This is a genomic window from Mesonia phycicola, from assembly GCF_900141885.1.
In the GTDB taxonomy this organism is placed as follows: Bacteria; Bacteroidota; Bacteroidia; order Flavobacteriales; family Flavobacteriaceae; genus Mesonia; species Mesonia phycicola.
In genome coordinates, this window is sequence record NZ_FQYY01000005.1 from 230686 (window position 1) to 346028 (window position 115343).

Below are 115343 nucleotides of genomic sequence, written 5' to 3' on the forward strand. Positions count from 1 at the left end.
TTGTTCTTCTTGCAATTGGGTAGCCTTTATCTTTAAGTATTTTAGAAAGTTTATCGTCGGTTAGAGGTTTTCTTTTGTCTTCTTCTCCAACGGTGATTTCTAAAATTTTCTTTATTTCACGAGTAGATACATCTTCTCCTTGATCATTTTTCATAGATTCAGAAAAGAATTCTTTAATTAATTTAGTGCCGTATGGCGTATCTACATATTTACTATTTGCTACACGAGATACAGTAGAAACATCCATATCTATTTCTTCTGCAATATCTTTTAATATCATTGGTTTTAAATCTCGCTCATCTCCACTCAAAAAATACTTTTCTTGGTGATGCATAATAGCACTCATTGTAACAAAAAGAGTTTCTTGGCGTTGTCTAATAGCCTCTATAAACCATTTTGCAGAATCTAGTTTTTGTTTTATAAACATTACTGCATCTTTCTGCTCTTTGGTTTTCTTTTTCGTCTCTTTATAACCTTTAAGCATATTATTATACTCTCTAGAAACATGCATTTGTGGTGCATTTCTTCCATTAAGAGATAATTCTAACTCTCCGTCTTTAATTTTTATAGTAAAATCTGGAGTCACATGTTCTACAGGTCTTAAATTACCAGCATAAGAGCCTCCTGGTTTCGGATTTAAATGCTCTATTTGATCAATAGCATCTCTCAACTGATCTTCTGTTATGTCAAATTTTGCAAGTAATTTTTTATAGTGCTTCTTAGTAAACTGATCAAAAGCTTTTTCTAAAATTTCTATTGCTAGTTCAACATTTGTACTAGCATTTTTTCTTTTTAATTGTATTAGTAAACACTCTTGTAAATTTCTAGCGCCAACGCCAGCAGGATCTAGTTGATGTACTATTTTAAAAACTTTTTCAACCGTTTCTTCGTCTGTGTATACGTTTTGAGTAAAAGCTAAATCATCTACAATATCTGGAGTGTCTCTTCTTATATAACCACTCTCGTCTACGCTACCAACCAAAAATTCTGCAATATCATACTCGTTATCTTTGAGTCTAAAAGTTTGCAATTGTGTTTTTAAATGTTGAGAGAAAGATGTGCCAGATGCATAAGGTACAGTTTTCTCATCATCATCTTTACTGTAATTATTGGCTTGTAAACGGTAACTTGGCACTTCATCATCACTCAAATATTCATCTACATTAATTTCAGTTTCAATTACATCAGAGTCATTTTCTTGTACGTCATTTTTAAATTCATCTTCAAAATCGTATTCTTCCGATTTTTCTTTACCATTATCTAAAGCAGGATTATCTTCTAATTCTTGCTTTACTCGTTGCTCAAAAGCTTGCGTAGGCAGTTGTATCAACTTCATTAGTTGAATTTGCTGCGGAGATAACTTTTGAGAAAGTTTAAAATTTAACTGTTGCTTTAGCATAGATAATTAGATTGCTTCTTACAAAAATAACAAAATTGGCACGACAGTTGTTACCAAAATTTTGTTAAGCTTCATAAAATATAATTTATGGTGAAAAGCTTTAACTTTCTATAAATTTCTTGAATTTTTTTGGATAATTAGTAGCGAATTCTAAATTTTCTAGAGTGATAGGGTGAGTAAATTTTAAAGAAAAAGCGGTAAGATAAATTCCTCTAAATTTTTCTGTAGAACCATACATTTCATCTCCAATTATAGGATAACCATTTTTACTTAAATGTATTCTTATTTGGTGTGTTCTACCTGTAGTTGGGTAAAGTTGAACTAGGGAATATTGTTTTTCATTTTTTACTATTTTTTGAAGTAACTTAAATTTAGTTTCTGCTTTTTTATCTTCAATAGCATCTGTAAAAACCCCTTCATTTACAAGTTCACCAGATATAATTGCTAGGTATGATTTTTCAATTTCTTTCTCTTCAAAAGCTCTGTTTAAAAAGATTTGAGTGCTTTTGGTTTTAGCAATAATTAAAAGTCCGCTAGTTGGGTTATCTAACCTATGTACCGGAATGGGGTAAGAGAGAGTATCTTCTTGGGTTGAATTTTTTAAGTTGTGCGGAAGCGCATTTTCAATGGTTTTAAAATAGTTTCCGTTAGTTGGGTAACCAGCAGGTTTATTAATTACCGCTAAATAGTCATCTTCAAAAATAACTTCTAATGGGAGTGTAAAAATTTTTTTCTTCGGAAGGTTTTCTTGTAGTAATTCTAATATCTGTCCTTCTTCTATCCAATCTCCAGTATTCGCTGGTTTTCCATTAAGTAGAATACGTTGTTTTTTCACAGCTTTTTTTAATCCGCTACGGGAGGCTAAGGTTTTAAAGATGGTAGCTGCATATTCTTGTAGCCTTATTGGTTCTTTAATGCTGGGAACTATATGTTTTTCTATAATTTTCATGGAAATAAAAATAAAAAACCTCACAGTCTTTGAAAACTTGTGAGGTTTTGTAATTTATAAATATAACTTTATTGAAAAATTAAAATTCAGCATTTTTTGGTGTTCTAGGGTAAGGGATTACGTCACGTATATTTGTCATTCCTGTAGCAAATAATACTAAACGCTCAAAACCTAAACCAAAGCCACTGTGTACACAAGTTCCAAATCTTCTAGTGTCTAAATACCACCACAATTCTTTTTCGTCTACACCAAGTTCTTTCATTTTATCTTGTAAAACATCTAAACGTTCTTCTCTTTGTGAACCTCCAACAATCTCTCCAATTCCAGGGAAAAGAATATCCATTGCTCTAACGGTTTTACCATCTTCATTTAAACGCATATAAAACGCTTTAATATCTGCTGGATAATCAAATAAAATTACTGGGCAGTTAAAGTGTTTTTCAACTAAATAACGTTCGTGTTCACTTTGTAAATCTGCACCCCACTCTTCAATTATGTAATTAAATTTTTTCTTTTTATTAGGCTTAGAGTTCTTTAAAATATCTATAGCTTCTGTATAGCTAACACGTTTAAAATTGTTGTCTACAATAAAACGAAGTTTATCACGTAAAGCCATTGGCGCACGCTCTGCTTGTGGTTTTGATTTATCTTCTTGAATTACTCTGTTTTCTAAGAAGGCTAAATCATCATCACAGTTTTGTAACACGTGGTTTAAAACATATTTAATAAAATCTTCTGCCAAATCCATATTACCTTCTAAATCACAAAAAGCAACTTCTGGCTCAATCATCCAAAATTCTGCAAGGTGACGAGAAGTGTTAGAGTTTTCCGCTCTAAAGGTAGGTCCGAAAGTATAAATTTGTCCAAGTCCTAAAGCGTAAGTTTCTCCTTCTAACTGTCCGCTTACAGTTAAGTTAGACTCTTTTCCGAAGAAATCTTCTTTATAATTAATAGAACCATCTTCATTTTTAGGCGGATTGTTTAAATCAAAATTAGTGACTTTAAACATTTCTCCTGCTCCTTCTGCATCACTACCCGTAATAATTGGTGTGTTTACGTAGTTAAAACCATTTTGGTTAAAGTATTGGTGCACAGCAAAAGAAAGTTGAGAGCGTAAACGCATAACTGCGCTAAAAGTATTTGTTCTCACACGCAAGTGTGCTTGCTCACGTAATTTTTCTAGTGTGTGGCGTTTTGGAGAAAGAATAGTCTTTTTTACCTCTTCTGGGTCTGCTTTACCCAGAATTTCTATGGTGTTAACTTCAATTTCTACACGTTGCCCTTTTCCTTCGCTTTCTTTTAAAATTCCTGTAATGGCAACTGCAGCGCCAATGTTTATTTCTTTTAAAACCTCTTCTGGTGTATTTTCAAAATCTAAAACACATTGTAAATTATTAATGGTAGAACCATCATTTAAAGCTATAAAACGATTACTTCTAAAGGCGCGAACCCAACCTTTTGCAGTAAACTCTTGTGAAAATTGGTCGCTTTTTAATAATTCAGCAATTTTTGTGTGTTTCATCTTTGTTTTTCGTTTAAAAGGCAAAGATACTTTTTCTGCAAATGCTTGGCAAGAGCTTGTTTTAATTTATATAAATTTCATTTTGGTTCTGCTTGTTATTTTTATTATTTTATATGATATTTAAAACCAAAAACAATGTTTAAAAAACAATTTACAGTAGTAATAGCATTAATGTTTACCATATTTAACTTGAGTAATATTTTAGCACAAAATAAACTAACAGCTTCTGCGTATGCAGAAAAAGTTTCTGGAGAGTTAAATGTTGATAAAGGTAAAATTTATTATTTAGCTGAAGGTACAGGTAGCGTAGGTGATAAATACTTAAAAAATGGTTTTAGCTTATTAACATTTGTTAATGGTGATAAATCTGCAAACTTTACAATTATTCAAAATACTTGTGGAATCTCAGATATTACAAAAAAGGTAGTTTTAGAAAATTTGAGCTCACCTAATCAATTTGAGAATTTAATTTATAAAAATTTAATAACTAAAGATATTTTTGAAGATGATGGTCAAGAAATTATTGCTGTATTGTTTTATAAAAAAGACTTTGCTCCAATGTTAGGAGATTATGTAAAAAAGCTAAAACAATTAGAAAAAAAGGAGGGTATATCTTTTATTATTCTAACCTTAGAAGGGAAGAATGATATTAAAGGCGTTGATGATATTGTCGAAAGTTTTTAAAAAAAAAGCATGAAAAAAATCTACATTTTATTTGTATTGTTTAGTTTTTCTTTGGTGTGTAATGCTCAAGCTCCAAAAATTCACGAAAACAGTGTGGAAGAAAAAGCTATTATCGAAGAGTTAAAACTAACCGAAGATAAATTTTATTTTATTGCTGAAGAATCCAAACGGCCAGATAATTATAAAGGGGATGAGGATGAGACTTTAAATTCTATTCTATTTTTTGTTAAAAAGTACAACTCGGTTGGATGCAAAGAATTAGAAGATAATAATGATAGCTCACTAAGTTGCGATTTAGATCAAATTACAAAAGATAAAATCAGTAAATCTTTTAGAGGGTATAATTTATTTGAAGGAATGATCTTTAAAAATATTGAAACTAAAGCTGAATTTTCATTTTTAGAAGATCAAGTTACGGCAGTCTTAATTTATTCCAATCAATTTAAAGATTTTATTGATTATGAAAAACAAATTCAAGGTCTTGAAACACTTCAAGCTTCAGGAGTGATAGATAATTTTTTCGTGATTATCCAAAATTATTATTTGAAAGAGTAATAGTCTAAATATAAAACCGACAACAATTCTAGTTGTCGGTTTCTTTATTTTCTTCTTCTAAATCTTCACCGTCTGCTAAAATTTGTAAATGCGGTTCTTTTAGCGTTTTCTTGTTTGCAATATTTCTTTCTAATGATAGTAGTAGCGATGGTAATAAAAGTAAGTTAGAAAGCATTGCAAATAGTAAAGTGGCAGAAACTAAACCACCTAAAGCTTTGGTTCCTCCAAAACTACTAATCATGAATACTGAGAAACCGAAAAACAAAACAATAGAAGTATAGAACATACTTACCGTAGTTTCTCTCAAAGCTGGATATACAGATTTTTTAATCTTCCAGTTATTTGTTTTAAGTACTTGTCTATATTTTGCTAGAAAATGAATGGTATCATCTACAGAAATACCAAAGGCAATACTAAATACTAAAATAGTAGAAGGTTTAATAGGTATGCCTAAAAAGCCCATCATACCAGCAGTAATTAGTAGTGGTAGTAAGTTTGGTACAAGAGAGATTAAAATCATTCTAAAAGAACGGAACATCCAGGCCATAAAAATAGCAATTAGTACTATGGCAAGTGTAAGAGACATTACTAAGTTTTGTACCAAGTAATTGGTTCCTTTCTGAAAAACTAAAGCTTTACCTGTCATGGTTACTTCATAACGGTCTTCTGGGAAAATTTCGTGAATTTTTGGCCATAAATTAGCTTCAATTCTTTCCATTTCTTCGGTTCCTACATCTTTCATAAAAACCGTCATGCGTGCATATTGCCCTGTAGAATCTACATAAGCATTTAGCTGATCGCTTGTGCCGTCTGATAAATTTTTAAGATATGGAAATATAAAGTTTTGCTCTTGTGAGGTTGGTAATTGGTAATATTTCGGATTACCGTTATAATATGCCTGCTTAGAGTATTTTACTAAATCTACTACAGAAACTGGTTGAGAAAGTTCTGGAGCATCTAGTAATAAATCTTCTAATCGTTGCATTTTCTTCAACGTAGAAAGTTTAAGCACTCCTTTTTTTCTATTGGTGTTTATTAAAATTTCTAGCGGCATGATACCATCAAACTCGTCTTCAAAAAATTCAATATCTTTAAAAAACTCTGCGTCTTGTGGCATATCTTCTAACAGACTACCAGAAACTTTAATTTGATAGATACCAATAATACTGGTAGCTAATAAAATTACAGAGCAAATGTAAATAGTAATTCTACGGTGTTTTACGGTACGTTGTATCCAATCTACAAAGCCTTCAATCCAAGTTTTACCTAAATGGCGTAAATGCTTTTCTTTAGGTCTAGGCATGTAGCTGTAGATAATTGGAATAATAAGTAAACTTAGTACAAATATTGCTAAAATATTTACAGAGGCAACCACACCAAATTCTTTTAGTAAGGTACTTTCTGTAATAATAAAAGTAGCAAAACCAGAGGCTGTAGTAACGTTAGTCATTAAAGTAGCATTACCAACTTTAGTAATAACTCGTTGTAAAGATTTGGCTTGATTACCGTGATTTTTTATTTCTTGCTGGTATTTATTAATAAGAAATATACAGTTAGGGATACCAATTACAATAATTAACGGAGGTATAATTGCTGTTAATACAGTGATCTCATAATTCATTAATCCTAAAAAACCAAAAGACCACATTACCCCAATAATTACGGTGAACATAGATATTAGTGTGGCTCTAAATGATCTAAAAAAGAAGAAGAATATTAAAGAGGTTACTAGTAGAGCTCCCCCTACAAAAAGACCAATTTCATCTACAATATTTTGAGAATTTAATGTTCTGATATATGGCATACCAGATACGTGCAACTCTAAATTGTTATCTTTTTCAAACTGTTTAAGTAACGGATCTATTTCTTCTAAAATAAAAATCTTTCGTTGCTTAGAGTTTACAATGTCTTTTTTAATATAAACAGCCGTTTGTACTGTGTTAGATTTTTTACTGTACACTAAACCTTCATAAAAAGGCAAGCTGTCAAATAATTCTTTTTTATAGTTGCTTACTTGTTGCTGGTTTAGTTTTTCTTCTTTTACAAGATCTACTAACTCAAATCTTGGGGGGTTATCAAATTTTTGAAGTTTTTTAAGTTTACCAACTCCAATAGTAAATTCTACTTCTGGAAAAGAATCTAACTTTTCTGCTAATTGATTCCAAGCATTAAATTTTTCTGGAGTAAATAGAGTAGGGTCGTTGGTAGCTACTAGAAGTACATTTCCTTCTTCTCCAAACCTATCTAAAAATTTTTGATACTCTTGGTTCACCTCGTGGTGATCCGGTAGTAAATTGGCTTCTGTAAAAGAGAAGCGCATATTTTTCCATTGTGTACCAAGAAATACGGTGATACAAGCTATAAGAACCAGAATAACTGTTCGGTTTCTTAGTATAATACCTGCAATAGTATTCCAGAATCCGAAACTGAAAATTTTAGACATATCAAAAAATTACGGGGGCAAAGGTATAAAATGCTTATTAATAAACTATTGAAAAAGTAAATTAAAGCTTAAAATAAAACGTAAACTTAAAGGCAATGTTATCTTCTAAATCTGGTAAATGGTATGCGCCGTATCTATATGCAAAGTTTAATCCAAAACCAGTGATTATATTGTTTATCTCAAAACCAGATTCTGAGTAACCGTGTTCTAGTGTGTTAAAATTAATTCCGTAATGGTTTGCTTTATTGGTCATGTCTCCAATAGCATGGCGAGTAATTAATACTAATTGCGGATTTGAATATTTACCTATTTCCCATCTTCTAAAAAAATGTTTTACTTGTAAATTGGCTAACCTATCGCTAAAAAACTCACTAAAGTACATAGTCTCAAACGTTCTTCTTCCTGCTACAGAGAAACGTTGCATGATTTTATCTTTTTCGGGGTTGTTTGGGTATGCGTGAAAACTATGCGTTAACGGGATGTCACCAAACCCATAATTACCTTCTAATATAACTTGTGTGCTAGTTTGGTTTAAACGCTCGTGAGTGTAGTTAATTTTAGCACCAACTTTAGTGAAATTAAAATCACTGTCTATTACATTATCTATTGCTTGAGTAGCTTGAAAGGTGATTTGTGGGTATCCTTTTTTTATTTCAATGTTTCTGTCGTCAGATTTTAAATAGTCGCTAAACGGTGACCATCTAAATGAAGCGGTAGCCTCTGTAATGTTATATTGGCTATAAAGTTTTTTATCGTGTTGATATAGATAACCTTTTGTTTGCGAAACCTCATTTTTTGATATTTGAAATTCACTTAATAACTTAGAGGTAAATCTATGTTGAAGGCTTATTTGTGTTTTTTTATACTTATAATAATAACTAATGTTTACCAATCTTGGCTCAAATAAAGAATAAACCCTAGCATCTGTAAGGTAATGGAAGCTTCCTACCTCTGCAATATCGTCTGTGTAAATAGCATTTAGCCAAGTTCCTGTTTTTTTGTTTAAAGAAACTCCACCGCCAATGCTGTATTTAAAAGCGCTGTCTTTAAAACCATATACGCCGTAACCTTGTAATCTAAAATTAGAAGAAAGTTTCTCGTTAGTTACCCCTCCAAGACCTAATCTTATCCCTTCATATTGATTGTACTTTACAAGAGTTCTTAAATCAAAATCAAAAAAACCAACCGGAAAGTAACCGTTATTAAAATGTTGTATAACATTAATTTTTCTATTAATGTTTTCTTTGGTTATAATGCTGTCTATTTTTTTAAAAGTATGTTGGTCACGACTTGTGAAGGGGATGGTTCTTAGGTTTTTCCATAACGTATCAGAAGTTTTTATAGCATCTGGTAATAATACCACTGTACTACTGTTTTTTTCTACAGTTACAGATTGATTAAATAAAATATCTTGATAAGTTGAAACAGATTTTAAATATAATTGTTCTCCTTCTTTGTCTTTTTCTGGGAGTCTACCAATATCTATATTGCCGCCAAAAATAGATATATCTCTGCCTATAGAACCTGGTTTTATAGTAATGGTGTTTTTTTTTGGGAACCAAATATTCTCTTTAGCGAAGTAAGAAAAATCTTGAATAACCTCTAAATCTGCTTTTCCTTTTAAATTCCCTATAGCCTTTTGTATGCCATAATTTAAAGTGTCTATATGAAGCACCCCTTCTAAACTTGCTAGATTGCTATTTTTTTTAGGCTTAAAAAGTACTACATATGCAGGACGTTTACCTTCTGTAGTGTCTAGAATTTTATAATCGTAATTTTTAAGAGCTTTGTTAGAGAGTGGTGAGCTGTATTCTGAACCAAAAATCACATAATATTTTTCGTACCAACTATTAGATTGTACTCTTGTTGCTAGCAGCTCATATACGGGCTCTTTAAAACCAGCAGTTCTTGTGGCAAAAATTGTTTCTTTTTCACCATTTCCTTTTTTGTATTCTATAACACTACTTTTTTCTGCCAAATAATTTCTGCCTTCTTCTAAAACAGTTTTTATAAGTCTATAAGTTGAGTCTACAGTTAAGTTTAATTCATTTTGTTCATTATCAATAACAAATTTGTTATAAGTGCTGTATTGATAGGAGTTGAATTTTTCTTTCGGATTATTTTGACTTTTATGAGTTAGGGTTTTGCTTATTATTGTATTTGCTTTATTTTTTTCTGAAGTAATAAATACTTCATCTAATTGGTTTGGAAAAGGGCTTAGGTTAACTTGGTAAAAATCTGCTCCAGAAATTTTTATCTTTTCTGATGCATAACCATTGTATTCTACTAAAAAGCTTGTGGTGCTATCTGTAATTTTAAAATTAAATGTTCCGTCTATTTTAGTAAGAAATTTTTGCTGAGAAGGTTGTAATTTAATGTATGCAAAAGGTAACCCACCTCCGTTCAGTTTATCTTTAACTTTTCCGGTAATTAATTGTTGAGCATTTGCAGAGTTAAAGCAAACACACAAAAGAATAGATGCAAAAAAACCATGAAAGGCTTTAGCCATATGGGGAATTTTAATTTAAAGACTAAGAAAATGAAAAAAAGCGACAATGATTGTCGCTTTAATTAAAATTTAATAATTACAACGTATTATACCGTCATAATCTCTTTTTCTTTATTAGCTAAAACTTCATCAATTTTAGCAATATATTTATCTGTTAATTTTTGGATATCAACTTCTGCATTTTTCTTTTCATCATCAGAAACGTCAGATTTTTTAATATCGTTATTTGCAGATTTTCTATCGTTTCTAACACCAACTTTAGCGTCTTCTGCTTCTGCTTTTGCTTGTTTTGCAAGTTCTCTACGGCGTTCTTCTGTTAATGGTGGTACGTTAATAATTACGCTTTCTCCATTATTCATAGGATTAAACCCTAAGTTAGCAACTTGTATTGCTTTTTCAATTTCTTGAATTAAAGACTTTTCAAATGGCTGAATAGATATGGTTCTTGCGTCTGGTGTGTTTACATTACCAACTTGGTTAAGTGGAGTTTTAGACCCGTAATAATCTACCAAGACACTACCTACCATACTTGGGCTTGCTTTACCAGCTCTAATTTTTACAAATTCTTTTTCTAAGTGAGCAATTGCTTTTTGCATGGATTCTTCAGCAGAATCTATAATAAAATTAATTTCTTCATCCATAACATTAAATTTTTAAACTTTAGTAGTGTGTTTATAGATTAACCTTTGTACCAATATTTTCTCCAGAAACTACTTTTAATAGGTTTCCGTCTTTATTCATATCAAAAACAATAATAGGTAATTCATTTTCTTGACTTAAAGTAAAAGCAGTAGTGTCCATTACTTTTAATCCTTTTCTTAAAACATCGTCAAAAGTAATAAAATCAAATTTTGTAGCTTCTACATCTTTTTCAGGATCTGCAGTGTAAATACCATCTACACGTGTTCCTTTTAAAATGACGTCTGCTTCTATTTCAATAGCTCTTAAAACAGCAGCAGAATCTGTGGTGAAATATGGGTTACCTGTACCGCCACCAAAAATAACCACTCTACCTTTTTCTAAATGTCTAAGAGCTTTTCTTCTAATAAAAGGCTCTGCAACTTCGTTAATTTTTACTGCAGATTGTAAGCGTGTAGCAATACCTGCGTCTTCACAAGCACTTTGTAGTGCTAAGCCGTTAATTACGGTTGCTAGCATCCCCATATGGTCACCTTGTACACGGTCCATACCTTTACTAGCTCCAGCAACACCTCTAAAAATGTTACCACCGCCAATAACTATAGCAACTTGAATTCCTTTGTCTACAATGGTTTTAATCTCTTTTGCATAATCTGCCAAACGCTCTGGGTCTATACCGTATTGACGTTTGCCCATTAAGGCTTCTCCTGAGAGTTTTAATAGAATTCTTTTGTATTGCATGTCTTGTGTATAAAGTTGTGCAAATATAATGATATTCTTAATCTGTAAAAGCATTGCATGAAAAAACTAAATCTAATTTTTTTGCGCGATGGTATGTTTGTAGTGTATAAAAAAAACCGCTTCCATTAATTAATGAAAGCGGTTTTAAAATTTTATAAGAATTTAAATTACCCTAAAGTAACTCTCTTAAATTCTGTGATAGTTACATCTCCGTAAGAAGATACGTAATCTGCAACATTTTTCTTTTCATCTTTAATAAAAGACTGGTCTAATAAACACATTTCTTTATCTAGAGTTGTATTGTCTGAGATGAAACGATCCATTTTACCTGGTAAAATTTTATCCCAGATTTTTTCTGGTTTACCCTCTGCTTGTAATTCTGCTTTAGCATCTTCTTCTGCTTTAGCTAAAACTTCAGGAGTTATTTGAGACATAGAGATGTATTGAGGTACATTTTTTAATGTTTTTCCTAAACGACCTAACTCAATGTTTCCTTTTTCAATTTCAGCAATTCTAGCTTCTGTTTCAGAAGCAACAAATGCTGGGTCTAAGTCTTTGTAAGATAAAGAGCTAGCTCCCATAGATGCAATTTGCATAGCAACATCTTTCCCTAAAGTTTCTGCGTTGTCAACTTTTTGAGAGAAACCAACAATTGCAGCAATTTTGTTAATATGCACGTAAGAACCAACATAGGCAGCAGTTACAGTTTCAAAAGCATTAATATCTAGCTTTTCACCAATAACTCCAGTTTGCTCTACTAATTTTTCAGCAACTGTCATACCTCCAAAATCAGCAGCTAAAAATTCTTCTTTATTATCAAAATTTAAAGCTAAATCACCAAGTTCACTAGCTAATTGTAAAAAGTTTTCGTTTTTACCAACAAAATCAGTTTCACAACCTAAAACGATAGCAACACCTTTAGTTTGGTCTGCATTTACTTTAGCTACAGCAGCTCCTTCAGAAGACTCTCTGTCTGCTCTTTTTGCAGCAACTTTTTGACCTTTTTTACGTAGTACTTCGATAGCTTTATCGAAATCACCTTCAGCTTCTACAAGTGCTTTTTTACAGTCCATCATCCCTGCACCGGTAGCTTTTCTTAATTTATTTACTTCAGCAGCAGCTATTTTTGCCATGTTGTTTGTTTTTATTGTTAAAAAAATAAGTCGTTCAGCCTACGATTTTATGAATAAAAGAGCTAAACGACTTATCATTAAATTTATAAAATTGTTATCTTATTTATCTTCTTTAGATTCAGCTTTCTCTAAAGTTTCTTTTTTCTCTTCTTCTTTAGAAGGAGCTTCTGCTTTTGGAGCAGCTGGTTTTGCTTCTTTTTTAGCAGCTTTGTCTGCTTTTCTGTCCGCTAAACCTTCTACGATAGAATCTGAAACATAAGACATTACTTTTTTGATAGACTTAGATGCATCATCATTTGCAGGGATTACATAGTCAACCTCTCTTGGATCTGAGTTAGTATCTACCATTGCAAAAATTGGAATGTTTAATTTTTGTGCTTCTTTGATAGCAATGTGCTCACGAGTGATGTCAACTACAAATAATGCTCCTGGTAAACGAGTCATATCTGAAATAGAACCTAAGTTTTTCTCTAACTTAGCTCTCATACGGTCTACTTGAAGACGCTCTTTTTTAGAAAGAGAGTTAAAAGTACCGTCTTTTTTCATGCGGTCTACTGCAGCCATTTTTTTAACAGCTTTACGAATGGTAACAAAGTTTGTTAACATTCCACCAGGCCAACGCTCAGTGATGTAAGGCATGTTAGCTTTTTCTGCTTCTTCAGAAACAATTTCTTTAGCTTGTTTTTTTGTAGCTACAAAAAGTATTTTTCTACCGCTTGCTGCTATTTTGCTAAGAGCCTCAGCAGCTTCTTGCATTTTTGCAGCACTTTTATATAAGTTGATGATGTGAATACCATTACGTTCCATATAAATATAAGGAGCCATATTTGGATTCCATCTTCTTGTCAAGTGACCAAAGTGTACACCTGCATCAAGTAATTCTTTAACTTCTACTTTGTTTGCCATTTTTGTAATAGTTTACGTTCTGTTGAGATAGCGCAATAAATAAGTGGCGTTTTTTACGGCCTTATTTATTTAGATGCTAAACTAACTTCATTATTAATTGAATAATGAATAACAACAAATACTTTTATTAAATTTTTAATTTTTGAAAGAACAACCTTCCAAAACGTATTAACGCTTAGAGAATTGAAATTTCTTACGAGCTTTCTTCTGACCAAATTTCTTACGTTCAACCATTCTTGGGTCTCTTGTAAGTAAACCTTCTGGCTTAAGAGCAAGTCTGTTTTCTTCATCAATCTCACACATAGCTCTAGAGATAGCAAGACGTACAGCTTCTGCTTGTCCTGTAATTCCACCACCGTGAACGCTTACGTTAAGATCAAAATTACCTTCGTTACCTGTTAACATTAATGGTTGGTTAACTTTGTACTGTAAAGTACCAGTAGTAAAGTAATCGTTAAGCTCTTTTTTGTTGATAGTAATATTTCCTTGTCCTTCAGAAATATAAACACGAGCTACTGCAGTCTTTCTACGACCAATTTTGTGAATTGTTTCCATTTACACAAGTTCGTTTAGGTTAATATGCTTAGGTTTTTGCGCTTCTTGTTCATGCTCTGAACCTACGTAAACCTTTAAATTTTTGAAAAGAGCTGAACCTAATTTGTTCTTAGGTAACATACCTTTTACAGATTTTTCGATAAGTCTTACTGGATCTTTACCGAATAATTCACTAGCTGTTAAGCTTCTTTGTCCACCCGGGTAGCCTGTGTGACGGATATACTCTTTCGCGTCCCATTTTTTACCTGTTAAGTTGATTTTTTCTGCATTAATAACAATTACGTTATCACCGCAATCAACGTGTGGGGTGTAATCTGGCTTGTACTTACCTCTAATAAACTTTGCAGCTATTGAAGAAAGACGACCAAGCGATTGTCCTTCAGCATCTAACACGACCCATTCTTTATTAACGGTCTTCTTGTTGGCAGATACTGTTTTGTAACTCAATGTGTCCACACTAAAAATTTTTAATTATTAAACATTCCATTCCCTTTCCCAATCCGGGAAACGGGGTGCAAATGTACGATTATTAATTTATTTGACAAGCGTATAGGGTAATATTTTTAGCTAACTATACTAATATCCAAAAGGTTAAATTCGTTTTTCAAACTTTTTTTTGTATTTTATTAATAACATTTAGTTAAAATAAGTTTATCTTACAGGTATTTCTGTTTAACTACATTTAATAATCTCAATAAAAAAATAGCGCTATGGGTACAAAACTACTTGAATTTAAAATACAGTATGTAATATGTTATATACTCTTTTTTTTGGGTATTTGCTCAAAAATGAACTCTCAAGTTCAGATTTATAGTTATGATTTTGAAAATTATCTTGTTGGTGATTATACAACTTCTATTCCTGAATTTAATGCTAATAATGGTGATTACTTTATTTTGACTGATGAAGCTTCAATTAGTGGTGATTTCACGAATGTACAAGGGAGTTATTTTTTTGCTGCTCAAGATATTGATGGGCAAGGAGCTTCTGCAAATCAAACTTTAACGTTTAATAATATTAACGTTGCAGGTTATACTAGTTTAGAATTTAGAGTTTATTTAGCAGAAGATGATAATGGTGCTAATGAAAATTGGGATGATCCAGATTATGTTCATTTTAGTTATGATGTAGACAATAGCGGTAGTTTCACAGATATTTTAAATATAGAGGCTACTGGAGGAACAAATACTGCACCAGCAATTGATACAAATTTTGATGGATTTGGTAATGGTACAGCTATAACAGATGCTTTTACTCAATATTCAATTTCTATACCTCAAACCGGGGTAGATTTAGATTTAAAAGTTACATTTAATTTAAATTCCGGAGATGAAGATATAGCGATAGACAATATTGAAGTATATGGTACACCTTCAGTGAGTCCTTTTATATATAATGTAACACAAACTCCAATGGTGGGAAACGTCACTTCTAGTGATGTAGTTTCTGTATCTGCAGATGCTATAGATAGTGCTGATGGTATTGCAGGTGTAATTTTAAAGTGGGGTTTGGTTAGTGGTGCATTAACTAGCTCTATTAATATGAGTTTGAGTAGCGGCAATACGTATGTAGCAGACACTTCTATTCCAGCTCAAGTTGGTGGGTCTACAGTTTATTATCAAATTCAGGCTACAAATGGTAATGTAGTGCCATCAACTGTGTCAAGTGCAGAGTTTAGTTACTCTGTTACAGATCCTCTTTCTTTAATTATTTCAGAAGTTGCAGATCCAGGAGATATTTCAAATGCTAAATTTCTTGAAATTTATAATAATGGAACATTACCTATTGATTTTTCTACAGAAACTATCTATGTAGAAAGGTATGCAAATGGTAGTACTAGTCCACAAAGTTTACAGCTAACAGGTACTTTAAATGCTGGAGATTATTATGTAATTGCTGGTAATGCTACAGATTTTTCTACAGCTTATGGTTTTTCTGCAGATTTAGTTAGTGGCGCAATATCTGGAAATGGAAATGATGTATATGCTCTTTATATGAATGGCGATGAAAATACGGGAGTCTTACTAGATATTTATGGTGAGATAGGAGTAGATGGTACTGGTGAAGCTTGGGAGTATGAAGATAGCCGTGCAGTAAGAAATAGTCTTACTTATTCTCCTTCTACTGTTTGGATTGCTTCAGAATGGACAATTACTGCTGCTAATGCAAATGATATGACACCTGGTAGGGGAGAACCAACTATTTATACCTACAACAGTGGTTGGTTGCCAACTACACCAATTGGTAATGCGTTGCCAACAGATTATGTAGTTATAGAAAATGGAGAAGTGAGTTTAACTGCAGATTTAGAAATATTTAATTTAGAAGTAGAATCAGCAGGAATTTTAAATGTTGAAAATGTTCTTAAAGTAAATGGTAATATTGTTAATAATGGAGAATTAATTTTTATTAGTAATGCTTCAACAACGGGGCAGTTAGATGAGTTTTATGGTAGCATTTCTGGAAGTAGTGATATTACAGTACAAAGATATATTCCTGGAGGTATAAGAGCTTTTAGATTTTTAACTAGTGCAGTTACTACTTCTACTAGTATTAATGATAATTGGCAAGAGGGAGTGAATAATGTAGGTACAAATTTTGCTACAGATAACCTAAACCCTAATCCTGCTTACGGTATACATATTACTGGTTCTACTACTGGAGCCAACGGTTTTGATGCTACTGTGAGTGGTAACCCTTCATTATTTGGTTTTAATAATACTACGCAAACTTGGTTTGATGTAGCAAACACAAACGTTAACACCTTTGTAGCGGGAGAACCGTATAGAGTTTTAGTAAGGGGAGATAGAGGTATTAACGTAACTTATAATTCTGCACCTGCTACTGTAACTACGTTAAGAGCTAAAGGAGATTTGGCTTACGGAAGTCAGTCTACTAGTTTATCTACTGTGCAAGATTATTTTAATCTTATAGGTAATCCTTACCAAGCTATTGTAGATATGACATTGGTTTTGGCAAGATCTGTAAATTTAAACATTAATCAATACTATGTGTGGGATGCTAATTTAGGTACTCGTGGGGCGTATGCAACGGTAGATTTATCTACAGGTGTTCCTGTCCCGTCTGGTTCCTTGGCTAATCAATATTTACAACCAGGGCAAGCAGTATTTGTTTCTACTTTATTAGGGGTTGCTTCTTCTATTACTTTTGAAGAAAGTGATAAAGCAACGAGTGAAAGTTTGGTAAATGTTTTTAGAAGCTCTAATACCGACTCTTCTCTAAATATAGAATTGCAAGCACAAAGTGCATTTTTAAATAACGGAAGTGTTGCAGATGGGGTGAGAGTAAAGTTTGTAGCAAATGCATCAAACTCAATTGAAGCAAATGACGCTTCTAAACTAGGTAATTTAGATGAAACACTTTCTATAGTTAACGGTAATAACTATTTGAGTATAGAGACTAGAGATTTACCTCAAACGGGAGAAATAATACCTCTTTCTATATTTCAGTATAGAGAAGATAGTTATGTGTTTAAAATTAACTTAGATAATTTAGGCAATGTAGACGCATATTTAATAGATGCTTATTTGGGTACACAAACTTTATTAGATTCTACTCAAGAAAATGTGATTAATTTTAATGTAGATGAAACAATAAGCGCTAGCGTTGATGAGCGTCGTTTTTCTATTATGTTTGTAGAGAGTACATTGGCAGATAATAATTTTATTGAAAATGACTTTTTATTATATCCTAACCCAAGTACTAATGGCAACTTTACAATTCGGTTGGCAAAGCTAGAGACAAATAAATTAACGGTAAATATTTTTGATGTATTAGGCAAACAAGTTTATGCGAGTCCATTTTTAGTTACCAACAATTCTGTAGAGCTAAATAACGTAAATTTAAATAGTGGTGTTTATTTAGTGCAATTAGAATATAATGGAAAAATAACAACTCAAAAATTAATAGTAGAGTAAGACCAAGTTTAAACTAAAACAAAAATTCCATTTCATAAAGAGATGGAATTTTTGTTTTTCTATGCTTTAACGTGTAGTTATTTTAAAAAACCTTGAGTTTTTAAATCTTTATGGTATTGTTCAATATCTTCAGGGATATCATTTTGTATGAGCCAATTAACATCTAGCCCGTTTTGCATTGCGGTACTCATTAAAATAGCATTATCACCAATTAAATTACCTAGTTCATTCAAACCTTCTTCAAACTCCATATATAAATCTTCATGCATTTTGTGAATATGTAGAAGAATTCTGTACGTTCTTGTAACTACATATAAATTGAATTTTTTAGCTTGAAGAGGTGTTGTTTTTTTAAATAAGAGTTTACTGTTTTTAAGTAAGGTATTTAACATTAATAGGTTTAAAGAAACTTCTCCAAACTTATCTTTAGTAACTCTTACGTGTTCACTAATTTCTCCACTTAAATTACGAGTAAGCATTTTTAAATGGTTGAGTGATTTAGCGTAATCTGTAATTTCTTTAGCTCTTTCTGTAACGCGTTTTTCTAGTTTTAAGCGATGATCATCTACGGTTTGGTCATCAATCAATTCAAAATAAAGTCTGTTGACTAAATTTTCATCTTTCTTTAATAACCTAATTAACAGTTTATCTTTTTCTTTTTCAGATAAATGAAGAACTGCTTCTTTAAATTCTTGGCTAAATTTCATAGTTGCTATTCAAGATGTTTATGAAAAGATTTTTTTATGAGTTTAAATATTGCTCGATAACCATATGTAAAACCTCTTCATAGATTAATGCGCTTCTAACCAATTTTGCCCAATACCCAATTCAACATCTAATGGAACTTCTAGTTGAAAAGCGTTTTCCATTTCAGATTTAATCATAGGTTTTAACTCTTCTAATTCATCTTTATGTACATCAAACACCAATTCATCATGAACTTGTAATAGCATTTTAGATTTATAGTTACCACCTTTTAATTTTTTCTGAATATTGATCATAGCTACTTTAATAATATCTGCAGCACTACCTTGTATTGGTGCATTTACTGCATTACGCTCAGCGCCACTTCTAACCATTCCGTTTTTAGCATTAATATCTTTTAGGTACCTACGTCTGCCCATTACGGTAGATACATAACCGTGCTCTCTTGCAAACTCTACTTGCTCGTCTATATAATCACGAAGCCTAGGGTATGTTTTGTAATATGTTTCAATAAGTTCTTTAGATTCTGCTCGGCTCAAATCTGTCTGATTACTAAGACCAAAAGCAGAAACGCCATAAATAATACCAAAATTTACCGTTTTGGCATTACTGCGCTGCTCGCGAGTAACTTCTTCTAAAGGAACATTAAAAACTTTTGCTGCGGTAGTAGCGTGAATGTCTTCTCCGTCTTTAAATGCCTTAATCATTGTTTCTTCTTTGCTTAAGGCAGCAATAATTCTTAATTCTATTTGAGAATAATCTGCAGCAAGTAATACGTAGTTTTCATCTCTTGGAATAAAAGCTTTTCTTACCTCTCTTCCGCGTTCTGTTCTAATAGGGATATTTTGCAAGTTAGGGTTGTTAGAACTCAATCTTCCTGTTGCAGCAACAGTTTGCATATAATCTGTATGAATGCGCCCAGTTTTTTCTTCAACTTGCTCTGGTAAAGCATCTACATAGGTGTTTTTTAACTTTACTAAACCACGATAAGCCAAAACATCTGCAATAATTTGATGCTCTTCTGCTAAATAAGAAAGTACTTCTTCTCCTGTAGAATATTGCCCAGTTTTGGTTTTTTTAGGTTTGTCAACCAATTTCATTTTACCAAAAAGAATTTCACCCAATTGTTTTGGAGAAGCAATATTAAACTCTTCTCCTGCTTCTTCATAAATTGTTTTCTCTAGTTGAAGTATATCTTTATTTAATGCATTAGATAGTGTTTTTAAAAACTCTTTGTCTAAACGAATACCTTCAATTTCCATTTCTGCAAGTACACGTAATAAAGGTACCTCAATGTCTCTAAATAACTTTTCGTTATTAGCGTCTTTTAATTCTTCTGTAAAAAAATGTTTTAGTTGAAGAGTGATGTCTGCATCTTCTGCGGCATATTCTGTTTGTTCTGTAACAGGAACCTCTCGCATCGATTTTTGATTTTTTCCTTTTTTACCAATAAGTTTTTCTATAGAAACAGGTTGGTAGTTGAGGTAAGTTTCTGCAAGTACATCCATATTATGGCGCATATCTGGATTAATAATGTAATGCGCTAGCATAGTGTCAAATAATGGGCCTTTTACTTCTATATTGTAATTAGCCATTACTTTAATATCGTATTTAAGATTCTGACCTATTTTTTCAATGTCTTCAGACTCAAAAAATGGTCTAAGTAATTCTACTGTTTCTTGTGCTTTTTTAGCATCTTCAGCAATTGGTAAGTAAAAACCTTTTCCTTTTTCCCAACTAAAAGCAATACCAACTAATTTTGCTTGATGTGTGTTTAAGCTAGTAGTTTCTGTATCAAAACAAACCGATTTTTGTTTCATCAGTTTTTTTAGAAATAACTGAGTAGCCATACCGGGTTCTATATGTTGGTAAAGATGCGGGGTGTTTTCTATGGTTAAATAACCCTGAATGTTTTCTGCCGAAATATTTTCTGTACTAGCATCACCTCCAAATAATGAAAACTGTCCTGCGCCAGCAGTAGGTTTTGCTGTTTTTTTATTGTCTGAAGTAGTTAAACCTTGCGTAGAAATTTTACCTTCTTCATTATACATTTTTACAAACTGCTCTGTAAGTCTTCTAAATTCTAAATCTTTAAAAATCTCAATTACTTTTTCTGCATCAGGTTTAGAAAGTTCATATTGTTCTTCATCAAATTTTACATCGCAATCGGTAAAAATGGTAGCTAATTTTTTAGAAAGTCTACCTAATTCGGCATTTTCAATCACTTTCTCTTTCATCTTCCCTTTTAGCTGGTCGGTGTTTTCTAATAAACCTTCCATACTATCAAATTGGGCAATAAATTTTTTGGCAGTTTTATCTCCCACTCCAGGTAGTCCGGGGATATTGTCAGAAGCATCTCCCATCATCCCTAAATAGTCTATCACTTGTTCAGGACGCTCTACCCCAAATCTTTTTTGAATTTCTGGTATTCCCCAAATCTCAATACCATTTCCCATTCTTGCTGGGCGGTACATAAAAATATTTTCAGAAACTAATTGTCCAAAATCTTTATCTGGCGTTACCATAAACACTTGATAATTTTGTTTTTCGGCTTGTTTAGCCAGAGTACCAATAATATCGTCTGCTTCTAGACCTTCAAGCTCTACACAAGGTATATGCATAGCTTTAATTATATCTTGAATTATAGGGATAGATTGTCTTATTACATCTGGTGTTTCATCTCTATTAGCTTTATAATCTTCAAACATTTCTTTTCTGGCGTGGCTCCCGCCTTTATCAAAACAGATAGCTAAATGGTCTGGGTTTTCTCTTTTTATTACATCAAAAAGAGAATTCATAAACCCCATAATGGCAGAGGTATCTTGACCTTTAGAGTTTATTCTCGGGTTTTTAATAAGTGCATAATAACCTCTAAATATAAGTGCATAAGCATCGAGAAGAAAAAGTCTTTTTTGTTGAGCCATTGTGTATAAGTTTAATTTATTGATTCAAAATTACATTTAATTTGAAAAATTGAGCAGTAGATTTTAGCAAAGATTTGTTTTATGGTTTTTAATAACAGTAATAAATTCAAAATCAAGTTAAATAATATAAAAAGCATAGGTAGATGATTGAACTTATTTTAGTTTTGCGCCCATAAAATTTAGAAGTTATGCGTTGGGCAATTTTTATTGTTATTTATATATTATTTGATATTTATGCCTTTCAGGCTTTAAAAACAGTTACTAAGTCTAGTTGGGTACATTATATATACTTATTACTTTCTTTATTAGTATTAGGTAATTTTCTTTTTCAATTTTTACAAACAGATCAAAGTAGAGTGCTTACCGTTTCTAAAAGTTATGCTGCAGGCTTTTTATTGGCACTTTTTTCTGCAAAGATAATTTTGGTACTCTTTATGTTTGGTGAAGATTTAGTGAGGTTGATAATTGGGGCAGTAAGAAGTATTACAAGTAGTAATGCAGAGAAAATGATCCCTTCTAGAAGAGGTTTTTTAAGTAAAATAGCTTTGGGAATTGCCGCTATACCTTTTGCTTCTTTATTGTATGGAATGTATAAAGGTAAATATAACTACAAAGTACTTACTTATGAATTAGAGTTTGAAGACTTACCAGCCGCTTTTGATGGTTATCAACTTACACAAATTAGCGATGTACATAGTGGTAGTTTTGATAATCACGAAGAAATAGAATATGCGGTTAATTTAATTAATGAACAAAAAAGTGATGTAATATTTTTTACAGGAGATTTAGTAAATAATATGGCTTCTGAAATGAACGATTGGAAAACACTTTTTGCAAGTCTTACAGCTAAAGATGGAGTATATTCTATTTTAGGTAATCACGATTACGGAGATTATGTAGATTGGGAAAATAATGACGCTAAAACTAAAAATCTTCAAGATTTAAAAGATCTTCAAAAAGAAATGGGGTGGAAGTTATTACTCAATGAACATACACTTTTAAAACGAGGCGAAGATAAGCTTGCTATTGTTGGGGTAGAAAACTGGGGTAAAGGTGGTTTTGTAAAACATGGAGATGCAGATAAAGCAGCAGCAGGTTTGAATGCAAACGATTTTAAAATTATGTTGAGTCACGATCCGTCTTATTGGCAAGAAAAACTTAAAAACGACCCTAAAAAGTATCATTTAACTTTAAGCGGCCATACGCACGGTATGCAATTTGGTATAGAGATACCAGGTTGGATTAAGTGGAGTCCTGCTAAATACCGCTACAAAAACTGGGCAGGTATTTATGAAGAATTTGGTAATTACATAAATGTAAATAGAGGTTTTGGTTACTTAGGCTACCCAGGTCGTGTGGGTATTTGGCCAGAAATTTCTGTTATTAAATTAAAACGTAAAGTGTAGTTTTAATACATTTTGAAAAATATATTTTAAACCGCATAATTTTATAAGCGGTTTATTTTTTTATCGTTTTATTAATGTTAAATTTTTTAACATTAAACGTTTAAGCAGGTATTTTGTAGCAACTTATCTGACTTTTGAGTATTTAATCCGTTATTTATCTGTAAATTGTGGGGAAAAACAGATAGTCATGGTGAAAAAATTACACATTGTTTCTTTACTTATAGTACTTTTAATAGGGGTTAAGGCTTATACTCAAGTAGGTATAAATACTACAAATCCTGATATATCGTCTTCTTTAGATATTGTGAGTACTACTTCTGGTATTTTAATACCTAGAATGACTACTGCAGAGAGAGACTTAATTGTTGATCCTGCACATTCTTTATTAATTTACGATACAGATTTAGATGGGTATTATTTTAATAAGGGAACTACAAGTTTACCTAATTGGATTCTACTTTTAACAGATGTGAATACTAGAGATAATTATGTAATAGTAAAAAGTGTAGAAGATTTTCCTGGAGGTGGTACAGGAGCTACCATTACATTAGATGAAAATACTTTATATGAAGTTAATGGCGTAATAACCTTAAATCAGTCTATAAATGTTAATGGAGCTTATTTAATAGGTAAAGATACCAACGAAGATATTTTAAATTATACAGGAAGCGGATCTCTTTTTGTGGGATCAAGCAATGCTAGTTTTAGAAATATTACCTTCAATAATTCAGGTACGGGAACTTTATTTAATCTTTCTGCTTCTTCTTCTAATACCCTAATAGCGCAAAGTGTTATTATCAATGGTTTTAGCTCTGTAGGAAGCGTATCTAATTACGGATTAGTATTTTTTAATGTAATGCAATTTTTAAACAACGCCGATGGAATTACTTATAGTGGCATAGAAGATTTGCTTTTAAATAATATGGGTTGGGTGCCAAGCAATACTGGGGTTTATGAGACATTCACTGGTTCTTTTGGTTTTATTCAAAAAGTGAGTGGTTTTTCTACCGTATCTGCAGGGTCTGTTGGTGTGGATGTAAGTTCTAATCCTACTCTAGATACTGGTACATTAAAAAGTGTGGTGTTTAACGGTAGTGGTGATTACATTAATCCGTATACGGGAGCAGGTACTTATACAGGTTTTAATTTTACTAATGAATGGGATGTAGATTGTGTAGGAATACCTCGTGAGTCTGATGATAATGCTTCTGGAAATATTTATATTGAACGTAATTCAACAGTTAATAACGTTTCGTTTAGTGTAGCTAGTGGTACTCCAATTAATGCATTAATTGATGCTGGTGAAATGTTTAGATTTGCTAACTCGGCACCTACAGTTACGGGAAGTAATAATGTATTAAGGTATGAAGGGAATGAAGCTAGAACGTTTAGTATAAGAGGTAATTTATCTTACGAGCCAACAACTATTAATGGTGGGACTACCGTGTATGCTTTCTACATAGGAAAATACAACAGTTCAGGTGCACTTGTAGAAGTTCCTTTAGGTTCAGAAGTATATTCAGAAGTGGGAACTTCTGGTAATGCTACCACAGGAGATTATTTGGTTAGAGCTGTGCCTTTAAGTGGTAAGGTATCATTAGAGCCTGGTGATTATGTTAGAATCTTTGCACAAAGAATTTCAGCTGTTGGGACAGCAAGAGATAATATTAGGATTTATTCTGTAAGTTTAACTTTAGATTAGAGAAAGAGCAGTCTTAATAATCTCTTAATTATTTGGACATTTTTTGAAGCTTGTTTATTTTTAAATTACCTAATTTACAATTATGTCAAAATTTGGAGATTTAATAAACCTTGATGTCCCTGTGTTACTAGATTTTTATACAGATTGGGATGAGTCATCTACTGTGATGAGTCCTATTTTAAAAGATGTAGCAGCGGCAATAGGAGATAAAGGAAAAGTAATAAAAATAGATGTAGATAAGAATGTTATGTTGGCAAATGCTTTAAGGGTGAAGAGTCTTCCTACTTTAATTTTATATAAAAACGGCGAAATGGTTTGGCGTAAAAGTGGAGAAGAAGATGCAAATACTCTTATTAATTTAATTCAGCAGCATTTACAGGAAGAGATTTAAATATATAACCTTTTTGGGTATAATACTTTAAAACCTTTGGTAATACATACCGAAGGTTTTTTTGTGCTTTTAAACTATCATGAAAAACGATAATACTACCTGATTTAGCTTGTGATATTACGGTTTCATAACAATTTTCAGGAGAAATAGTTTTGTTGTAATCTTCACTTATAACATCCCACATAACAATTTTATAGCCTTTTTGTATTATTTTTTTTGCTTGTGATGAGGTGCATTTTCCGTAAGGAGGTCTAAAATATTGAGTGGGATATCCTAAGTTTTCAAAAAAATTAATGTCTTGTAAATAATCTGTAGTAGAGGTTTTCCAGCCATTTATATGGTTGTAGGTATGGTTACCAATAACGTGTTTAGCATTTAGTACTTGTGATAAGATACTTGGGTAAAGCTCTATATTATTACCTATGCAGAAAAATGTAGCTTTTGCGTTATAGCTTTTAAGTATTTGAAGAACCCACGGAGTGATCTCTGGTATTGGGCCATCATCAAAAGTTAGGTATATTATTTTTTTATGCGGAGATGGGCCTGCCCACAATCTATTAGGGTATGCTAATTTTAATATAGGTACTAGTGAGTTAAACCACTTCACAACTTATGGATTAAGTTGTGAAGTAGTATCTAAACTAGTGGATTGTAAAAGTTCATTTTTTAGACCGTCTGTATTAGGTTGTGCACTGTCCATTAACTCTTCTAATGGCTCGTCTTCTTCAAAACCTTCATCTGCATCATAAAAATGTTTAAACTTTTTGAGGTAGGTATTAAACTCTTCCGCTTTTTCTTTTACAATTGCATCATCTTGCTGAATAATTAAAATATCTACTAAACTTCTATACCTTTCAATATTAGTGATGATTTCATCTCCTAATCTATATTGATCTTCTAATGGAAGCTGACTGAAATAGACTAGATTTTCTTGGTATTTAACAGCTATTTTTGTCCAAATTTTTCTAGCTTCTTCTGTTTCTCCTATTTCATAATAACCTTGAATAAAAGGTTCTAATAAAGTATAATACCCAAACTTATCTATTGGCATTTTTTCCATACCTAAGTCTAGAACTTTTTTAGCTCTTACAGAGTCTTTTTCTACCAGTAATTCTTCTAAAAGTCTAGCTAAATTACCTCTATATGTAATACTGTTTTTACGAGTTTCAGGATCGTAATATAGGTCTTCGTCTCCAGAGTTACCCCAATCCCAGTTCATTACAATATCATACATTTTATCAGAATCTATTCTTCCCATATCATACGGGTTTCTAGGGTCTACTTCTGTTTTTATAGGTACTAACTTATAGCAAACTCCATCTAATTGTAGGTAGTCTTTCATCCATAAATAGTCAGAATCGTTAAAACTTCCGCCAGTAAAATATACAGGTCTCTTCCAATCTGTATTTGCTACCACATCAAACATTAAAAGTCTGTTTTTGTAAATAGCTTCACTTTTAATATGGATATCTATATAAGGTACAATTTTGTTTCTGTCTTTTTCTTTTACAATTCCACTTTCAATTGCATTACTAGCACTCACTGGTAATCTTAAATGTTTAGTAGGGAAAGTGTTGATCATTTGGTTGTTTTGCATTTCTGCTTTAGTGCTTGGATCGTCACTTTTGATATATTTAATCCAATTGCTAATTAGCATCGTGTCTCTAACCCTTGGGTCTTTATAATACCTTATATAATCGTTAGTGCCGTAACTGTAATTTTTATGCTCGAGTGTAGTTTTTACAGCGCTACTTTTATATGCAGCTCTTTTCATTTGGTCTATGTACCAATCTGTAGCAAATAAAGAGGTGTTAATTACCCTTACATCTGTACGGTAACCTTCAATTTCTTGTGCATACCAGAGGGCAAAAGTATCATTATCTCCAATGGTGAATAGTATAGCGTCTTTATCTACAGAATCTAAATACATTTTAGCCATAGAGGTAGCTGTTCTCTTGTTAGATCTGTCATGATCATCCCAGTTGTTAGCTATAAGAATACCGGGAACAGCCACTAAACATACTACTGTAACTAATGGTGCTAATATTTTAGGTGTCAAGGTGTTTTTAAGTTTATCAAAAATGGCATAAACTCCAAAACCTATCCAAATGGCAAATACATAAAAAGAACCAACTAGGGCATAATCACGTTCTCTAGGTTCAAAAGGTCTTTCGTTCAGGTAAATTTTAAGTGCAATCCCTGTAAAAAGGAAGAAAACTAATAAAACCCAGAAATTTTTGTTATCTCTATTTAAATGAAAAAAGAAACCTATTAAACCAAGTATTAATGGTAAGAAGTAATAAGTATTTCTTCCTTTGTTATTTATTACATCACTCGGTAAATTATCTTGAGAACCTCTAAAAATTTCATCAATAAAATCAATTCCACTTAACCAGTTACCGTGAATATCTCCGTGTCCCTGAATGTCATCTTGCCTTCCTATAAAGTTCCAAGCAAAATAACGCCAATACATATAGCCTATTTGATATTGAAAAAGGTAAGCAAAGTTTGAAGAGGTAGAAGGTTTTTCTACATTAATATAAGGAGCAAACTGCTGCAAAAAACTCGCATAATCTTCATTAGATACTTGCCCTTGGTTATAAGCACGTCTAAACTCATTAACTGTAGAGATTAATTCTTGCTCTTCTTGGTAATCTTGTTTAATGGTAAAATCTATTGGCCCGGTATATTGCATGTAATTAGCAATATGTTCTGTGCTCCACATTCTAGGTAAAAATGTTTTGTGCTCATCACTAGAATTTTGCTTAGCATTTTTCCAATCGTTTACAATAATGTATTTCCCTGTCTTCTCATCTTCTTCATATTTCGGTTTGTCGTCAATATATGGTTCATCTGGATCTAGCCCGCCATATATATCTGTAAACTGTGGTCCGTAAAATAATTTTGTTTCAGGATATTGTTCTCTATTATAATAAGCTAATAATTCTCTTGCATTTTTTGGACTATTTTCATTAATAACAGTATTTGCATTAGATCGAATAGGTAACATTATCCAACTGGAAAAACCAACAAATATAAATAGTACGCAAAGTAGTAATGTGTTAGCGTGAATGTAGTTTTTGTTTTTAGTAATTTTTAAGCCATATACAAAAAAGGCAATTAACGCTAGTGCGGCAATAATTGTTCCCGAGTTAAATGGTAGACCAATAGAGTTAACAAAAAATACTTCAGAAATAGCAAAGAAAGTTAAACTGTAAGGTAATAGTAGTTTAAAGATAAACATTAGAATAGCCACCACCACTACATTTGCTATAATGAAATTTTTAATAGTTACTTTTTCTGTGTTTTTGAAAAAATATAAAAAACCAATAGCAGGTATTGTTAGTAATGCCATAAAGTGCACTCCAAAAGAAAGACCTATAATAAAAGAGATTAAAATTAACCATCTATTACCTCTAGGTTTAAACATATCTCTCTCCCATAATAAGCCTACGTAAAAAAGTACAGCCATTAAGAAGCTAGCCATAGCATATACTTCTGCCTCTACTGCACTAAACCAAAAACTATCCGTAAAAGCAAAAGCAAGAGAGCCAACTAAACCACTACCTAATACAGCAATTTTACTGGAACTGGTTAAATTTTCTACATCTCCAGCAACTTTTCTTACTAATAGAGTGATAGACCAAAACATAAATAGAATGGTAAAAGCACTACTAAACCCAGAAACAAGATTTACCATCAAAGCTATTTGATCTACATCTGTAGCAAAAGTAGAAAAGAAAGCACCCATCATTTGAAATAATGGAGCCCCAGGCGGATGCCCTACTTGTAATTTGGAAGAAGTAGAGATGTATTCTCCTGCGTCCCAAAAACTGGCTGTAGGCTCTACGGTACACATATAAGTGACTAGTGCTGTAAAAAATACAAACCAACCTAAAATTTTATTCCACTTCTGAAAATCAAAATTTGTCATATAGCTTTATTAAGATCTTAAAAATCAATGGCGAATTTAAGAATATTTGATGAATGTACTACCAACGATTGCAGAGGAAAAATATTTTATTTAATTTTTTTTAAAATTTTCTTTGCGTGAATGAAAGTTTGTTTTATATTTGCACTCGCAATTATTAATTGGCCTATGGTGTAACTGGCAACACGTCTGTTTTTGGTACAGAAGAGTCTAGGTTCGAGCCCTAGTGGGCCAACAAAAAACCGAGTTGAATTTCAACTCGGTTTTTTTGTGTCTTTATTTTACTAAAAATTTATCATGCAGCATTAGCATTATAAAAGATCAGCATATTTTGGTAAAAACTTAGATTGCTGGAGTCATTTTCTACACAAGATTTTAAAAAGTTTTCAAGGTTATTGTAATGTACGGTTACATTAGTATACTGTCCCTTTTTTACTGCTAATTTTAAATAAATTTCTTTTTTGGCATTACTACAGCTTACTTCTAGTGCTCCAAAATATTTTTTGATTAGAGCTGTTTGAAATTTTTGAAGTTGAGGAGAGTTTTGTGTGCAGCTGGAGTGAATTAAATTATTCATCTCTTGTAAAATAACGTTGTTTGTGTAATATGTTTTCATAGCGTGAAATTTACATTTAATCTATGAATTTAACTGATAATCTGATAAAATAAAAATTAATTTTATTGAATTAATGCTTTATTAACAAAAACACCTTGTAAATTAATAATTTTTATGAAATTTTATTTGAATTGGAGGGTTGGGTATAGAGAGGTTGTGAATAAATGAAGTGGCGTTAATATATGTAGTTTGTTGAAGTTTTACTATGCCGTAATTTTCATGTAAATGACCAAAAATGTGGAATTTTGGTTTTTTTAGCGTGATTTGTTCTTTTAAAAATGGACAACCTATTTCTGCTTCTTTGTTAGATTCATCTAAAACTCCTTTGGGAGGTGTGTGCGTAATTAGTACGTTGGTTTGTTGAGGTATCTTTTTCCAGTGAGTTTCCATTTCAAGTTGCTTTTTCTTAAAGGCCCAATTGTGATGTGTGAAAGTGTATGGTGACCCCCAAAAATTAATACCATTAATATTTACAGCTTCATCTTCTAAATAAATCACATTATTAGGGATTAACTCTTCTAATTCTTGTTTGCTAATATTTTCTAGGTAAAAATCATGATTACCTGCAATGCAAATTTTATACGGGTATGGTAGCTTAGAAAACCAATCAAAAAAATCTTTTAATTCTCTTTCTGTCCCTGCTTCTGTTAAGTCTCCTGCATGTATAATTAAATCTCCTTCTATTGGTAGAGTGAGTTTATCATGAAAGTTATGAGTGTCTGAGATACAGATAATATTCATGGTTAAGATAGTTAAATATTAATTTAATTAATCGTCATCAGGGAGTAGGGTGCTAGATAGTTTAATAACTAACAGGCAAATAATAAATGCACTTAATGTAAAAAATAGAAATTTAGCAAATAAACTTTCGCTAATAGCTAAGCTGTAAATTCCTAAAGAAATTTCAGCAATAATAAATATAAGAAATATGGCAAGCTTAGCGATCATTATTTTTTTGAGTTTACACAAATATAGAATGTAAATAGATTGATTTATTTTTCTAATAAGTTATTTAGCTCAATTTTAACTAGTGAATAGCTTTGTGTGTCGTTTTTAGTTAAATAGTATTAAAGTTTTAGTTTAAAATAAAAAGTATAATACATTTCTATAATAATTTGTGAAAAACATGAAGAAGTATAGTATTGTAGTTGGTGTGGTTTTGGCGTCTTTAGTTGTATTGTTTTTTATAGCTCAAATTATTGTAAAAAACAAAATTGAAAACGCGCTAGAAGGTAAAGTGGCTTATGTTGATTTACGTTTAAATTTATTATCTGGTTCTGTAAAAATTATTAAACCAAGTTATAAAGATGGTGGTAATGTAATTACTGGAGAGGTATTGAGTGCATCTGGATTTGGTTATTACTCTTTTTTTGTGAAAGATATAATAAGTCTAAATCAAATAGATTTACAAGATTTTAAAATTGATATTGAAAAATCTAAAGCTGATAAATCTGGTTCAGGTTCAAAAATGTCTTTTAATAAAGATGTTTTGGTGGGTGAGGTTTTAATAAATGGTACATTTTCTTTTCAGCAAGATAGTTTAAGGAGTTTGAATGTTAATCATTTCGGTATAGAGTTAGGTGATGTTGAGTTTAATAAAAATACATTAACTTCTACTATTCCTTTTCGGTATAAAGATGTAAATATTGATATTTCTAAAGTTGATTATACACTTAATCAATTACAGAAAATTACCTTAGATAATTTGTGGGTTACCCAAGATTCTATAGCGTTTTCTCACTTAAAATACCTTCCGCGTCTTTCAAAAAAAGATTATATAAAAGTTATTCCTTATGAAAAAGATTTAATCGATTTGAAGGTAGAGACTCTTGTTCTTCGTGATTATAAGTTGAATTTAGATAATCTTCAAAACCAACTCTCTGTAAATTATGTTGATGTAAATCAGGTTGATTTATCTATTTATAGAGATAAAACAATAAAAGACGATGTGCGAAAAAAAGATTTGTATAGTAAAATGCTTCGAGAGATGGATTTTAAAATCAACGTGGATAGTTTAAAGGTGAAGAATATGTATTTAGAGTATCAAGAGTTGATTAATAAAAATAGAGGTCCTGGTAAAATATTTTTTAATCCTTTAGAGGTAGATATTTATAGATTAACTAATGTAGATTTAGAAAGAGAGCAATTTCCAGAAACAGAAGTTTATTTTAGGTCTAAGTTTATGGGTAAGTCTAATTTTAAAGCTAACTGGCGATTTAAAATAAATAATCTAGAAGATCTGTTTGTAATTAGTGGTAGTGTATTTAATATTTCTCAAAATTCTATTAATTCATTTTTTGAGCCTGCGTTGGGGGTAAAAACACAAGGTAATGTTAGTGAACTTTATTTTAATTTTAAAGGAAATTCTACTCAAGCTAATGGAGAATTACAGATAGATTACCAAGACTTTAAGTTAGAAGTGTTAAAAAAAGAAAGCGCGCAAGAAAACAAGTTTCTAAGCACGCTTGCTAATATTTTTGTAAAGAAAAAACCTAAAAATGATGGAGAAACTACTGTAAAGCCTAAAGAGGTTAAGAGAGATGTTACTAAATCATTCTGGAATTATTTCTGGAAATGCATCCAATCAGGTTTAAAAGAAGTTTTTATTGTGCTTTAAAAGTAATTACAGGCCTTTTAGCATGGTTTACCAGATCTTCACTAACACTTCCGTTTAAAAAGTGAGCAAGTCCTTTTCTTCCGTGAGTACTTATACCTACTAAATCTGCTTCTTTATTGGCTGCAAATTTTAAAACACCTTGTTCAATAGATTCAGCGTTATATACATTTAATGTGTAATTTTTAAAATCTACATCTTCAAGAAATGTGCTCATTTGCTTGTCAAGATATTCGGTAGTTTTAAATTTATTAGCAGTATTTATGTATACTAAATGCATTTTTGCGCCAACTTTTTCAGCAAATTTTACTGCTTCTAAAAAAGATTTTTTCACTTTAGGTACAAAATCACTTGCAAAAACAAAATTGCTTACTTTAAAATTAGGAAGATGATCTTTAATTACTAAAACAGGTATATCAGAGTTTCTAACTACTTTTTCTGTATTAGATCCAATAAATACTTCTTTAAAGCCGTCAGCACCATGAGATCCCATTACAATTAAATCGCAATTATTCTTTTCTCCAACCTCTCTAATACCTTCTAAAGTATCTTGAAAAATTACGGTTTCGTATACAGGAATGTCTTTTAAGAAGTCTTTATTTTTAATTTCTTCAAATTTTTTATGAGCCATTTTCATAAAATAAATGGTTTCTGGTATTTGATTGCCACTATTTGTGGTAGGGTCAATTAGTTGGCTTGGTAATTCTAATAAGTGTAAAAGATAAATTTCACTATTATACTTTCTTGCTAGTTGTGAAGCCACTTCGAGAGCATTATTTGCTTGCTCTGAAAAATCTGTTGGGACTAAAATTTTTTTCATTTTAGATGAATTTAATGGTTGTTTTACCTACGTTATAAAGTTACGAATAATTTAGTTTTGAATCAGATTTCTCAACTCAAATATTATTACTATATTTGCAATCAGAAGTTAATGATTATTTGAGGGGACATAAAGTCCCCTCTTTTTATAAATGTTTTCATGCTAAAAGAAGAAGTAAAACGATTATTAGAAGAAGCTCTAGAAGAAAATCCATCTTTATTTTTAATTCAATTTGAAATTAAAGGGGATAACCAGATTTTGGTGGTTATTGATGGAGATAATGGAGTTTCTGTTAACGATTGTATCGCGGTAAGTAGAAAGATTGAGCATAATTTAGATCGTGAAGAACAAGATTTTTCTTTAGAAGTAACTTCTGCTGGCGCAGCATCTCCCTTAGAGATTCCGAGACAGTACAAGAAAAACTTAGGCAGAAAACTTAGTGTGAGAACAGAAAATCAGCAATTTGAAGCAACGTTAGATAGTGCAACAGAAGAAGAAATCGTGTTGCGTTGGAAAGCGAGAGAGCCTAAACCTATAGGTAAAGGAAAGGTTACAGTAAAAAAAGAGGCTGTGTTGAAATACGCAGATATTGTAGAAGCAAAAGTGATGATAACATTTTAACCTGTTTTTGATATGGAGAATATCGATTTAATTAATTCTTTTTCAGAATTTAAAGACGATAAATTAATAGATCGTGTAACCCTAATGGCGATTTTGGAAGATGTATTTAGGAATGCACTGAAAAAGAAATTTGGAGAAGATGATAATTTTGATATAATTATAAATCCTGATAAAGGAGATTTAGAGATTTGGAGAAATAGAGTGGTAGTTGCAGATGGTGAGGTGGAAGATGAAAATCAAGAAATTTCTTTAACAGCAGCTAGGAAAATTGAGCCAGATTTTGAAGTAGGAGAAGATGTTTCTCAAGAAGTGAAATTAATAGATTTAGGAAGAAGAGCTATTTTGGCGTTAAGACAAAATCTGATTTCTAAAATTCATGAACACGATAATACTAACATCTATAAGCAATTTAAAGAGTTAGAAGGTGAGATTTATGCAGCAGAAGTTCATCATATTCGTCATCGTGCAGTAATTTTGTTAGATGATGAAGGTAATGAGTTAATTATGCCTAAAGACAGACAAATACCTTCAGACTTCTTTAGAAAAGGCGAAAATGTTAAAGGGGTGATAGAGAGTGTAGAGCTAAAAGGTAATAAGCCAATTATTATACTTTCTAGAACTGCGCCTGGTTTCTTAGAGAAATTATTTGAACAAGAAATCCCTGAAGTTTTTGATGGTTTAATTACTGTGAAAAAAGTAGTTAGAATTCCTGGAGAAAAAGCAAAAGTAGCGGTAGATTCTTACGATGATAGAATTGATCCTGTTGGAGCTTGTGTAGGGATGAAGGGTTCTCGTATTCACGGTATTGTGAGAGAGCTTGGTAATGAGAATATAGATGTAATTAATTATACTACTAATAGTCAATTATTAATTACAAGGGCTTTAAGTCCTGCAAAAGTAATGTCTGTTAAAATTAACGACGAAAATATGACTGCTCAAGTAATGCTGAAGCCAGAAGAGGTTTCTAAAGCAATTGGTCGTGGTGGTCATAATATTAGATTGGCAGGTCAGTTAACAGGTTACGAGATTGATGTTTATAGAGACGGAGCTTCAGATGAAGATGTAGAGCTTAAAGAGTTTGCAGATGAAATTGATGCTTGGGTGATAGAAGAATTTTCAAGAATAGGTTTAGAAACCGCAAAAAGTATTCTTGAGAAAGATGTAGATGATTTAGTAAAAATTACAGACTTGGAAGAAGAGACAATTAAAAATGTTATTCAAGTTTTAAAAGAAGAATTTGAAGATTAACTATTTGTTTATATAGTTTTTTTTCATAAAATAGAATAAGAGGTTAATTTAGAGGCAATTTATGGCTGAAGCAAAGAAAATGCGATTAAATAAGGTATTACGCGAATTCAATATTTCGTTAGATCGTGCTGTAGAGTTTTTAACAGCACAGGGATATGATATTGATGCGCGTCCTACTACTAAGATTTCAGACGAGGTTTACCGAGTGCTGTTTGATAAATTTCAAACAGATAAAAGTAAGAAGGTGGCTTCAAAAGAAGTTAGTGAAGAGCGCAAGAAAGAGAAAGAAGAACTTCGTTTAGCTCGAGAAAAAGAGCAAAAAGAGAAGCTTGTTAAGTTGGAAGAAGAGCGTAAGAAAGAAGAGCTTAGGAAGAAAGAAGAAGAAGAGAGGATTGTAAAAGCTAAGAATAAATTAGAAGGTCCTAAGCAAGTTGGTAAAATAGATCTTGATAAAGGTAGAAAGCCTAAGTCAGTTTCTAAAAAAGAAGATTCTTCAGAAAATAAATCAGTTGATAAAGCTAAAGATCTTCAAAAGCCTAAAACTTCTAAAGATACACCTCAAAAAACAGATGTTAAAACTGAAAAAGTAGATGCCGATAAAGCTGCTACAGAGCCAGTGAAAGAAGATCGTTTAGAGACAAAGTATCAGAAATTAAATGGTCCTAACTTTACGGGTGAAAAAATTGATCTTAGTAAGTTTAAAAAACCTGCTAAGAAAAAAGAAGAAAAGAAAGATGATAAGTCTTCTGCTGCTAACAAGAAAAAACGCCGTAGAAGAATAAGTAAAGATGGTAATGCTTCTCCTGCTACTAGAAGACCAGGAGGTACTGGAGGTGCTTTTAATAAAGGTGGCAATAATAAGCGTCGTAGGCCAGCAGCTGCAGTTAAAAAAGAAGAGCCTACAGAAGAAGAAGTACAAAAGCAGGTAAGAGAAACTTTAGAGAAGCTTCAAGGGAAGTCTTCTAAAGGTAAAGGTGCTAAGTATAGAAGAGATAAAAGAGATCAGCATCGTCAAAAATCTGAAGATCAACAAGCTCAGCAAGAAGAGCAAAGCAAAACATTAAAAGCAACAGAGTTTGTTACGGTTAGTGAAGTTGCCACAATGATGGATGTGCCTGTAACTAAGGTAATATCAGCTTGTATGTCTTTAGGGATGATGGTAACAATGAACCAACGTTTAGATGCAGAGACATTAAGTATAGTTGCAGAAGAGTTTGGTTTTGAAGTAGATTTTGTAAATGCAGATATAGAAGAGTCTATAGAAGTAGAGCAAGATGCTCCAGAAGATTTAGTAAGTCGTGCTCCTATTGTTACGGTAATGGGTCACGTAGATCACGGTAAAACTTCTCTGTTAGATTATATACGTAAAGAAAATGTAATTGCAGGTGAAAGTGGTGGTATTACACAGCATATTGGTGCTTATGGGGTTCAGCTTGATAACGGAGAGAAAATAGCATTTTTAGATACTCCTGGTCACGAGGCCTTTACGGCGATGAGAGCTCGTGGTGCTCAAATTACAGATATTGCAGTAATTGTTATTGCAGCAGATGATGATGTGATGCCGCAAACAAAAGAGGCTATTTCTCACGCTCAAGCAGCTGGAGTGCCTATTATCTTTGCAATAAACAAGGTTGATTTACCAACGGCAAATCCAGAAAAGATAAAAGAAAAATTAGCAGCAATGAACTTGCTAGTGGAAGATTGGGGAGGTAAAGTACAGTCTCAAGATATTTCTGCAAAACAAGGTTTAGGTGTTAAAGAATTATTAGAAAAAGTATTATTAGAGGCTGAGATTTTAGAATTAAAAGCTAACCCTAATAAACTTGCAAGCGGTGCGGTTGTAGAAGCTTTCTTAGATAAAGGTAGAGGTTATGTTTCTACTATCTTAGTTCAGGCAGGTACACTAAAAATTGGAGATTATGTATTGGCTGGTACCACTAGTGGTAAAATTAAGGCAATGCAAGATGAAAGAGGTAACAATGTAAAAGAGGCTGGACCTTCAACACCAGTTTCTATTTTAGGTCTAGATGGTGCTCCTCAAGCAGGTGATAAGTTTATTGTAATGGAAGATGAGCGTGAAGCTAAAGATATAGCTTCTAAGCGTACACAGCTACAACGTGAGCAAAGTGTAAGAACGCAACGTCATATTACTTTAGATGAGATAGGAAGACGTATTGCGCTTGGTGACTTTAAAGAGTTAAATATTATCTTGAAAGGAGATGTAGATGGTTCTGTAGAAGCATTAACAGATAGCTTCCAGAAACTCTCAACAGAAGAAATTCAGGTTAATATTATTCATAAAGGGGTTGGGGCAATCACAGAGAGTGATGTGTTATTAGCTTCTGCTTCAGATGCAATTATTATAGGGTTTAATGTTAGACCTGCAGGTAATGCTAATCAAGTAGCAGATAAAGAAGAAATAGATATTAGAACTTATTCTATTATTTATGATGCTATTAATGATCTTAAAGATGCGATGGAAGGTATGCTTTCTCCAGAAATGAAAGAGGAGGTTACTGGTACAGCTGAAATTAGAGAGACGTTTAAAATCTCTAAGATTGGAACCATTGCTGGGTGTATGGTTACTACAGGTAAAATTTACAGAAGTAGTAGTATACGTTTAATTCGTGAAAGTGTAGTTATTTACACAGGAACATTAGCTTCATTAAAACGATTTAAAGATGATGTGAAAGAAGTTTCAAAAGGATATGATTGTGGTATCCAGGTGAAAAATTACAACGATATTAAAGAAGGTGATGTAATTGAAGCTTTCCAACAAGTAGAGGTTAAGAAAAAACTGAAATAGGTTTTTTTCAATTATAAATAAAAAAGCGACTTGAAATTTTCAAGTCGCTTTTTTTATGCTTCAGTGTTTTGTAATTATGGTTTAAAAATAATGGCGCTTTTAAAGTCTTTTTTTAGCTCTATAAAAGCTCTCTCTGCTTCCAATTTATTTCTAAAGTCTCCAATCCAAACTTTATAGTTTGGTGTCTCAAACACAATATCAGAGGGCCATTCTTTGTATTTTTCTTTAAATTCATTTTTTATTTTGTTGGCTTCCTTTAAATCTGTACCGTAAAATAATTGAATCTTATATCTTTCATTTATTTCATTATTTTCAATCATTTTTGCTTTCAATACAATTAACTCATTTAATAACGGGTCAGCATCTATAGAAGATTGTGCATTAGTGTTAATTGTACTTACTAAAAATAGGCAAGTTGCTGCCAGTAAGATGGGTACATGTTTAGAATTCATTTTCATAAATGTGCGTTTTAGGCAAAAATAGAACTAATTTTTTATATCAATTCAATATTCTTTATTTAGAAATGGTATAAATTAGCGATTAACAATACTCTAACATTTCTAAAATCATCTTTAAGTATTACTTTTGTCAAGGAAATTTACGGTCTAGTTGTGCTTTTTTGGGCTAACTAATTCATAATAAAAACCGTACCAAACTAAGATGTTAATTCAGTTGTAATATGGAAAAGGTGAATACCCGCCATTCAATTTCAAGAGTGCTACTTCTTTTATTAGTAGTTTTATTTTCTTTCTCTCAAAATTTATTCGCTCAGGAAGAGGCTGCTGCAGATGAATCTTCTCAAGGTTCAGTTGAGGCTGCTGCAAGTTCTGGTGGAGATGCGGCTAAGGGAAAAGAGTTGTTTAATTCTCTTTGTGCTTCTTGTCATAAGAGGTATAAGCGTTCTACTGGTCCTGCTTTAAATGGTGTGACGAGTAGACATGAAACAGATTGGCTTTATCGTTGGATAAAGAATAGTCAAGAATTAATTGCTGCTGGTGATGCTGAAGCGGTTGCTATTTATGAAGAGTTTAATCAGACAGCGATGACTCCGTTTCCTCAGTTGTCAAATGAAGATATAGATAATATACTTGCTTATGTAGAGCAGCCAAAGCCGGAGCCTACTACTCAACCTCAGATTCCTGGTGGTTCTGGTGGTGATTCTTCTGGAAGCGGTGTTTCTACAGATATAATTTTAGGTGTTTTAGCGTTTGTTTTACTTTTGTTGGTTGCTGTTCTGTTTTTAGTAAACAAAACATTAACTCGTTTTGCTGCTGCTAGTGGTGTTGAGTTGTCGGTTGCTGAAACTAGAAAACCAATTTGGAAAGCATTTGTTGAAAATCAATTTTTGGTATTAGTGACTTCTGTTTTCTTGTTGTTAACAGGTGGTTATTTTGCTTATGGTTATTTAATGCAGGTTGGGGTAGATCAAGGTTATCAGCCAGTTCAGCCAATTCATTATTCTCATAGAATTCACGCTGGTGATAATGAAATAGAGTGTAAGTATTGTCACTCATCTGCAAGAGTAAGTAAGACTTCTGGTATTCCTTCTTTAAATGTTTGTATGAATTGTCATAAATCTATTAGTGAGGTTGCAGATGCTTCTAATCCTAATACTTCTGTGACAGAAGAATATACTAAAGAGTTTTATGATGGGGAGATAGCTAAGTTGTATGAAGCAACTGGTTGGGACCCTGCAACACAATCTTATACTGGAGAATCTAAGCCTGTGAAGTGGGTTAGAATTCATAATCTTCCAGATTTCGCTTACTTTAATCACTCTCAGCACGTAACGGTTGCTGGTGTTGCTTGTCAAGAGTGTCATGGTCCTGTAGAAGAGATGGAGATAATGTATCAGTATTCTCCTTTAACTATGGGTTGGTGTATAAACTGTCATAGGGAAACTAATGTGAAAATGGAGGGTAATGAGTATTACGAGAAGATTCACGAAGAGTTGTCGAAAAAATATGGTGTAGAAACATTAACTGCTGCTCAAATGGGAGCGACAGAATGTGGGAAATGTCATTACTAATAAATTTAATAAGAAGCTAATTCTATATAATAATATGTCATCAAACAAGAAATACTGGAAAAGTGTTGAGGAGCTAAATGAAAATAGCCCTATTGTTGAGACGCTTAAACAGAATGAATTTGTAGAAGAAATTCCTACGGATGAGTTTTTGGGTGATAAGGAGTCTTTGGAGAGTTCTTCTACTTCTAGAAGAGACTTTTTAAAGTTCGTTGGGTTTAGTACTGCTGCTGCGTCGTTAGCGGCGTGTGAAGGTCCGGTGACTAAATCTATTCCTTATGTTGTTCAGCCAGAAAGAATCGTTCCTGGTGTAGCTAATTATTATGCTACTACAATTGCAGATGGTTTTGATTTCTCAAGTGTTTTGGTTAAAACAAGAGAAGGAAGACCAATTAAGATAGAAAGTAATAAACTTGCTTCTGCAACCTCTTCAGCTAATGCTAGAGTTCATGCTTCTGTTTTGTCTCTTTATGATAATCAGAGGTTGAAACGCCCAATGGTAAAAGGTCAGCCTGTATCTTGGGAAGAGTTTGATAGAGGAGTAAGTGCAAAATTAAATAATTTAGGAGGTAAGCAAATTGTTTTGTTAACGCAAACTTTTGCTAGTCCTGCTACGTCTAAGTTAATAGCTGAGTTTTCTTCAAAATATGCAAATGTAAAACATGTGGTTTATGATTCTGTGTCAGAAAACGCTGTTTTAGATGCTTTTGAAGCTAAGTTTGGTTACCGTGCAATGCCTAATTATGATTTTTCTAAGGCAGAAACAATAGTTTCTGTTGGTGCAGACTTTTTAGGTGATTGGCAAGGTGGTGGATATGAAGCTGGTTATGCTAAGGGTAGAGTTCCTAAAGAAGGGAAGATGTCTAGGCATATTCAGTTTGAATCAAATATGTCTTTAGCTGGTGCTAATGCAGATAAAAGAGTAGCTGTTTCTCCTTCAAAACAAAAAGCTGTGTTAGCGGCTCTTTATGGTTATGTTGTTGGTGGAGGTTCTAGTGATCTTTCTGCAGAGTTAGATGATGCTGTTGTGAAGGCTAAAGAGCAATTAAGAAAATCTGGTAGTAATGCTGTTGTGGTTTGTGGTTTACAAGATGTAGATGCGCAATTAATAACAATGGCAATAAACGAGGCTTTAGGTAGTAAGGTGATGGATGTTGAAAATCCAAAAATGAATCGTCAAGGTAATAACAAGGAGGTTCTTTCTGTTGTTGCTGAAATGAATTCAGGTAATGTTGGTGCTATCATCTTAGCAGGTGTAAACCCAGCTTACTCTTTACCTAATTCTTCTGATTTTAAAGATGGTTTAAAAAAGGTTGATTTGTCTCTTACTTTCAGTATGAAAGAAGATGAAACCGCAGAATTGTGTGAATACGTTGCTGCTGCGCCTCATTACTTAGAATCTTGGGGAGATGTGCAAATCACAAAGAAGAATGTTAGTTTAATGCAGCCTACTATAAAGCCTTTGTTTGATACAAGACAGTTTCAAGATGCTTTATTGAAATGGGTTGGGAATGATACTTCTTATTATGAATATATCAGACAAACTTGGTCTGGTAACTTAAGTGGTAAATCTTGGAATGACGCTTTACACGATGGTGTTTTTGAGTCATCTATGCTTGTTGAGTCTAGTGATTTTGTTGCTAATGAGGTAAATCTTTCTGCCTCACTTTCTAGATTAAAGCAATCTTCTAGTAATGGTATGGAGTTGGTTTTATATACTAAAACTGCTTTAGGTAATGGAGAGCAAGCAAATAACCCTTGGTTGCAAGAATTACCTGATCCAATAACTAGAGTTTCTTGGGATAACTATATAACTGTAGCTAAAGCAGATGCAGATCGTTTAGAGTTGTGGAATGAAAATGTTGCTAATGGAGCTTTAGATGGTTGTTATGTTAATGTAAAAGTTGGTGATAAGGTTCTTAAGAATGTTCCTGTTCTTATTCAGCCAGGTCAAGCAAAAGGATCTGTAGGTTTATCTCTTGGTTACGGTAAACGTGCTGCAATTCAAGAAGAGATGCAGACAGGTGTAAATGCTTATCCTTTATATCAAAACTTTAATAACGTTCAAAATGTAACTATTGAAAAAGCAGGTGGTAGACATGAATTTGCTTGTGTTCAGTTACATAATACGTTAATGGGTCGTGGAGATGTAGTTAAAGAAACTACTTTAGAGATATTTAATACAAAAGACAAGAGTGTTTGGAATCATCTTGCTCAAGTTTCACTTAATCACGAAGAGGTTGCTGTAACTTCTCCAGAAGTAGATTTGTGGGATGAGTTTGATAGAACTATTGGTCATCATTTTAATCTTTCTATAGATTTAAATGCTTGTACTGGTTGTGGTGCTTGTGTGATAGCTTGTCATAGTGAAAATAATGTGCCTGTTGTTGGTAAGTCTGAAGTTAGACGTAGCCGTGATATGCACTGGTTAAGAATTGATCGTTATTACTCTTCAGAAGATACTTTTGAAGAAGATAATGAGAAGAAAGATAACTTTAGTGGTTTATTTGGAGATAATGGTTCTCTAGGTGGTTTTGGAGAATTAGAAGAAGCTGCTCAAGAGAAAGTTCAGGTTGTTTTCCAACCGGTAATGTGTCAACACTGTAATCACGCTCCTTGTGAAACTGTTTGTCCTGTTGCGGCAACATCTCACGGACGTCAAGGTCAAAACCATATGGCTTACAACCGTTGTGTAGGTACAAGATATTGTGCTAACAACTGTCCTTATAAAGTTCGTCGTTTTAACTGGTTCTTGTATAATAAAAATGACGAGTTTGATTACCATATGAATAATGATTTAGGGCGTATGGTTTTAAATCCTGATGTTGTTGTTCGTTCTCGTGGTGTGATGGAAAAATGTTCTATGTGTATTCAAATGACACAAAAAACTATTCTTGATGCTAAGCGTGATGGTAGAGAAATTAAAGATGGTGAGTTCCAAACTGCATGTTCTGCAGCTTGTGATTCTGGAGCAATGGTATTTGGAGATATAAATGATAAAGAGAGCGAAGTTTATGATCTTAAGCAAAGTGATAGAATGTATCACCTGTTAGAGCATATTGGAACTAAGCCAAATGTTTTTTATCATACAAAAGTTAGAAACACTACAGAAGTATAAAAGTTAATTAAAGAATCAATTATAAATCATTATGTCTCATTACGAAGCACCTATAAGAAAGCCTTTAGTTACCGGAGATAAGTCTTATCATGATGTAACTATAGATGTTGCAGCCCCGGTAGAAGGTAAGGCAAATAAAACTTGGTGGATTGTATTTTCAATATCACTAGTTGCTTTCCTATGGGGAATAGGTTGTATTATTTATACGGTATCTACAGGTATTGGTACTTGGGGTCTTAATAAAACCGTAGGTTGGGCCTGGGATATCACCAATTTTGTTTGGTGGGTAGGTATTGGTCACGCGGGAACGTTAATTTCTGCAGTACTATTATTATTTCGCCAAAAATGGAGAATGGCTATTAACAGGTCTGCAGAGGCGATGACTATTTTCTCTGTAGTTCAAGCAGGATTGTTTCCTGTAATACACATGGGAAGACCTTGGTTAGGGTATTGGGTTTTACCTATTCCAAACCAGTTTGGTTCTCTATGGGTAAACTTTAATTCTCCTCTTCTTTGGGATGTATTTGCAATTTCTACTTATTTATCTGTATCATTAGTTTTCTGGTGGACAGGTTTACTTCCAGATTTTGCAATGATTCGTGATCGTGCTGTAAAGCCTTTCCAAAAGAAAATATATTCTTTACTTTCATTTGGTTGGAGTGGTAGAGCTAAAGATTGGCAACGTTTTGAAGAGGTTTCTCTTGTATTAGCAGGTTTAGCAACTCCTCTTGTATTGTCAGTACATACTATTGTATCTTTTGATTTTGCAACGTCTGTTATTCCGGGTTGGCATACTACAATATTCCCTCCTTATTTCGTTGCGGGGGCTATTTTCTCTGGGTTTGCAATGGTAAATACCTTGTTAATTATAATGAGAAAAGTTTCAAATCTTGAAAACTATATTACTACACAACATATTGAATTAATGAATATTGTAATTATGATTACAGGTTCTATTGTTGGTGTAGCTTATATAACAGAGCTAGTTATTGCTTGGTATTCTGGAGTTGAGTTTGAGCAATATGCTTTCTTAAACAGAGCAACTGGTCCTTATTGGTGGGCATACTGGTCAATGATGACTTGTAACGTTATCTCTCCGCAGTTTATGTGGTTCCCTAAATTAAGAAGAAGTATTATGTTCTCTTTCTTTATATCTATAGTGGTAAACATTGGTATGTGGTTTGAGCGTTTTGTAATTATTGTAACCTCGTTACATAGAGATTACTTGCCGTCTTCTTGGACTATGTTCTCTCCAACATTTGTAGATATAGGTATATTTGTAGGTACTATTGGTTTCTTCTTTGTTCTTTTCTTATTGTATGCAAGAACTTTCCCAGTAATTGCACAAGCAGAAGTAAAAACAATCTTGAAATCATCTGGAGAAAAATATAAAAAGCTAAGAGCTGAACATGGAGATCATGTGAACTTGTATGATCCTGTAGTGGGAGATCCAATTATTAGCATTCAAGATTCTGGTTCAAGTGCTGCTGAAACTGATAACAATAACTAATCTGCTAAAGTAGCTGATTTTAAAAATAAATAATCAATAAGATGTCTTCAAAAGTATTACACGCTATATATACAGATGACGATTTGCTTATGCAAGCCGTTAAGCAAACAAAAGAGGCTCGTTATCATATTGAAGAGGTTTATACACCTTTCCCAGTTCACGGTCTAGATAAGGCTATGGGGCTTGCTCCAACAAGATTAGCTATTACTGCATTTATTTACGGTATTATTGGTCTTTCGGTTGCTGCATCCATGATGAATTTTATTATGATAGAAGACTGGCCTCAAAATATTGGTGGTAAACCTAGTTTTAGTTTTATAGAAAACTTACCAGCGTTTGTACCTATTATGTTTGAATTAACAGTATTTTTTGCAGCCCATTTAATGGTAATTACTTTTTACTTAAGAAGTAGATTATGGCCGTTTAAAGAAGCAGAAAATCCAGATGTAAGAACTACAGATGACCATTTTTTAATGGAAGTAGATGTAGCAAATCATAAAGTAGAAGAAATGTCTAAGTTCTTAAGTAATACTGGAGCTATAGAGATAAAATTAATACACAAATAAACTTTTATGAAGCGTTTATTTAACATAGGACTGTTGTTAGTTTCTGCGTCATTAGCGGTAGGTTGTTTTACTAAAGATGATCGTAATTATCAGTATTTTCCTAATATGTATGAATCTGTAGGTTACGAAGCTTACGGAAGTTATGAAACTTTTGAGAACACTCAAGAAGCTCAATTACCTGTAGAAGGAACTATCCCTAGAGGATGGAAACCTTATGGTTTTGAAAATTCTAATGATGGTTATCAAAATGCTAAAGCAAATTTATCCAACCCTCTTCCTTATACAGAAGATAACGTTAATAAAGGAAAAGAGTTATATACAATCTATTGTGCAATTTGTCACGGAGATAAAGGTGATGGTAAAGGTACTTTAGCTCAAAGAGAAAAGATTTTAGGTATACCTGCATATAATGATGCTGGTCGTGCAATAACAGAAGGTAGTGTTTATCACGTAATGTTTTACGGTATAAATACAATGGGTTCTTATGCATCGCAAACTAGTGAAGAAGAACGTTGGCAAATTAATCACTATGTGATGGATTTAAAAGCGAAACTTAACGGGCAGCCTCAAAGAGATTTTGTAAGTGAAAATGAAATTGCTGAAGTTGAATTAGAGACAATAGATAATCATTCTCAGCATGAAGATGAAGCTTCAGTTAATGAAGAACATGAGTCTTTACATACCGAGAGTGAAGAGCAATCACACGAAGTAAATTAATAGTAAGAATTTAACTGCATAGATAAATTAGTATGTACACGCTATCTAGTAAATTGAAATTAACAGCAATAATCTTTATTGTAGTTGGTGCCATAGGAATGATTTACGGTTTCTTATCTGCACCTTCATCAATAGAAGAAGTAGAACAAATCATTGCTGAACAAGGAGCTCACCATGGTGAAAGTCATGGCGAAACTGCTCAAATGGAAGAACATCAACCAGCTGGTCATCACTCTCAACCTCAAGAAATGCACGGTGCAGATGCTGATCACTCAAGTGTAGCAGAGGGACACGAGTCTTCTCACGCAGAGCATTTACTTCATCAATTACAAAATAAACCTTGGGCAGCAACTTATGTAGCGGCTTTCTTTTTCTTTATGATTGCTTTAGGAGCTCTTGCTTTTTATGCTGTACAATATGCAGCTCAAGCAGGTTGGTCTCCAGTTTTATATAGAGTTATAGAAGCAGTAACAGCATATTTACTACCTGGTAGTTTAATTATGTTATTGTTATTAGCTTTATCAGGTATGCATTTTAACCATTTATTTGTTTGGATGGATCCTGAAGTTGTTAAGCACGATGAATTAATTCAAGGTAAAAGTGCTTTTTTAAATGTTCCTTTCTTTTTAATTAGAGCTGTTATATATATAGCAGGATGGAATATTTTTAGATACTTATTAAGAAAAAATTCTTTAAGACACGATGAAGCTGATCACAATAGATGGTTTAAGCAAAGCTTTAAGTTATCTGCAGGTTTCTTAGTATTCTTTATTGTAACAGAATCTATGATGTCTTGGGATTGGATTATGAGTGTAGACCCTCACTGGTATAGTACTTTATTTGGTTGGTACGTTTTTGCAAGCCTTTTTGTATCTGCAATTACTGTAATCGCTTTAATTACTATTTACTTAAAGAGTAGAGGGTATTTAGAATATGTAAATAATAGTCATATTCACGATTTAGCTAAGTTTATGTTTGGTATCAGTATTTTCTGGACATACCTTTGGTTTTCACAATTTATGTTGATTTGGTATTCAAATATTCCTGAAGAAGTAACTTACTTTATTACTAGAATAGAAGATTATAATTTACCATTTTTCGGTATGATAGTTTTAAATTTCTTATTCCCATTATTAGTTCTAATGAATAGTGATTATAAACGTGTTAATTGGTTTGTAGTTATGGCTGGAGTGGTAATATTAATTGGACACTATATTGATATTTACAATATGATTATGCCAGCAACGGTAGGTAAATCTTGGTTTATTGGCATACCAGAAATTAGTGCTATATTTTTCTTTGGTGGTTTATTTGTTTTTGTTGTATTTAATGCGCTTACAAAAGCTCCATTATTAGCAAAAAGAAACCCTTACATAGAAGAAAGTAAGCATTACCATTATTAATAATAATTTGTATTAAAGAAAGATATTATCACAATGACTGTATTTTTAATCATAGTAGTTATAGCACTGTTGGGACTTACTTTTTGGCAAATGTCCAAAATACTTAAGTTATCAAATTCAACAGATCATGATTCAAATCAAGTAGCTAACAATACGGATAATAAGAATCAAGGATATTTAATGATTGCTTTTGTTTCTTTCCTTTATCTTTTAATGGCTTATAGTTTCTGGAATTGGAGTGACCTTTATTTACCAGAAGCAGCATCAGAACACGGGAAAGATTACGATAGATTAATGTTTATTTCTATTGGTCTTATCATGTTTGTTCAGGTAATCACTCAATTTTTACTTTTCTTCTTTGCGTATAAGTACAAAGGTGCTAAAGGTAGAAGAGCTTTATTTTATGCAGATAACGATAAACTAGAATTTATTTGGACAATTATTCCAGTAATTGTTTTAGCTGGTCTAATTATTTACGGTTTATTTACTTGGTCTGATATCATGAATATTGAAGATGATGAAGATGCTTTAGTGGTTGAAATTTATGCTTATCAATTTGGTTGGAAAGCTCGTTATTCTGGAGAAGATAATACATTAGGTAAAGCTAACGTTCGTTTTATTGAAGGTACTAATGTTGTTGGTGTAGATGAAAGTGATAGCTATGCTAAAGATGATAAAATTACGACAGAATTACATTTACCTGTAAATCGTCCTGTTTTATTCAAGTTTAGATCTCAAGATGTTTTGCACTCAGCTTATTTTCCATTCTTTAGAGCTCAAATGAATGTTGTACCAGGTATGATTACACAGTTTAGCTTTACGCCTACAATTACTTCCGAAGAAATGAAAAATTCGGAGTATATGGTAGATAAAGTAAAAGAATTAAATCAAATAAGAAAAGAAAAAAGTAAAGAGTTAGTAGCTAACGGAGATGTAGCTTTAGATCCTTATGAGTTTGAATATTATCTTTTATGTAACAAAATCTGCGGTATTTCTCACTTCAATATGCAAATGAAAATTGTAGTTGAGGAAGAAGAAGATTTTAATTCTTGGATAGCAGAACAAGAAGCATTTGGAGAATCTCTTAAGAAAGAAGAGGAACAGAAAGTAACAAGCAATAACTAAAAGCAATACAGAGTAGATATGTCAGTATCAGCAAACGCAGCAATAGCTCACGATCATCACGATGATCATGGACATCATAAAGAAACTTTTATTACCAAATACATTTTTAGTCAAGATCATAAAATGATTGGTAAGCAGTTCTTAATTACTGGTTTAGTAATGGGAGCGATAGGTATTTTTATGTCTATTTTATTTAGAATTCAATTAGCTTGGCCAGAAGAAGCATCTTGGGTATTTGAAATGTTTTTAGGTGATAAATATTCTACAGATGGTGTAATGAATCCTGATGCTTATTTAGCATTAGTTACTATTCACGGTACCATTATGGTATTCTTTGTACTTACAGCAGGTTTAAGTGGTACATTTAGTAACTTACTTATTCCACTTCAGATTGGAGCACGTGATATGGCTTCTGGTTTTATGAATATGCTTTCTTACTGGATATTCTTATTATCAAGTATTATCATGTTAAGTTCTTTATTTGTAGAGTCTGGACCAGCATCTGCAGGATGGACAATTTATCCTCCTTTAAGTGCTTTGCCAGAAGCAATTCCAGGTTCAGGTACAGGTATGACTCTTTGGTTAGTATCTTTAGCTTTATTTATTGCACAAAGTTTAATGGGGTCTCTTAACTACATTGTTACTGTAATTAATATGAGAACAGAAGGTATGTCTATGACAAGACTTCCTTTAAGTATTTGGGCTTTATTTGTAACTGCAATTATTGGTGTAGTTTCTTTCCCAGTTTTACTTTCTGCAGCTTTAATGTTAATTATGGATAGAAGTTTTGGTACTTCTTTCTTCTTAAGTGATATTTATATTAAAGGTGAAGTTTTAGCTCACCAAGGTGGTTCTCCAGTTTTATTTGAACATTTATTTTGGTTCTTAGGTCACCCAGAGGTATATATTGTATTATTACCTGCATTAGGTATTACTTCAGAGGTTATCGCAACAAATTCACGTAAACCAATTTTTGGATACCGTGCCATGGTTGCATCTATATTAGCAATTGCATTCTTATCAACTATTGTTTGGGGTCACCACATGTTTGTATCAGGTATGAATCCTTTCTTAGGGTCTGTATTTACTTTTACAACTTTATTAATTGCAATACCTTCAGCAGTAAAATCTTTCAACTACATAACCACATTATGGAAAGGTAACTTACAAATGAATCCAGGTATGTTATTTTCTATAGGTTTAGTATCAACATTTATTACTGGTGGTTTAACTGGTATTATTCTTGGAGATAGTACTTTAGATATTAACGTTCACGATACTTATTTTGTAATTGCTCACTTCCACTTAGTAATGGGTATCTCTGCATTATATGGTTTATTTGCAGGTGTTTACCACTGGTTTCCAAAGATGTTTGGTAGAATGATGAACAAAAATTTAGGTTATGTACATTTCTGGGTTACTGCAGTTGGTGCTTACGGGGTATTTTTCCCAATGCACTTTATAGGTATGGCAGGTTTACCAAGACGTTACTATACTAATACTAACTTTCCTTATTTTGATGATTTAGCTAACGTTAATGTAATTATTACTGTATTTGCTATCATTACAGCATTGGTTCAATTAGTGTTTATCTACAACTTTATTCACTCTATTTTCTTTGGTAAGAAAGCTTCTAAGAATCCTTGGAATTCTAACACGCTAGAGTGGACAACTCCAGTAGAACATATTCACGGTAACTGGCCTGGTGAAATTCCAAAAGTTTATCGTTGGCCTTATGATTATAGTAAATTAAATAAAGAAGAATCTGATTACGTAATAGCGGGTCAAGATTTTATACCACAAGATGTGCCTCTTCAAGATAATGAAGAAGAATTAAGTCACTAGGTATTTAAAATATAATATATCAACAGCCTTTCTATATTTAGAAAGGCTGTTTTGTTTTATTCAATTTCCAATTGTGTCAACGTAATAAGCATTTTGGTATATGTTTTTGATTCTTATTTTTTCAATTTTGTAAAATGAAAAATATATCCAAACTAAGTATCGTAACTATATTGTTAGTCAGTAGTCTTACAATTATGGTAGGCTCTGTTATAGCTCCTGCTCTTCCTAGCATTGTAGCTAATCTAAATTTTAAATATACACCAGGTTTATTGGTTACATTACCATCTTTAGGGGTAGTTATTTTCTCGCCTATAGTAGGAAGGTTAATTAATAAAATTGGAGCGTTTAAGCTTCTGTGTTGGGGGTTAATTCCATATGCGTTATTAGGCTTTATAGGTTTTTATTTAAATAATAACTATTTACTAATTGCAGATAGATTACTCTTAGGTGCCGCTTGTGTAGCAATACAAGTTGCTGTTACTACTTTTATAGCCCAATTATTTGAAGGGAAAGATAGAATGAAGATGATTGCTTGGCAAGGTATGGCAATAGAGCTAGGTGGAGTTATCTTTTTATCTATTGGTGGTTTTTTAGGCGAATTAAATTGGACTTTTCCTTTTTACATTTATTTAATAGCTATTCCGTTTCTTTTTATGGTAATAAGTAGTTTGCCTAAATCTGAAGTTGCTAATATTAATGAGTCTTCTAATCAAGATAACTCAGTTGCTGATAAATCAAGAAAGAAAATAATGACTCCTGTTTTTGTTGGTTCTTTTTTCTCAATGGCTATCTTTTTTGTGGCTTATGTAACTCTTCCAAGCTATTTGCCTACACAATTTTCTTTTACAGAGTCATCTACAGGTTATTTTATGTCTGCAATTTCTCTAGTTGCTGTTTTAACTGCAAGCCAAATGCCTAATATCACTCAAAAGCTTGGTGCAAATACTACTGTTTGTTTAGGTTTTGTGTTTTTTGGACTAGGTTATTTACTATTTGGTACAGCTTCACAAGTTTCTATAATGTTAGTTGGGGTTGTTTTAACAGGAGTTGGTTTCGGTTTAACAGTACCGTTATTAAACCATATGGTTGTAGAATATAGTAGTACCATTACTAGAGGGAAAAATCTAGGAACTTTCTCTATGATGGTTTTTGCTGGGCAATTTTGTGCAACTTTTGTAGAGTATTTGCCAGGTAGTTCTTCCTATATATTTATCTGTACAGCTTTTATTAGTGTACTAATTGCAATCTTTCTCTTTATTTTTTTTAAACGAAATAATTAAATTGTATTTTTCTGCTACTATAGAAAAATATAAAAGTGGAAAATTGGAAAAATAAAATTTCACTAGTAACAAGTGATGATTTTGCAGCAAAAGAACAAATGAAAAATACATTTCGTTTGTTTTTTTGTTTTGAAGCACCTACTGCTAAAGTTCTATTTATTCCTTTAAATGAAAAATTTAAGTCAACTTCAAAAATTTATACAAAAGCATTGCTACTTTCTTTTCAGAGAGAGTTAATAGAAGAAGATGATGTTGAGTTTGCACTAGATGTATTAAATCTATTTAACCTGTCGTATAATAACGAATTGACGTTAACTGTAACTCAACAAAAAGAATTAAAGCATATATTAGATTTTTTTGTAATTGAATATTCTAAAGAACATGGTTCTTATTTAATTATAAAATCAGTGTTAAAAATTATAATGCTCTCATTAATTAGAATAAAAGAGAAAGAGTTTTTACCTAAAGATATAAATCAAAATAGGGTTTATCAATTTCTTAATTTAATGGAGCAGAATTTTCAACATGAAACAGATACTAATTTTTATGCAAAAAAAATTAAAATTAGTGATAAGCGTTTAAATCAAATATTAAAAGAAAAACTTAGGTTTACAGCTAAACAATTAATTGTTCAGCGTCAACTTACAGAAATTAAAAGAGAATTGTTAAAGAAAGATAAAACGGTAAAACAAATTGCTTTTACATATAATTTTAATTCCGTTAGTGCTTTTTCAAGGTTTTTTAAACGTTATGAAGGGATTAGTCCTATTCAATTTACCTCAAAAGATTAAAAGTTGTTGATTATTTCTGAAAAGTGTTTTAGAGAATACTAATTGAATAGTAGCTTTCCTATATTTGTTTTATGAATGAAAACCTAGACGCAACAGGAGAGAGTTTTACTCCAGAAGAATTTGATATAGAAAAAGCTTTACGTCCGCTATCTTTTAACGATTTTGCGGGGCAAGACCAAGTACTTGAAAATTTACAGGTTTTTGTTCAGGCAGCAAATCAAAGAGGAGAAGCTTTAGACCATACATTATTTCATGGTCCTCCAGGCTTAGGGAAAACTACTTTAGCTCATATTTTAGCAAATGAGCTAAATGCAGGTATCAAAATTACCTCTGGGCCAGTGTTAGATAAACCAGGAGATTTAGCAGGCTTGCTAACCAATCTAGAAGAACGAGATGTACTATTTATAGATGAAATCCATCGATTATCACCCGTGATAGAAGAGTATTTATACTCTGCAATGGAAGATTTTAAAATAGATATTATGATTGAGTCTGGACCTAATGCACGTTCAGTTCAAATTCATTTAAACCCTTTTACATTAGTAGGTGCCACTACAAGATCAGGTTTACTTACAGCACCTATGAGAGCTAGATTTGGTATTTCTAGTAGGTTGCAATATTATACTACAGAATTACTCTCAGACATTATACAAAGAAGTGCAGCTATATTAAATGTCCCTATTTCTATTGATGCAGCTATAGAAATTGCAGGCAGAAGTAGAGGTACTCCAAGAATTGCTAATGCACTTTTAAGAAGAGTAAGAGATTTTGCTCAAATTAAAGGTAATGGTAAAATAGATATTGAAATTTCTAAATACAGCTTAAAAGCATTAAATGTAGATGCAAACGGTTTAGATGAAATGGATAATAAAATATTAACCACCATTATAGAAAAATTTAAAGGTGGCCCTGTAGGTATTACTACCCTGTCTACAGCAGTTAGTGAAAGTGCAGAAACCATAGAAGAGGTGTACGAGCCATTTTTAATTCAGCAAGGTTTTATTATACGTACTCCTAGAGGTAGAGAGGTAACAGAAGCGGCTTATAGACATTTAGGCAAAACCAAGCATAATACACAAGGCGGACTCTTTTAAAATTTTTAAAATGCAGACACATAAAAATATACCTGAAGTTTCATTCTTTAGATTTATTAGGCATGCTGCTAATATTTTAAAAAATCCGTTACCTTTTCATGAATATAACTTCCAGAAGTTAGGAGATGTCTTTAGGTTAAAAATAGGTTTAGGTAATTCGGTTGTGTTTTCTAGAAATCCTAAACTAGCACAATATATTCTTCAGAAGAATCAAAAAAATTACCATAAATCTCCCATACAAACTAAAGATCTTTCTAAATACGTGGGGCACGGTTTACTGACTGTAAATGGAGAAAAGTGGATAAAACAAAGAAAGCTAATACAACCAGCATTTCATAAAAAACAATTAGCACAACTTGTAGATAATATACAAGAAGCTATATTGGTAGAATTGCAAAAAATAACCACAGATAAGCCAATAGATATTTTTCCTATTTTAAATAATTTGGCCTTTCAAACAGTAGTGAAATCTCTTTTTAGTAGTGCCGTTGGAGAAAAAGAAATTAATAGACTGCAATACATTACAGAGGCAGCTCAAAAAATGTTAGTAAGTGAGTTAAGACAACCTTTTAAAGGTTGGTGGTTTAAATGGAGCGGACAAATACAAAAGCATATAGACTTAACCAATGAAGCTCGAGAAATTTTAAAGCAAATTGTAAATAAAAGAAAAGCTTCTGGTGTTAAAGAAGATGATTTGCTAGATATGCTACTAGATGCAAGGTATGAAGATGGCTCTACAATGACAGAGCAGCAGTTAATAGATGAAATATTAATACTTTTTACAGCAGGTCATGAAACTACTGCTAACGCGCTAACTTTTACCTGTGAGTTGTTAGCTAGAAATCCTGAAATTCAAGAAAAATTACATGAAGAGGTAGTTAAGGCAAAAAAAGAATCTTCCACAATAATGGAGTTTTTAAAAATTAGTACTTATGCTAATCAAGTAATAGATGAATCTATGAGACTTTACCCTCCTGTTTATTTTATAGATAGAATAAGTTTAGAAGAAGATAATTTTGAAGATTTTACTGTCTCTAAAGCATCTAGCATTTTACTTTCTATATACGAAATTCATAGGCATAAAGATTATTGGAGTAATCCTGAGCAGTTTATACCAGAACGTTTTGAAAAAATAGAAACCAAAAAATCTATAGCCTACTATCCTTTTGGGGCAGGTCCAAGAAAGTGTATTGGTAATAATTTTGCTATGTATGAAATGATAATGGCTATTTCAGAAATTACAAGTAAATTTAAAATAGAAGCTAAGCAAGGTGCCATAGAGATTACTCCGTTAATTACACTCAAACCTAAAAATGCTATTTTAAAATTTACAAAAAGATAAATGCTGCTTACTAATTCAGAAAAATACACTAAGCTTATTAAAGACGAAGCGTTAAGGCTTGGCTTTATGTCTTGTGGCATAAGTAAAGCAGGATTTTTAGAAGATGAAGCACCGCGTTTAGAAAAATGGCTAAATGAAAATAGAAACGGAGAAATGCAATGGATGGAGAATCATTTTGATAAACGTTTAAATCCTACCCTTTTAGTAGATGACGCCAAAAGTATAGTTTCTGTTTTATTAAATTATTATCCGCACGAAATTCAGCAAGAAGATAGCTATCATTTAAGTAAATACGCTTATGGTCAAGATTACCATTTTGTAATAAAAGACAAGCTAAAACACTTGCTCCAATTTATAAAAAAAGAAATAGGGGAAGTGTCAGGAAGAGCATTTGTAGATTCTGCTCCTGTGTTAGACAAAGCTTGGGCAGCTAAAAGTGGTTTAGGCTGGATAGGGAAAAACAGTAATTTATTATCTAAAAAAACAGGTTCCTTTTTTTTTATTGCAGAATTAATTATCGATTTGGAGTTAGAATATGATACTCCAGTTACAGATCACTGCGGAAGCTGTACCGCTTGTATAGATGCTTGCCCTACAGATGCAATTTACGAGCCTTATAAAGTAGACGGTAGCAAGTGTATTTCTTATTATACAATAGAACTAAAAGATAGTATTCCAGCTTCAGAAAGAGGGAAATTTAACGATTGGATGTTTGGTTGTGATATTTGCCAAGATGTTTGCCCTTGGAACAGGTTTTCTAAACCACATACCGAACCATTATTTAATCCGCATCCAGATTTGTTACAAATGACAAAAGAAGATTGGAAAGAGATTACCAAAGAGACTTTTCAAGAAATATTTAAAAAAACAGCCGTAAAAAGAACCAAGTATGATGGCTTAAAGCGAAATATTAATTTTTTAGAAAGTTAATTTTTCTATTCTAAATGGATGTTTACCTTTGCTTATTCTCAAACTAGAAACAAGATGAGTAACGAACGTAAAAGAAGGGAAGCTTTAGTTTATCACGCTAAACCAAAGCCAGGTAAAATAGAAGTTGTTCCAACAAAAAAATATTCAACGCAAAGAGATTTGGCGTTGGCATACTCACCGGGAGTTGCAGAGCCTTGCCTAGAAATAGCAAAAGACAAAGAAAACGCTTATAAATATACAGCCAAAGGTAATTTGGTAGCTGTAATCTCTAACGGTACTGCTGTTTTAGGATTAGGAGATATTGGTCCAGAAGCATCAAAACCAGTGATGGAAGGTAAAGGTTTGTTATTTAAAATTTTTGCAGATATAGATGTTTTTGATATTGAAGTAGATACAAAAAACATTGACGATTTTATTAATACCGTTAAAAATATAGCTCCCACTTTTGGAGGTATAAATTTAGAAGATATTAAAGCACCCGAAGCTTTTGAAATTGAAAGAAGGTTAAAAGCAGAGCTAGATATACCGGTAATGCATGACGATCAGCACGGGACAGCAATTATTTCTTCCGCAGCATTATTAAATGCGTTAGAAATTGCAGATAAAAAAATAAATGAAGTAAAAGTAGTAATCTCTGGAGCAGGCTCTGCAGCAATTGCGTGTGCAAAGCTGTATGTTTCTCTAGGAGTAGCAAAAAATAATATAGTGATGTTTGATGTAAACGGAGTTTTACATCACGATCGTAAAGATTTGTCTGATATTCAGATGGATTTTGCCATAGATACAAAATATGCTTCTTTAGGGGAAGCTATTAATGGAGCAGATGTGTTTTTAGGTCTTTCTGTAGGTAATGTGTTAAAACCAGAGATGCTAAAAACAATGAATAATAATCCTATTGTTTTTGCAATGGCTAATCCAGAGCCAGAAATAGAATACGATTTAGCAGTAAAAACACGAGAAGACATTATTATGGCAACGGGTAGAAGTGATCACCCAAATCAAGTAAATAATGTTTTAGGTTTTCCATTTATATTTAGAGGGGCTTTAGATGTAAGAGCTACTAAAATTAACGAAGCTATGAAAATGGCAGCGGTTAAAGCTTTAGCTAATCTTGCCAAAGAAAGCGTACCAGAACAAGTAAACATAGCTTACGGAGAGACAAAATTAAATTTTGGAAGAGACTATATCATTCCAAAACCCTTCGACCCTAGACTGCTTACCGTAGTTCCGCCAGCAGTAGCAAAAGCAGCAATGGATAGTGGTGTGGCTAAAGAGCCAATACAAGACTGGCAACGTTATGAAGATGAGCTTTATGAGAGAATGGGAAGTGATAATAAAATTACAAGATTGTTACTTAACCGTGCTAAAATTAACCCTAAAAAGGTAGTTTTTGCAGAAGCAGATCATCTAGATGTTTTAAAAGCAGCACAAATTGTTAACGATGAAGGAATTGCTATCCCTATTTTATTAGGAAGAAAAGATGTGATTTTAGAGTTAATGAACGAGATAGAGTTTGATGGAGAAGGAGTAGAAATTATAGATCCAAAATCTGACGATCAAAAAGAAAATACAGAGAAATACGGAAACTGTTTTTGGGAAGCTAGAAAAAGAAATGGAATTACTCAATTAGATGCACATAAACTTATGCGTCAGCGTAATTATTTTGCAGCTATGATGGTAAAGCAAGGGGATGCAGATGCTTTATTAACAGGTTATTCTAGAGCTTATCCTGGTGTTGTAAGACCTATGCTTGAGATTATAGGTATGGCAAAAGGAGTTTCTAGAATAGCGGCTACCAATTTAATGAGTACCTCTAGAGGTCCGTTATTTATTAGTGATACTTCTATAAATATAGATCCAGATGCTAAAGATTTAGCCAGAATTACACAAATGACAGCACATACCGCAAAAATGTTTGGTATAGACCCTGTAATTGCAATGATTTCATATGCAAACTTTGGTTCTTCTAAAGATCCGCATGCTACTAAAGTGAAAGACGCAGTATCTTATTTACATCAGTATTGTCCAGAAATTAATGTAGACGGAGAGTTACAAGTAGATTTTGCATTAAATAAAGAAATGCTTCAAAGTAAATTCCCATTTTCAAAATTAGCAGGTAGAAAAGTAAATACATTAGTTTTTCCTAATCTAGACTCTGCCAACTCTACTTACAAATTAATTAAAGAGCTAAATAATACAGATTCTATAGGGCCAATAATGATGGGGTTAAATAAACCAGCTCATATTTTGCAGTTAGGAGCAAGCGTTGCAGAAATGGTAAATATGGCTGCTGTATCTGTAGTAGATGCGCAAGAAAAAGAAAAGAAAAAAACATTGCCTGTGATGATTTAGGTAATAATGTTGTTAAACTATAGTCGCTAATTTTAGTATTTTAATAATTTCGCTACATTTGGGGGATTTTTAACTTTTACTTAACTAAATGATTTCACACCTAAAGGGTAAACTAGTAGAGAAAAACCCAACGGATATTACAGTAGAATGCAATGGAGTTGGGTATTTTTTAAATATTTCACTAAACACCTATTCACAACTTCCTGCAGAAGAAAATATTTTTATTTACGTCTACCTACAAGTTAGAGAAGATGCACATACTCTGTTTGGGTTCATGCAAAAGTCAGAAAGAGAAATTTTTAAAAAACTAATTTCTGTTTCTGGTATTGGTGCTAGTACTGCAAGAACAATGCTTTCATCTTTAACACCTCTTCAAGTAGTAGAGGCAATTACGCAAGAAGAAGTGGCAATTATACAGAGTGTAAAGGGTATTGGAGCAAAAACTGCTCAACGAGTTATTATAGATCTTAAAGATAAGTTAAGTGAATTTTCTGAAGATGTTAATGAAATTGTAAAGTCTTCACGCAATACACACAAAGAAGAAGCGTTATCTGCATTAGAAACTTTAGGTTATACTAGAAAGCAATCTGAAAAAGTAGTAAGCAGAATTATTAAAAATGACGCCGAAGCTTCAGTTGAGACAATTATAAAGTTTGCCTTAAAAAACCTTTAATACCTTGAGAAAAAATAACTTCTTCAATTTTAATTTTTCTTTATTTGCACTTACGTTTTTTATAGCGACGGTAAGCGCTTTTTCTCAAGAAGAAGAAAGTGAGACCGAACAAGATTCAACAAAAACAGGATATCGATTAGGGCAAATTCAAATGCAAAACCCTAATAGTATAGTTTCTAAATATACATACGATCCTGTTTTAGATCGTTACCTGTATACAGAAATGATAGGAGATGTAAACGTCTCTTACCCAATGATGCTTACGCGAGAAGAATACCAAGAGTTGGTTCTTGAAGAGCGAATGAAAGAGTATTTTAAAGAAAAATCTGACGCTCTTTCTGGTAGAGATAAAGAAGCAGAAGCACAACAGAAAAATTTATTGCCAATATTTTATGTAGATAATCAATTTTTTGAATCTGTTTTTGGAGGCTCAGAAATAGAAGTTATTCCGCAAGGTTCTGTAGAGGTAGATTTAGGAGTTCTTTATTCAAAACAAGATAACCCGTCCCTATCACCTAGAAATAGAAGTAGCTTAACTTTTGATTTTGATCAAAGAATTAGTTTAAGCTTATTAGGTACAGTAGGTACGCGTTTACAGGTTACTGCAAATTACGATACAGAATCTACATTTGATTTTCAAAATCAAATCAAGCTAGAATATACACCAGATGAAGATGATATTGTAAGAAAAATTGAAGTTGGTAACGTGAGTATGCCGATTACCAATTCTTTAATTGATGGTTCTCAAAGTTTATTTGGAGTAAAAACAGAATTGCAATTTGGTAAAACTACTATTACTGGAGTTTTTTCAGAACAAAATTCAGAAAGAACAACAACAACAATACAAGGAGGCGGGTCTGTAGAAGAATTTGAAAAATTTATCTTAGATTATGATTCTAATAAGCACTTTTTTCTATCTCATTATTTTAGAGATCAGTATAATGATGCTTTAGCAAATTACCCTTTTATAGCGAGTAATATACAAGTAACTAAAGTTCAAATTTGGGTAACAAACACTTCCAATACTACAGATGCATTAACAGATGCAAGAAATATTGTAGCAATTCAAGATTTAGGAGAGTCTACTTCAGAAAATATCGGAGTTTTATTAGATGCTAATGGAGATCCTAACAACTCTTCTTCTTTTGCAGGCTTTGTAAATGTAGCTGAAGGTTCTTACCCAAGTAATGCAAATAACGATTTTAACCCTTTAGGTATTAGTGGGCCGCAACAAACTGCATTAACTTCTGCAATAAGAGATATTGCTACGGTAGATCAAGGTTTTGGTGTTCACTCCAGTGAAGTAAGTGAAGGGATAGATTATGTAAAGCTAGAAAATGCTAGGCAATTATCTTCTAATGAATATACATTGTATTCAGACTTAGGTTATATCTCTTTAAACCAAACAATAAGTGATGATGAAATTTTAGCAGTAGCGTATCAATACACTGTAAACGGGCAGGTATATCAAGTAGGAGAATTTGCTAATGATGGTGTAGAGGCAACCACTACAGCAACTGGTAGTACGGGAGACGTAACAGTAACTCAAAATTTAGTTGTAAAAATGCTTAAAAGCACTATAACTAACGTAAATGAGCCTGTTTGGGATTTAATGATGAAGAACATCTACAGCCTGGGAGCTTATCAATTAGAAGAAGATAATTTTGAATTTAGAATTTTATACTCAGATCCAGAATCATTAAATTACATTAAACCAGAAGGGTCTACACCGCTGCCAAGTGATGTGCAAGAAACTAATTTGTTAAGAGTTTTTAATTTAGATAACTTAAATACAAATAGAGATCCTGTAGTTGGCGGAGATGGTTTTTTTGACTTCGTAGCAGGTCAAACTATTGATGTAGAAAATGGTAGAATTATATTTACCACGGTAGAGCCGTTTGGAGAGTATTTATTTAATAAGTTAGATAATACGCCAAATGGAGGTTCTGAAGATTACGACGATGAAAGTACATATAATGAAAATCAAGAAAAATACGTTTTTAGGTCATTATATGCTACTACAAAAACAGCTGCAGAACAGGAAGATGCAGATAAAAATAAGTTTAAATTAGAAGGAAGTTATACTTCTTCTGGAGAAAACGGAATATCATTAGGTGCTTTTAATATTCCGCAAGGTTCTGTAACAGTAACTGCAGGAGGTATTGAGCTGCAAGAAGGGATAGACTATACGGTAGATTACCAATTAGGTACAGTGACAATTTTAGATGAAGCTTTGTTAGCTTCAGATGCGGTAATTCAAGCTTCTACAGAGAATAATGCTCTTTTTGGTCAGCAAACAAAAAGATATACAGCATTAGATGTACAACACCAATTTAATGAAAATTTTATAGTAGGGGCAACCTATGTAAACTTAAACGAAAGGCCAACTACGCAAAAATCAAATTATGGGTATGAGTCTATTAACAACAGTATCTATGGTTTAAATTTTAATTACGCTACAGAAGTGCCGTTTTTTACTAGGTTAGTAAATAAGCTTCCTAACATAGATACAGATGTTGAGTCTAATTTTTCTATAAGAGGAGAGTTTGCTTACCTACAACCAGGTTCGCCTTCGGGAGATGATTTTGATGGAGAAACTACAAGTTATATAGATGATTTTGAAGCTTCACAAACAGCAATTTCTTTATTAAGCCCGTTATCTTGGTACTTGTCAAGTGTGCCGGTAGGTTATGGTGGTGAATACTCAAATAATGATTTGGCTGTAAACTATAAGAGAGCTCATTTAAATTGGTACACAGTAGATCCAGTATTTTATACAGACTCACGCCCATCTGGTGTTAGTGATGATGATATGTCTACTTACGCTACAAGACGTGTGTATATAGATGAAATTTACCCAAATACAGATGTGGTAGAAGGGCAAGCCCAAGTGATATATACGTTAGATATGGCTTATTACCCTACGCAACGTGGGCCTTACAATTTTAACCCTACTTCTGCAGGAACTAATGATTTGCTTAATCCTAGTGAAAATTTTGCAGGAATTATGCGAGGAATGACTACTACAGATTTTGAACAGTCTAACGTAGAGTTTGTAGAATTTTGGGTGATGGACCCTTTTATTTATGATGAAAATCAAAATGTAGATCAAGGGAAAGTAGTTTTAAACTTTGGTAGTATTTCTGAAGATATTTTAAAAGACGGGAGAAAACAATATGAAAATGGTTTACCTGTAGATGGCTCAACAGATTCTACCATAGAGACAGATTACGGTAAAGTTCCTTCTAGCCAATCACTAGTATATGCATTTGATTCTGAAGATGCAGAGAGAGATAACCAAGATATTGGTTTTGATGGTTTAAGTGATGCAGAAGAAGCAACCAAATTTCCTGATTTTGCAAATTTAGAAGACCCTGCTAACGATAATTACGAGTATTATTTAGCAAAAGAAGGAAATGTTTTAGAGCGTTACTATAACTATAATGGTTCGCAGGGTAATTCTCCTACAGATGTAGAAGACGATGATAGAGGAAATAGCACAGTGCCTTCTGTAGAAGATATCAATAGAGATAATACAATGAATACTATTGATAGCTATTTTGAATACGAAGTGCCTGTATTTAGAAATATGAGTGTAGATAATAATACAAGTTCTATCACTGGTATTGATGAAGATTATATTACCGATGTTAAAACGGTAACTACAACTATGCAAAATGGAGAATCTATAGATGTAAGATGGGTTCAGTTTAAAGTACCATTAAGTACCAATAGTGAGTATTCAGTAAATGGTATTTCAGATTTAAGATCTGTGAGATTTATGAGGATGTATTTGGCAGATTTTGCAGATGATGTGGTTTTACGTTTAGGAGCTTTAAATTTAGTAAGGGGAGATTATAAAAGCTATACAGAAGCTATTGTGCCAGATGGTACAGATCCAGAATCTACACCTGGTACAGAGTTAGATGTAACTGCGGTAAGTGAAGAGCAAACTTCAGATTATGTAACCCCTCCTGGTGTTGTTAGAGAAGAACTTATTAATAATAATCAAACTATTCGTGAAGATGAGCAATCGCTATCTCTTACGGTTACAGGGTTAGATCCGGGAGATTCTAGAGGTGTTTATAAGAGTTTTCAAGTAGATATGCGTCAGTATGAAAACTTAGAAATGTTTTTACATGCCGAAAGTTTACCTGCACCTGCTGCAACTTTAGAAGACGGAGATTTAACTGCGTTTATAAGAATGGGGTCAGATTTTACAGATAACTTTTATCAAATAGAAATTCCTTTAACGATTAGTGAAGCTAATTCTACCGCCTCATTAGATGTTTGGCCAGAAGAAAATAATTTAGATTTATCACTATCACTTTTGCAAGAAATAAAATCACTGGTATTAGGTAGTCAAGCGTATAGCAGTGCAGATTTAAACTTTTTTACTTCAGATTTAAGTCCGTCTACCTCTAATAATTTAGGAGAATTGCGAGTAGGTATTAAAGGAAATCCAACTTATGGAGACATAAGGTTAATTATGTTAGGGGTTAAAAATACTGGAGATACAGAAGCTTCTGGAGAAGTTTGGTTTAACGAGCTTCGTTTATCAGAATTAAAAAGCCAAGGGGGTTGGGCCGCTGTGTTAAGTTTAGATACTAATTTTGCAGATTTTGCAAATGTTTCTGCCTCAGGTAGTAAAAGTACTATAGGTTTTGGGGGTGTAGAGCAAAGTCCTTCAGAGAGGAGCTTAGAAGATTCTCAACAGTATGATGTAACTACTAATTTAAATTTAGGGCAACTATTACCTAAAACTTGGGGGGTAAAAGTTCCTTTAAGTTATAGTATTGGGGAAGAGTTGGTGACGCCATTATATGATCCGGAGTATTTAGATATTGAGTTAGAAACCTTGTTAGATAATGCAACAGATGAAGCTACCAAAGATGAATTGTTGGAGCGAGCAGAAGATTATACAAAAACACAAAGCGTTAGTGTTATAGGGTTAAGAAAAGAAAGAGTAACCAAACCAGGAAAACCGCAAAGAAAACCAATGCCTTATGATATTGAAAATTTTGCTTTTTCAGGAACTTATAATCAAGTAGATCATCGTGATTTTGAAGTAGAAGATTACTTGTCTCAGAGCGTGAGTTTAGGGGCTACTTATAGTTATGGTTTTAGGCCTTTTAAAATAGAACCTTTTAAAAATATTAAGTACTTAGATAGTAGTGAGTATTATAAGTTTATTAAAGATTTTAATATAAACCTTTTACCAACAAGTTTATCTGTTAGCTCTAATATAGATAGAGATTATGATGAGCAAACATATAGAGAAACAGATTTAACTTCTGGTTCGTTAGGTTTGCCAACCTTGTACCAAAGAAATTATACGTTTGATTGGCAATATACTGTAAATCATAATTTAACAGAGTCGTTGAGGTTTACGTTTAATTCTTCTACAAACAGAATTGTTAATAATTATATTAACGATGATAATGTGCAAGATAATACAGTAGGTATTTGGGATGGCTTTTTTGATTTAGGAAATCCAAATCAACTTTATCAAAGTTTACAATTAAATTATGATGTACCTTTTGATAAAATACCACTGTTAGAGTTTATAAAAACACAATATTCATATACGGGTAACTTTCAGTGGCAAAAAGGTTCAGAAATAAATAATAGTTTAACAGATATTCCAGATCTTGGTAACGATATTCAAAACTCTAACACGCACCAATTAAACAGTACGTTCGAGTTAAAAACTCTATATAATTATTTAGGTTTAAAGAAAAAACCAGATCCGCAAAACACAAGAGGAAGATCTCCTAATCAGGGTAATCGTTTAGGTTTTTCAAGATCTAGTCAAAAATTAATTTCTAAAAATAACGATACAAAAGAAACCTTAGATAAACTTTCTGTCGGAGACAAAGCAACAAATACCTTAATAGGTATAGCTACAGCAGTAAAAAGAATTACAGCAAATTATCAAGAAACAAATGGTATTTACCTTCCAGGGTACACTAACGATGTAGGTTTTGGGGGTACTTTAAAACCAACTACCGCCTTTGTGTTTGGTAGTCAGGCAGATGTTAGAGAGATAGCAGCATCTAATGGTTGGTTAACTCTTTATCAAGATTATAACGAACAATATGTAGAGAACGAAATGAAAACCTTATCTCTACAATCACAAATAGATTTATTACCAGATTTAACTATTGATCTTAATGCAAATAGAACCTATTCTGAAACATATACAGAAAACTATGTGGTAAATACAGATGACTTGCAGTATAGATCGCTTAGCTCTAACACTTATGGTAGTTTTAGTATTACCAACATAATGATAGGGACAGCTTTTGCAAAGAGTGATCAAGGTTTTTCTGAGACTTTTGAGAAATTTAGAGACAATAGAATTACTATAGCAAATAGATTAGCTCAAAATGCAGGAATAGATATTACAGATCCAGATAACTTAGATGATGATGGTTTCCCTATTGGGTTTGGTAAAAGTAGCCAAGCAGTAATGCTGCCTTCATTTCTGTCAGCTTACGGCGGGCAAGATGCAAATGATGTTGGTTTAGGATTTAAAAAAACTACTCCGTTGCCAAACTGGAATATTAAATATACAGGATTAATGAGGATAAAGTGGTTTAAAGACAGGTTTAGAAGACTAAGCTTGCAACACGGGTACTCCTCTGTATACAATGTAAATCAATTTCAGAGTAATTTAGATTACGATAGAAACGCACCATATAGCGAATTAAATAAAGACCAATCAGGAAACTTTAAAAATGAATTTCTTATTTCTACTATAAATTTAGTAGAGCAATTTACCCCACTAATTAAAGTAGATATGGAATTAAAAAATTCAGTATCTGTTTTGGCAGAAATAAGAAAAGATAGAGCATTGTCTTTAAGTTTTGATAATGATTTATTGACTGAAGTTCAGGGAGATCAATATACTTTAGGTTTAGGTTACCGAGTAAAAGATTTAAAAATACCTACACGTATTGGCGGGCAACCAAGAGTTTTAAGCAGTGATTTAAATTTTAAACTAGACTTTTCTTTTAGGAGAAACCAAACAATAATACGATATTTGGACACAAATAATAGCCAGACAACAGCAGGGCAAGATCTTTGGTCTTTTAATTTTACTACAGATTATGCATTGTCTAAAAATTTAACGGCTATATTTTATTATGATCATATTTTTTCAGAATATGCAGTTTCAACAGCATTTCCGCAAACAACCATTACATCGGGAATAACGTTAAGATATAACTTTGGAAATTAAATAATAACAACTTAAAAAATCAAAAATATGGGAGCTCCAAAAGACTTAAAATACACAAAAGATCACGAGTGGGTAAAAATTGATGGCGATATAGCTACTGTAGGTATAACAGAATTTGCACAAGGAGAATTAGGTGATATCGTTTATGTAGAAGTAGAAACAGTAGATGAAGAGTTAGATAGAGAAGAGGTTTTTGGTACTGTAGAAGCTGTAAAAACAGTGTCTGATTTATTTTTACCACTTTCAGGAGAAATTATAGAGTTTAATGAAGCTTTAGAAGATGAGCCAGAAAATGTAAATACAGATCCTTACGGAGACGGTTGGATGATTAAAATTAAAATTTCTAACCCTGCAGAAGTAGAAGATCTTTTAGATGAAAGTGCTTACAAAGAACTTATTGGCGCCTAAGCAAACTTTATTTTTTGCACTAAGTTATACGGCAATTATTCTATTACTTTCTTTAATGCGTTTAGATAATATGCCAACCCCCAAATTTGATAATTCAGATAAGTATATGCACGCAATTGCATATTTTGGTTTAACTATAATTTGGTATGTATATTATTTTAGTAGTAAAAGCTGGAAATTGGTGCAAATAAAATCTTTAACGGTAATTTGTTTGTTAATTATTGCTTTTGGCATTTTTATTGAAGTACTACAAGACAAATTAACAACCTATAGAACTATTGATAGTTTAGATGTTTTAGCAAACTCAATAGGTGTTACTGTTGCTTTTTTTGTTATTTTAATGATGAAAAAGCAATTAAAAAAAGTTAAAAACAAATTATAATTTAGATTTTTATAAAAAATAATTACTTTAGCAATCCGATAATAACAAATTATGGAACCAAAAAAGAATCCTAGTAAAGACATGAGAAAGAATAGCGTGCTATACTTTCAACTTGGTCTTATTTTAATGCTCCTTTTCGTATGGAGGGCTATCGAGTGGAAAACCTATGAGAAAGCAGAAATTGAACAAGAAGTTGTTCAGTTTGATCAGCTTGCAGAGGAAGAAGAAGTAACAATGGTGATGCCTCCAGATGCACCGCCACCACCGCCACCGCCACCACCAGCACCAGAGGTAATCGAGGTAGTTGAAGATGATGTGGAAATTGAAGAAGAAGTAATTGAGTCTACAGAGGTGACAGAAGAGCCGCCAGAGATTGTAGAAGTTGCAGAAGTTGCAACAATCTCAGATGATGAGCCTATTGCAGACGTTCCATTTACAGCTATTGAAGATGTGCCTATTTTCCCTGGATGTGAAAAGTATAAGTCTAACGCAGAGCGTAAAACTTGTATGAGTGATAAAATTAAAGATTTTGTAAACAGTAAATTTAATACAGATCTTGGTGCAGAACTTGGGCTAAGTGGTATTAACAGAGTTTACGTAAGATTTAAAATTGATCATAAAGGTAATATTGTTGGAGTTCAAGCAAGAGCACCACACCCTAGACTTCAAAGAGAAGCTGAGCGTGTAGTAAATATGTTACCTAGTATGACTCCAGGTAAACAACGTGGTAAAGCTGTTGGGGTATTATACTCACTACCAATTGTTTTTCAGGTACAAGATTAATATATCTTAATAAGTATATAAAACCTTCAAGCATTGCTTGAAGGTTTTTTTTGTTTTCATTTTTGGCATAATAGCTGTATTGTCTATTGTAATTAACTATAAATTATGCTATTATGAACAATTTTAACAAAAAACCAACCGCGTCTAGTAAGCTTATTTATTTTCAAATAGGTTTAATTGTAACATTAGTTTTAGTGTTATTTTTTATTGAGCAAACTTCTAAAGAAGTTAAGTATAATGATAAAGCTGTAGTTTCAGATGTTTTTAAAATGGAAAAAAGTTTCAATCAAAAAGTTATTTTTCCTAAAACCACATCAGTAAAGACACATCAAAAAAAATCTTCAAGTAAAATAATCCCTGAAAAAGCTAACGAGAAAGATTTAGTAGATGAGATTTTTAAAAAGAAAGCTACAGGCCAAATAGATAATAAAAAATTAGATTTAGAAGATCCAGACGACGATTTTATAGAAGACTTACCTGTTGTATCTAAACCTATGGGTATAAAGTTTGTTTCTGAAGTACCTGTATTTCCTGGTTGTGAAAATTTTTCAACAAGAAATGAGCAAATAGAATGTTTTTCTTCAAAAGTAAAAAAAATAGTTGCTAAAAAGTTTAATGGTAACATAGCTAGTAATTTAGATTTGAAAGGAAAACAGAATATATATGTAAACTTTACAGTAAGTGATACGGGTGAAATTGTAGATATCAAAGCAATTTCTAAAAATCAAGAACTAATAGAGGAAGCGGTAAGAGTAATTAAACTTTTACCTAGAATGAAACCAGGAAAACAAAATGGACAACCGGTGAGTGTAAATTACACCCTGCCAATTTCTTTAAATATAAATTAAGATTGCTCGATTAACTCATTTTTTGCATTCAAAATAACAACGTATCTTTCGCACATTAATAAATTTATTGATATGAGAATTTTACCTGTTATTTTGGGTGCTTTTTTGTGCTTAAATGTTTTTTCCCAAAATACATTGCAAGAAGATGAGAGATTTCCTGTTTTTGCTGCGTGTGAAAATGTAGAATATGCTTTGCAAGAAGATTGTTTTTATACTCATGTCAAGTCACACGTGGTGTCTAACCTTTTATTGCCAGAAGTAGTAAAACAAGACGATTATCGTGGTAAAATGACGGTTTTGTTTGAGGTGACGCCTGAGGGTGATTTCAAAATAATTTATATAGATACTAGTTATAAAGAGTTAATAACAGAGGTTGAGCGTGTTTTTGCTCAATTGCCAAAAGTAAAACCTGCAAGCTATAATGGCAACGCTATTTTCATGCAGTTTAGAATGCCAATTTATATTCCTTTAGATGAAAATGTTGCTTCAGAAATTGATAGAAAAGTAATTGTAAATAATACTTCTAAGCTAAAAAGGGATCAGGCTAAACGAACTTATAAAGTAGAAAAAGTTAATCCATTAGCTAAAGAATTTGATAGTGTAGGTAACTCTTTGGTAGATTATACTAACAAGCAATTTGCTAGCCATGTTAATATTCCATTTTCACATGAAGTTTATAACAGGTTTGATGATGAAATGAATGTGGTGGGTACCAATGCTCATACGGCGTCTAAGCCTTTTTTGTATTCAGATGTAAAGCCTTATTATGATTTTGAACAGAAAAATAAAGAGCTAGACTATAAAGTAAATTCTTGGTTTGGAAGAAAGTTTTTTAATGAGCACTTGGTGCAATTACAAGCAGAAGATTATTGGTTGGTGGCAGATGTAGCGGCAGACTTGCAAATAGGAAAAGATTTTGATGCAGATTTTAACTCTACTTACAACAATACAAGAGCGGCAGTTATACAAGGAGGAATAGGGGAAAATTTAAATTTTTTCGCAAGTGTTTACGAAAGTCAAGGTAGATTTGCTCAATATTTTAATCAATATGCAGAATCTATTAAACCAGATGGAGGTAATCCTGCTATAATACCAGGTAGAGGTATTGCTAAAGATTTTGATGGTGATTATGATTACCCTGTAGCAGAGGGTTACCTTTCGTATAGCCCAAGTAAACATTTCAATTTTCAATTTGGGCATGGTAAAAACTTTATAGGTGATGGTTATCGTTCTTTATTATTGAGTGATGTAGCAAGTCCGTATCCTTTTTTTAAAATGAATACTTCTTTTTGGAAGTTAAAATATACAAATACCTGGATGTCTATGCGTGATGTGCGTCCAGAAGTTACAGAAAGTGGTTCTTTCAGAACAAAATATGTGGCTAATCACTACTTAAGTTATAATGTTACCAAAAGACTAAATATAGGTTTGTTTGAGTCTGTTATTTGGGAAAATGATAATGAAAGAGGTTTTGATTTAAATTATTTAAATCCTGTAATATTTTACAGAGCAATAGAGTTTTCTACAGGGTCTCGTGGAGGTAATGCTTTAATAGGGTTAACAGGTAAGTATAAATGGAGTAATCACTTTAATACTTACGGACAATTAATTATTGATGAATTTTCTTCTAGTGATATTTTTGGAGGGCAGCAGAGTTATAAAAATAAAATAGGCTATCAATTAGGTTTAAAATATTTTAATGCATTTAATGTAGATAACCTTTATTTTCAGGTAGAATTTAATCAAGTAAGGCCATATACCTATTCTCATAACGAAATCACCTTAAATTACGGTCATAATAATCAATCTCTAGCGCATTTATGGGGTGCCAATTTTAGAGAGGTAATAGCTATTGCTAGATATAAAAAAGATCGATTTTACGGACATCTTAAATTTATTGTTGGTAAAAGAGGTTTTGAATTAGAAGAAGATTTAGATCCTTTTTACGGAAGTGATATTTATGGAAACGATGAAAATAGAATTTCTGATAACGGAAATGCGCTTTTTCAAGGGAATGCAGCCGATTTTTTGTATGGAGAAATAGAGTTAGGTTATATTGTAAATCCTGCAACTAATTTAAAAGTGTATGCAAATTTTATTAATAGAAATATTAGTGCAGATTTAGAAAATGTAAACTATAATTTTCAAAATAATACTAGTTGGATAAACTTTGGTTTTAGAACAGATTTATTTAATTGGTACTATGATTTTTAGTCTACAAAAGTTAAATACAATAATAACCTGAATTTCTGCCTTGTAAAAAGGGTTTTTAACAGTATCTTTGCACGCGCAAAATACAATTCTCTTGAATAAAGTTTCAGCCGAAAATACTCACGTAAATATTACTTCAGATTTTAAAGAAATCACAAAGATGCGCTTGGCAGTAAGTGTTGTTTTTTCTTCTGTAGCAGGATATTTTTTAGGGGCAGATGTAGTAGATTTTGTAACAGTATTACTTTTAGCAGTGGGAGGTTACTTAATGGTAGGTGCTTCTAATGCATTTAATCAAGTAATAGAACGTGATTTAGATGCGTTGATGGATAGAACTAAAAATCGTCCTATCCCGTCAGGTAGAATGTCTGTTACTAAGGCGTTAATCATCGCTTCTGTCTTTACGGTATTAGGCGTAGGGGTTTTGTATACTATTAACCCTATTACTGCAATGTTTGGTGCAATTTCTATTGTATTATATGTTGCTGTTTATACTCCTTTAAAAACAAAAACACCACTTTCAGTTTTTGTAGGTGCTTTTCCTGGGGCCATTCCATTTATGTTAGGTTGGGTAGCTGCTACCAACGATTTTAGTATTGAGCCGGGTACGTTGTTTATGATTCAGTTTTTTTGGCAATTTCCACATTTTTGGGCATTAGGTTGGTGGCTTTATAAAGATTATGAGCGTGGAGGTTTTTTTATGCTTCCTACTGGTAAAAGAGATAAAGGGACAGCTATTCAAATAGTGCTTTACACAATTTGGACTATAATTATTTCATTAGTACCAGTAACTGGACAAACAGGAAAGTTGTTTTTAACACCAGTTTCGGCAGTTTTTATATTTCTGCTAGGTTTATTAATGCTGAAATATGCAGTACAACTTTATAAGAAAAGAGATGAAAAAACAGCTAGACAGCTTATGTTTGCTAGTGTTACATATATAACTTTATTACAAATTATTTACGTTTTAGATAAATTTATTAGAGCATGGATTTAACGAAAGGAACAGAGGCAGAGAAGATTGAAAGATCTAAAAAAATGATGATGTGGTTTGCTATAATAAGTATGGCAATGATGTTTGCAGGTATAACGAGTGGTTATTTGGTGAGTAGAAATAGACCAGATTGGATTAGTGATTTTCAAATTCCATCTTCATTTATTTGGAGTACTTTGGTTATCATACTTAGTAGTGTAACATTACGTTTTGCGAAAAATTTTTTAAAAAAGGGTAACAGAAGTAATACTTCTATTTTTTTGTTGGCTACTTTTGTTTTAGGAAGTATATTTGTAATAATGCAGTTTGTTGGTTTTCAGCAAATTTTAGCAGACGGTTATTATTTTACTGGTAATGCAAGTTCTATTACTACAACTTTTGTGTATTTAATAGTAATGGCTCATATAGCGCACGTAATTGCAGGTTTAATTGTTCTTTTAGTTCTAATTTATAATCATTTTAAACAGCGTTATAAAGTAGGGCAAATGCTTGGATTAGAACTCGGTGCGATATTTTGGCATTTTGTAGATGTACTGTGGATAATACTGTTTTTGTTTTTATATTTTATTAGATAAGAAAAATAACTATTTTTGCTTAATATTTAACAATAATTTCTCTTTATGGAAGCTACTGTTGTAAGAACAGGTACCGAAGGTAAAACTTGGGGCGGAGGTTCTAAATCTCCACTAAAAGCTAGCTATGGTAAGATGATGATGTGGTATTTTATCACGTCTGATGCTTTAACTTTTTCAGCGTTTCTTGCTGCCTACGGTTTTTCAAGATTTAAATTTATAGACGCTTGGCCTATCGCAGATGAGGTGTTTAATCACTTTCCGTTTATGCATGGGGTAGATGCTCCTATGTATTATGTAGCGTTAATGACGTTTATTTTAATTTTCTCATCTGTAACTATGGTATTAGCTGTAGATGCAGGTCACCAAATGAAAAAGAGTAAAGTAACTCTTTACATGTTTTTAACCATTATTGGTGGAGCAATCTTCGTTGGTTCTCAAGCTTGGGAGTGGAAAAACTTTATTAAAGGTGAGTATGGAGCTGTAGAAACTGCAGGTGGTCAAATTATTCAATTTATAGATAATAATGGTAAAAGAGTTGCTTTAGATAAAGTAGCTAAAGTTTTACCAGAAGATCGTGTAGAGCACGAAGCTAAAAACGGTTTATGGTTTGTTTCAGATGAAGCCTCTTTAACTACTTATTCTATAGATGAAATTAAAGCTGGTTTTCAAGATAGCAACTATTTAGTAAGAACTCAAAAATTAGATAAAAATGGAGCAAAAACTATTTTGTCTAGAGAAGAGTCTCTTGCGGTGATAAATAACCAGGCAGTAAGAGTGGTAGAAGGAGCTAACCTAACTCGTAACGAGTATGGAGCACCATTATTTGCAGACTTTTTCTTTTTTATTACTGGTTTTCACGGTTTTCACGTTTTAACAGGAGTAATTATCAATATCATCATATTTTTTAATGTAATTATTGGAACTTATGAGAGAAGAAGAAGTTATGAAATGGTAGAGAAAGTAGGTCTATACTGGCACTTTGTTGATTTAGTATGGGTTTTTGTATTCACATTCTTCTATTTAGTTTAATTCAAAAGAGTTTAAAGAGATGGCACACGAAGCTTCAACACACGATAAACACTCTCCATTAAAAAGAATTTGGACGGTATTTGCTATATTATCTGTAATAACCTTAGTAGAAGTTATTCTAGGTATTATTAAACCAGAAAGTTTAGTAAAAACTACACTTATCTATATGAGTCTATTAAATTGGATTTTTATAGTATTAACAATTGTGAAAGCATATTATATTACTTGGGCCTTTATGCATATGGAGCATGAAGCTAAAGGATTAAGAAGATCTGTAGTATGGACTGTAATATTTTTAATTGCATATTTAACTTTTATTTTGCTTACAGAAGGTGACTATGTATTTGAAGTATATAAGAACGGTTATATTGCTTGGGATTTCTAAAAAAATATATAAGTTAAAAATAAAAAAAGACGGTTTATTAAACCGTCTTTTTTTATTTTTGTAACTCAATTACAATGACTAGGTAATGAAAAAATTTTTAGTGTTAGGTGTGCTTTTTATTCTTCCTATAGTAGCCTATTTGTTTTTCTCTTCGGGAGTAAATAATTTTGCAAAATTACCTGTTCTTACCAAAGATGTTTTAGATGTTTCTCAGTTTCAAACACTCAAAGGAGATACAGTAACTTTAAAAAACAAAATTACAGTATTGTCTGTTTACGGTAGTGATATAGATGCGAAAGCAGGAAGTGCCTTTAACTTAAATGAGAAAATTTACGATAAAAACTACAATTTTGAAGATTTTCAATTTGTGGTAATTGCAGAAGACGGTTTTCAAGATCAAGCTAAAGCTTTGTTAAGAGAATTAGGTACTACCATAGATGTAAAAAAATGGAATTTTGTTTTTGGTACTACATCTCAAATAAATCAATTTTATAGTAGTTTAGGTACTAATATTAAACTGAATAGTAATAGTGCAACAGATTATTGCTTTATTATAGATAAAAATATGAGTCTTCGTGGTCGCCCTGCAGAAGGTGATGAGCCAGTTAGGTATGGTTATAATACTGCATCAGTAGCGGATTTAACTAACGCTATGACAGATGATATAAAAGTTATTTTAGCAGAATATAGATTAGCCTTGAAAAAGTATAATAAAAATGACGCGTTAAAATGAAAAAGAAATATTCATACATAGGTTTAGCATTTATTATACTGTTGTTTGGAGTAATTGTGGTTCCAAAAATAGTAGAGAGGGCAGCAAATAATGAAGTTGTAAAAAATGATAGACTTAATCAGAACGAAAATACTGCTAATGGTGATTTATCTTACATTGTTTTAAATGGAGAAAAAGCGAAAGTACCTCCGTTTAAATTTGTAAATCAAAATGCAGACACAATTCAAAATTCAGATTTGAGAGGGAAAGTATATGTTGTAGAATTTTTCTTTACAACCTGCCCTACAATTTGTCCTAAAATGACAGACAACTTAGTTCATCTTCAAAAAAAGTTTAGAGCTAATCCAAATTTTGCAATTGCTTCTTTTAGTATAAATCCAGAAAATGATACTCCAGAGGTTTTAAAAGCTTATAAAGAAAAGTATAAAATTAAAAACCCTAATTGGCATTTTTTAACTGGAGATAGAGAGAAAATTTATGAGTTAGCAAACCAAGGTTTTAATCTATATGTAGCAGAAGATGATGCAGAAAAAGGTAATTTTCAGCACTCAGGTTATTTTGCTTTAATTGATCAAGAAGGTTATTTGCGTTCTAGGTTAGATCAATTTGGTAATCCAATTATAGCTTATAATGGTTTAGAAGAAGACGATTTAAAAATGTTAAAAGAAGATATTAATATCCTGTTGTAGTAATGAGTAATATTAAAAAAGATAAAGTAGCAATTCCGGTAATCATTATTCTTTCAGTTTTGGTTCCGCTTATTGTTTTAGTTTTAATGAATTTGCCAGAACGTTATAATCTTTTAGGTTTAGATGTAGGTACATTTCCTTTTTTTCACGCAATTTTAAACGGATTAACCGCAATTTTACTTATGATGGGGTTTTTCTTTATAAGATCTGGAAATATGAAACTTCACCGAAATGCTATGATTTCAGCATTTGTACTTTCTAGTATATTTTTGGTGAGTTATGTGATATCTAAAATGAGTAATGATCCGGTACCGTTTGGTGGAGAAGGTTTTTTAAGACCTGTTTATTTTATTATTTTAATTACACATATAGCATTATCTGCAATTATAGTTCCTTTAGTTTTATTTACTATGTATAGAGGATTAACTAAAGAATATGAAAAACATAGAAAAATAGCTAGGTGGACATTTCCTATATGGTTATACGTAGCTGTAACTGGTGTATTAGTGTATTTGTTTATGATGCCTTATTATTAATTGGTGATGAAGATATTAAAAAAAATAACACTATTTATTTTACTAGTAATAGCTCCGCAAGTAACTTTTGCACAATGTGCTATGTGTAGAGCAGTATTAGAAAGTGAGGCAGATGGTGGCGCTGCAGAAGCTATTAATGATGGAATTGTTTATCTAATGGTTTGGCCATATTTGTTAATGGGCTTAGTTGGTTTCATTATTTATAGAATGGTAAAAAAAGGTGTTAAAACTGATTAAATGTTAATTTAACATATAAAGCTGTAACGATATTATATTTCATTAGTCATATATGTAAATGTTTCTTTTAAGAAAATTTACATTCGCATGATAGAAATTACAGATCTACATAAATCTTACAAAACAGGAGCTAGTTCTCTACACGTACTAAAAGGAATTAATTTTAGTGTAAAAGAAGGAGAGTTAGTCTCTATCATGGGGTCTTCTGGTTCAGGTAAATCTACATTATTAAATATTTTAGGAATGTTGGACGAAGCAGATTCAGGCTCTTATACCCTTGATAACTTCCCAATTAAAAATTTAAACGAAAAAGTTGCCGCTAAATACCGTAATAAATTCTTAGGCTTTATATTTCAATCGTTTAATCTTATCAATTATAAATCTGCGCTAGATAATGTAGCCTTACCTTTATACTATCAAGGTGTAGCAAGAAAAGAGAGAATGGAAAAATCTTTTTCTTACCTAGAAAAAGTAGGTTTAGCAGATTGGGCACACCATTTACCAAACGAGCTTTCTGGAGGGCAAAAACAAAGAGTAGCAATAGCAAGAGCTTTAGCTAGTGAGCCTAAAGTTTTATTAGCAGATGAGCCTACTGGAGCTTTAGATACGAAAACATCATATGAAGTAATGGATTTAATACAAGGTATTAATGACGAAGGTAAAACCATCTTAATAGTTACTCATGAAGATGATATTGCTCACATGACTAAACGTATTGTGAATTTAAAAGATGGTTTAATTATAGATGATTCTATTGTAAAACAAGTAAGAGCCAAAGCACATGTTTAGCCTAGAACGTTGGGAAGAAATATTTGATACTATAAGGAAGAATAAATTAAGAACCTTTTTAACAGGAGTATCTGTGGCATCTGGAATTTTTATTCTAGTGATTTTGTTGGGAGTGAGTACAGGTATGCAAAATGGAGTTCAAAATCAATTTCAGAGAGATGCCGCTAACAGAATTTCTGTTTGGACAGGGGCAACTTCTATAGAGTATAAAGGATTAAATCCAGGCAGATATATTCAGTTAAAAAATGAAGATTACGATTTAGCAGATAGAAAATTTCAAGATCAACTAGAATATAAATCAGGTTTATATAGAATTTGGGGTGGTCTAGTTAATTACAAAAAAGAATCAGGAAGTTATAGAGTAGAAGGGGTTTTACCAGATTATCAATTTTTAGAAAGTGCAACTTTAACAGACGGTAGATTTATCAATTATTCAGACAACAAGCGTTATGGCAAGGTGGCTGTAATTGGACAAAAAGTTTATAATGATTTGTTTAAAAATGAAACATCTTCTGTAGGAAAAAATATAGAAATTAAAGGTATTCTATTTAAAGTTGTAGGGGTATATAGTGACCCTGGAGGAGAGCGAGAAGAGTCTAGAGTATTTATCCCTTTAAGTACCTCTCAAAAAGTTTTTGGTGCTGGTCAAGATTTAGGCGGACTTGCATTTACCTTACCTCAAGAAGATAATTTTGAAGAAGCGGTAAAAACCTCTCAGGCTTTTACAGAAAAGTTAGAAAAACAATTAAAAGAAGCTCATACTGTAGCTCCAAATGACCAAAGCGCTATCAACGTAAGCAATTCTTTAGAAAATATGAAAACCGTTTACGATATGATGCGTAATATACGTTTGTTCTTTTGGTTTGTAGGTATAGCAACCATATTTGCTGGAGTAGTTGGCGTAAGTAATATTATGTTAATTATAGTAAAAGAAAGAACTAAAGAAATAGGTATAAGAAAAGCACTTGGTGCTCAACCATTATCTGTGATAGGAATGATTTTACATGAATCTGTTTTTGTAACTACACTAGCTGGTTTTTTTGGTTTACTATCAGGGATGTTACTGCTAGAGTTTGTGGGGCCATTAGTAGAAACAGATTTTATCAGTAATCCAACCGTAAATTTTCAAGTAGCTATATCTACAGTATTTATATTAATTATAGCAGGAGCAATAGCAGGATTTTTTCCAGCTTGGAGAGCTTCTAGAATCAAACCAATTGTAGCACTAAGAGACGAATAATATGTTTAGTAGAGATAAATGGGATGAAATATTAGAGTCGTTAAGTGCTAACTGGTTTAGAACTTTAATGACTTCTTTTGGAGTGCTTTGGGGTATATTTATATTAGTGATATTATTAGCAGCAGGTAAAGGGTTAGAGAATGGAATTAAACAAGGTTTTGGTGGTATGGCTACTAACTCTATGTTTATGTGGACACAAAACACTTCTAAATCTTATAAAGGGATGCCTAAAGGACGATATTATAACTTTAAAACTGGTGATGTTCAAGCTATAAAAGACAACGTTCAAGGCTTACGCTATGTTTCTCCAAGAAACCAGTTAGGAGGTTTTGGAGGGAGTAATAACGTAATTAGAGGTTTAAAATCTGGAGCATTTAATGTTTATGGTGACTATCCAGAAATTATACAGCAGCAACCTATGGATATTTCTTCTGGAAGATTTTTAAATTATAACGATTTAAAAGAAAAAAGAAAAGTCGCTGTAATTGGTGAATCTGTGAAAAATACGATGTATGAGACTAATGAAGAAGTATTAGGTTCTTATATTAAAATTAACGGAGTTAATTTTCAGGTTATAGGTACTTACACTAAAAAAAGTGGTGGTGGGGGTGATCCAGAAGAAGCTCAGAAAGAAATATTTGTTCCATTTACATCCTTTTCGCAAGCATTTAATATGGGTGATGTAGTAGGTTGGATGGCAATAACCGCAGATAACAATCATTCTATTACAAGTTTAAAAACAAGCGTGTTTAATGTAATAAAAAAGAGACATGATATTCATTTAGAAGATGATCGTGCTATAGGTAATTTTGATTTGTATCAAGAATTTAATAAAATTTCAGGTTTGTTTACAGCACTAAATATTGTGGCTTATTTTGTAGGCTTTTTAGTGTTAGCATCTGGAGTAATAGGTATAAGCAATATTATGTTAATTGTAGTGAAAGAAAGAACTAATGAGATTGGAGTAAGAAGAGCACTTGGCGCAACACCAGGTACTATAAGAGGTCAAATTTTAATGGAATCTGTTGTCTTGACTATAATTTCAGGTATGGCAGGTATAATTCTCGCTACTCTAGTATTATGGGGTATAAATACATTATTAGATTCTATGAATTCTTCAGAAATGATGTTTGTAAACCCTAGTGTTAGTATAGGTGTAATTATAATAGCGTTGTTAATACTGGTATTGTCTGGTCTTTTGGCAGGTTTAATTCCTGCACAAAATGCAATTAGAATTAAGCCAGTAGATGCTTTAAGAACAGAATAAAAAATAAAATAATCAATCAATCAATATTTAAAATGAAAAGAGTTTTTACCGTAATCATTTTACTAGTAATTGTTATAGGCTGTGGTGCTGCGTTATACTATGTATATCAAAAAAACCAAGAAGATCCCGTAGTTTACCAAACAGAAAAGCCAAGTAACCAAACTATTATCAAGCAAACAGTTGCTACTGGTAGTATTGTGCCTAAAGAAGAGATTTTAATCAAGCCTAATATCTCTGGTATTATAGATGAAATTTATATAGAAGCAGGAGATCAAATTAAGGTGAACGATCTAATTGCTCAGTTAAAAGTAGTACCTAATGTTTCAAATTTGGCAAGTAGTAAAAATCAAATTACTTCAGCAAAAATTGCATTAGATAATCAAACAAAAATGTATAATCGTCAAAAATCATTGTTTGATAAAGGGGTAATTTCTGCAAATGAGTTTGATCAAGTAGAGGTATCTTACCAGCAAGCAAAGCAAACCTACCAAGCTGCACAACAAACTTATGAGATTGTAAAAACAGGTACAGCAAGTGGCGTTGGTACTGCTGCAAATACTTTAATTAGAGCAACAATATCTGGCATGGTGTTAGATGTGCCTGTAAAAGTAGGTAATCAAGTAATTGAATCTAACAATTTTAATGAAGGTACTACTATTGCTACCTTAGCCAACACAGATAAAATGATTTTTGAAGGAAAAGTAGACGAGTCTGAAGTTGGTAAAATAAAAGAAAATTTACCTTTAGAAATTACAATAGGAGCTATAGAAAATAAAAAGTTTGATGCAGTATTAGACTACATTGCACCAAAAGGGATAGATGAAAATGGAGCAATTCAATTTGAAATAGAAGGTACTTTAAAAAATACAGATAGCACATTTATACGTTCTGGTTTAAGTGCCAATGCTTCTATTATTTTAGATAAAGTAGAAAATGTTTTAGCTATAAAAGAATCTCTTTTGCAATTTGATGCAAAAACACAAGAACCTTATGTAGAGGTGAAAACAGGAGATCAAAAGTTTGAGAAAAGAGAAGTAGAGCTTGGGTTAAGTGATGGTATATATGTAGAAATTAAAAGCGGTATTGGTAAAGACGATGAAATAAAGATTTGGAACGAAGTAAAACCAGTACAGAGTTTTGGTAATTAATTTATCAAAATTGTAACAAAAACACCGTTAGCCGACTTATTAATTAGAAAACCATCCGTCAGATGAAAAAAATAACAATTTTTATAGCTCTTATTGGTCTAGCTTTTTCAGCTTCTGCTCAAGAAGAAAAAAAATGGACTCTTAAAGAGTGTGTACAATATGCATTAGAGCATAATATTTCTGTAAAACAATCAGAGTTAGATTTAGAGAGTTCAAAATTAGATAGAATAGATGCTATTGGTAACCTAATTCCTTCTTTAAACGGATCTGCTTCTTATAGTGACAATACAGGTGCAAGTATTAATCCAACGACCAATCAATTTGAAAATGAGGTGTACTCTTCTTTAACAGCTGGAGTTTCTTCAAGTTTAACACTTTTTGATGGTTTGGCTAATGTTAGGCAGTTACAACGTGCCAAATTAAGTCAACTAGCTTCTCAGTACCAATTAGAGAAAATGGAGAATGATATTGCTTTAGCAGTAGCAAACTCATACTTGCAGGTTTTGTTAAACAAAGCAAATTTTGATGCAATTAAAACTCAAAATGATGTAACTCTTCAGCAATTACAAAGAACCCAAGATTTAGTAGATGCGGGTACCTTACCAAAAGGAGACTTGTTAGAAATTGAGGCAACTAATGCTAATGAACAGCAACAAATTGTAGTGGCAGAAAATAATGTTAAAATTTCTTTAATTAGTTTAGCTCAATTATTACTTGTAAAAGACTACGAGACTTTTCAGATAGTAGATGAAGGGTATGAAGTTATTTCAACAGACATTGCAGAACTTTCACCTCAAGAAATTATTCAGAATGCACAAGCTAAACGACCAGAGGTTAAACTAGCAGAAAAAAGTGTAGAGTTGGCAGAGAAAGATGTTCAAATAGCAAAAGGTTCTTATTATCCTACATTATCTGCGTTTTTTAGTTATAATACTAGATATGCTGATAACGATTTTTTAGATAGAAGTCTTACCGATCAATTATGGCAAAATGATGGATTGAGTTATGGTTTGCAAATGAGTGTTCCTGTTTTTAATGGGTTAACTGTTAGAACAAATGTAAAAAGAAATAAAATAAATTTAGAAAGAACAGAATATCAGTTAGAGCAAGCTAAGCTAGATTTAGAGTCAAACGTGTATCAGGCTTATGTAGATGCAAGAGGTGCCGCTAAGGCGTATGAAGCAGCTCTGTCTGCATTAAAATCTCAGCAATTAGCTTTTGATTATGCTACAGATAGATATGAAGTAGGATTAACTAATGCATTTGATTTTAGTCAATCTAAACAACGTTTTGATAATGCCAAGATAAATGTAAATCAAGCAAAATATGATTATATTTTTAAATTAAAAGTATTAGAATTGTATTTTGGAGTAGATCCAGAAGATATAAAGCTGTAAAAAATGAAGAAAAAAACACTTCTTATTCTAGTTGTTATCGTTGTAATAATCATTGTGGGATTAATTGCAGGTAAAAAAGCAGGGTGGTTTGGTAAAACAGGAAACTTTAAACAAGTAGAAACTGCAACCATACAAAAAATGGATATTGTAGAAACGGTATCAGCTACAGGTAAAATTCAGCCACAAGTAGAAGTGAAATTATCTTCAGAAGTATCTGGTGAAATTATAGAACTACCAATTGCAGAAGGGCAAGAAGTGAAAAAAGGAGACTTATTGGTAAAAATAAATCCAGATTTATACCAGTCAAGTTTACAACGTAGTCAAGCTAGCTATCAAAATATAAAATCAGCTTTAGCACAAAGTGAAGCATCTTTACGTCAAGCTAAGGCAAATTTTGATAGAAATAAAACCTTGTTTGACAAAGGGGTTATTTCAAAATCTGAATGGGATAATATCGTATCTCAATATGAAGTGGCAGAAGCAACTAAACAATCTGCCTATTATAATGTGCAAAGTGCAGCAGCAAGTGTAAACGAAGCTCAAGATAATTTAGGAAGAACCACTATTTATGCGCCAATGAGCGGAACTATTTCTAAGCTAGATGCAGAATTAGGTGAGCGTGTAGTGGGAACGCAGCAAATGGCAGGAACTGAAATTTTAAGAGTAGCCAATTTAGGTGAAATGGAAGTAGAAGTAGAGGTAAATGAGAACGATATTGTAAAAGTTTCTGTAGGAGATTCTGCAATAGTAGAAGTAGATGCTTATTTAAATAAAGAATTTAAAGGAGTGGTTACAGAAATATCTAACTCTGCAGCAGATGAGCTTACAGCAGATCAAGTAACTAATTTTGATGTAAAAGTAAAAATAGTTAAAAGCTCTTATCAAGATTTAACAGAGGGAAAACCAGAAAACTATTATCCGTTTAGACCTGGTATGACGGCAACTGTAGATATAATCACCAATAAAAAAGAAAATATTATTGCAGTACCAATTAGTGCCATTGTTATAAAAAATGATACCACATCTGTTAAAGGCAATGTAGTGAAATCTTCTAATAGCACAGAAACATTTGAATGTGTTTATGTAAAAGAAGGAGAGGTAGCAAAGTTAAAAGTGATTAAAACAGGTATTCAAGATGATACCAACATAGAAATTACTAGTGGTTTAACAGAAGAAGTAGAAGTAATTACAGGTCCTTATAACGTAGTTACTAAAATTTTGAAACCAGGAGATAAAGTAGAAGTACTATCAACAACAAAAAAAGAATAATCATTTGGCAACTATTTTGAATATAGAAACCACTACCACCAATTGTTCTGTATCTATAGGTGTAGATGGTGAAGTAGTTATTTTAAAAGAAGATAAAGAGGGTGGTTATTCTCACGCAGAAAAGCTTCATGTTTTTATAGAAGAAGCTTTAGCAGAAGCAAATTTAACTTTAAAAAATTTAGATGCTATTGCTGTAAGTAAAGGTCCGGGGTCTTATACTGGGTTAAGAATAGGTGTTTCTGCAGCAAAAGGTTTGTGTTATAGCCTTAATATACCTCTAATCTCTGTTTCTACCTTAGAGGCTTTAGCTCACCAAGTAGCAACTTTAAATACAGAGGTTGTTATACCAATGTTAGATGCAAGAAGAATGGAAGTTTACACAGCAGTATATTCTTCAGATAAAAAAATAATATCTCCAATTGAAGCTAAAATATTAGAAGCAAATTCTTTTGAACCTTATTTCAATGATTTTGATAAGGTTTATTTTGTAGGAAATGGAGTAGACAAGTTTAAAGAAATTTGTCCTGCAGAAAATGCAGACTTTATAAATGCATTGCCTTCTGCAAAACAAATGGTACAATTGGCAGAATATAAGTACAAAAAAAGCGACCTAGAAGATGTCGCTTATTTTGAACCTTATTATTTAAAAGATTTTGTAATTAATAGGAAGTAATTTTATAGGGTACTATAGTACTCTACAAGAGTTATTAGATCAGCTTCTTCATCACTTCCTCTAAACTTCAATTTATTTTTCTTGATAAATGATTTTATTTCGTCTTGATGATCAGGGAAAGCATCTGCAGCTTTCTTTTTGTGAGGCTCAATAGCTGAAATTTTATCTTCCTTTGTTTTAACAAAATAGTTGATTTTTTTCTCAAGTTTAGGAGGTACAGAAGCTGAATAAGAATTGTCTGCTTCTCTGCCTTCTACGTAATTTTGACTAATTCTTTTTAATAGAGAAGCTTTCTTGGAATTAAATAGCTCTATAGAGTAACCATTATTAGTACCATTAATATTTATAGGGTAATTTTCAAGAAATACAAATTTTTGTCTATTGATGTAAATAATCAGATTTTGAGATCTATCTAAGATCATAAAATCATCAGAATTATTATCTTTCAATTGAATAACATCATCTAAAATACGGTATCTAAGCCTTATATTTCTAATTTCTTTATTACTCTCTTTGTTTATAATCTTTCCTGACTGAAAATCTTCATTCCAATAAGGTGATCCTTGTAAATTAGGTTTATCTAAAATACTAGAAGAGCTAGTACGTTTAGGATTTTGATCAATTACATTTTTGAGATTCATGACATCTTGGCTATCATCAATACGTGATATTTGGGCATTAGATGTAAGTGCATTAGTTAAAGTTAATGCTAAAAAAAAGGTTAAGTTTTTAATATTCATAAAGGTGATTTGAGTGATTAATTTTATTGATTCTTTTCTTTAGTTCCGTTCATTTTCGTTTGGTCGTAAACATAGATGTCTCTTTGTGGGTAAGGTATAGTCATACCAGCTTCTTCTAATCTAATTTTACCTTGTTCAATCATATTCCAGTGTATGTCCCAAAATTTGTCGTTAGAGGCAAAATACCTTACAGAAAAATTAACAGAACTATCTGCTAACTCAGCTACTAGAACCTGTGGTTCTGGATCTTTCATAATTCCATCTTGCTCATTTACTAACTGCATTAGTACCTCTTTAGCTTTTTTAATGTCATCATCATAAGATATACCGAATGATAAATTTTCTCTACGTTTTCCGTTTACGGTATAGTTTACAATATTATCATTTGCTAAACTCCCGTTAGGTATTACTGCTTCTTGGTTTCCAAAGGTATCTAATTTGGTGTAAAATAAACTAACTTCTTTTACTGCTCCAGAAACTCCTTGGGCTTCAATCCAGTCTCCTACTCTAAATGGTTTTAAAATTATGATTAAAACACCACCGGCAAAATTTGCTAACGAGCCTTGTAAAGCTAGGCCTATTGCTAAACCAGCAGCACCCAATATAGCTACGAGAGAAGTGGTTTCAATCCCAACTTGAGAGATAGCTACAACAATTACCAATGCTTTTAATGCGTAATTAACTAATGTAGTTAAAAATCCTTCTAACGCAGGATCATAATCTTTTTTAGCGAATAATTTTTTCAAGTATTTTACAACTCGCTTTACAATCCAAAAACCTATAAAAAGTATTAAAATTGCAGCAATTAAGTTTGGTAAAAATGCTATTAATTTTTCGGCATATTCTTTAGCAAGGTCAGAAAAGTCGTTTAATTTATCCATAATCATTTTTTAAGTTAATAGATATTTTCAATAAATAAAAAAAATCTCAATTTTAAGAGAAGCACTACGTTTAATTTTTGTTAAACTTCATTTTGAAGCATAGAAATAACCTCATTAATGTCGTTTTGGGGTTTGTTGCAGTAATTTTCTCTACAAGCAAATATACTTAGATTATTGCTGCTTTTGTTATTTGTTAATTTTAAATTAGATGTGCTAAGTGCAATAATTTTATTTGGTAAAAAATGTTGTTGAATTTTTTTTACTTCTTTTTTAGTGTTTTCTCCTGCAATAACAATCTCGTAAAATGGGTTGGCTAATTTTAAATATAAAGATAACCAATTGCTGTATCCAGAATAATAATCTGTTATGTTAGGTAATATTGTAGATAACATGATTTCTGAAGTCTTTACCCACTCTTGACAAAGAAAGTACTTACCTAAATAAAATAAATTTTTAGCCATTACAGAATTAGAAGATGGTATGACGTTATCTTGCGTTTCTATACTACGTTGTATTAGTTTAACCTCTTTGGCAGTGTAATAAAACAGCCCACTTTCTTCATCATAAAATTTGCTCTTTACTATCTTGGTTAATTTTTCAGCAAGCAATAAATATTTATCATCGTAATTACTTTGGTATAGTTCTATTAAAGCTTCTATGAATAATGCGTAATCTTCCAGGCAACTTTTTATATTGTTTTTGTAGCTGCGTAAAAGATTGTAATTTTCATCTAATAAATTATCTGTGATAAATTGAGTTGCTTTTGTTGCGGCATTTAAATATTCTTCTTTTTGAAAAACCTGATAAGCTTTTGCGTAAGCTTTAATCATTAATGAGTTCCAAGAAGTTAAACCTTTATCGTCTAAGTCTGGAGCTGTTCTTTTTTCTCTTATTTTAAATAATTTATTTTTCGAATGCTGAATTTTTATCTGAAGTTCATTGGTTGTTATATTAAATTTTTGAGCAATAGTATCATTACTTTCTGTTTGAAATAACACATATTTATTATGCTCCCAAAGTCCTGTAGTATTAACATTGTAGTATGCTGCAAAAATTTCAAAATCATCATTTAAAATTTCTTGTAGTTCTTTTTTAGTCCAACAATAAAAAGCTCCTTCTTCTTTTTGGTTACTAATAGTTAAACTATCAGCATCTAGGGCAGAAAAGAAATATCCTTTAGGGTGTGTTAATTTTCGTTGAATAAAATTAATAGACTCTTCTACTACTTGTTTAAATTTTTTTACTTTAAAAAAAGCATAAGCATTGCTGTAAAGTTCTATAAGTTGAGCATTGTCATAAAGCATTTTTTCAAAATGAGGGATATGCCATTTTTCATCTACGGTATACCTAGAAAAGCCGCCACCTAAAGTATCGTAAACCCCTCTTTGAGCCATTTTTAGTAATGATTTTTCTACAAAATCTAAAAGAGTGGTGTTTTTTTCTGAAGAAGCATACTCTAATAAAAATAATAAATTGTTGGGCATCATAAATTTTGGAGCGCCTTTAAAACCTCCGTTTTCCCAATCAAACTTATCTTCCCAGCTTGTTGTAATTTGTTGGAGATAAGTTTTTTGAAATAAATTTTCAGAAGGTGTAGCCTTTACTATTGTGTTTAATTGCTTAATTCCAGAAGATAGTTTATTAGCGTAATCTTCCATTTGTTCTGGAGCTTGATTAAATAAATCTCTTAACTGATATAAAGAACCCATCCATTTTTTAGTAGGCAGGTAAGTAGCTCCCCAAACAGGTCTGCCATCTGGTAAGGCAATAATATTTAAAGGCCAACCGCCGTGACCCGTCATAATTTGTAGTGCATTCATGTAAATATGGTCTACATCTGGGTGCTCTTCTCTATCTACTTTTATATTAATAAAGTTTTCATTCATTAAGTTGGCAACTTCTTTATTTTCAAAACACTCATGCTCCATAACGTGGCACCAATGACAGGCAGAATAACCAATACTTATTAATAAAAGTTTATTATTATCTTTAGCAAACTTTAAAATAGAGTCGTTCCAAGACTGCCATGCCACAGGGTTATTAGCATGCTGTAATAAGTAAGGACTCGTTTCTTTTGAAAGTAGATTTTCTAGTTGTTTCATAAATGACTAATATTGGCTTCTGAAAAGATAAAAATACAAGGTAAAAACTTATTAGTAGAGAACTATTGATTTAATGTTTTGATAACAATAGAAGCAATGTATTCTCGAATTAATAAAACAATTTTGCGGATTGTAAAAAAAAATATTTATGGAGAATATTTATATTGTAATGCTTGTGGTTCTATTTGCACTTGCAATTACAGATTTGGTAGTAGGTGTTAGTAATGATGCTGTTAATTTTCTAAACTCTGCTATCGGTTCTAAGGCTATTTCTCTTAGAACAATTATGATTGTTGCTAGTTTAGGTGTTGCTGTAGGAGCAATATTTTCTAGTGGATTAATGGAGGTTGCTAGAAAAGGTATTTTTATGCCTAGTGAATTCTATTTTGATGAAATCATGATTATTTTCATGGCCGTCATGATTACAGATGTCTTGTTATTAGACTTTTTTAACTCGTTGGGTCTACCAACTTCTACGACGGTTTCTATTGTGTTTGAGTTGTTAGGTGCAGCAGTTAGTATTGCGGTTATAAAACTTTATACACAAGAACAAGATTTAAGTTTAATAGTAAACTACATTAATACCTCTAAAGCAACAGAGATTGTATTGGGTATTCTCTTGTCTGTGGTGGTGGCTTTTAGTATAGGTGCTTTTGTACAATATATTTCTAGATTAATTTTCACTTTTCAATATGAAAAGAAACTAAAATATGTAGGTGCAATTTTTGGAGGGGTTTCTTTAACTTCTATTACCTATTTTATTTTTATTAAAGGGATGAAGAGTATTTCATTTCTACCAGCAGATTTTAAATTATATGTTTATGACAATACTTGGGTAATTATTTCTATTAGCCTTGTAGTTTGGTCACTTATATCTCAATTATTAATGAGTGTTTTTAAAACTAATATTTTAAAAGCAATTATTTTGATAGGTACCTTTGCGTTAGCTTTAGCTTTTGCAGGAAATGATTTAGTTAACTTTATAGGGGTGCCAATTGCTGCATACCAATCTTTTGATTTGTGGCAAACTGCTTATCAAAGTACAGGGGTGTTACCTTCTGAATTCCCTATGAATGCTTTAGCAGGAAGTGTAGAAACGCCAGAGTTTTTATTAATTATGGCTGGTGGTGTAATGGTATTAACCTTATGGCTGTCTAGTAAAGCTAGAGCAGTAGTAGATACAGGTGTAAATTTATCTAGACAAGGAGATGGAGCCGAGCGTTTTGAGCCTAATACACTTTCTAGAGTATTAGTAAGATATTCTGTAGTAATGAGTAATGCAATTACTACTATTTTACCTAGCAGTGTTACAAATAAAATTGAGTCTAAATTTGAAAAACCAAATTCTGCTTTAGCAGACAGGAGAGTAGATGCACCAGCTTTTGATACTGTTAGGGCTTCTGTAAATTTAGTAGTTGCTAGTATTCTAATTTCTATTGGTACAAATTTAAAATTACCATTATCTACTACTTATGTAACTTTTATGGTTGCTATGGGTACTTCTTTAGCAGATAGAGCTTGGGATCGTGAAAGTGCGGTTTACCGTGTTGCTGGGGTAGTAAATGTTGTGGGAGGTTGGTTTATAACAGCTGGTGTAGCATTTTTGGCTGCAGCTATATTTGCCGCAATAATTTGGTATGGCGGTATGATTGCTTTAGCAATTTTAGTAATTGTAGCAGCAGGTTTAATTGTAAGAAGTGCAATACTACACTCTAAAAAAATAAAAGAAGAGAAAAATAAAAAGAGGTTTAACCGTCACGATATTATTACTATTAATGAAATTACTATTGAAACTTCACAAAATATTTCTAGTGTAATTCAAGGGATTAATAAACGTTATAGTAAAACCGTAGATCACTTAGGGTATCACGATTTAGGGAAATTAAGAAAAGACTCTAAAAAATTAAATGATTTAGAAGATGAGGTAGATGAGTTAAAAGATAATGTATTCTATTTTATAAAATCTTTAGAAGATAATTCTGTAGAGGCAAGTAAATTCTACATTCTTTTCTTAGATACACTTCAAGATATGGTGCAGTCAATCGGGCATATAACTAGATCTAGTTATAAACACGTAAACAACAACCATAAAAATCTTAAGTTTAATCAAATTAGAGATTTAAAAAGTATAGATAGAGAAATGCAGGTTCTTTTTGATGAGATTATTGAAACGTTTGATAATCATTCTTTCTCTAAAATAGATCAAATATTAAATGATAAACAAACCTTATTAGATAAAGTCTCAGGGTTAATTCAAAAACAAATAGAGCGTATTAGAACTTCAGAAACAAGTCCTAAAAACACAAAGCTATACTTTGGGTTGTTATTAGAGACTAAAGATTTAGTAACATCTACTATGAGCTTGTTACAGTTGTTTAAAGAATATTATGAAGACGCTAAAAGAGAGTTTTAATCTTCTATAGTTTTCATTATAAATAATAAAGCCGGTTATCTTTTGATAACCGGCTTTATTATTTATAAAAGTTAAAAGGTTGAATTAGCCGTTTAAAGCTTCTACACTACTCACTTTATCTTGAAGCATTTCTTTAAGCATGTTCTCTATTCCGTTTTTTAAAGTAAAAGTAGAAGAAGGGCAACCACTACAAGCACCTTGTAATACTACGCTTACCTTTTTAGTTTCAGGATCGTAAGAGTTAAACATGATATTACCTCCATCACTTGCTACTGCAGGTTTAATGTATTCATCTAATATAGCAATAATTTGTTTAGAAGTTTCGTCTAAGCTTTCTGTTGAGGTTGCTTTGTCTTCTTTAACTTCTTCCTTTTTGTTAGATGCAGCTTCTTGAGTAATAACTTCATTACCTTCTTGAATGTAATTTCTAATAAACTCTCTTAACTCCATGGTTATTTCTTCCCATTCTGCAATATCAAATTTTGTAATTGAAACATAATTTTCATCAAAAAATATCTCTTTTACAAACGGAAAATGGAAAAGCTTTTGCGCTAAAGGTGAATTTTTAGCTTCGTCTATGTTTTTAAATTCTGTAGTTTGTATTACTAATTTTTTATTAGCAACAAACTTCATCACTTTTGGGTTAGGAGTGCTCTCTGCATAAACTGTAACAGGAATATTTTTTTTATTTTGACTAGAAGATTTTATTACTTCTTTTCCTGAGTTCAAGTAATCGTTTATTTGCGCAGCTAATTCATTTTCAATTTCTGACCACTCTACAATATTAAATTTTTCAATAGCAATAAAATTTTGCGCGATATATACCGTTTTTACAAATGGTAAATAAAATAATTGTTGTGCTATTGGTGAGTTTTCAGCATCATCAATATTCTTAAATTCGTGTCCTTCCCCTTGAATCAAGAAAGAATTTGCCTCAAATTTTCGAATAGATTCATTGTTGGTTGGTATTATTTCAATAGAATATTTACTCATAGCTTAAATTTTCGACAAAAATACTAAAAGAAATATAATGAAATGAATATATTTACGCTCAATATTTATTTAGTAAACTTGTTAAAAGTTTGCATGATTTGTTGTTAATCAATTAGATTGCTTAAAATAATTGCTTGTGAGAACAATTATTGTTTTAACATTTCTACAACAAATTTTGTAAAAGTTATATTAAAGTTTATTTTAGTGATGAAATAACCCTTGAACACACATGAAAAAACTTAACCCCTATTTATTAATTTTAGTTCTTTTTTTTACGACGAATTATTTTTATGCTCAAGAGAGAGGCATTCCTGTATATTCAGATTATTTAACAGATAATCTTTACTTGGTACACCCATCTATGGCAGGTGCAGCTACACAAACAAAATTGCGTTTAACTGCACGTAGACAATGGTTTGATGTAGATGATGCGCCAGCGTTAGAAACTGCTAGTTTAAATGGTAGAGTAGGAGAAAATGTTGGTTTAGGTGCTATACTTTATAATGATAGTAATGGTAGATTTTCTCAACAAGGTGTATATGCAACATTTGCTTATCATTTAATGTTTTCTAGAAATCGTGTAGATTTAAATCAACTTTCTTTTGGTTTAAACGTTGGAGTTTTGCAAGAAAAATTAGATGAGTCTGATTTAGTAGGAGGGGTAAATCCTAATGATCCGAACATTTCTGGAGTAGAGCAGAGAGATTCTTTTTTTAATATGGATTTTGGTATGTCTTATTACTTATTTGAGTTCTATACACATTTTACCGTTAAAAATTTAATACCACAACAACGTGATATTTTTTCTGATGAGTTTGAAACAGATAACCAAAGACAATATTTGTTTTCTGCAGGTTATATAATAGATCCTTATGGGTCTGATTGGACTTTTGAACCTTCTATTCTTTTTCAGGCAAAAGAAGAAACTTCTGAATCTTCAATAGATGTGAATTTTAAAGCTTATCACGATTTTGATTTTGGAAAACTTTGGGGTGGTTTATCTTATAGAAGAAGTTTTGATGGTGCAGAGTATACTACAGATGGAGCTTCTTCTGTTAGTAATCAAAAATTACAATATGTGTCTCCATTTTTAGGTATTAACTATGGTAATTTTATGTTTGCTTATACATATACTTACCAGGCAAATTCAATAGTTTTATCTAACTCTGGTTTTCACCAAATTACTTTAGGTTTCAATATTGGTGAAAATAAAGATCCTTACGATTGTAATTGTCCTGCTATAAATTACTAAAAATCTAAAAATTGTACTGTTTGTTTTGGTACAAATTTTTGAAGTATATCTATGCTTCTATTGGTGTAAAAATCAATAGAAGCTTTTTTTTGCTGTGTGTTTAGCAGGCTGGTACTTTTTAGTATGTTTTTAGTTTGACGTGCTACAGCTTGCCCTGAGTCTATTATAATGATGTGTTTAGGTAGTATTTGTTTTAGTAATGGAATTAAATAGGGATAATGGCTACAACCTAGTACTAAATAGTCTATGTTTCTATCTAACATTGGTTGTAATAGCTTTTTTAAAAGCTGTGTTGTAGATTCTTCATTTAGTTTACCTGCTTCTATAGCTTCTACTAATCCTGCGCCTATCACTTCTACCACTTCTGTGTTTTTTGTAAATAACTCAGAGGTTTTTGTAAATAACTCGCTAGATAAAGTTCCTTTAGTAGCTAGAATGCCTACGGTATTATTTTTAGAGTTTAATGCAGCAGGTTTAATAGCAGGTTCTATTCCTATAAAGGGAATAGGGTATTTTTTTCTTAAGTAATCTATAGAGTTGGTGGTAGCAGTGTTACAAGCTACTACAATAATCTTACAGCCTTTGTTAATTAATAACTCTGTGTTTTTTATACAGAGTTGAGTAATTTCTTCTTTTGTTTTATATCCGTAAGGGGCATTTTTGCTGTCTGCAAGATAAATAATATTTTCCTGTGGTAGTAACTGGTGTATTTCTTTTAATATTGAAGTACCGCCAATACCAGAATCAAATATGCCAATAGGGCTTAGGGTTTTGTTCATCATATAAAATAAAAAAGCACTTTCAAAATTAATGAAAGTGCTTAAATATTATTGTTTTTAGAAATATTAAATTCCTAAATCTTTTTTTACGTCTGCCATTAAATCATATCCGTCTGCTAAAATTACTCCTCCTGCACCAGTAGTAGAATCTAAAACATAATCAAACTTCTTAGCTCTAGCTACTTTTTGAATAGAAAGTCTTGCTTTTTCATAAACAGGTCTTAGTAATTCACTTTCTTTTTTCTGAAGATCTTGTTGTGCAGTTTGTTGAAATTGTACAATTTTTTGTTGATCTTGTTGAAGCTCTTGTGCTCTTTTAGCATTTTCTTCTTCTGTTTGGTTAACAGCTTCTTGTTGGTATCTTTGGTTTTTGCTTTGAGCTTCTTTTAATAAATCGTCGATATCTGCTCTGTAAGTTTTTTCTAGTTTGTCTAATTGAGACATAGCGCTTTTGTAAGAAGGCATTGTTTCTATTAGCTCTTGTGTATTAATATGAGCAACTTTAGAATCTTGAGCGTTTGTAATTGCAATAGCTCCAAGGCTAAATGTTAATGCTATTAGTAATGTTTTAAATTGTTTCATTTTTGTTTTAAATTAAGGTAATTAGATTATTTTTAATTGACTATTTTAATATTTATGTTGTTTAACCTCCGTTTTTTTGTTGGTCTCTTAGTTGTTGTAGTGAATCTTTCTTTCTTTGTCTATCTTCCATAAGTTTTGCTCTTCTTTCTTCAAATTCTTTCTGTCTTGCTTCTCTAATAGAATCTCTTGTTTTTTGACGATCATTCATTATCTCGTCTCTTTCATCTTGCTTTTGTTGGAGTAATGCTTCTCTTTCTTCAGCTTTTTCTTTGTCTTCTTCTGCTTGCTCTACAGATTTATATTTGTCGTCACTTTCATCTTCTTTTTTGTCTTCTCTATCATTTTTTCTTGAAGAAACTTCTATAATTTTTAAAACCTGGTCGCTAATATCGTGTCTTTTTGCTGAAAATAAAAGAAGAGCGTCGGCAGAATTTTCAAAAATGAAATCATATTGTCTCTTTTCTCCTATTTCTTGTACGGCATTAAAAACTTGGTCTTGTACAGGTTGTATTAATTGTCTTTTCTGTACAATAAATTGTCCTTGTGGGCCAAATTTTTCTTCCTGATATGCTAGTATAGCTTTTTCTTCGTAGTCAATTTCTTCTTCTCTTTCTTCAATTAGCTCTTTTGTTAATAGCACTCTTTCATTTTCTAATTCTTGCTTCATGTTTTCTACATGTTGCATTTTAGTTTCAATTTCAGATTTCCATTTTTGAGTTCTTGCTTCTAGCTGTGTAGTAGCTTCTTTGTACTCAGGAACATGATCTAAAATATACTCCATATCTACGTAAGCTACCTTTATGCTTTTTTGTGCAATTGTGATTGTTGGTAGCGTTAAAAAAAAGAAGAAAATTAAAAAACTGTTTTTCATAATGCTTTATGTATAAAGAAAATATCGTGCCAAATAAAAAAAACTAGAATTGTTGTCCGATTATAAAATGTGTTTCCCAACCGTTAGCTCCTGTTCCTGTTCCTGGTATAGGATCAAAACCGTAACCAAAATCAATACCTAATAAACCAAAAGCTGGCATAAATATACGTACCCCAAACCCTGCAGATCTATTAAGTTGGTATGGGTTGTAGTCTTTAAATCCATCATATGAAGCTCCCCCTTCTGCAAATGTTAATGCGTATATAGAAGCGGATGGTTTTAAGGTAATAGGGTATCTTAATTCTAAACTAAATTTGTTGTATATGGTTGCTCCATCACTAGAGGTTATTTCTGAATCTGAACTGTAATCTCTATCTATTGGTACTAAAGATTGGTTAGGGTAACCTCTAAGACGTATTGTTTCACGTCCGTCTAAGCTGTAACCCCCAAGACCATCTCCTCCTAAATAAAATCTTTCAAATGGCGGGATACCTCTATCACTATTATAAGCTCCTAAGAAACCAAATTCAACATTGGTTCTTAAAACTAATTTTCCTGCAATTTGGTTATACCAATCACCGTTAAATTTAATCTTGTAATATTCTAACCAATTAAATTTTTCTTGATCAATTTTAGCTAAATCAGGGTCACCTTCAGAATCTTTGTAATCAGATTGGTTTTCTAAATCACCATAGTCAATGCCATTCCATAATGAATATGGAGGTGTGAATTTAGCGGTAAGGCTAAATTTAGACCCTCCCATAGGGAAAATAGGGTTAGTATACGTGTTATCTCTACTAATACCTAATGTTATAGCAAAGTTGTTTGCATAACCATCAGGGAAGTTAAATAAACCAATATCATAGTTTTTTAAGTTATAATGTTGAAAACTTAAGGCTGTAGATAATGTAAAATAATCATCTGGTATAGTTAAACGCTTAGCTAAGCCTATAGAACCACCTGTGATTAAAAATCTTCTATCTTTATCTGCTTCTGCATTAAAAGAATCATAATAATACTGTACTGTGTGAGATAAAGATGTAGTTAATCTAACTGGTTTTTTGCCTCCTAACCAAGGCTCAGAAAAAGATAAACTGAAAGTTCTATAAAAAGTAGATGCTTGAAGCCTTAAAGAAAGAGTTTGTCCATCTCCCATAGGTAAAGGTTTATATGCGTCTTTATCAAAAATTCCTTTTAGAGAGAAGTTATTAAAAGATAAACCTAAGGTACCTACAAAACCACTACCGCCATAACCTCCTTGTAGTTCAATTTGGCTAGCTCCACTTTCTACAACATTATACTCTAAATCTAGTGTACCATCATTAGGGTTTACGTTTTTAAACTCTGGAGATAATTGTTCTGCATCAAAAAAGCCTAATTGACCTAATTCTCTAACAGTTCTAACAACATCTTCTTTGCTGTATTTTTGACCTGGACGCGTTCTTAAGTTTCTGTAAATAACGTGATCGTTAGTTTTATCGTTTCCGTTAACAATTACATTATCAAAATAAGCTTCTTTTCCTTCAACAATTCTTATTTCAAAATCTATAGTGTCATTGTAAATTCTGGTCTCTACAGGGTTAATTTGTGAAAATAAAAATCCGTTATTTTGGTATAGGTTAGTAATATCATTAGCATCTGGACTTTCGTTGTCTGCAATTCTTTTTTTAAGAAGGGTTCCGTTGTAAACATCTCCCTTTTTGATTCCTAAAATTTGGTGTAATTGGTCATCTGTATAAACGCTATTTCCTAAAAAGTTAATATCACCAAAATAGTATCTGTCACCTTCTTCTAAATTAATGTTTATAGCAATTTCTTCTTCGTCAATTTTAATAATAGAGTCAGATGTTATTCTGGCATCACGATAACCATCTTCTTTATATTTTTTTATAATTTCTTTCTTGTCGTTTATGTAGTCTTCTTCAATAAATTTAGATCTCTTCCAGAAACGTAAAAAGTTTTTACGCTTGGTAGACATTTGAGCTCTTACTTTATTATCAGAAAAAACTTCATTTCCTTCAATGTTGATTTCAGAAATTTTTACTTTTTCGCCTTTATCAATTCTTAATATCATATCTACTTTAGAACTTTCAGAAGAAGTGGTGTCTTGTATTTCTGTTGTTCTAATATCTACTGAGGCATTTAAATAGCCGTCACTAGTGTAGTCTTTTTTGATATTTGCGCGTGTATTGGCAATTAAATTTTCGGTTACTTTTGTGCCCGGTTTTAATTTATTGTTTTTAATAATTTCTTCTCGGCGCTTTTTCTTTTTTAACCCACTTATGGTTACTTCATGAAGTTCTGGTACTTCTTGTATTTCAAGTTCAAGAAAAGCTTGATCTCCTTCAATTTTATTTATGTAGAAGTTAATGTCGCTAAATAGGCCTAAATCCCATAGCTTTTTTATGACATTACTCATCCTGTCTCCAGGAATAAATATTTTATCACCTTTTCTTAGGCCTGTAAAGGCAACTACGGTTTGCTCATTATAATTAGAGGTTCCTGTAACTTTTATCTCTGCAATAGTGTATTCTTTACTATTTGCAATAGCGACATCGTTTTGTGCAATACTTTTAAAACCAAATGCGATGCAGATTAATAATATTAATAGTTGTTTATTCATCATCACATTAACTAAGTTGCTCACTTGTTTTTCCAAATCTTCTCTCTCTATTTTGATAATTTAAAACGGCCTCTAATAAGTTTTCTTTTCTAAAATCTGGCCATAATGTAGGTGTGAAGTATAATTCTGCATATGCTATTTGCCATAACAGAAAGTTACTAATTCTTTCTTCACCACTTGTTCTTATTAATAAATCTACATCTGGTAGATTACTTGTATATAGGTTGTTGTTAATAGTATTTTCATCAATATCATTAACGTGTATACTGCCATCTTTTACTTTTTCTGCAATAGATTTCATGGTAGTTACTAATTCTTCTCGGGAACCATAACTTAAAGCTAAGGTTAGGGTCATTCGAGTATTATTAGAGGTTTTTTCTATTACTTCTTGTAATTCTTTTTTGGCTTTACTAGGTAAATTATCTAGAGAGCCAATGGCATTTAATTTTATATTGTTGTTTGTTAATGTTTTAATTTCTTTTTTTAAAGAAGAAACTAAAAGGTTCATTAACGTTTTTACTTCTAGTTTAGGGCGATTCCAATTTTCTGTTGAAAAAGCAAAAAGAGTAAGATTTTTTATGCCTATTTCTGCACAAATTTCTACTGTTTCTCTTACTGCTTTAGCTCCAGTTTCGTGACCTTTAACTCTTAAGAAGCCTTGTCTTTTAGCCCATCTACCATTACCGTCCATAATAACAGCAATATGTTTTGGTAGGTTATCTTTATTTATTTTTTCTTTTAAAATCATTTAAAAATTACAATAACAAGGTTTTCTTCCAAAAGTATAAGTGACAGTTATTCCTGTAAACATATACCAATCGTTTGTGTTTAGATTGCCAAAGGAAGGTAAATTTTCTCCGCCATCAAACTCTTCGGGATTACTTCCGTCAAGGTTATCTGTAAAAGTATATCTAGCTCCAATCTCTGCGGCAAAAACAAATTTTGTAGCAAAAGACCATTTAATGCCAAATACCATTGGGATAGCAAAATCTATCTTTCTTTTTCTTTTAGTTATTTCATTATTACTAGATAAGCCCATTTCATTACTTAAAAAACCAGTGATACCGCTATATAGGTACGGGGTAAATTGTGGCTTATATTTATGTAGACTCCATTCTTTAAATGTAAATTCTAAACCAAGAGACCCTTCTAATAATGAATTATCAAAATAATAACCTCTTTCTTGCCTTCTAGACTCGTCAGAATCTGCATCATCTGCACTTAATTGTGAGTATAGCAAACTTGCTCTAAATGAATGTCTTTCGCTTCTATTCCATTTTAATATTCCTCCAATAGCTAACTCATTTGGTGAAATATAATTTGTGCTACCTACATCACCAATATAATTGATGCCTCCAAGCATCACACCTATTTCGTAGGTTTGCGCTTGTAATGTATTGTTTAATAGCACTATCATGATGATTGCCGTTAGATACCTCATAAATTTCTAAAAGTTTGCAAATATATGAATTAAGTTTTCACTCACTTGATTATATAGGGGTGTATTTGTTATAAAAACACATTTAAGTAGTTTTTATTGTTTTTGATTGCGCTTATCTTCCCCCCACAAAAGTTTTTGGCGTAATGTAGGGATAAAGCTATCTTCGTTTAAAGAAACTAAATCTATGGTGAAAGGTGCTTTCTCTATATAAATTGAGGTGTTTTCATCTAGCGTGGTAAGTCTAGAGTCTAGTGATACTAAAAATTCTCCTGCTCTTGTAGATACTTCTAATTTTATTTTTGTTTTGTTAGGTATTACTAATGGTCTTGCGTTTAAATTATGTGGTGCAATAGGGGTTAATGCTAATGCGTTTGTTTCTGGTGTTATTACAGGCCCGCCACAACTCAATGAGTAGCCTGTAGACCCTGTAGGGGTTGTGATAATTAACCCGTCTGCCCAATAGGCGGTTAGGTATTTATCATCTAGCCAAGTTTTAATAGTAATCATAGAGGTGGTGTTTTTTCGACTTATTGTAATTTCATTTAAGGCAAAATTAACATCAGAAAGACTATTAGTTTTTGGAGTTGTTGCAATTGTTAGTAATTCTCTTTTAGAAATTGTGTAGTTTTTTTGTAAAATAGAAGAGATAGTTTGAGATATTTCTTCTTTTTGTATAGTTGCTAAAAAACCCAATCTCCCTGTATTAATGCCTACAATAGGAATGTCTAAGTCTTTTACGTAGTAAACACTTTTAAGTATAGTACCATCGCCACCAATACTAAAAAATAAATCGTACGAGCAATCTAGATTTTTAAAAGTTTTAAATTGATTGTATTCTTTTTTTATAACTTCATTTTCTCTAATGATTTCTAAAAAATTTTCTTCAATAAAAACTTCAATATTTTTTTTCTCAAGTGCATCTAGCAATTGCTGAACGTATTTTTCTGAGTTTTCATGGTAAAACTGACCGTAAATGGCTACTTTCATAACTAGATGTTGAGGTATTTGTCTAAATAATCAGACCTTTCTTTTAAATTTTTTAAAAACACATCTTCTTGGTGGGCACTCATCACTTTGTAGCTATATCTTCTAAATGTTTGAATAATTTCATTTAAACCAAGTAAGCCAACTTTTACAGTTATTTGTGCTACATCATTGGTTAAGTTGCTAACAAAAGTACCTAATACCTTACCTTCGTTAGATTCTACAATTTGGCAGATTTCACTAAAAGAATAATCTTTCATTCCTTTTTCAACTACAATAATAGCTCCGGGAGAATCCATAAACGGTGTTTCACTAAAAAAAGAAAGAATGTCACCAATTTCAAGATAACCTAAATATTTATTGTCTTTGTTAGACAGTACAGGCATTAAATTAGTGTTGTTTTTTGTAAAAGCCTCTAAAACATCTAGCCAATTATCGTTTTCACGAACAAAAAAAGTTTCTAAAGAATATTCAAATTCTTTCAAATCTTTGTCATTATCATAACAACGCACGTCATTTTCTGCAATACAACCTGTAAAAATTCCATCTTTTTCTATAGGAATATAGTTGTAAGTGAGATTGTTAAACAGTTTTTTAAACTCCTTAATTTTTTGATCTATGGGTTGAATAGATATGTCATTGATAATGTAATGAGAAATATTCATAGCACTAGGTTTTTGTGCAAATTAAGGAAAATATAGTACAAGAAAGGTTTTCTACTTTGTATTTTTGTTATCTAAAAAGTTTGAAATGACAAAATTAAGTGTAAATATCAATAAAATAGCTACTTTACGTAACTCTAGAGGTGGCGATGTGCCAAATGTTTTACAAGTTGCAAAAGATATAGAATCTTTTGGAGCAGAAGGTATTACCGTGCATCCAAGGCCAGATGAAAGACATATTAGATATCAAGATGTGAGAGATTTGTCTCCGCAGGTAACTACAGAGTTTAATATAGAAGGAAACCCTATTAAACAATTTGTAGATTTAGTTTTAGAAAATAAGCCCACTCAAGTTACTTTAGTGCCAGATGCAGAAGATGCAATTACTTCTAGTGCAGGGTGGGATACTGTTAAATATAAAGATTTTTTAACAGAAGTGATTCAAGAATTTAAAACTAACGGAATTAGAACTTCCATATTTGTAGATCCAAATCCAAAAATGGTAGAAGCTGCTCAATTTACAGGGGCAGATAGAGTAGAGTTTTATACAGAAGCTTTTGCTGAAAAATATAGCCAAGGAAATAAAAACGGAATTTTACCTTATGTCGAGTGCGCTAAAATAGCTCAAGAGGTTGGTTTAGGGATTAATGCTGGTCACGATTTATCTCTAGAAAACATTAAGTTCTTTAAAGATAATATTCCAGGTTTACTGGAGGTTTCTATAGGCCACGCCTTAATTGCAGAGTCTTTATATCAAGGCTTAGAGGTGGTAATTAATAAATATTTATCTTATTTAAAATAAATAGAATTATGGAGTTGTACGCAAATGTTATAGGTGAGGGTAAGCCATTTTTAATTCTTCACGGGTTTCTAGGTATGGGAGATAATTGGAAAACTTTAGGTACTAAATTTTCAGAAAATGGTTATCAAGTTCATTTAATAGATCAAAGAAATCATGGTAGAAGTCCGCATACTGCAGAGTTTAGTTATGAGCTGCTATCTCAAGATGTGAAAGAATATTGTGAGAAAAACCAATTAAAAAACATCGTGTTGCTAGGGCACTCTATGGGAGGTAAAACAGCAATGAAGGTGGCTTGTGATTATCCAGAGTTAATAGATAAATTGATTATTGCAGATATTGCTCCAAAATATTATGCGCCACATCACCAAACCATTTTAGAAGGTTTAACAATGTTAAATAATTCTGAATTAAAAAGTAGAGGCGAGGCAGATGAAAAGCTAGAGAAATTTATCAATAACTGGGGTACACGTCAGTTTTTACTAAAAAACCTTTATTGGAAAGAAAAAGGGAAATTAGCATTGAGAATGAATTTAGAAGTGCTAAAAGAAAAGATTAATGAAATAGGAAGCGCGTTAACCTCAGAAGAAAAATATACAGGTGAAACATTATTTATTAATGGAGGTAATTCAAATTACATACAAAAAGAAGATCAGCCTTTATTAAAAGAACATTTTCCGTCATCAAAATTAGAAACAATTGATGGTGTAGGTCATTGGTTACATGCAGAAAAGCCAAAAGAGTTTTATCAGTTAGTTGTGGATTTTATTGAGAAATAACAATTTTTTTGCTATGCTAGCATAATATTTCGTAATTTTAGTTGCTTAAAATTATTATTCTATTAAATTTGAGTATTACATTTGTAGAAAAATATAATCTAACTTAATTATGAAGAAACTTTTATTAGTAGTGATACTTCTGTTGTCTGCCACTTCAATTTACGCAGGTGGATATCGTGTAGGTGCTCAAGGTCAAAGAGCTTTAGCAATGGGGCATACGGGAGTAGCGGTAGTGAATAGTGCAGAATTAGCATTTTTTAATCCAGCGGGATTAGTGTTTTTAGAGAATAAATTGAATATCTCTGCAGGGGTGACTGGAGTTATCTCTAACGTGAAATGGCAAAATGAACAAACTGGAGCTTTTGCAGAAACAGAAAAAAGTATTGGTACTCCTTTTTATGTGTATGCTTCTTATAGTGTAACAGAAAAATTAACTTTAGGTTTAAGTATATCTACTCCATATGGTAGTAGTGTAGAATGGCCTACAGATTGGGAGGGGTCTCATTTAACTAATAGCATAGATTTACAAGCTATTTACATTCAGCCTTTAGTGTCTTATAAAATAACAGATAATTTAAGTGTAGGAGCGGGGCCAATTTTTGTTACAGGTTCTGTAAACTTTAATAGAAACCTAAATAGAACTTTAACTAATGAAGAGGGAGAGCGTTCTAATGTAGAAATAGATGCTTCTGGAGTTAATAGTTGGGGTTGGTCTGCAAGTGCAATGTATTCTCCTATAGAAAATTTAAGACTAGGGGTAAATTATCGTTCAGAAGTAATTCTAAAAGCAGAAGGAGGAGATGCAACTTTCACTAATGTGCCAAATTCACCTTTATCACCAGTTTCTAATGGTACAGTTTCTTTTGATGCAGAATTACCAATGCCAGCAGAGTTAACTATTGGAGTTTCTTATGAGCTTAACGATAAGTGGTTATTTGCTTTTGATTATAATAGAACATACTGGGATGTTTATGAATCTTTAGATATAGATTTTGCTCCAGATGATATTCCAGATTCAGTAAACCCAAGAAATTATAAAAACTCTTCTATCTACCGTTTTGGAGCTCAATATAAAGCTTTAGATAAATTAGACTTACGTGTGGGTTATTATTACGACCAGTCTCCGGTTCAGTCAGGTTACTTTGCGCCAGAAACACCTCGAAATGATTCTCAAGGTTATACAGGAGGTTTCTCTTACCAAATTACTCCTAAAGTAGCAATAGATGCTTCTTTTGCTTACTTAAGATTTAAAGAGATAGATGAGTCTTACGATCATTATCAAGAAAATGGACAAGAGGTAACTTTTGGTGGTACTTATAAAAGTAATGCTTTTTTACCAGGTTTAGGGGTAACTGTAAAACTATAAATAATTTAAAATGAAGATGAAAAATACAATTAAATATACGGTTTTACTTGCTTTAGGATTAGTTGCTTGTGAGCCTGAGTTTGAAAACTCTGTAGAAGAAAACGAAGTTTATACAAATGGAAATGCAGATTTTAGTACTTATGTAGCGGTAGGAAATTCTCTTACAGCAGGATTTGCAGATAATGCTCTGTACCAACAAGGGCAGAAAAATTCTTATCCAAATATATTAGCCGGTCAATTTGAATTAGTTGGTGGCGGAGAGTTTGTGCAGCCTTTAACTTCAGACAATCTAGGTGGTTTGTTATTAAATGGTGTTCAAATACAAGACACAAGATTAATTCTAGATGTAGATGCATCTGGTAGTCTTGCTCCAGTAAATATTAGCGGTACGCCAACTACAGAGATAACTAATACGCTTTCTGGCTCATTTAATAATATGGGAGTTCCTGGGGCAAAAAGTTTTCATTTAGTAGCAGAAGGTTATGGTAATGCGTCTGGGGTTTTAACTGGGCAAGCTAACCCGTATTTTGTAAGATTTAGATCTTCAGAAAATACAACAATATTGGCAGATGCTGTAGCGCAAAGTCCTACGTTTTTCTCTTTATGGATAGGTAGTAATGATGTGCTTAGTTTTGCTTCTTCTGGAGGTGTAGGTGTAAGCCAAGAAGGTAATTTAGATCCAGCTACTTACGGTTCTACAGATATTACAGATTCTAATGTATTTGCAGGGGTTTATTCTCAAGAAGTAGATGCGTTAATGGCATCTGCTACGGGAGGTGTTGTGTTAAATATACCAAGTGTAACAGATACACCGTATTTTACAACTGTACCAACTAGTCCGTTAGGGCCAGATGATTTAGGTGATCAGTTAGCAACTTTAAATGCAACTTACGCTCAGTTAAATCAAGCTTTTGCATTTTTAGGTGTGCCAGAAAGGTCTATAGAGTTTTCTGCTACAGCAGCTAGTGGGGTAGTAGTGCAAGATGAATCTTTAATAGATCTTTCTAATGAATTAACTCAAGTTTTAATACAGGGAGGTTTTGATGCTCAAACAGCAGCAATTTATGGTTTACAATACGGGCAAGCAAGACAATCTAATGAGTCAGATTTATTAGTTTTAACAAGTGCTTCTGTAATTGGAGTGGTTAATGAAAATAGATTTGCAGAGTTAGTAGCTCTTGGTGTGCCAGAAGCAATTGCAGGACAGTTGTCTGTTAACGGAGTAACTTACCCTATGGAAGATCAATATGTGTTAATACCAGAAGAGCAAGAAATGATTGCAGATGCAACCGCATCTTTTAATGCAACTATAGAAAATATAGCAACTGCTAATGGGTTAGCATTTGTAGATGTAAATACCTTGCTGTCTAATGTAGCAAATGGAGGAGTTGTGTACGATGGTGGCCTAATTACCTCAGAGTTTGCAACTGGAGGAGCTTTCTCTTTAGATGGTATACATTTAACCCCAAGAGGTTATGCAATTATTGCTAATGAAATTATAGAGGCAATAAATAATACTTATAATTCTACAGTGCCAGTGGTTAATGTTGGTAATTACAGTGGAGACCCTTCTATAGGGAGTGGTATCTCAGAGTAATATTGTTTTAGAAAATTGATTTTAAATGCTGAAGTTATTGCTTCAGCATTTTTTTGTTGTATAAATAGGTTAAATCTGTTTGTGAAAATAGAATAGATCTTTAATTTTAAATAAAATTAGATATGAAAACAATATTAAAAATTTTAATAACAGCTTTTATTGTAGTTGCCCTAGCTAACCTTTTGTCTGGTGTGGCTATTAATAATTACTTTACAGGCTTAATTGTTGCAGCTGTACTTGGTTTAATGAACTTAATAGTAAAACCAATACTTGTTATGCTTACCCTCCCTGTTACAGTAGTAACATTTGGTTTATTTTTACTAGTAATAAACGCAATTATTATATTGATGGTAGACGGATTAATAGGCGGTTTTTATGTAGAAGGTTTTTGGTGGGCATTATTTTTTAGCCTCTTACTGTCGTTTTTTCAATCGGTATTATTCTCTGTTTTTAAAGACAAGAAATCATAAACATTAAAAACTTGGTTGGCAGGCAAATAAATTGTAATTTTGCACACCAATTTTTTAGAAGTATAAAGAATGAACATCACAAGAGAAAATATTGACGAGCTTAATGCAGTAGTGAAAGTTGAAATCTCAAAAGAAGATTACAGCCCAAAAGTTGAAAAAATCTTAAAAGATTATCGTAAAAGTGCTAATATCCCAGGTTTTAGAAAAGGTCACGTGCCAATGGGCTTAGTGAAAAAACAATACGGTCAGGCAGTACTTGTAGATGAGGTTAATAAACTTCTTCAAGAAAACTTAAATAAATATTTAACAGAAGAGAAGTTAGATGTTTTAGGAAATCCGCTTCCTAAAGAACAAGCAGATTTTGATTGGGATAAAGATGACTATTCTTTTGAATTTGAATTAGGTCTTTCTCCTAAATTTGAAGTAGATCTTAAAACAAAAGAGCCAATTACGCATTATCAAATCGTTGCAGATGATGAGATGATTGATAATCAGGTGAAAACCATACAAAAACAATATGGTAAGTTGGTTTCTAAAGAAGAAGCTGCAGAAGGTGATTTAGTAGCAGGTACTTTTAAAAATGAAGAAGAAGGTATAGAGAATACAACAACTTTTCCTTTAGATAAGTTAAAAGGAAAACGTAACCTTAATAAATTTGTAGGAGCTAAAGTAGGTGATACTATTACTTTAAAAACAAAAAGTCTTTTTGAAGACGATCACGATTTAATTGAGTTTTTAAAAGTAGAGCACGATAAAGCACACGGTTTAGATGTAGAAGTTACTTTTGAGATAACTGAAATTAATCAACAAGAACCAGCAGAATTAAATCAAGAACTTTTTGATAAGTTGTTTGGTGAAGGTAACGTAACTAGCGTAGAAGAGCTAAAAGAAAAAATTAAAGAAGATGCAGAAAATCAATTTAAACAACAAAGCGACCAGCAGTTGTTAAATGATGTGACAGAAGCTTTAATAGAAAAAACTAAGTTTGATCTTCCTGCAGAGTTTTTACAACGTTGGATTATGGTAAGTGGAGAAAAGCAACTTACAGCAGAAGAAGCAAAAGAAGAATACGAAAAAAGTGAAAAAGGTTTACGTTTTCAATTAATTGAAGGTAAATTAATTCAAGAAAATGAGCTTCAAGTTCAATTAGAAGAGATTAAAGATCTAACTAAAGATCGTATCAAAATGCAAATGGCGCAATTTGGTCAAATGGATCCTTCAGAAAAAGATTTAGAAGATATTACTGCTAGAGTACTTTCTAACCAAGATGAGGTAAAGAAATTATCAGAGCAGGTAATGAGTCAAAAAGTATTAGAATTCTATAAAGAGAACGTTAACCTAGAGCAAAAAGAAGTTACTTACGAAAATTTTGTTAAGGAAGTATATAACTAGTCTTTTAAAGAATTAATAGCTATCTTTAAGGCGTTAAACCAATATGGAATAACGCCTTTTTTTATAACTATAAGCACGATTTTTATTTAAAATCAGAAAGGAAAATTAACTATGGATTTCGGAAAAGAATTTGAAAAATTTGCTGTAAAAGATCAAGGTATCAACAGTAATTATTATACAAAGATTGTAAGTAGCATGATGCCAGTTGGCATGACGCCAAATATTATAGAAGAACGCCAAATGAATGCGGTAGCAATGGACGTTTTTTCTCGTTTAATGATGGATAGAATCATTTTTATGGGTACTGGTATTAACGATCAAATTGCAAACATCATTCAAGCACAACTTTTATTTTTAGAAAGTACAGATGCTAATAAAGATATTCAAATCTATATTAACTCTCCAGGAGGTAGCGTTTATGCAGGTTTAGGTATTTATGATACTATGCAGTTTATCAAGCCAGACGTAGCAACTATTTGTACGGGTATGGCAGCTTCTATGGGGGCGGTATTACTTTGCGCAGGAGAAAAAGGAAAGCGTAGTGCATTGCCACACTCTAGAGTAATGATTCATCAACCTTTAGGTGGTGCGCAAGGGCAAGCAAGTGATATAGAAATTACTGCACGTGAAATTTTAATTTTAAAAGAAGAACTTTATAATATTATTGCTAAACACAGTGGGCAGTCTTATGATAAAGTACATGAAGATAGTGATCGTGATTACTGGATGAAGGCAGATAAAGCTAAAGAATACGGTATGATTGATGAAATTTTAGTGAGAGAGAAAGAGTAACTTATGGCGAAAGAAGAATTAGAATGTTCTTTCTGTGGAAGAAAGAAACCTGAAACAAATTTATTAATTGCAGGCTTAGACGCACATATTTGTGATCGTTGTATTGAGCAAGCGCACGGTATAGTAGTAGAAGAGTCTAAGCAAGAAGGTACTAACGAGCTTTCTTCAGAATTAATGCTTCGTAAACCGAAGTCTATTAAAACTTTTTTAGAAGACTATGTAATTGGTCAAGATTATACTAAAAAAGTGCTTTCTGTTGCAGTTTATAACCACTACAAGCGTTTGTTGCAGCCAAAAGATGAAGATGATATTGAAATACAAAAAAGTAACATCATCATGGTTGGGCAAACAGGTACAGGTAAAACCTTAATGGCAAAAACCATTGCAAAAATGCTTAATGTGCCTTTGGCAATTGTAGATGCTACGGTTTTAACAGAGGCAGGTTATGTGGGAGAAGATGTAGAGAGTATTTTAACTCGTTTGCTACAAGCAGCAGATTATAATTTAGAAAAAGCACAGCAGGGTATCGTTTTTATAGATGAGATCGATAAAATTGCACGTAAAAGTGATAACCCTTCAATTACACGTGATGTGAGTGGGGAAGGAGTGCAACAAGCTTTATTAAAGCTATTAGAAGGTACTACAGTAAACGTTCCGCCAAAAGGAGGGAGAAAGCATCCAGATCAAAAATTTATTGAGGTAGATACGAGTAATATTTTATTTATTGCTGGTGGAGCTTTTGATGGTATTGAGCGCAATATTTCTAAACGTTTAAATATTCAAGCAGTTGGTTATTCGGCTTCTAGAAGTGAAGATGAAATAGAAAAAGAAAACCTATTAAAATATATTATCCCAAAAGATTTAAAAGATTTTGGTTTAATACCTGAAATTATAGGTCGTTTGCCAGTGCTTACTTACATGAATCCGCTTGACGCAGAAACATTAAGAGCTATTTTAACAGAACCTAAAAACGCTTTAGTAAAACAGTATAAAAAACTTTTTGCTATGGATGATATTGAATTTGATATCACCGAAGGTGCTTTAGATTATATTGTTGAAAAAGCTATTGAATATAAGCTTGGTGCAAGAGGTTTGCGTTCACTTTGTGAAGCTATTTTAACCGATGCAATGTTTGATTTACCAGAAAGTGGTGAAACCGAATTTAAAGTAACAAAATCTTATGCTGAAAAGGCATTGCAGAAATCTACTATTAAAAAGCTGAAAGCAGTTTCTTAATCTATGTAGGTTGTCTAGTAAAGCATTATTCTAAATTTATTTCAGAATAGAATAATGTTTAAAGTTTAATAAAAAAAGCCCGCTAAATCTAGCGGGCTTTTTTTTGTTAAATTGAGTTGCTTTTTCACTATATTTATATGCTTAATCGTTAAATCATTTATTATGAAAAAATTTTTTTTACTCCCAGTATTGTTATTAGGATTATCATTTGGTAGTTGTACGCAAGAAACTGAAACTTTAGAAGAACAAGAATTTAATTTAGATTTAAGTGATATATCTTTTGCTATAGATTTAGGAGAAGATTTTTTTGTTTCTACTTATAATTTAGAAGAAGATAATTTAGATGAATTAATTAATGACCTTACAACTGAATTATATGATTTTTCTGAAGAGGATATACAAAAAGAAGGCTATATAGGCTTTGATCTTGTTATTAAAGGAACTCAAATCACAATTAAACCAATTGCGGGAACTATGACTGCTGAAGAAGTGAAATCAGGTAAAGATTGGTCTCAACTAGGTGTTTATTCTGTATCTAATAATTTAGCTAGTAAAATTCAAGAGGTTATTAATACAGAAGATAATAATATCAATATACAAGTAAAAAGAAATACTAAAAATGCCAGCTTGTTTTTAGGATAAATAAAATTTTAAATAATAAAAAAGCCCGCTAAATCTAGCGGGCTTTTTATTAGGTTAAAAAATGATTTTACATCATTCCTGGCATACCGCCACCCATTCCTTGTGGCATACCACCACCATTATCTTCTTCTGGTAAGTCGATTAATGCACACTCGGTAGTTAAGATCATTCCAGATACAGATGCTGCATTTTCTAAAGCAACACGAGTAACTTTCTTAGGGTCTATAATACCAGCTTCTAGCATATCTACATAAGCTTCTGTCTTAGCATCGTAACCAAACCCTTTTTTACCTTCAAGAACTTTGTTAATTACTACAGAGCCTTCACCTCCAGCATTTTCTACAATAGTTCTTAATGGAGCTTCTATAGCACGGTTCACAATTTGAATACCGGTTGCTTCATCTTGGTTTTCTGCTTCAAGTTTAGCTAAAGCTTCTTTAGCTCTAACTAAAGCTACACCACCACCAGCAACAATACCTTCTTCTACAGCAGCTCTTGTAGCGTGTAGAGCATCATCAACACGGTCTTTCTTTTCTTTCATTTCTACTTCAGAAGCAGCACCTACATAAAGTACAGCAACACCACCAGCAAGTTTAGCTAAACGTTCTTGTAACTTCTCACGATCGTAATCTGAAGTAGTACTTTCTATTTGAGCTTTAATTTGGTTAACTCTAGCTTTAATGTTTTCATCTTCACCAGCACCATTAACTAAAGTAGTATTGTCTTTATCAATGCTTACTTTTTCTGCTGTACCTAATTGCTCTAAAGTTGCGTTTTCTAAAGTAAATCCTCTTTCTTCAGAAATTACAGTACCACCGGTTAAAATAGCAATGTCTTCTAACATTGCTTTTCTTCTGTCTCCAAATCCTGGAGCTTTAACAGCAGCAATTTTTAAAGAACCTCTAAGCTTGTTAACTACTAAAGTAGCTAAAGCCTCACCGTCTACATCTTCAGCAACAATTAAAAGAGGTTTACCTGTTTGGGCAACTGGCTCTAAAATTGGCATTAAATCTTTCATGGTAGAGATTTTCTTATCGTAAATAAGAATATATGGGCTCTCTAAATCTGTAGTCATTTTTTCACTATTGGTAACAAAGTAAGGAGATAAATAACCTCTGTCAAACTGCATACCTTCTACAACATCAACGTAAGTTTCTGTTCCTTTAGCTTCTTCAACAGTAATTACACCTTCTTTACCAACTTTATTAAACGCTTGTGCAATTAACTCACCAATTACATCGTCGTTATTAGCAGAAATAGAAGCAACTTGTTTTATTTGCTCAGAGCTACTACCAACTTCAATACTTTGTTTAGCAAGTTCTTCTGTAATAGCAATTACAGCTTTGTCTATACCTCTTTTAATGTCCATTGGGTTTGCACCTGCAGCAACATTTTTTAAACCTTCTTTCACAATAGCTTGAGCTAAAACGGTAGCAGTAGTTGTACCATCTCCTGCAAGATCGTTGGTTTTAGAAGCTACTTCTTTTACCATTTGTGCTCCCATATTTTCTAAAGCATCTTCTAGCTCAATTTCTTTAGCTACAGAAACACCATCTTTTGTTACTACTGGAGCACCAAAAGATTTGCTGATAATTACGTTACGCCCTTTAGGACCTAAAGTTACTTTTACAGCGTTAGCTAATGCGTCTACACCACGTTTAATACCGTCTCTTGCTTCGAGATCAAATTTTATATCTTTTGCCATTTTCTTTTAATTTTTTATTTGTTTGATTTTTGAAATAAATTCTAAATCGAGATTAATTAAAGAACGCCTAATATTTCGGCTTCTTTCATGATTAAGTAATCTTTACCTTCTAATTTAAGCTCAGTACCAGAAAACTTACCGTAAAGAACTTGATCACCTTCTTTTACAGTCATGTCATGGTCTTTAGTACCATTACCAACAGCAACTACTTTACCTTGTTGAGGTTTTTCTTTAGCAGAGTCTGGAATGTATATACCAGATGCTGTTTTAGTTTCTGCCGCCACGGGCTCTACTACAACTCTATCAGCTAGAGGTTTAAATTTTAATCCCATTATAAAAATATTTTAAAAGTTATTTTAATGTTTGGCTTTTGGATATTCGAAAATTATGCCAATGAATGTTTGCTGCCAATAGGCAAAAAAAAATGCCAACTTGTCATTGACAGTTGGCATTTTTATGTGTGTTTGTAAGTAGTAGTTTACTCGCTATCTTCTGTAGTTGCAGCAGGAGTTTCTTGTGCTGGTACTTCTGTAGCTGGAGCGGCATTATCACCTCCAATAATTCTAGATTCAGACCCTTCTCCATTACCCATAATAGCAACGTTAGATAGCAAAATTAGCACTAATAAAACAGTAGCTAATGTCCAGGTACTTTTATCTAAAAAATTTGTGGTGTTTTGTGCACCACCAACTTGAGCACCGCCACCACCAAATGATGAAGATAAACCTCCCCCTTTAGGGTTTTGAACCATAATCACAACGATTAGCAAAAATGCAACGATAACGATTAAAACTAAAAATATTGTAAACATATTATGAACTTTTATTTTCTTGTAACTTTTTTATTTCCTGAATTTGGTCTGCAAATAAACCACTTTTTTCGGGATTTTTCAAAATTAATATTTTATATGCTTGAATTGCTTTAGAATAATTTTTTTGTTCTAAGTAAACTCGAGCCAATGTTTCTGTCATTAATTGATTGCTAGGCCCTTTGTCTACTAGCTTAATCTCTTTATTTTTATTTTCTCGAGCAGGGGAAATTTTAGGATTATTGGCTATAAAATTATCTATTAATTCAAACTTTTTAGAGATTTCTTTTCTTTTAATATTAGTTTCTGGAGCATAATCTGGTCTATTAACCTTCTTTGCACTTGCTAATTTTAACCATTCTGAGAAAGAATGTGCTTCAGATTTATTAAATTCTAAGGGTTTTTCTAAGTTTAATTGTTCTTCATTGTTTTTTTCTGAAGGTGTTGTGTCTTTTTTTGAAGCTTCAAATAAATTAGGGTCTAATACACGGTCTGCTTCTGTAAGATTCATTTTTACAGCTTCATCAAAACTTTCATTTTTAACTTCAGTAATTTCTTCAGTATAATTTCTAGATTTAATTTCTTCTGAAATATGGTGTTGGTTGAAGTTTTTAGAGGTAATGTAGTCAAATAAAATTCTTCTATCTGCGGTGTATGCAGCTACTTTTCTTAATTCGGCATTATAAGAGAAGTGATGATTTTGTTTTAGTCCTTTTAAGTGTAAAGCTCTAGCGGTTTGAAAATACGGAAACTCTTCTACAATTTTTTGTAGTTGATTAGTTTGTGCTTGTGTGCAAACTTTTGGAGTGTCTATAATTTCTAAAAATTCTGTAGGGGTCATTACCAATCTGTTAAAGACTCATTAAATATGTCTTGTGTTAATCTAGTGAAAATTTCTTCTAAAGCAGTGTCTAAATCACTTCCTGTAAGTAAATCTGTTCCAGAATAATCATAGTAAAAAGAGAAACGTTTTTCAAAATCTTTCTCAGGGTCTTTGTTGTTGTAGTATCTAACATTTACAGCAATTGTTAATCTGGTTTGTGCTGCTGTATTATCACTTGTTGCTGTCATTGGAGAGAAGTAGTACTGCACTATTTCTCCTTCATAAATTAAATCTGCATTATTGTTTACTAAACTTAAACTGGTTTGGTTTTGAATAAAATCTTGAAGATCGTTAGTAAACGTTCTGTCAATACCAGGTTCTATTAAGTTTGCTGTATTCTGAAAGAGGTTAACCTGAAAGGTTTTTGCGTCTCCAACACTTGCTCCGGTAAGAGAATAAATTCCGCAGCTTTGAAATGATAAAATTGTAACAATTAAGGCAAGAGCACTTAAAAGCTTGTGGGTGTATTTAGGTGTTTTCATTTTATAAATTGTACTGTTTTATTTTTCTGTATAAAGTTCTCTCGCTAATACCTAGTTCTTCTGCGGCAGCTTTTCTTTTGCCATTGTGTCTTTCTAGAGATTTTTTTATCAATTCAATTTCTTTGTCTTGTAAAGAAAGGGTTTCTTCTTCTTCAATTTCTTCTGCAAAAGAGTATTTGTCTTCTGTGGTAGAGGTTGGGGTAGGGGTGTTGTTTTCGTAATTTTCTGGAATGTGTAGCACTTCCATTTGTTCTTCTAATTCTTCTTGGTATTGCTCTTGCTCTTCGTCGTTACCATATATTTTCTGAATTAGACTTTCATTTTCATTTTGTACTTGATCGCTATCATCATTTTTCATGAGTTCTAGCGTGAGTTTTTTAAGGTCGTTAAGATCACTTTTCATGTCAAATAAAACCTTGTACAAAATTTCTCGTTCATTGCTAAAATCACCTTCATTTTTTTTCTGATTCACAACAGCAGGAAGGTTATCTCCCAAATTAGGTAAATAAGATCGCAGAGCGTTAGCATCTATAGCTCTAGTTTGTTCAAGCACAGAAATTTGTTCTGCTATATTGCGTAATTGTCTAATATTACCGCTCCATCTATATTTTTGCAATATTAAAACAGCATCATCACTTAAACGAATTGATGGCATTTTGTATTTTAAGGCAAAATCTGAAGCAAATTTTCTAAATAATAAATGTATGTCTTCCCCTCGATCTCTTAATGGAGGTAGGTGAATTTCTACTGTACTTAATCGGTAATATAAATCTTCTCTAAATTTTTCTTTTTTAATTGCTTCAAACATATTTACGTTTGTGGCAGCTACAATTCTTACGTTGGTTTTTTGCACTTTTGAAGATCCCACTTTTATAAACTCGCCATTTTCTAATACACGTAGTAAGCGTACTTGTGTAGTAAGTGGTAGTTCTCCTACTTCATCTAAAAAAATGGTGCCGCCATCTGCCTCTTCAAAATAACCATTACGTGTTTGAGTTGCTCCTGTAAATGCTCCCTTTTCGTGCCCAAAAAGTTCGCTATCTATAGTTCCCTCTGGTATTGCCCCGCAGTTTACTGCTATGTATTTGCCGTGTTTACGGTGAGATAGTGAGTGAACTATTTTAGGGATACTTTCTTTACCAACTCCACTTTCTCCTGTAACTAAAACAGAAATATCTGTAGGGGCTACTTGAATAGCTTTTTCTACAGCTCTATTTAGAGCTTTGTCGTTACCAATAATACCGAAACGTTGTTTAGTTGCTTGAACTGATTCCATAATTAGTTATTATCTGAATATCCAACTGCTTCTCCTAAAAGGGTTGCTGTGGTACAGTCATTAATTTTTACATTTACAAAATCTCCTATCTTATAATTTTCTTTCGGAAAAATAACAGTGCTGCTTTGTGAGTTTCTTCCGCTCCAATGTAGATTAGATTTTTTAGATTCTCTTTCTACAAGCACTTCTACTACTTTACCAATTTGTTGTGTTGCTCTATGGCGAGAGTGTATTTGTTGTAAATCAATTACTTCTTGTAATCTTCTTTTTTTAATTTTTTCTGGTATATCGTCTTCAAACTTTCTTCCTGCTAGGGTTCCTGGTCTTTCAGAATAAGCAAACATAAATCCGAAAGAATATTTTACATACTCCATAAGAGAGAGTGTGTCTTGGTGATCTTCTTCTGTTTCTGTAGGGAAGCCAGTAATCATATCTTGAGAGATAGCGCAATCAGGAATAATTTTCTTGATATTATCTATTAACTCAAAATACTCTTCTCTTGTATGCAAACGATTCATTTTTTTTAAAATTCGGTTGCTACCGCTTTGTACTGGTAAATGAATGTGATTACAAATGTTTTTGTATTTAGCCATTGTTTCAATTACATCTAATGTCATGTCTTGCGGATTAGATGTAGAAAAACGAACACGCATTTTAGGTTGTGATTTAGTAACCATTTCTAGTAATTGAGCAAAGCCTACAGAGGTTGCTTTTTGCATTTCTGTAGCTTTTTCAAAATCTTTTTTAAGTCCGCCGCCATACCATAAATAGCTATCTACATTTTGGCCAAGTAATGTTACTTCTTTGTAGCCTTTGTTAGCTAAATCTTCTACCTCTTGCAAAATACTTTGTGGGTTACGGCTACGTTCTCTACCGCGAGTAAAAGGTACAACGCAAAAAGTACACATATTGTCACAGCCTCGTGTAATAGAGACTAAAGCAGAAACTCCATTAGATTGTAAACGTACAGGAGATATGTCTCCATAGGTTTCTTCTTTAGACAGAATTACATTTACAGCATTTCTACCTTCATCTATTTCTTCAATTAAATTGGGTAAATCTTTATAAGCATCTGGGCCTACTACTAAATCTACTATTTTTTCTTCTTCTAGAAATTTTTCTTTTAATCGTTCTGCCATACAACCTAGCACCCCTACTTTCATTTTAGGGTTAGTTCGTTTTACAGCATTATATTTTTCAAGACGTTTTCTAACAGTTAACTCTGCTTTGTCTCTAATTGAGCAGGTATTTACTAATACTAGATCTGCGTCTTCTAAAGTTTGCGTAGTGTTAAAACCTTCTTTTGCTAAAATGGAAGCTACAATTTCACTGTCACTAAAATTCATTTGGCAACCGTAACTTTCTATAAAAAGTTTACGACCATTTTCTTTAATTGGTTCCATCGCTAAAGCGCTTCCTTGTTTTTTT

Annotated in this window: 95 protein-coding genes and 1 tRNA gene (2 of these 96 only partly in view); 58 read left to right on the forward strand and 38 right to left on the reverse strand. The window is 32.2% G+C overall.

Annotation, left to right across the window (positions count from 1 at the left end; translation table 11 throughout):
• The 3 genes from rpoN to asnS all read right to left on the reverse strand — a co-directional run.
• Positions 1-1399 carry the 5' portion of an RNA polymerase factor sigma-54 gene (rpoN, locus tag BUC03_RS09035; RefSeq protein ID WP_073150664.1) on the reverse strand. 59 nt of this gene lie to the left of the window's left edge, so the window shows 1399 of its 1458 coding nt (coding positions 1-1399); it begins with the start codon at positions 1397-1399; the stop codon falls past the left edge of the window.
• A gap of 100 nt (positions 1400-1499) precedes the next feature.
• Complete coding sequence (locus BUC03_RS09040) at positions 1500-2348, reverse strand: RluA family pseudouridine synthase (RefSeq protein ID WP_073150667.1); 849 nt, start codon at positions 2346-2348, stop codon at positions 1500-1502.
• Between the two features lie 79 nt (positions 2349-2427).
• Entirely contained in the window at positions 2428-3870 is a 1443-nt protein-coding gene (asnS, locus tag BUC03_RS09045; protein WP_073150670.1) for an asparagine--tRNA ligase, read from the reverse strand.
• A gap of 135 nt (positions 3871-4005) precedes the next feature.
• Between asnS and BUC03_RS09050 the strand changes: the two genes are divergently transcribed.
• Both BUC03_RS09050 and BUC03_RS09055 read left to right on the forward strand, forming a co-directional pair.
• Positions 4006-4554: a hypothetical protein gene (locus tag BUC03_RS09050; RefSeq protein ID WP_073150673.1), complete on the forward strand. Its 549-nt coding sequence runs from the start codon at positions 4006-4008 to the stop codon at positions 4552-4554.
• 9 nt (positions 4555-4563) lie between these two features.
• Positions 4564-5109, forward strand: a complete 546-nt coding sequence (locus BUC03_RS09055; protein WP_073150676.1) for a hypothetical protein — start codon at positions 4564-4566, stop codon at positions 5107-5109.
• A 28-nt stretch (positions 5110-5137) separates the two neighbouring features.
• On the opposite strand, the gene BUC03_RS09060 is transcribed toward BUC03_RS09055, so the two are convergent.
• The 8 genes from BUC03_RS09060 to rplM all read right to left on the reverse strand — a co-directional run bounded on the left by BUC03_RS09060 (position 5138) and on the right by rplM (position 14491).
• Positions 5138-7552, reverse strand: coding sequence for an efflux RND transporter permease subunit (locus BUC03_RS09060; protein ID WP_073150679.1), 2415 nt, complete (start codon positions 7550-7552; stop codon positions 5138-5140).
• A 61-nt stretch (positions 7553-7613) separates the two neighbouring features.
• Complete coding sequence (locus BUC03_RS09065; RefSeq protein ID WP_073150681.1) at positions 7614-10061, reverse strand: DUF5686 family protein; 2448 nt, start codon at positions 10059-10061, stop codon at positions 7614-7616.
• Between the two features lie 86 nt (positions 10062-10147).
• A complete protein-coding gene (gene frr / locus BUC03_RS09070) occupies positions 10148-10702 on the reverse strand; it encodes a ribosome recycling factor (protein ID WP_073150684.1) in 555 nt (184 codons plus the stop codon).
• A gap of 31 nt (positions 10703-10733) precedes the next feature.
• Positions 10734-11441 (reverse strand): UMP kinase, encoded by a 708-nt coding sequence (pyrH, locus tag BUC03_RS09075; RefSeq protein ID WP_073150687.1) that lies wholly within the window; start codon positions 11439-11441, stop codon positions 10734-10736.
• A gap of 167 nt (positions 11442-11608) precedes the next feature.
• Complete coding sequence (gene tsf, locus BUC03_RS09080) at positions 11609-12574, reverse strand: translation elongation factor Ts (protein WP_073150689.1); 966 nt, start codon at positions 12572-12574, stop codon at positions 11609-11611.
• Between the two features lie 99 nt (positions 12575-12673).
• The gene (gene rpsB, locus BUC03_RS09085; protein WP_073150691.1) at positions 12674-13480 is read right to left on the reverse strand and encodes a 30S ribosomal protein S2; all 807 of its coding nucleotides are present in this window, start codon (positions 13478-13480) and stop codon (positions 12674-12676) included.
• Between the two features lie 168 nt (positions 13481-13648).
• Entirely contained in the window at positions 13649-14035 is a 387-nt protein-coding gene (gene rpsI, locus BUC03_RS09090) for a 30S ribosomal protein S9 (RefSeq protein WP_073150694.1), read from the reverse strand.
• Positions 14036-14491 carry a 50S ribosomal protein L13 gene (gene rplM, locus BUC03_RS09095; protein WP_073150697.1) on the reverse strand — a complete coding sequence of 152 codons (456 nt, stop codon included), beginning with the start codon at positions 14489-14491 and terminating at the stop codon, positions 14036-14038. It abuts the gene before it with no gap.
• A 332-nt stretch (positions 14492-14823) separates the two neighbouring features.
• Here rplM and BUC03_RS09100 point away from each other — a divergent pair, with 332 nt between their 5' ends.
• Positions 14824-17973 carry a T9SS type A sorting domain-containing protein gene (locus BUC03_RS09100; RefSeq protein WP_073150700.1) on the forward strand — a complete coding sequence of 1050 codons (3150 nt, stop codon included), beginning with the start codon at positions 14824-14826 and terminating at the stop codon, positions 17971-17973.
• A 77-nt stretch (positions 17974-18050) separates the two neighbouring features.
• On the opposite strand, the gene BUC03_RS09105 is transcribed toward BUC03_RS09100, so the two are convergent.
• Both BUC03_RS09105 and polA read right to left on the reverse strand, forming a co-directional pair.
• Complete coding sequence (locus BUC03_RS09105) at positions 18051-18680, reverse strand: hypothetical protein (RefSeq protein ID WP_073150703.1); 630 nt, start codon at positions 18678-18680, stop codon at positions 18051-18053.
• Positions 18681-18764: 84 nt separating this feature from the next.
• Complete coding sequence (polA, locus tag BUC03_RS09110) at positions 18765-21602, reverse strand: DNA polymerase I (protein WP_073150706.1); 2838 nt, start codon at positions 21600-21602, stop codon at positions 18765-18767.
• A gap of 188 nt (positions 21603-21790) precedes the next feature.
• Between polA and BUC03_RS09115 the strand changes: the two genes are divergently transcribed.
• From BUC03_RS09115 to BUC03_RS09125, 3 genes are all read left to right on the forward strand, one after another.
• The gene (locus BUC03_RS09115; RefSeq protein ID WP_073150709.1) at positions 21791-23008 is read left to right on the forward strand and encodes a metallophosphoesterase; all 1218 of its coding nucleotides are present in this window, start codon (positions 21791-21793) and stop codon (positions 23006-23008) included.
• Between the two features lie 187 nt (positions 23009-23195).
• Positions 23196-24710 carry an autotransporter outer membrane beta-barrel domain-containing protein gene (locus tag BUC03_RS09120; RefSeq protein ID WP_073150712.1) on the forward strand — a complete coding sequence of 505 codons (1515 nt, stop codon included), beginning with the start codon at positions 23196-23198 and terminating at the stop codon, positions 24708-24710.
• Between the two features lie 82 nt (positions 24711-24792).
• Positions 24793-25101 carry a thioredoxin family protein gene (locus tag BUC03_RS09125; protein ID WP_073150715.1) on the forward strand — a complete coding sequence of 103 codons (309 nt, stop codon included), beginning with the start codon at positions 24793-24795 and terminating at the stop codon, positions 25099-25101.
• On the opposite strand, the gene BUC03_RS09130 is transcribed toward BUC03_RS09125, so the two are convergent.
• Together BUC03_RS09130 and BUC03_RS09135 are read right to left on the reverse strand one after the other, a co-directional pair.
• Complete coding sequence (locus tag BUC03_RS09130; protein WP_073150718.1) at positions 25064-25708, reverse strand: polysaccharide deacetylase family protein; 645 nt, start codon at positions 25706-25708, stop codon at positions 25064-25066. The genes BUC03_RS09125 and BUC03_RS09130 overlap by 38 nt on opposite strands.
• Before the next feature lie 3 nt (positions 25709-25711).
• Positions 25712-29035 carry a protein O-mannosyl-transferase family gene (locus BUC03_RS09135; RefSeq protein ID WP_073150721.1) on the reverse strand — a complete coding sequence of 1108 codons (3324 nt, stop codon included), beginning with the start codon at positions 29033-29035 and terminating at the stop codon, positions 25712-25714.
• 159 nt (positions 29036-29194) lie between these two features.
• Between BUC03_RS09135 and BUC03_RS09140 the strand changes: the two genes are divergently transcribed.
• A tRNA-Gln gene (locus BUC03_RS09140) sits at positions 29195-29267 on the forward strand.
• A 60-nt stretch (positions 29268-29327) separates the two neighbouring features.
• Here BUC03_RS09140 and BUC03_RS09145 read toward each other — a convergent pair.
• Complete coding sequence (locus tag BUC03_RS09145) at positions 29328-29648, reverse strand: hypothetical protein (protein WP_073150723.1); 321 nt, start codon at positions 29646-29648, stop codon at positions 29328-29330.
• 102 nt (positions 29649-29750) lie between these two features.
• Positions 29751-30389 (reverse strand): metallophosphoesterase family protein, encoded by a 639-nt coding sequence (locus BUC03_RS09150; protein WP_073150726.1) that lies wholly within the window; start codon positions 30387-30389, stop codon positions 29751-29753.
• A 385-nt stretch (positions 30390-30774) separates the two neighbouring features.
• Between BUC03_RS09150 and BUC03_RS09160 the strand changes: the two genes are divergently transcribed.
• A complete protein-coding gene (locus tag BUC03_RS09160) occupies positions 30775-32265 on the forward strand; it encodes an AsmA family protein (protein ID WP_073150730.1) in 1491 nt (496 codons plus the stop codon).
• On the opposite strand, the gene BUC03_RS09165 is transcribed toward BUC03_RS09160, so the two are convergent.
• Complete coding sequence (locus BUC03_RS09165; RefSeq protein WP_073150733.1) at positions 32252-33082, reverse strand: universal stress protein; 831 nt, start codon at positions 33080-33082, stop codon at positions 32252-32254. The two genes, BUC03_RS09160 and BUC03_RS09165, sit on opposite strands and share 14 nt — an antisense overlap.
• A 159-nt stretch (positions 33083-33241) precedes the next feature.
• Here BUC03_RS09165 and rimP point away from each other — a divergent pair, with 159 nt between their 5' ends.
• The 3 genes from rimP to infB all read left to right on the forward strand — a co-directional run bounded on the left by rimP (position 33242) and on the right by infB (position 37757).
• Positions 33242-33703: a ribosome assembly cofactor RimP gene (gene rimP / locus BUC03_RS09170; RefSeq protein ID WP_073150736.1), complete on the forward strand. Its 462-nt coding sequence runs from the start codon at positions 33242-33244 to the stop codon at positions 33701-33703.
• 12 nt (positions 33704-33715) lie between these two features.
• Positions 33716-34951: a transcription termination factor NusA gene (nusA, locus tag BUC03_RS09175; protein WP_073150739.1), complete on the forward strand. Its 1236-nt coding sequence runs from the start codon at positions 33716-33718 to the stop codon at positions 34949-34951.
• Between the two features lie 61 nt (positions 34952-35012).
• The gene (infB, locus tag BUC03_RS09180) at positions 35013-37757 is read left to right on the forward strand and encodes a translation initiation factor IF-2 (protein WP_073150742.1); all 2745 of its coding nucleotides are present in this window, start codon (positions 35013-35015) and stop codon (positions 37755-37757) included.
• Positions 37758-37831: 74 nt separating this feature from the next.
• On the opposite strand, the gene BUC03_RS09185 is transcribed toward infB, so the two are convergent.
• Positions 37832-38209 (reverse strand): SPOR domain-containing protein, encoded by a 378-nt coding sequence (locus tag BUC03_RS09185; protein WP_073151032.1) that lies wholly within the window; start codon positions 38207-38209, stop codon positions 37832-37834.
• Positions 38210-38436: 227 nt separating this feature from the next.
• On the opposite strand from BUC03_RS09185, the gene BUC03_RS09190 reads away from it, so the two are divergent.
• The 36 genes from BUC03_RS09190 (at position 38437) to tsaB (ending at position 83365) form a co-directional block, all read left to right on the forward strand.
• On the forward strand, positions 38437-39786 hold the full coding sequence (locus BUC03_RS09190) for a c-type cytochrome (RefSeq protein WP_073150752.1): 1350 nt from the start codon (positions 38437-38439) through the stop codon (positions 39784-39786).
• A 34-nt stretch (positions 39787-39820) separates the two neighbouring features.
• Entirely contained in the window at positions 39821-42901 is a 3081-nt protein-coding gene (locus tag BUC03_RS09195; RefSeq protein WP_073150755.1) for a TAT-variant-translocated molybdopterin oxidoreductase, read from the forward strand.
• Between the two features lie 31 nt (positions 42902-42932).
• Complete coding sequence (gene nrfD / locus BUC03_RS09200; RefSeq protein WP_073150757.1) at positions 42933-44411, forward strand: NrfD/PsrC family molybdoenzyme membrane anchor subunit; 1479 nt, start codon at positions 42933-42935, stop codon at positions 44409-44411.
• 41 nt (positions 44412-44452) lie between these two features.
• Positions 44453-44977 carry a DUF3341 domain-containing protein gene (locus tag BUC03_RS09205; protein WP_073150760.1) on the forward strand — a complete coding sequence of 175 codons (525 nt, stop codon included), beginning with the start codon at positions 44453-44455 and terminating at the stop codon, positions 44975-44977.
• 6 nt (positions 44978-44983) lie between these two features.
• Positions 44984-45694 carry a c-type cytochrome gene (locus tag BUC03_RS09210; protein ID WP_073150763.1) on the forward strand — a complete coding sequence of 237 codons (711 nt, stop codon included), beginning with the start codon at positions 44984-44986 and terminating at the stop codon, positions 45692-45694.
• A 32-nt stretch (positions 45695-45726) separates the two neighbouring features.
• Positions 45727-47097 (forward strand): quinol:cytochrome C oxidoreductase, encoded by a 1371-nt coding sequence (locus BUC03_RS09215; protein ID WP_073150766.1) that lies wholly within the window; start codon positions 45727-45729, stop codon positions 47095-47097.
• A 33-nt stretch (positions 47098-47130) separates the two neighbouring features.
• Entirely contained in the window at positions 47131-48222 is a 1092-nt protein-coding gene (locus tag BUC03_RS09220; protein WP_073150769.1) for a cytochrome c oxidase subunit II, read from the forward strand.
• 18 nt (positions 48223-48240) lie between these two features.
• The gene (locus BUC03_RS09225; protein WP_073150772.1) at positions 48241-50067 is read left to right on the forward strand and encodes a cytochrome c oxidase subunit I; all 1827 of its coding nucleotides are present in this window, start codon (positions 48241-48243) and stop codon (positions 50065-50067) included.
• Positions 50068-50201: 134 nt separating this feature from the next.
• The gene (locus BUC03_RS09230; protein ID WP_073150775.1) at positions 50202-51347 is read left to right on the forward strand and encodes an MFS transporter; all 1146 of its coding nucleotides are present in this window, start codon (positions 50202-50204) and stop codon (positions 51345-51347) included.
• A 35-nt stretch (positions 51348-51382) separates the two neighbouring features.
• Positions 51383-52138 (forward strand): helix-turn-helix domain-containing protein, encoded by a 756-nt coding sequence (locus BUC03_RS09235; RefSeq protein WP_084112874.1) that lies wholly within the window; start codon positions 51383-51385, stop codon positions 52136-52138.
• 71 nt (positions 52139-52209) lie between these two features.
• A complete protein-coding gene (gene ruvB, locus BUC03_RS09240; RefSeq protein WP_073150781.1) occupies positions 52210-53232 on the forward strand; it encodes a Holliday junction branch migration DNA helicase RuvB in 1023 nt (340 codons plus the stop codon).
• Positions 53233-53242: 10 nt separating this feature from the next.
• Positions 53243-54574: a cytochrome P450 gene (locus BUC03_RS09245; RefSeq protein ID WP_073150784.1), complete on the forward strand. Its 1332-nt coding sequence runs from the start codon at positions 53243-53245 to the stop codon at positions 54572-54574.
• A complete protein-coding gene (gene queG / locus BUC03_RS09250) occupies positions 54575-55504 on the forward strand; it encodes a tRNA epoxyqueuosine(34) reductase QueG (protein WP_073150787.1) in 930 nt (309 codons plus the stop codon). It begins immediately after the preceding gene.
• 54 nt (positions 55505-55558) lie between these two features.
• Positions 55559-57856 (forward strand): NADP-dependent malic enzyme, encoded by a 2298-nt coding sequence (locus BUC03_RS09255; protein ID WP_073151035.1) that lies wholly within the window; start codon positions 55559-55561, stop codon positions 57854-57856.
• 88 nt (positions 57857-57944) lie between these two features.
• Entirely contained in the window at positions 57945-58529 is a 585-nt protein-coding gene (gene ruvA, locus BUC03_RS09260; protein ID WP_073150790.1) for a Holliday junction branch migration protein RuvA, read from the forward strand.
• 4 nt (positions 58530-58533) lie between these two features.
• Positions 58534-65772 (forward strand): T9SS outer membrane translocon Sov/SprA, encoded by a 7239-nt coding sequence (gene sov / locus BUC03_RS09265; RefSeq protein WP_073150793.1) that lies wholly within the window; start codon positions 58534-58536, stop codon positions 65770-65772.
• 27 nt (positions 65773-65799) lie between these two features.
• A complete protein-coding gene (gcvH, locus tag BUC03_RS09270; protein WP_073150795.1) occupies positions 65800-66180 on the forward strand; it encodes a glycine cleavage system protein GcvH in 381 nt (126 codons plus the stop codon).
• A complete protein-coding gene (locus tag BUC03_RS09275) occupies positions 66146-66562 on the forward strand; it encodes a VanZ family protein (protein WP_143159171.1) in 417 nt (138 codons plus the stop codon). Before gcvH ends, BUC03_RS09275 begins: the two co-directional genes overlap by 35 nt.
• Positions 66563-66613: 51 nt before the next feature.
• The gene (locus BUC03_RS09280; RefSeq protein WP_073150798.1) at positions 66614-67345 is read left to right on the forward strand and encodes an energy transducer TonB; all 732 of its coding nucleotides are present in this window, start codon (positions 66614-66616) and stop codon (positions 67343-67345) included.
• A 113-nt stretch (positions 67346-67458) separates the two neighbouring features.
• A complete protein-coding gene (locus BUC03_RS09285; RefSeq protein ID WP_073150800.1) occupies positions 67459-68193 on the forward strand; it encodes an energy transducer TonB in 735 nt (244 codons plus the stop codon).
• Positions 68194-68265: 72 nt separating this feature from the next.
• Entirely contained in the window at positions 68266-70407 is a 2142-nt protein-coding gene (locus BUC03_RS09290; protein ID WP_073150803.1) for a gliding motility protein RemB, read from the forward strand.
• 91 nt (positions 70408-70498) lie between these two features.
• The gene (gene cyoE / locus BUC03_RS09295) at positions 70499-71401 is read left to right on the forward strand and encodes a heme o synthase (RefSeq protein WP_073150806.1); all 903 of its coding nucleotides are present in this window, start codon (positions 70499-70501) and stop codon (positions 71399-71401) included.
• Positions 71392-71973 (forward strand): cytochrome c oxidase subunit 3, encoded by a 582-nt coding sequence (locus BUC03_RS09300; RefSeq protein WP_073150808.1) that lies wholly within the window; start codon positions 71392-71394, stop codon positions 71971-71973. Before cyoE ends, BUC03_RS09300 begins: the two co-directional genes overlap by 10 nt.
• A 45-nt stretch (positions 71974-72018) precedes the next feature.
• The gene (locus tag BUC03_RS09305) at positions 72019-73002 is read left to right on the forward strand and encodes a cytochrome c oxidase subunit 3 (RefSeq protein WP_073150811.1); all 984 of its coding nucleotides are present in this window, start codon (positions 72019-72021) and stop codon (positions 73000-73002) included.
• Positions 73003-73021: 19 nt separating this feature from the next.
• Positions 73022-73387 carry a cytochrome C oxidase subunit IV family protein gene (locus BUC03_RS09310; protein ID WP_073150813.1) on the forward strand — a complete coding sequence of 122 codons (366 nt, stop codon included), beginning with the start codon at positions 73022-73024 and terminating at the stop codon, positions 73385-73387.
• 85 nt (positions 73388-73472) lie between these two features.
• The gene (locus BUC03_RS09315; protein WP_073150816.1) at positions 73473-74120 is read left to right on the forward strand and encodes a hypothetical protein; all 648 of its coding nucleotides are present in this window, start codon (positions 73473-73475) and stop codon (positions 74118-74120) included.
• Positions 74117-74809: an SCO family protein gene (locus BUC03_RS09320; protein ID WP_073150818.1), complete on the forward strand. Its 693-nt coding sequence runs from the start codon at positions 74117-74119 to the stop codon at positions 74807-74809. The genes BUC03_RS09315 and BUC03_RS09320 overlap by 4 nt, the downstream gene beginning before the upstream one ends.
• A gap of 2 nt (positions 74810-74811) precedes the next feature.
• Complete coding sequence (locus BUC03_RS09325; RefSeq protein WP_073150821.1) at positions 74812-75345, forward strand: DUF420 domain-containing protein; 534 nt, start codon at positions 74812-74814, stop codon at positions 75343-75345.
• A 6-nt stretch (positions 75346-75351) separates the two neighbouring features.
• On the forward strand, positions 75352-75582 hold the full coding sequence (locus BUC03_RS09330) for a hypothetical protein (protein WP_073150823.1): 231 nt from the start codon (positions 75352-75354) through the stop codon (positions 75580-75582).
• 87 nt (positions 75583-75669) lie between these two features.
• Positions 75670-76371: an ABC transporter ATP-binding protein gene (locus tag BUC03_RS09335; RefSeq protein ID WP_073150826.1), complete on the forward strand. Its 702-nt coding sequence runs from the start codon at positions 75670-75672 to the stop codon at positions 76369-76371.
• A complete protein-coding gene (locus tag BUC03_RS09340; protein WP_073150829.1) occupies positions 76364-77611 on the forward strand; it encodes an ABC transporter permease in 1248 nt (415 codons plus the stop codon). The genes BUC03_RS09335 and BUC03_RS09340 overlap by 8 nt, the downstream gene beginning before the upstream one ends.
• Position 77612: 1 nt before the next feature.
• Positions 77613-78878 carry an ABC transporter permease gene (locus BUC03_RS09345; protein WP_073150832.1) on the forward strand — a complete coding sequence of 422 codons (1266 nt, stop codon included), beginning with the start codon at positions 77613-77615 and terminating at the stop codon, positions 78876-78878.
• Between the two features lie 32 nt (positions 78879-78910).
• Positions 78911-80026, forward strand: coding sequence for an efflux RND transporter periplasmic adaptor subunit (locus BUC03_RS09350; protein WP_073150834.1), 1116 nt, complete (start codon positions 78911-78913; stop codon positions 80024-80026).
• 62 nt (positions 80027-80088) lie between these two features.
• Positions 80089-81423: a TolC family protein gene (locus BUC03_RS09355; protein WP_073150837.1), complete on the forward strand. Its 1335-nt coding sequence runs from the start codon at positions 80089-80091 to the stop codon at positions 81421-81423.
• A 3-nt stretch (positions 81424-81426) separates the two neighbouring features.
• Positions 81427-82692, forward strand: a complete 1266-nt coding sequence (locus BUC03_RS09360) for an efflux RND transporter periplasmic adaptor subunit (protein ID WP_073150840.1) — start codon at positions 81427-81429, stop codon at positions 82690-82692.
• Between the two features lie 4 nt (positions 82693-82696).
• Positions 82697-83365 (forward strand): tRNA (adenosine(37)-N6)-threonylcarbamoyltransferase complex dimerization subunit type 1 TsaB, encoded by a 669-nt coding sequence (tsaB, locus tag BUC03_RS09365; protein ID WP_073150842.1) that lies wholly within the window; start codon positions 82697-82699, stop codon positions 83363-83365.
• Between the two features lie 2 nt (positions 83366-83367).
• Here tsaB and BUC03_RS09370 read toward each other — a convergent pair whose 3' ends face one another.
• From BUC03_RS09370 to BUC03_RS09380, 3 genes are all read right to left on the reverse strand, one after another.
• Positions 83368-84105 (reverse strand): hypothetical protein, encoded by a 738-nt coding sequence (locus tag BUC03_RS09370; protein ID WP_073150845.1) that lies wholly within the window; start codon positions 84103-84105, stop codon positions 83368-83370.
• A gap of 23 nt (positions 84106-84128) precedes the next feature.
• Positions 84129-84986 carry a mechanosensitive ion channel family protein gene (locus tag BUC03_RS09375; protein ID WP_073150847.1) on the reverse strand — a complete coding sequence of 286 codons (858 nt, stop codon included), beginning with the start codon at positions 84984-84986 and terminating at the stop codon, positions 84129-84131.
• An 80-nt stretch (positions 84987-85066) separates the two neighbouring features.
• Positions 85067-87088, reverse strand: a complete 2022-nt coding sequence (locus BUC03_RS09380; RefSeq protein WP_073150850.1) for a thioredoxin domain-containing protein — start codon at positions 87086-87088, stop codon at positions 85067-85069.
• Positions 87089-87236: 148 nt separating this feature from the next.
• Between BUC03_RS09380 and BUC03_RS09385 the strand changes: the two genes are divergently transcribed.
• Positions 87237-89501 carry an inorganic phosphate transporter gene (locus BUC03_RS09385; protein WP_073150852.1) on the forward strand — a complete coding sequence of 755 codons (2265 nt, stop codon included), beginning with the start codon at positions 87237-87239 and terminating at the stop codon, positions 89499-89501.
• A gap of 84 nt (positions 89502-89585) precedes the next feature.
• On the opposite strand, the gene BUC03_RS09390 is transcribed toward BUC03_RS09385, so the two are convergent.
• Positions 89586-90494 (reverse strand): NifU family protein, encoded by a 909-nt coding sequence (locus BUC03_RS09390; RefSeq protein WP_073150855.1) that lies wholly within the window; start codon positions 90492-90494, stop codon positions 89586-89588.
• 229 nt (positions 90495-90723) lie between these two features.
• On the opposite strand from BUC03_RS09390, the gene BUC03_RS09395 reads away from it, so the two are divergent.
• Positions 90724-91746 (forward strand): PorP/SprF family type IX secretion system membrane protein, encoded by a 1023-nt coding sequence (locus BUC03_RS09395; RefSeq protein ID WP_073150858.1) that lies wholly within the window; start codon positions 90724-90726, stop codon positions 91744-91746.
• Here the strand turns inward: BUC03_RS09395 and murI are convergent.
• The 8 genes from murI to BUC03_RS09435 all read right to left on the reverse strand — a co-directional run bounded on the left by murI (position 91743) and on the right by BUC03_RS09435 (position 99691).
• Positions 91743-92525: a glutamate racemase gene (murI, locus tag BUC03_RS09400; protein ID WP_073150861.1), complete on the reverse strand. Its 783-nt coding sequence runs from the start codon at positions 92523-92525 to the stop codon at positions 91743-91745. The genes BUC03_RS09395 and murI overlap by 4 nt on opposite strands.
• Before the next feature lie 66 nt (positions 92526-92591).
• Positions 92592-93107, reverse strand: a complete 516-nt coding sequence (locus BUC03_RS09405; RefSeq protein WP_073150864.1) for an OmpH/Skp family outer membrane protein — start codon at positions 93105-93107, stop codon at positions 92592-92594.
• A 61-nt stretch (positions 93108-93168) separates the two neighbouring features.
• Positions 93169-93978 (reverse strand): OmpH/Skp family outer membrane protein, encoded by an 810-nt coding sequence (locus tag BUC03_RS09410; protein WP_073150866.1) that lies wholly within the window; start codon positions 93976-93978, stop codon positions 93169-93171.
• 43 nt (positions 93979-94021) lie between these two features.
• Positions 94022-96601, reverse strand: a complete 2580-nt coding sequence (locus tag BUC03_RS09415; protein ID WP_394333508.1) for a BamA/OMP85 family outer membrane protein — start codon at positions 96599-96601, stop codon at positions 94022-94024.
• Positions 96602-96608: 7 nt separating this feature from the next.
• The gene (locus tag BUC03_RS09420; protein WP_073150871.1) at positions 96609-97349 is read right to left on the reverse strand and encodes an isoprenyl transferase; all 741 of its coding nucleotides are present in this window, start codon (positions 97347-97349) and stop codon (positions 96609-96611) included.
• A complete protein-coding gene (gene porG, locus BUC03_RS09425) occupies positions 97350-98042 on the reverse strand; it encodes a type IX secretion system protein PorG (RefSeq protein ID WP_073150874.1) in 693 nt (230 codons plus the stop codon).
• A gap of 93 nt (positions 98043-98135) precedes the next feature.
• Complete coding sequence (locus BUC03_RS09430) at positions 98136-99029, reverse strand: NAD kinase (RefSeq protein ID WP_073150877.1); 894 nt, start codon at positions 99027-99029, stop codon at positions 98136-98138.
• 2 nt (positions 99030-99031) lie between these two features.
• On the reverse strand, positions 99032-99691 hold the full coding sequence (locus tag BUC03_RS09435) for a CBS domain-containing protein (protein ID WP_073150880.1): 660 nt from the start codon (positions 99689-99691) through the stop codon (positions 99032-99034).
• A gap of 85 nt (positions 99692-99776) precedes the next feature.
• Between BUC03_RS09435 and BUC03_RS09440 the strand changes: the two genes are divergently transcribed.
• From BUC03_RS09440 to BUC03_RS09480, 9 genes are all read left to right on the forward strand, one after another.
• Complete coding sequence (locus BUC03_RS09440) at positions 99777-100490, forward strand: pyridoxine 5'-phosphate synthase (protein ID WP_073150882.1); 714 nt, start codon at positions 99777-99779, stop codon at positions 100488-100490.
• 8 nt (positions 100491-100498) lie between these two features.
• The gene (locus tag BUC03_RS09445) at positions 100499-101266 is read left to right on the forward strand and encodes an alpha/beta fold hydrolase (RefSeq protein ID WP_073150885.1); all 768 of its coding nucleotides are present in this window, start codon (positions 100499-100501) and stop codon (positions 101264-101266) included.
• Between the two features lie 109 nt (positions 101267-101375).
• On the forward strand, positions 101376-102632 hold the full coding sequence (locus tag BUC03_RS09450) for an OmpP1/FadL family transporter (protein ID WP_073150887.1): 1257 nt from the start codon (positions 101376-101378) through the stop codon (positions 102630-102632).
• A gap of 16 nt (positions 102633-102648) precedes the next feature.
• On the forward strand, positions 102649-104229 hold the full coding sequence (locus tag BUC03_RS09455; RefSeq protein ID WP_073150890.1) for an SGNH/GDSL hydrolase family protein: 1581 nt from the start codon (positions 102649-102651) through the stop codon (positions 104227-104229).
• Positions 104230-104351: 122 nt separating this feature from the next.
• Positions 104352-104699 carry a phage holin family protein gene (locus BUC03_RS09460; protein ID WP_073150893.1) on the forward strand — a complete coding sequence of 116 codons (348 nt, stop codon included), beginning with the start codon at positions 104352-104354 and terminating at the stop codon, positions 104697-104699.
• A 69-nt stretch (positions 104700-104768) separates the two neighbouring features.
• Positions 104769-106091 carry a trigger factor gene (gene tig / locus BUC03_RS09465; RefSeq protein ID WP_073150896.1) on the forward strand — a complete coding sequence of 441 codons (1323 nt, stop codon included), beginning with the start codon at positions 104769-104771 and terminating at the stop codon, positions 106089-106091.
• A 111-nt stretch (positions 106092-106202) separates the two neighbouring features.
• Positions 106203-106883, forward strand: coding sequence for an ATP-dependent Clp endopeptidase proteolytic subunit ClpP (gene clpP, locus BUC03_RS09470; RefSeq protein WP_073150899.1), 681 nt, complete (start codon positions 106203-106205; stop codon positions 106881-106883).
• 3 nt (positions 106884-106886) lie between these two features.
• Positions 106887-108119, forward strand: coding sequence for an ATP-dependent Clp protease ATP-binding subunit ClpX (gene clpX, locus BUC03_RS09475; RefSeq protein WP_073150902.1), 1233 nt, complete (start codon positions 106887-106889; stop codon positions 108117-108119).
• A gap of 162 nt (positions 108120-108281) precedes the next feature.
• Positions 108282-108761, forward strand: coding sequence for a hypothetical protein (locus BUC03_RS09480; protein WP_073150904.1), 480 nt, complete (start codon positions 108282-108284; stop codon positions 108759-108761).
• A gap of 67 nt (positions 108762-108828) precedes the next feature.
• On the opposite strand, the gene groL is transcribed toward BUC03_RS09480, so the two are convergent.
• The 7 genes from groL to miaB form a co-directional block, all read right to left on the reverse strand.
• Positions 108829-110466 (reverse strand): chaperonin GroEL, encoded by a 1638-nt coding sequence (gene groL, locus BUC03_RS09485; RefSeq protein WP_073150907.1) that lies wholly within the window; start codon positions 110464-110466, stop codon positions 108829-108831.
• 56 nt (positions 110467-110522) lie between these two features.
• Positions 110523-110798, reverse strand: coding sequence for a co-chaperone GroES (locus BUC03_RS09490; RefSeq protein WP_073150909.1), 276 nt, complete (start codon positions 110796-110798; stop codon positions 110523-110525).
• Between the two features lie 146 nt (positions 110799-110944).
• Positions 110945-111277: a preprotein translocase subunit SecG gene (gene secG / locus BUC03_RS09495; RefSeq protein ID WP_073150912.1), complete on the reverse strand. Its 333-nt coding sequence runs from the start codon at positions 111275-111277 to the stop codon at positions 110945-110947.
• A 1-nt stretch (position 111278) separates the two neighbouring features.
• Positions 111279-112115 carry a hypothetical protein gene (locus tag BUC03_RS09500; RefSeq protein WP_073150915.1) on the reverse strand — a complete coding sequence of 279 codons (837 nt, stop codon included), beginning with the start codon at positions 112113-112115 and terminating at the stop codon, positions 111279-111281.
• Positions 112115-112639, reverse strand: coding sequence for an LptE family protein (locus BUC03_RS09505; RefSeq protein ID WP_073150917.1), 525 nt, complete (start codon positions 112637-112639; stop codon positions 112115-112117). The genes BUC03_RS09500 and BUC03_RS09505 overlap by 1 nt, the downstream gene beginning before the upstream one ends.
• Before the next feature lies 1 nt (position 112640).
• On the reverse strand, positions 112641-113915 hold the full coding sequence (locus BUC03_RS09510; protein ID WP_073150920.1) for a sigma-54 interaction domain-containing protein: 1275 nt from the start codon (positions 113913-113915) through the stop codon (positions 112641-112643).
• Positions 113916-113917: 2 nt separating this feature from the next.
• Positions 113918-115343: the 3' portion of a tRNA (N6-isopentenyl adenosine(37)-C2)-methylthiotransferase MiaB gene (gene miaB / locus BUC03_RS09515; protein WP_073150923.1), read on the reverse strand. The gene runs 20 nt beyond the window's last position; the window shows 1426 of its 1446 coding nt (coding positions 21-1446); the start codon falls outside the window, past its right edge — the gene reads right to left on this strand; its stop codon occupies positions 113918-113920.

Bases quoted from the DNA above. Each gene is read 5' to 3' on its own strand.
- BUC03_RS09040 (WP_073150667.1), bottom strand. From the start codon at position 2,348: ATGAAAATTATAGAAAAACATATAGTTCCCAGCATTAAAGAACCAATA.
- asnS (WP_073150670.1), bottom strand. From the start codon at position 3,870: ATGAAACACACAAAAATTGCTGAATTATTAAAAAGCGACCAATTTTCA.
- BUC03_RS09050 (WP_073150673.1), top strand. From the start codon at position 4,006: ATGTTTAAAAAACAATTTACAGTAGTAATAGCATTAATGTTTACCATA.
- BUC03_RS09055 (WP_073150676.1), top strand. From the start codon at position 4,564: ATGAAAAAAATCTACATTTTATTTGTATTGTTTAGTTTTTCTTTGGTG.
- BUC03_RS09060 (WP_073150679.1), bottom strand. From the start codon at position 7,552: ATGTCTAAAATTTTCAGTTTCGGATTCTGGAATACTATTGCAGGTATT.
- BUC03_RS09065 (WP_073150681.1), bottom strand. From the start codon at position 10,061: ATGGCTAAAGCCTTTCATGGTTTTTTTGCATCTATTCTTTTGTGTGTT.
- frr (WP_073150684.1), bottom strand. From the start codon at position 10,702: ATGGATGAAGAAATTAATTTTATTATAGATTCTGCTGAAGAATCCATG.
- pyrH (WP_073150687.1), bottom strand. From the start codon at position 11,441: ATGCAATACAAAAGAATTCTATTAAAACTCTCAGGAGAAGCCTTAATG.
- tsf (WP_073150689.1), bottom strand. From the start codon at position 12,574: ATGGCAAAAATAGCTGCTGCTGAAGTAAATAAATTAAGAAAAGCTACC.
- rpsB (WP_073150691.1), bottom strand. From the start codon at position 13,480: ATGGCAAACAAAGTAGAAGTTAAAGAATTACTTGATGCAGGTGTACAC.
- rpsI (WP_073150694.1), bottom strand. From the start codon at position 14,035: ATGGAAACAATTCACAAAATTGGTCGTAGAAAGACTGCAGTAGCTCGT.
- BUC03_RS09100 (WP_073150700.1), top strand. From the start codon at position 14,824: ATGAACTCTCAAGTTCAGATTTATAGTTATGATTTTGAAAATTATCTT.
- BUC03_RS09105 (WP_073150703.1), bottom strand. From the start codon at position 18,680: ATGAAATTTAGCCAAGAATTTAAAGAAGCAGTTCTTCATTTATCTGAA.
- polA (WP_073150706.1), bottom strand. From the start codon at position 21,602: ATGGCTCAACAAAAAAGACTTTTTCTTCTCGATGCTTATGCACTTATA.
- BUC03_RS09115 (WP_073150709.1), top strand. From the start codon at position 21,791: ATGCGTTGGGCAATTTTTATTGTTATTTATATATTATTTGATATTTAT.
- BUC03_RS09120 (WP_073150712.1), top strand. From the start codon at position 23,196: ATGGTGAAAAAATTACACATTGTTTCTTTACTTATAGTACTTTTAATA.
- BUC03_RS09125 (WP_073150715.1), top strand. From the start codon at position 24,793: ATGTCAAAATTTGGAGATTTAATAAACCTTGATGTCCCTGTGTTACTA.
- BUC03_RS09135 (WP_073150721.1), bottom strand. From the start codon at position 29,035: ATGACAAATTTTGATTTTCAGAAGTGGAATAAAATTTTAGGTTGGTTT.
- BUC03_RS09145 (WP_073150723.1), bottom strand. From the start codon at position 29,648: ATGAAAACATATTACACAAACAACGTTATTTTACAAGAGATGAATAAT.
- BUC03_RS09150 (WP_073150726.1), bottom strand. From the start codon at position 30,389: ATGAATATTATCTGTATCTCAGACACTCATAACTTTCATGATAAACTC.
- BUC03_RS09160 (WP_073150730.1), top strand. From the start codon at position 30,775: ATGAAGAAGTATAGTATTGTAGTTGGTGTGGTTTTGGCGTCTTTAGTT.
- BUC03_RS09165 (WP_073150733.1), bottom strand. From the start codon at position 33,082: ATGAAAAAAATTTTAGTCCCAACAGATTTTTCAGAGCAAGCAAATAAT.
- rimP (WP_073150736.1), top strand. From the start codon at position 33,242: ATGCTAAAAGAAGAAGTAAAACGATTATTAGAAGAAGCTCTAGAAGAA.
- nusA (WP_073150739.1), top strand. From the start codon at position 33,716: ATGGAGAATATCGATTTAATTAATTCTTTTTCAGAATTTAAAGACGAT.
- infB (WP_073150742.1), top strand. From the start codon at position 35,013: ATGGCTGAAGCAAAGAAAATGCGATTAAATAAGGTATTACGCGAATTC.
- BUC03_RS09185 (WP_073151032.1), bottom strand. From the start codon at position 38,209: ATGAATTCTAAACATGTACCCATCTTACTGGCAGCAACTTGCCTATTT.
- BUC03_RS09190 (WP_073150752.1), top strand. From the start codon at position 38,437: ATGGAAAAGGTGAATACCCGCCATTCAATTTCAAGAGTGCTACTTCTT.
- BUC03_RS09195 (WP_073150755.1), top strand. From the start codon at position 39,821: ATGTCATCAAACAAGAAATACTGGAAAAGTGTTGAGGAGCTAAATGAA.
- nrfD (WP_073150757.1), top strand. From the start codon at position 42,933: ATGTCTCATTACGAAGCACCTATAAGAAAGCCTTTAGTTACCGGAGAT.
- BUC03_RS09205 (WP_073150760.1), top strand. From the start codon at position 44,453: ATGTCTTCAAAAGTATTACACGCTATATATACAGATGACGATTTGCTT.
- BUC03_RS09210 (WP_073150763.1), top strand. From the start codon at position 44,984: ATGAAGCGTTTATTTAACATAGGACTGTTGTTAGTTTCTGCGTCATTA.
- BUC03_RS09215 (WP_073150766.1), top strand. From the start codon at position 45,727: ATGTACACGCTATCTAGTAAATTGAAATTAACAGCAATAATCTTTATT.
- BUC03_RS09220 (WP_073150769.1), top strand. From the start codon at position 47,131: ATGACTGTATTTTTAATCATAGTAGTTATAGCACTGTTGGGACTTACT.
- BUC03_RS09225 (WP_073150772.1), top strand. From the start codon at position 48,241: ATGTCAGTATCAGCAAACGCAGCAATAGCTCACGATCATCACGATGAT.
- BUC03_RS09230 (WP_073150775.1), top strand. From the start codon at position 50,202: ATGAAAAATATATCCAAACTAAGTATCGTAACTATATTGTTAGTCAGT.
- ruvB (WP_073150781.1), top strand. From the start codon at position 52,210: ATGAATGAAAACCTAGACGCAACAGGAGAGAGTTTTACTCCAGAAGAA.
- BUC03_RS09245 (WP_073150784.1), top strand. From the start codon at position 53,243: ATGCAGACACATAAAAATATACCTGAAGTTTCATTCTTTAGATTTATT.
- queG (WP_073150787.1), top strand. From the start codon at position 54,575: ATGCTGCTTACTAATTCAGAAAAATACACTAAGCTTATTAAAGACGAA.
- BUC03_RS09255 (WP_073151035.1), top strand. From the start codon at position 55,559: ATGAGTAACGAACGTAAAAGAAGGGAAGCTTTAGTTTATCACGCTAAA.
- ruvA (WP_073150790.1), top strand. From the start codon at position 57,945: ATGATTTCACACCTAAAGGGTAAACTAGTAGAGAAAAACCCAACGGAT.
- gcvH (WP_073150795.1), top strand. From the start codon at position 65,800: ATGGGAGCTCCAAAAGACTTAAAATACACAAAAGATCACGAGTGGGTA.
- BUC03_RS09275 (WP_143159171.1), top strand. From the start codon at position 66,146: ATGAAAGTGCTTACAAAGAACTTATTGGCGCCTAAGCAAACTTTATTT.
- BUC03_RS09280 (WP_073150798.1), top strand. From the start codon at position 66,614: ATGGAACCAAAAAAGAATCCTAGTAAAGACATGAGAAAGAATAGCGTG.
- BUC03_RS09285 (WP_073150800.1), top strand. From the start codon at position 67,459: ATGAACAATTTTAACAAAAAACCAACCGCGTCTAGTAAGCTTATTTAT.
- BUC03_RS09290 (WP_073150803.1), top strand. From the start codon at position 68,266: ATGAGAATTTTACCTGTTATTTTGGGTGCTTTTTTGTGCTTAAATGTT.
- BUC03_RS09300 (WP_073150808.1), top strand. From the start codon at position 71,392: ATGGATTTAACGAAAGGAACAGAGGCAGAGAAGATTGAAAGATCTAAA.
- BUC03_RS09305 (WP_073150811.1), top strand. From the start codon at position 72,019: ATGGAAGCTACTGTTGTAAGAACAGGTACCGAAGGTAAAACTTGGGGC.
- BUC03_RS09310 (WP_073150813.1), top strand. From the start codon at position 73,022: ATGGCACACGAAGCTTCAACACACGATAAACACTCTCCATTAAAAAGA.
- BUC03_RS09315 (WP_073150816.1), top strand. From the start codon at position 73,473: ATGAAAAAATTTTTAGTGTTAGGTGTGCTTTTTATTCTTCCTATAGTA.
- BUC03_RS09320 (WP_073150818.1), top strand. From the start codon at position 74,117: ATGAAAAAGAAATATTCATACATAGGTTTAGCATTTATTATACTGTTG.
- BUC03_RS09325 (WP_073150821.1), top strand. From the start codon at position 74,812: ATGAGTAATATTAAAAAAGATAAAGTAGCAATTCCGGTAATCATTATT.
- BUC03_RS09330 (WP_073150823.1), top strand. From the start codon at position 75,352: ATGAAGATATTAAAAAAAATAACACTATTTATTTTACTAGTAATAGCT.
- BUC03_RS09335 (WP_073150826.1), top strand. From the start codon at position 75,670: ATGATAGAAATTACAGATCTACATAAATCTTACAAAACAGGAGCTAGT.
- BUC03_RS09340 (WP_073150829.1), top strand. From the start codon at position 76,364: ATGTTTAGCCTAGAACGTTGGGAAGAAATATTTGATACTATAAGGAAG.
- BUC03_RS09345 (WP_073150832.1), top strand. From the start codon at position 77,613: ATGTTTAGTAGAGATAAATGGGATGAAATATTAGAGTCGTTAAGTGCT.
- BUC03_RS09350 (WP_073150834.1), top strand. From the start codon at position 78,911: ATGAAAAGAGTTTTTACCGTAATCATTTTACTAGTAATTGTTATAGGC.
- BUC03_RS09355 (WP_073150837.1), top strand. From the start codon at position 80,089: ATGAAAAAAATAACAATTTTTATAGCTCTTATTGGTCTAGCTTTTTCA.
- BUC03_RS09360 (WP_073150840.1), top strand. From the start codon at position 81,427: ATGAAGAAAAAAACACTTCTTATTCTAGTTGTTATCGTTGTAATAATC.
- BUC03_RS09370 (WP_073150845.1), bottom strand. From the start codon at position 84,105: ATGAATATTAAAAACTTAACCTTTTTTTTAGCATTAACTTTAACTAAT.
- BUC03_RS09375 (WP_073150847.1), bottom strand. From the start codon at position 84,986: ATGGATAAATTAAACGACTTTTCTGACCTTGCTAAAGAATATGCCGAA.
- BUC03_RS09380 (WP_073150850.1), bottom strand. From the start codon at position 87,088: ATGAAACAACTAGAAAATCTACTTTCAAAAGAAACGAGTCCTTACTTA.
- BUC03_RS09385 (WP_073150852.1), top strand. From the start codon at position 87,237: ATGGAGAATATTTATATTGTAATGCTTGTGGTTCTATTTGCACTTGCA.
- BUC03_RS09390 (WP_073150855.1), bottom strand. From the start codon at position 90,494: ATGAGTAAATATTCTATTGAAATAATACCAACCAACAATGAATCTATT.
- BUC03_RS09395 (WP_073150858.1), top strand. From the start codon at position 90,724: ATGAAAAAACTTAACCCCTATTTATTAATTTTAGTTCTTTTTTTTACG.
- murI (WP_073150861.1), bottom strand. From the start codon at position 92,525: ATGAACAAAACCCTAAGCCCTATTGGCATATTTGATTCTGGTATTGGC.
- BUC03_RS09405 (WP_073150864.1), bottom strand. From the start codon at position 93,107: ATGAAACAATTTAAAACATTACTAATAGCATTAACATTTAGCCTTGGA.
- BUC03_RS09410 (WP_073150866.1), bottom strand. From the start codon at position 93,978: ATGAAAAACAGTTTTTTAATTTTCTTCTTTTTTTTAACGCTACCAACA.
- BUC03_RS09415 (WP_394333508.1), bottom strand. From the start codon at position 96,601: ATGAATAAACAACTATTAATATTATTAATCTGCATCGCATTTGGTTTT.
- BUC03_RS09420 (WP_073150871.1), bottom strand. From the start codon at position 97,349: ATGATTTTAAAAGAAAAAATAAATAAAGATAACCTACCAAAACATATT.
- porG (WP_073150874.1), bottom strand. From the start codon at position 98,042: ATGAGGTATCTAACGGCAATCATCATGATAGTGCTATTAAACAATACA.
- BUC03_RS09430 (WP_073150877.1), bottom strand. From the start codon at position 99,029: ATGAAAGTAGCCATTTACGGTCAGTTTTACCATGAAAACTCAGAAAAA.
- BUC03_RS09435 (WP_073150880.1), bottom strand. From the start codon at position 99,691: ATGAATATTTCTCATTACATTATCAATGACATATCTATTCAACCCATA.
- BUC03_RS09440 (WP_073150882.1), top strand. From the start codon at position 99,777: ATGACAAAATTAAGTGTAAATATCAATAAAATAGCTACTTTACGTAAC.
- BUC03_RS09445 (WP_073150885.1), top strand. From the start codon at position 100,499: ATGGAGTTGTACGCAAATGTTATAGGTGAGGGTAAGCCATTTTTAATT.
- BUC03_RS09450 (WP_073150887.1), top strand. From the start codon at position 101,376: ATGAAGAAACTTTTATTAGTAGTGATACTTCTGTTGTCTGCCACTTCA.
- BUC03_RS09455 (WP_073150890.1), top strand. From the start codon at position 102,649: ATGAAAAATACAATTAAATATACGGTTTTACTTGCTTTAGGATTAGTT.
- BUC03_RS09460 (WP_073150893.1), top strand. From the start codon at position 104,352: ATGAAAACAATATTAAAAATTTTAATAACAGCTTTTATTGTAGTTGCC.
- tig (WP_073150896.1), top strand. From the start codon at position 104,769: ATGAACATCACAAGAGAAAATATTGACGAGCTTAATGCAGTAGTGAAA.
- clpP (WP_073150899.1), top strand. From the start codon at position 106,203: ATGGATTTCGGAAAAGAATTTGAAAAATTTGCTGTAAAAGATCAAGGT.
- clpX (WP_073150902.1), top strand. From the start codon at position 106,887: ATGGCGAAAGAAGAATTAGAATGTTCTTTCTGTGGAAGAAAGAAACCT.
- BUC03_RS09480 (WP_073150904.1), top strand. From the start codon at position 108,282: ATGAAAAAATTTTTTTTACTCCCAGTATTGTTATTAGGATTATCATTT.
- groL (WP_073150907.1), bottom strand. From the start codon at position 110,466: ATGGCAAAAGATATAAAATTTGATCTCGAAGCAAGAGACGGTATTAAA.
- BUC03_RS09490 (WP_073150909.1), bottom strand. From the start codon at position 110,798: ATGGGATTAAAATTTAAACCTCTAGCTGATAGAGTTGTAGTAGAGCCC.
- secG (WP_073150912.1), bottom strand. From the start codon at position 111,277: ATGTTTACAATATTTTTAGTTTTAATCGTTATCGTTGCATTTTTGCTA.
- BUC03_RS09500 (WP_073150915.1), bottom strand. From the start codon at position 112,115: ATGACCCCTACAGAATTTTTAGAAATTATAGACACTCCAAAAGTTTGC.
- BUC03_RS09505 (WP_073150917.1), bottom strand. From the start codon at position 112,639: ATGAAAACACCTAAATACACCCACAAGCTTTTAAGTGCTCTTGCCTTA.
- BUC03_RS09510 (WP_073150920.1), bottom strand. From the start codon at position 113,915: ATGGAATCAGTTCAAGCAACTAAACAACGTTTCGGTATTATTGGTAAC.